This window comes from Pseudomonas sp. BLCC-B112, assembly GCF_028550695.1.
Taxonomy (GTDB): domain Bacteria; phylum Pseudomonadota; class Gammaproteobacteria; order Pseudomonadales; family Pseudomonadaceae; genus Aquipseudomonas; species Aquipseudomonas danubii.
Genome location: NZ_JAQQGK010000001.1, coordinates 393954 through 509296 on the forward strand (window position 1 = coordinate 393954; position 115343 = coordinate 509296).

Here is a 115343-nt window from a genome sequence, read left to right on the forward strand (position 1 = left end):
GATCAGCAGGGCGATTACCGCGAGCATGGGCCCGGAGGGCAAGGAGTCGGTCATGGCCGGTCGTCAGATGTGCAGGATGTATTCACGAACCAGCTTGCTGCCGAAGTACGCCAGCATCAGCAGGCAAAAACCCGCGAGGGTCCAGCGAATCGCCTTGTGCCCGCGCCAGCCCAGGCGGTTGCGGCCCCACAGCAGCACGCTGAACACCACCCAGGCCAGGCAGGCCAGCAGGGTCTTGTGCACCAGGTGCTGGGCGAACAGGTTCTCGACGAACAGCCAGCCGGAGATCAGCGACAGCGACAGCAGGGTCCAACCGGCCCAGAGAAAACCGAATAGCAGGCTTTCCATGGTTTGCAGGGGCGGGAAGTTCCTGATCAGCCCGGAGGGGTGCTTGTTCTTCAGCTGATGGTCCTGCACCAGTAGTAACAGGGACTGGAACACCGCAATGGTGAACATGCCGTAGGCCAGGATCGACAGCAGGATGTGGGCGAGAATTCCCGGTTCCTCATCGATCACCGGCACGGTTCCGGTAGGCACGAACTGCGCCAGTAGCGCAGTCAGGGCGCCGAGGGGGAACAGCAGCACCAGCAGGTTTTCCACGGGAATCCGCCAGCAGGCCAGTAAGGTCAGGGCGATGACCGCTGCAGCGATCAGGCTGGCGGCGCTGAAGAAGTCCAAGCCCAGGCCGGCCGGGGTCAGCAAATGGGTCAGCAGGCTGATGCCGTGGGCGAGCAGGGCCAGGATGCCCAGCATAACCAGCAGGCGCTTGTTTGCCTTGGCGCCTGTGGCCAGGCGAGAGCCTTGATAGAGGGTCGCAGCGGCATAAAGGACGGCGGCGGCGAGGGTGGGTAGCAAGCTGGGTGACAAGGGGAGCATAAATCCTGTTAGGCAAGCCCGAAAGTCGCTGAGTTTGGCATAGAACCCACAGCCCTGAAAGACCACGCAAGCAGACGGCGAGGTGTCCGCCACGCACAGTCTTCGCTATAATCCGCGACCTGCCCACGCCGCAGGCTCATCGAGCTCTTGTTTATTAAGCTCTGGGCCGCCATTACCCCGGTCTACCTTGGGCCTGAAAGGATCGAGCATGTTTGAAAACCTAACCGACCGTCTCTCGCAGACGCTGCGCCATGTCACCGGCAAGGCCAAGCTGACCGAGGACAACATCAAAGACACCCTGCGCGAAGTGCGCATGGCGCTGCTCGAAGCCGACGTTGCGTTGCCGGTGGTCAAGGACTTCGTCAACTCGGTGAAGGAGCGTGCGGTCGGCACCGAAGTGTCCCGCAGCCTGACCCCGGGCCAGGCCTTTGTGAAAATCGTCCAGGCCGAGCTGGAAAGCCTGATGGGCGCGGCCAACGAAGACCTCAACCTCAGCGCCGTGCCGCCAGCCGTGGTGCTGATGGCCGGTCTGCAGGGTGCGGGCAAGACCACCACCGCCGGCAAACTTGCGCGCTTCCTTAAAGAACGCAAGAAAAAGAGCGTGATGGTGGTGTCCGCCGACGTCTACCGCCCGGCGGCGATCAAGCAGTTGGAGACCCTGGCCAACGACATCGGCGTGACCTTCTTCCCGTCGGACCTGAGCCAGAAGCCGGTGGCCATCGCCGAAGCAGCTATAAAGGAAGCGAAGCTCAAGTTCATCGACGTGGTGATCGTCGACACCGCCGGTCGCCTGCACGTCGACAGCGAGATGATGGACGAGATCCAGGCGCTGCATGCGGCGATCAAGCCGGTGGAAACCCTGTTCGTGGTCGACGCCATGACCGGTCAGGACGCCGCCAACACCGCCAAGGCCTTTGGTGACGCGCTGCCGCTGACCGGGGTGATCCTGACCAAGGTCGATGGTGACGCCCGTGGCGGTGCCGCGCTGTCGGTGCGGGCCATCACCGGCAAACCGATCAAGTTCATCGGTATGGGTGAGAAGACCGAGGCGCTGGAGCCATTCCACCCTGAACGTATCGCTTCGCGAATTCTTGGCATGGGCGACGTGCTCAGCCTGATCGAGCAGGCCGAGCAGACCCTCGACAAGGAAAAGGCCGACAAACTGGCCAAGAAGCTGAAGAAGGGCAAAGGCTTCGACCTCGAAGACTTCCGCGATCAGCTGCAACAAATGAAGAACATGGGCGGTCTGGGCGGCCTGATGGACAAGCTGCCGAACATCGGCGGCGTCAATCTGGCGCAGATGGGCAACGCACAGAGCGCCGCTGAAAAGCAGTTCAAGCAGATGGAAGCCATCATCAACTCCATGACCCCGGCCGAGCGCCGCGACCCTGAGCTGATCAGCGGTTCGCGCAAGCGCCGGATCGCCATGGGTTCCGGTACCCAGGTGCAGGACATCGGCCGCTTGATCAAGCAGCACAAGCAGATGCAGAAGATGATGAAGAAGTTCTCCGCCAAGGGCGGGATGGCCAAGATGATGCGCGGCATGGGCGGCATGTTGCCCGGCGGCGGCATGCCGAAAATGTGAAGAATCCGCGCCGGCAGTCATGTCGGCGCTATTCCACGGGGACGTGGAATCTCGAGCAAACCCTCGATTGGGGCGCGCTCACTCGCTGCCGCTTGCGGCGGCTCCATAGCAAATCTGAGTGGCAGCCGATAGGCGCCGGAAAAAGTCATTTGCAAAAGTCCGGATATTCCTTAGAATATGCGGCCTTTCGGGCACCCATGCCCGCTGTGCATTTAGATTTGCAGCACCGACTACAGGAACGATGTTCACATGCTAACAATCCGTCTTGCCCTTGGCGGCTCCAAAAAGCGCCCGTTTTACCACTTGACCGTGACCGACAGCCGTAACCCACGCGACGGTTCGCACAAAGAACAAGTTGGCTTCTTCAACCCGATCGCTCGTGGTCAAGAAGTCCGCCTGTCCGTGAACCAAGAGCGCGTAGCCTACTGGCTGAGCGTTGGTGCACAGCCTTCTGAGCGCGTTGCTCAGTTGCTGAAGGAATCGGCTAAGGCTGCAGCCTGAACCCTATGAACGCGACGCCAGCTCCTGCTGATGATTTGATCGTTATCGGCAAAATCTACTCTGTTCATGGCGTTCGCGGCGAAGTGAAGGTCTTTTCCTTTACTGATCCGATTAAAAACCTGTTGGACTACAAAACCTGGACGCTCAAGCGCGAAGGTAGCGTGAAACAGGTTGAGCTGGTCAGCGGACGCGGGAACGACAAGTTCCTGGTCGCAAAGCTCAAGGGTCTTGATGATCGCGAAGAAGCTCGTCTTCTGGCCGGTTACGAGATCTGCGTGCCGCGCAACCTGTTCCCTGAACTGACCGACGGCGAGTACTACTGGTACCAGCTGCAAGGTCTCAAGGTCATCGACACCCTCGGGCAACTGCTCGGGCAGATCGATCACCTGTTGGAGACCGGCTCGAACGATGTAATGGTGGTCAAGCCTTGCGCTGGCAGCCTGGATGATCGCGAACGCCTGTTGCCCTATACCGAGCAATGCGTGTTGGCCGTCGATCTGGCCGCGGGCGAGATGAAGGTGGAATGGGATGCGGACTTCTAAGCGTGGCTAACTTGCGCGTAGAAGTGATCAGTTTGTTTCCCGAGATGTTTTCCGCCATCAGCGAATACGGCATAACCAGCCGCGCGGTGAAACAGGGGCTCTTGCAGCTCACTTGTTGGAATCCGCGAGACTACACCACGGATCGACATCACACTGTGGACGATCGCCCGTTTGGCGGTGGCCCTGGCATGGTGATGAAGATCAAGCCCCTGGAGGATGCACTGGTTCAGGCCAGAAACGCAGCCGGGGAGGGTGCGAAGGTGATCTACCTGTCGCCCCAAGGCCGTCAACTGAATCAGTCGGCGGTACGCGAGTTGGCGAATGAGGATGCATTGATCCTGATTGCTGGTCGTTATGAAGGCATTGACGAGCGGTTTATTGAAGCTCATGTCGATGAAGAGTGGTCGATTGGCGACTATGTACTCTCCGGTGGCGAGCTGCCGGCGATGGTCCTGATTGATGCGGTTACGCGACTGCTGCCCGGAGCTTTAGGGCATGTGGATTCCGCGGAGGAAGATTCCTTCACGGACGGTCTGCTGGATTGCCCGCACTACACCCGACCGGAGGTGTATGCGGATCAGCGTGTTCCCGACGTGTTGCTAAGTGGCAACCACGCACACATCCGGCGTTGGCGTTTACAGCAGTCCCTTGGTCGGACCTATGAACGACGCGCCGATCTTCTGGAAAGCCGCTCGCTTTCTGGAGAAGAGAAGAAGCTGCTCGAGGAATATCTCCGCGAGCGGGACGATAGTTAACAACGTATCGATGGTAGATCCGACGATTTACCTTAGGAGCACAGCATGACCAACAAAATCATCCTTGCACTCGAAGCAGAGCAGATGACCAAAGAGATCCCAGCCTTTGCCCCGGGCGACACCATTGTCGTTCAGGTGAAAGTGAAGGAAGGCGATCGTTCCCGTCTGCAGGCGTTCGAAGGCGTAGTTATCGCCAAGCGCAACCGCGGTGTGAACAGCGCGTTCACCGTACGTAAAATTTCCAACGGTGTTGGCGTAGAGCGTACTTTCCAGACCTACAGCCCGCAGATCGACAGCATGGCTGTCAAGCGTCGCGGTGACGTGCGTAAAGCCAAGCTGTACTACCTGCGTGACCTGTCGGGTAAAGCAGCTCGCATCAAGGAAAAACTGGTTTAAGTCCAGCTTCCGATGCAGAAAAAAGCAGCCTACGGGCTGCTTTTTTGTTGCCTGTCATTTAATGCCCAGAGCGGTTCAGCAGGGCGCAGACCGTGTTGGCGATCCGTTCCAGCAGTACCTCGTCATAAGGCAGCCAGGGCAGGGCGGCCAATTTGCCACTTTGTGCCGCCAGTGGCAGGTCCACCGCGGCTCCATCGCGTGACACGCGCCCGGTCACCAGGTGCACGGCGTAGTCACCGACCCGCACATGACGCTCATCCATACTCAGCTTTCCTGCCTTGATGTGCGTCGCAAAGGCTGTATTCAGCACCTGTTGGCGCATCAATGTCATTTGCGTGAGATTGTGCCCGGCCAGTCGATTCAGGCGCTCTTCGCGCTTGCTTGGCGAGGCCTGGGGAAGAGGAATGCCAGCGGCGGTCTGCGTCAGTTCTTCAACAGCGAAAGCGCTGATGCTGACCAGCAGATCGATGGCTCGGCAAGCCTCTGAAAAAACCTGCACCGGCACATTTTTCAGCAGCACAGGCTGCCAGTGTTTCTCGGTGCGACGAGCGAAGCACGTGGCGCCGGACAGGCAGTGCCCTTGTAAGCCGGGATAGAGTGGCACGTCGACATTCAGACTCACTCGGATGTCGCTCAGGTTCCGGCTCAGGCTACCGTCTCTGTCGATCTTCCAGCCCTCGCGGCGTGCCAGGCCGATCAATGGGCGAATGGATAGGCTGTACCCGGCGAATGCTTGGTAGGAGGGGCTTTCCAGCTCATGGTCAGGTGCCTGGTAGTGCTCGCGAAATACCTGGCGCAGTGGTTGCCTGATCTGGCGTTCGGTGATCACGGCTTGCCAGGCTTGGCGCTCTGCTTCGTCGCTCGACAGGGGGTGCCACAGTGAAATCCGGCATCCGGCGTCCAGGGGCAGCGGCTGACCCCGCACGTCAAGAGCTTGCGCGTTTTGGGTCAATAGGAAACTGCAGCGTTGGCCACAGTCGTTGTGAGCCACCCATATCAACGAGTGGGCAAAGGGCGCGCCCACGGCAGAATCCACCAGTTGCCTTCGCCAGTCGCTCAAAGACAGCTCGAAGTGTTGCCACAGTCCTGACTCCAGGCAACTGGCCAGAAGCGCGTGCTGGGCTTTTCCGGGAGCACTGATTGGGGCAAGGCGCAGGGCAATCTCGGGGCGTTGGGCCAGCCCGCGCTCGGCGGGTTTGAGATTGCGCGTGAGTTTTTTCTGCAGGCCGGCATGTCGCACCAGACTCAGGGCGCTGCGCAGCGTTTGCACGCTTTCCGGCGTTGGTATCTGTTCGATGCAATGACCCAGGGCAATGGCCAGGGATTGCGACGGCGCGGTTTTGGCCTGGGTTGGGGCGACGCAAGCCTTGGTCAGCAAAGTGTCCATCAGTGGCGGTAGCCAGGGCGCATCGCGCCGCAGGGCGATCCGGGCGGCACGGGCGATTACTGGCGTGTCATGGGTGCTGAAGGCGCCATCGGCCACATAGGGGGTGGCGCCGCTGTGAATATCTTCCAGGCGCTGGGCGGCGGTGTTGAGGATCTGTTGGGAGAACTCGACGTAGGCAGCATCGTCGGCCAGCGCCGTGGCGGGGTCGCTGCTCAGTGAGTGATGACCGGTCCAGTACTCGCTGCTGGCAAGGGCCAGTCGGGATTGCGGTTCCAGTTGTTCAAGCAGTTCGAACTCCTGCCGGACGTAGGGCGCATCAGCGTAGTGTTGTTCCACGCAACGGTGCAGGGCTGCTTGGGCTTGTGCATCCAGCCATTGTGCCAATACGTACGTCTGGTGGTAGTCCGCAGCCCAGCGTATCGAGGGTTCGCCGAGGATTCTATGTAACTCGCTGCTCAGTGCACTGCTCGGTTTGCCGCTGTGATAGGCCAGTTGCTCCACCGCCTCCTGCCCGCTCAGACAAGTGCGCAGCACCTCCAGCAGGGTGGTTTGATCGAGTGCTGGGCACAGTTCCAGCTGTGCGGCCTGCTGCACAATCGATGTCGCCAGTTGCTGCGCAGCCGGGTTTTCAGGGGTACGCAGTGCTCGGCGGATAGCCGGCCACAGGCTGCCCAGTTGAGCGGGTGTCAGTGAGCTGATATCGATGGGCGCGCCAATGAAACTCGGATGATCCGTTGTCGCGGCGCTCAGGCGTTGCTGCAGGTGCTCGACGAGCGAAGGCGCGGAAAGGGCATCCATGACGGCGATTCTCCTTGTTGGGGGCGCGGATGATCGCATTTTTTATCGCCGATCGTGACCTCTGACCCCTGCCGGGTTCTTTCGGCCCCTGCCGGGCGGCGATATACTCGCCGACCCAATAAAGTGTGATCGCCCGCGCCGTGCAGCCTGCACGGAACGCCCAGGGTGCGTCACACGCCTCCCGGCGTTCCTGGCCTGTTGTTATCCACAGGCAGGCGGCCCCCGATTGTTCCCATCAAGCCTTTGGTCGCTGCCTTGCAGCGCTCATCGGCGTTCCATGCCCGCAGCGTGCCCCTGCGCGGATCTATCCATTCAGGCAGTAGTCCGATGACCCTTCGTGAGCAAGAAATCCAGCGTCGTACCGAACTCTCGGTGACCCGTGTGACCAAGGCGGTATTCCCGTCCACCACCAATCATCACAACACCCTGTTCGGCGGCACCGCCCTGGCCTGGATGGACGAAGTGTCGTTTATCGCCGCCACGCGCTTTTGCCGGTTGCCACTGGTGACAGTGTCCACCGACCGTATCGACTTCAATCATCCGATTGCCGCCGGTTCTATTGTCGAGTTGGTAGGGCGGGTGGTGAAGGTGGGCAACACCAGCCTCAAGGTTGAGGTAGAGGTGTTTGTCGAGAGCATGAGTTGCGACGGACGGGAAAAGGCCATTCATGGTCTGTTCAGTTTCGTCGCCATCGATGACGACAAACGTCCGGTGCCGGTGCTTCCGGGATTCGCAGCGTAGGAGCCGGCTTGCCGGCGAAGGCGTTCCTGCCGACCCCTTCGCCGGCAAACCCGCTTCTTAGAGAGACTCGGGTTGGATCAGTGCCAGCAGGGTCCAGCCAGCCGTCGGCTTGAGGCCGCTTTCCGGGGTGATTACATGCACCCAGCCGTTGCTGTCGCGGGCGAACAGCAGGGTTGCGCGTTCGCCGTGCAAAGTCTGGTAGTCGTTCCAGCCAAAGGCTTCGGTCAGGTGCGTGCTGTACAGCTCGGCGCCCTGGCCCAGCAGGCTGGCCAGCTTGGTGTAGGTCAGGGCCTCACTGCCCAGTAGCTGGCCGCGATGTTCGTGGCTGGCGCGGTGCTTGTCGGTGCGTCGGCTTTCCTGGCTGTTGGCCAGGGCAAAAAGGCGCTGATGGCCAAAGTCGTGTCGAAAGCGCATGGCCGCCAGGGTGTTGAGTTCGCCTGAAGGTGAGAGCGCCAGCAAATGCCCCAATCCCACCAGATCCAGATGCGCGTCGGCGTGCTGCGAGGCCGGGTTGCCGAAATAGGTGGGCAGGCCTTCCATGCGTGCTGCACGGATATTCTCCCAACTGGAGTCGGTCAGCAGCACTCGGCTGCCCAACTGCTGCAAGGCCTTGCCAATGGTGCGTGCCGGGCCATTGGCGCCGACAATCAGGAAGCCGCTGGGAGCGGGCTCCGCGACTTTGAGCAGGCGCGCCAAGGGCCGGGCAGTAGCGCTTTGCAGGACCACGGTGCCGATGATCACGGCAAAGGTCAGTGGCACCAGCAGCAACGCCCCCTCGTGACCGGCTTCATCCAGGCGGATGGCGAAGATGGCCGACACCGCTGCCGCAACAATCCCCCGTGGTGCAATCCAGGCCAGCAAGGCACGTTCACGCCAGTTGAGGCTGGAACCGGCAGTGGACAGCAACACATTCAGCGGGCGAGCGATGAACTGGATCACCAGCAGCAGGATCAGCACCAGCGGCCCCAGGGCGATCAGTGCCTTGAGGTCCAGGCGCGCTGCCAGCAGGATGAACAGCCCGGAAATCAGCAGCACGCTGAGGTTTTCCTTGAAGTGCAGGATGTGCCGGACATCCACGCCCTTCATGTTGGCCATCCACATGCCCATCAGGGTCACGGCCAGCAGGCCGGATTCGTGCATCACTTGGTTGGACGCGATGAAGATTCCCAGGACTGCGGCCAGGGTCGCCAGGTTGTGCAGGTACTCCGGTAGCCACTGGCGACGCATGATGGTGCCCAGGACCCAGCCGCCGGCGATGCCGAACAGGCTGCCGCACAGAATCACCCCGCCAAAGGTCAGCAGGCTGTGGCTCAGGCCCTCGCCGGCGGCGCTGGCGATGATGAAGCTGTAGACCACCACGGCCAGCAGGGCGCCGATAGGGTCGATGACGATGCCCTCCCAGCGCAGGATATTGGCGATCGAGGCCTTGGGTCGCACCACTCGCAACATGGGCACGATCACCGTCGGCCCAGTGACCAGCGTCAAGGTGCCGAACAGCAAGGCCAGCATCCAGTCGAAGCCCAGCAGCCAATGGGTGGCGAGGGTGATCACCGCCCAGGTGGACAGCGCGCCGATGGTCACCAGGCGGCGCACCACGCTGCCGATTTCACGCCATTCCGAGAGGTGCAGGGTCAGGCTGCCTTCGAACAGGATCAGCGCTACCGCCAGGGACACCAGGGGCATCAGCAGCGGGCCGAACATCTCCTGGGGATCGAGCCAGCCCAACACGGGACCGGCAAGAATGCCGCTCAGCAGCAGGAACAGAATGGCTGGCAGTTTCAGCCTCCAGGCCAGCCATTGGCAGCCCAGTGCTGCCGCGCCGATGCCGCCGAAGGCCAGCAGAATCTGTTGTTCACTCATCAATGCACCCTGTTCCTTGAAATGGCTGGCTATGAAAGACTAGCGACCCTCTGCGCAGTTCACTATTTTTTTACGCGTGGCCCCTGGGCCGTGCCTTTCGAGTCTTTATGCCTGCCATCGACCACCCCCTGATCGACCGTTTTCTCGATGCCCTGTGGCTGGAGAAAGGCCTGTCCGACAACACCCGCCATGCCTATCGCAGTGACCTGGCGCTGTTCAACGGCTGGTTGCAGGAGCAGGGGGTGGAGTTGCCGCAGGCCGGACGCGAGCTGATCCTCGATCATTTGGCCTGGCGCGTAGAGCAAGCCTACAAGCCCCGTTCCACCGCCAGATTCCTCTCTGGGGTGCGGGGCTTCTATCGCTATTTGCTGAGAGAAAAACTGATCGAGATCGATCCGACTTTGCAGATCGATATGCCGCAACTGGGACGCCCGCTGCCCAAGTCCCTGTCGGAGGCCGATGTCGAAGCGTTGCTGGCGGCGCCGGACTTGAGCGAGGCCATCGGCCAGCGCGATCGCGCCATGCTGGAGGTGCTCTACGCCTGCGGCCTGCGGGTGACTGAGCTGATCAGCCTGACCCTGGAACAGGTCAACCTGCGCCAGGGCGTGTTGCGAGTCATGGGCAAGGGCAGCAAGGAACGCCTGGTGCCCATGGGCGAGGAATCGATTGTCTGGGTCGAGCGCTACATGCGTGATGCCCGGGCCGAGCTGCTGGGCGGGCGGCCCAGCGATGTACTCTTTCCCAGCTTGCGTGGCGAGCAGATGACGCGGCAGACCTTCTGGCACCGGATCAAGCACCAGGCCAAGGTCGCCGGGATCGGCAAGGCGCTGTCGCCTCACACCCTGCGCCACGCCTTCGCCACGCACTTGCTCAATCACGGGGCCGATCTGCGAGTGGTGCAGATGTTGCTGGGCCACAGTGATCTGTCCACCACCCAGATTTATACCCATGTGGCTCGTGCCCGCCTCCAGGATCTGCACGCCAAGCATCACCCGCGGGGTTGATTTGGCTCCCGGGTGGCGCTTTGCGTCGCCCGTAGTCGGTGCCGGCAAACAGATGTGGTAGGCTTTGCCGGTTTGCAAAACGGGTGTTTGCGGGCCGTTGCCATTGCGACCGCTCCCAGTTGCCCATTTGCCCGCCTTCAGGAGTTCCCATGCGTTTGACCCAGATTTTTGCCGCCGCCTCCCTGGCGTTGCTCAGCACCTTCGCCGTGGCCGATGACAGTGCCGAGAAAGCCATCCGCAAGAGCCTCGAGACGCTGCAGCTCGAAGTGCCGGTGGAGAGCATCACCGCCAGTCCTCTGGCCGGGCTGTACGAGGTCAAGCTCAAGGGCAGTCGCGTGCTTTATGCCAGCGCCGATGGCCAGTTCGTGGTCCAGGGCTACCTGTTCCAGCTCAAGGACGGCAAACCGGTGAACCTGACGGAAAAAACCGAACGCCTGGGCATTTCCAAGTTGATCAACGGTATTCCGGTCGCAGAAACTGTGGTCTATCCGGCCATCGGCGAGACCAAGACCCATATCACCGTGTTCACCGACACCACCTGCCCTTACTGCCACAAGCTGCACGCGGAAATACCGGCGCTGAACAAGCAGGGTGTGGAAGTGCGCTATGTGGCGTTCCCGCGTCAGGGCCTGGGCTCGCCGGGTGACGAACAGCTGCAGGCGGTCTGGTGCTCGGCGGACAAGAAAGCCGCCATGGACAAAATGGTCGACGGCAAGGAAATCAAGGCCGCCAAGTGCGATAACCCGGTGTCCAAGCAGTTCGCCCTGGGTCAGTCGATCGGCGTCAATGGCACACCAGCCATCGTCCTGGCTGATGGCCAAGTCATTCCCGGCTACCAGCCGGCACCGCAGATCGCCAAACTGGCCCTGGGTGCGAAATAATCCTGCATCGTCACGCTAGCCTTTGACGATCATGCTCCTCCGGGTGCAACCGGAGGGGCATTAATAGAGAGCCGCGCTGTTTGCGGCTGTTTTCCACGGCCGGCCTTGAGTCGGCCGTTTTATGGGGAGTTCAGAGTGAATCCGGTCAAAGTAGGCATCTGTGGGCTGGGTACTGTCGGTGGCGGTACCCTAAACGTACTTCAGCGCAACGCCGAGGAGATTGCCCGCCGTGCCGGGCGTGGAATCGAAGTAGCGCAAATTGCTACCCGTACGCCAAAGCCTCAGTTCCAGACGACCGGTATTGCGATTACCAACGATGTCTTCGCCGTGGCCACCAACCCTGAAATCGATATCGTTATCGAGCTGGTGGGCGGCTATACCGTGGCCCGTGAGTTGGTGCTCAAGGCCATCGAGAATGGCAAGCATGTGGTTACCGCGAACAAGGCGCTGATTGCCGTCCACGGTAACGAGATTTTCGCCAAGGCCCAGGAGAAGGGCGTGATCGTGGCCTTCGAAGCCGCCGTGGCCGGTGGCATTCCGGTGATCAAGGCAATCCGCGAAGGGCTCTCGGCCAACCGCATCAACTGGCTGGCGGGCATCATCAACGGCACCGGCAACTTCATCCTCTCGGAAATGCGCGAGAAGGGCCGTACCTTCGAAGACGTGCTGGCTGAAGCCCAGGCCCTGGGTTATGCCGAAGCCGATCCGACCTTCGACGTTGAAGGCATCGACGCCGCGCACAAGCTGACCATCCTGGCGTCCATCGCCTTTGGTATCCCGCTGCAGTTCGACAAGGCCTACACCGAAGGCATCACCAAGCTGACCACGGCTGACGTGAACTACGCCGAAGCTCTGGGCTACCGCATCAAGCACCTGGGTGTGGCGCGCCGCACCGAGGCGGGCATCGAGCTGCGAGTGCACCCGACCCTGATCCCGGCCGACCGCCTGATCGCCAACGTCAACGGCGTGATGAACGCGGTGATGGTCAATGGCGACGCTGCCGGTTCGACTCTGTTCTACGGCGCTGGCGCCGGCATGGAGCCGACCGCTTCGTCGGTGGTGGCCGACCTGGTGGACGTGGTTCGAGCCATGACCAGCGATCCGGAAAACCGCGTGCCGCACCTGGCCTTCCAGCCTGATTCGCTGTCCGATCACCCGATCCTGCCGATCGAGTCCTGCGAGAGTGCCTACTACCTGCGCATCCAGGCCAAGGATCACCCGGGTGTACTGGCCCAGGTGGCGAGCATTCTTTCCGAGCGCGGCATCAACATCGAATCGATCATGCAGAAGGAAGTGGAAGAACAGGATGGCCTGGTGCCGATGATCCTGCTGACCCACCGCGTTCTGGAGCAGCACATCAACGATGCGATTACCGCGCTGGAGGCCCTGCAGGGCGTTGTCGGCCCAGTGGTCCGTATCCGCGTCGAACATTTGAATTAATGAAGCAGCCGCAAGTGGCGAGCGGCAAGCGCCAAGTCAGAAGCTGATGTGCTTTGACTTGAGGCTTGAAGCTTGCGGCTTGAGGCTCAAACCGAAGGTTTGTCCCCATGCGCTATATCAGTACTCGTGGCCAGGCACCGGCCCTGAATTTCGAAGATGTGCTGCTGGCCGGTCTGGCCAGTGATGGCGGTCTCTATGTGCCGGAGAACCTGCCGCGCTTTACCCAGGAAGAAATCGCTTCCTGGGCCGGTCTGCCGTATCACGAGCTGGCGTTCCGGGTCATGCGCCCGTTCGTCACCGGCAGCATTCCGGATGCCGACTTCAAGAAGATCCTGGAAGAAACCTACGCGGCCTTCTCTCACAACGCCATTGCCCCGCTGCGTCAGCTGAACGGCAATGAGTGGGTGCTGGAGCTGTTCCACGGCCCGACCCTGGCGTTCAAGGACTTCGCCCTGCAACTGCTGGGTCGCCTGCTGGACTACGTGCTGGAGAAGCGCGGCGAGCGCGTGGTGATCATTGGTGCCACTTCCGGTGACACCGGTTCGGCGGCCATCGAAGGCTGCAAGCGTTGCGACAACGTCGACATCTTCATCCTGCATCCGCACAACCGTGTCTCGGAAGTGCAGCGCCGGCAGATGACCACCATCTTCGGCGAGAACATCCACAACATCGCCATCGAAGGCAACTTCGACGACTGCCAGGAAATGGTCAAGGCCAGCTTCGCCGACCAGGGCTTCCTCAAGGGCACCCGTCTGGTGGCGGTGAACTCGATCAACTGGGCGCGGATCATGGCCCAGATCGTCTACTACTTCCACGCGGCCCTGCAGCTGGGCGGCCCGGCGCGCTCCATCGCGTTCTCGGTGCCCACCGGCAACTTCGGCGATATCTTCGCCGGCTACCTGGCACGCAACATGGGCCTGCCCATCAGCCAGCTGATCGTCGCCACCAACCGCAACGACATCCTGCACCGCTTCATGAGCGGCAATCAGTACGTCAAGGAAACCCTGCACGCGACCCTGTCGCCGTCCATGGACATCATGGTCTCGTCGAACTTCGAACGCCTGCTGTTCGACCTGCACGGTCGCAATGGCGCGGCGCTGGCGGGGTTGATGGAGAGCTTCAAGCAAGGCGGCGGTTTCAGCGTCGAAGAAGATCGCTGGGCCGAAGCGCGCAAGCTGTTCGACTCCCTGGCGGTGAACGACGAGCAGACCTGCGAGACCATCGCCGAAGTCTTCGAACAGACCGGCGAGGTGCTCGACCCGCATACCGCGATTGGCGTCAAGGCCGCCCGTGAGTGCCGTCGCAGCCTGGATACACCGATGGTGATCCTGGGCACTGCGCACCCGGTCAAGTTCCCGGACGCGGTGGAGAAGGCCGGTGTCGGCAAGGCTCTGGAACTGCCGGCGCACTTGTCCGACCTGTTCCAGCGCGAAGAACGCTGCACGGTCCTGGCCAATGACCTGAAAGCGGTGCAGGCTTTTGTCAGCCAGCACGGCAATCGTGGCAAGCCACTCTGATCCCTTGGTCTTGTCGTCCACGAAGCCCGTCTCCTGACGGGCTTTGTTTTTTCATGCGCAAGCTTGGCCCGCCAGGGGCAGGGAGGCCCGGATGATGCTTCGACAAACGTACAGGGTAGGGCGCTTCCTGGGCCTGCTACTGGCGGGCCTGCTGGCCTGGGCCGTGCTCTGGGGTGTCGCGCTGGCCGGCACGGTGAAGAACCTGCCCTTCAAACTGGTGCCGGCGTTCGCCGATCTGCAGCCTCTGGCCCTGGCGCCTGCCGAACAGCAATGGCTGGCGACGCATCCACGCCTGAGGGTGGGGATCGCCATTGATGACTACCAGCCCATCGACATCACCCGTGACCGCAATCGCTATCAGGGCATCAGCGCCGATTACCTCGGTCTGGTGGGCGAGCGATTGGACTTGACAATGGAAGTCCTGGGGTTTTCCGAGCGCGAGCAGGCGGTTGAAGCGCTGCGCAACGGCACCATCGATGTGCTGACCAGCGCCAATGGCTATGAGCGCGGCCTCTCGGGGCTGCGCTTCACCAGCGATTACATGCCCGATAGGGCCGTGGTGGTGGTTCGCCGTGACGGGTCGAGCCCCAGTGGTGATCTGGCCGGCAAGAAGCTGGTGTTGTTGGATGGCTATGCCAACGCCGAGCAGGTTCATGCGGCCTATCCGAATAGTCAGATCATGCTTTCGCCTAACCTCTACAGCGGCTTGGAGGCATTGAATCAGGGCGATGCCGACGCCTTCATTGGTAATGAGGTCATCGTGCGCGCCTACAAGGCCCTGCGCCCTTATCTGGCGGTGCACATCCAGGATGAAAGCCGCTTGCCACCGACTGGTTTCGCCTTTGCCACTCGTGACGACAATGCGTTGCTGGCAGGCATGCTGGAGCAGGCGCTGCAGAGCATCGACGAATCCCTGCAACGGGAAATACAGGCCCGCTGGACCACCGGTCTGGGGGCGAATATTTCCGGTGAGCGCATTGAGCTCAGCGCCGAGGAGCAGGCCTGGATTCTCCAGCATCCCCATGTCATGGTCGCCTCCCAGCAATACCCGCCCCATGTGTTCAAGGACAAGGAAGGGCGCTGGGCCGGCCTGAATATCGATTTGCTCAACCGTATCTCGCGCATGACCGGCCTGCATTTTGTGCACAAGGAGAGCCTTTCCACAGCACAGACCCTTGAGTGGCTGGAGAGTGGGCAGGCGCAGATGACTTCTACCCTCACGGCCAGTGAGGACCGGCGGTTGTTCCTGAATTTCTCCCATGCCTTCGGTGGTGCCGCCTGGGTCTTTGTCGTGCGTCCCGAGGATCGCCGCCTGAGCAGCCTGGAGCAGATGGCCGGTGAGGTTCTGGCGTTGCCGGCGCGGCACACCCTTGAGAGCTACATCCGGCGCTACTATCCCGATATTCGGCTGCGCAGCGTTGCCAGCTATGAGGAAGCCCGGGCTCTGGTCAGCAGTGGTGAAGCCATGGCCACCATTCAGAACGAGGTCCAGGTCCAGGCGCTGGGGTTGGGGCCCGCTGACGATGGGTTGCGGGTGGGACGCAGCGTCGAAGGTACCTGGTCGGCCGACGAGTTTTCCGTGCGCAAGGATCAACCCGAGCTGCTGAGTATCCTCAACAAGTCGCTGGAGGCGCTGCCCGTGGCGGAGCTTAGCGCCATCCGTCTCAAGTGGCTGGGGGCCACGCCGGTGCCGATGCCGGTCTGGCAGCGGGTGCCGACCTGGGTGTACTGGGCCATTTCCACCGCGCTGCTGTTCGGTCTGATTTCCCTGGCCTGGAGCAGTCGGCTCAAGCTGCAGATTCAGCAGCGATTGCAAGCCGAGCAACGGCTCAACGATCAGTTGGTGTTCATGCGGGCCCTGCTTGACGGCATTCCCAACCCGATCTTTGTCCGTGATCTGCAAGGGCGCCTGATCACCTGCAACAAGAGTTATGAGCAGCAGTTGGGGACGAGCCTGGAACAGATTCAGGGGCGACAACTGACAGAGCTGGATCTGCTGCCTGCAGCCACCGCGCGCCAGCTGCATGGCGAGATCATGCAGTTGCTGGCGTCCGAGGAGTCGGTATTCGCCGACCGCCAGGTGCAGACGCGCAACGGATCGATCCACGCCTATCAATGGACGGTGCCGTTCTACAGTGCCGAGGGCCGTCTGCAGGGCTTGCTGGGTGGCTGGATCGATATCACCGAGCGCAAGCGTCTGGAGAACCAGTTGGTGGAGGCGCGTCAGTCCGCCGACCAGGCCAATGCCGCCAAGAGCGCTTTTCTCTCCACCATGAGTCATGAGATCCGCACGCCGATGACCGCCATCGTTGGCTTGCTGGAACTGGAGAAAGAGCAGGCCAGGGTGCGTGGCGCGCCTTTTTCCGAGGCTCTGCGGGTGGCTTATCAGTCTGCCCAGGAGTTGATCAGCCTGATGGGGGACAGTCTCGATCTGGCCAAGATCGAGGCCGGCCATATGCAGCTGGTGCCGCAGGTCACCGCCCTCAAGCCCTTTTTCGACAGCGTCCGGCAGCTCTTCGAGGTGACTGCGCGCAACCAGGGCGTGCATTTGCAACTGGTCTTCCACGAGGAAGCCCGGGGGCGTTATCTCTTTGATCCGTTGCGCTTGCGCCAGGTGCTGCACAACCTGTTGAGCAACGCCTTGAAGTTCACCGCTGAAGGTGAGGTGCGGGTGACGGTGGAGCGCCAGCCGGATGAGTCCGGTATCCCGTGTCTGCGTATCAGCGTCGCGGATACCGGCCCGGGAATCAGTGCCGAGCAGCAAGCGAGGATATTCACGCCCTTTGTCCAGGCCGATGCCATGACCTCTTCAACCTATGGCGGCACCGGGCTGGGTCTGAGCATCTGCCGGCAGTTGATCGAGTTGATGGGCGGGCGCATTCACCTGCTGAGTGAGCCAGGAGCCGGAACCGTTGTTGTCATCGAGCTGTATCTGGAGCGGGTCAGCGAGGATCTCGATCCGCAAGTCTCGCCGCCTGCCGAGCGTCCGCCGAGCCGCAGCATCGAAGTGCTGGTGGTGGATGACTTGAGCGCCAACCGCATGGTCCTGAGCCAGCAGCTGATGTTCCTAGGGCATCGGGTCGTGGCCTGTGACAACGCCCGTGAGGCGTTGCAGCGCTGGCGCTCCGGGACCTTTGATGTGCTGATGACCGATTGCAACATGCCGGGCATGAGTGGTTACGCCCTGACCGAGGCCATCCGCCAGATCGAGTCGCAGGAAGGGCGTTCGCCCTGCCCGGTGATCGGCTGCACGGCCAACGCGTTTGAAGACGAGCGCGAGCGTTGTGAGCGCGCCGGCATGGATCAGTTGCTGGTCAAGCCGGTGACCCTGGATCAGTTGGCCCAGTCTCTGGCCCGTTTCCTGCCGTCGCTATCCTTCAACATCCAGACCTTGCGCGGCATGACCCAGGCCGACGAACACGTGTTGCAGCGCATGTTGCAGGAGCTGTTGCGCAACCTTGCCCAAGAGCAGCAAGCGCTGGAAGAGGCTTTGGCGGTGCTGGATTGGGAGCGCCTGAGAGGCACCTTGCATCGGCTCAAGGGTGTGTGCTGCCTGATCGACGCCTTGCCCCTGGCCAAGGCCTGTATCGAGCTGGAGGTGCTGGTCAAGGAGCGTCAGGAGCAGGCGCTGGGCCGTCAATGGCCGCTGCTGCTTGAGGTCATGGGGATTTTGCGCAGCGATATTCAGATGGCTCTGGACGAATAAGACTTGTCCTATGTGTGATTAGGACTTGTCTGATTACCGTGTCGGCCCGTAGTGGACTGTTCCCACCTGCGCCGATCGGAGGTTGCCCCCATGCATTCGCTAAAAGTGCTGATTCTCGAAGACAACTCGTTCCAATTGATGGCCTTGCACCAGATGCTCAACGCCAATGGTGTCTTCAACGTGCTGACCGCCGAGAACCAGGAGTCCGCGCGGCGCTCGCTGGACAGCAAGGGGCCGGTGGATATCGCCATCTGCGATCTGTACCTGGAGCAGACCGATGGCCTGGAGTTGATCCGCGAACTGGCCCAGCAGCAACTGGCCAAGGCCCTGATCATTCTCAGCGACGCAGAGCCGGATGTCCTTGAAGGTACAGCTGGCATGGCTCGCGAGCTGGGCTTGAAAGTGCTCGCATGCCTGCCCAAGCCGGCTTCGGCTGCGGTGCTCGGCGACTTGCTCTGTGCCTATCAACAGCACGCCAGGGCAGCCGGCCCCGAATTGAACCAGACATTGCTCCGGGACTTGCTGGGCCTTGAGCCCTTTGTCTTCGAGGACGTGACTCAGGATGAGGGGCTGGCGGCGGTGCTGGGTTGTGGGGTTGCGCATTTTCAGCCGGTCATCCATGAGCATGGCGAGCTTCAAGGTGTCGAGGCGCTAGCGCGCTGGCAGCATCCCGAGCGGGGTCTGCTGATGCCTGGCGAATTTCTTCCGCTGATCGAGTTCGCCGGCCTGCAAGAGGTCTTCACCTGGCACATGCTGGAGCAGGCACTGGAACTGGTGGCCGGGGTGAAACTGGTGCTGGGCTACTGGCTGCCGGTTGCCGTGAACATTCCCACCGGCATCCTTGAGCGGCCGTTGTTCCCCCGTCAGTTGGAGGCGTTGCTGAGGCGCTTCGAAGTGCCGGCCCGGATGCTGACCCTGGAAGTCATCGACACCACGCAACTGCAGACCGATACCGCCCATGTGGAGGCGCTGCTGCGCCTGCGGATGATTGGTTGCAAGTTGTCCATCGGCGATTTCGGCACCGGTGGAACCAGCCTGCAGCGCTTGCTGGAGTTGCCGTTCACCGAGCTTAAGATCCCTCCGGTGTTTGTCGCCGGCATGGCCGCGGATGAGCGCAAGCGGGCGCTGGTCGGCGGTGCGATGAACATGGCGCGACGCATGTCCCTGGGGGTGGTGGTGACCGGTATCGAGACCGAGTCCGACTGTGTGGCGGCCAGGGGCCTGGGGGCGGCTCATCTGCAGGGTTGTTTCATCGCCCCGCCGATGAGTGCCGCCCAGATGCGCCAATGGTTGGCCGAGACCCCAGGCGTGGGCAGCAATGGCCTGGATGGGCAGGCCGCCGGTTTGTGTGCTTAAGGTCGCTGCCCGTAGCGCCTAGGACAGCCCGTGTTCCTGGACATAGATGTACAGCGCGGCTTCGCTGGCCAGGCCCAGTTTGCGCATGGCGCTGACTTTCTGCGCGCTGACCGTCTGTTTGCTGCGGTTGAGCTGAGTGGCGATGGTTCCCACCGCATGGCCGGCGGCCAGCAGGCGGATCACTTCCAGTTCCCGGGGCGACAACTGATCCTTGGAGACCAGTCGATCCGGTCCCACTTCACCGGCAAGGCTCAATGCTCGCCTGATGGCCTGGGCCACATAGCGTTTGTGCTGTCGCGCATGGGCAATGGCTGACGGCAGTTCATCGGCCAGGCTGGCCTTGCTCAGCAACCCCATCACCCCCAGGTCTAGGATCGAGCGAAACAGCCCGGCGTGATTGAGCATGGTCACCACCACGATGGGCAGGTCGGGATGATGCCGGCGCAATTGCTCGATCAGGCGCAGGCCGTCGTTCTGCTGCTCCTCGGGCATCATGAAATCCGTTACCAGCACGTCGCACTCGACTTCCTGCATCAGCTGGCTCAGGGCGGAAGGCGAGCGGGCTTCACCGACAATGGCCAGGCTGTCGTCCTGCTCCAGCACGGCACGCAAGCCAATCAGGAAGATCGGGTGATCGTCGGCAAGGATGATGCGCAATTTGTTGTTCGACATTGCTTTCAAAGCTTGGGCTCCAATGCAACGGCGGCGTGGTTTGCGCCTGGTCGGCCGTTTTATATCTGTCATGTTACCCGTGCATGCTCGAATGACTCAGGTCGGCAGCAGTAGGTGTGGCGAACTTTCTTCTCTGAGCGATGGTCACTTGAATGTCAGAAAGCTACCGGCATTTTTGTTTTCGAACCTCTAATTCGAGCTATTGAGTGGTGATCTAGATGGAAAGTATCAGTCTTTTGTTGAGCGAGTCGCTGAGTCCGTACCAGGTCACACTGACGCCTTGCGGCGGCCATGGCGAATGCCTGGTGACCCTGAAGAACGCGGCTGGCGCCATGGTCTTGGAGCGTGAGGTGAATCAGGCCCAGCTCACCGACAAGCGCCTGCTTACCGACGTAGTCGATGGTCTGCACCGTGACGTGCTGATCGCCGAAGGCCGGCTGGAACCCTGTGTGATCGCCGCGTTGCGCCATGCAGCTGAAGGCAAGGTGTTCGATCAGCGCAACTGATGCAAATTTTTGCGGAACCTTCCTGTCACCCGGTCAGTCAGACTCAGTATCAGCAGGATCAGGCATTGTGCTCCGGTGCTTGTAGCCGGCTGATACCGGTCGTCAAAGACCGCGTTTAACCCCGAGTCGTCTCCCCACTTCTCGGGGTTTCTTTTTGCCCGGAATTTGTCAGTGGTCGTGCAGATCGCGGAAATAGGCCCGGGCGTCGGCACGGTATTGGTCACGCATCTCGGGCTCCAGCCAGGCGGCATACAGCTCAACCAGGCGATCCTCACGCAGCTTGAGCAGGGCCTGGTTGATCCGGGCTATGGCTTGTCGCCCTTGGGCGGTCTTGCTGCAGCCGATATGGATCTCCTGATACTGCTGGGTGCCCTGGATCGGATAGAACTCCAGCTCCTGCGGGTCCATGCCTTGCTGCATTGCCTGGTAGCGAATCTCCGGCCAGTAGCCCAGCAACAAACGCAGGCGCCCCAGGCGCTGCATCTGCAACAGGCTGCCCAGGGCGTCGTTGCCGTGGTGGGCATTGACCGAGTCCGCGGGGGCTGCATGCAGCAGGTTATCGACTTGCTGGCCATAGCTGCGCTCGGCAACCACTCCGACTTTTTCCTGGCCGCTGGCGAGCAGGGCGCGCAGATCGACCTTGCCCTCCCGGACGAACGGGGTCAGGTGTTCATGGTCGGCGCGGCGGATCACCAGGCCATTGCTCAGGACCCGGAAGCTGGTGATGGAGAAGGTCACCCACTGTTCGCGTTCCTTGTTCATGATCAGCGACGGGTCGCAAACGAAGGTCGGCTCGCGCAGCATCTGCATGCCCCGGGCGCGATTGACCCGCACTATCTGTTGTTGGTACTCCGGCAGGCTGGCGATCAGTTGCGGCATCAGCAGGTCGATAACCCCTTGTCCTTTCTGCTCGCCCTCGAAAATGCTCAGTGGCGGCAGGTCTCGCAGCAGCCAGAACAGCGTCTCCTTGGGTTCGCTGAAGGCGTTCGGCAGCCACAGCAGGGCGAGCAGAAACGTCACGCAGCACCTAAGGCGACGGCGTAGGAAGGGTGGATGGGCGCCGGGCAGGGCGCTGATGGAAAACCGGTTTTTCAGCTTAGATCGCCCCAGAGTTGCGCAAGTGTTGGATCTGTTCGCTGCTGTAGCCCAGGCTCGCCAGGACTTCTGTCGAATGCTCGCCGAGCTCGGGGCCGACCCAGTCCGCGGAGCCGGGTGTCTCAGAGAGTTTCGGCACGATGCCGGGCATCTTGAAGGGCTTGCCGTCGGGCAGCTTGGCCTGGAGGAACATTTCCCGAGCGAGGAACTGCGGGTCGTGGAACATGTCCTCGGCGCTGAAGATCCGGCTCGCCGGGACGTCAGCCTGATTCAGCTGCTGCAGTACCTGGTCCAGGGGCAGGGAGGCCACCCAGCGGTCGATCACGCCATAGAGTTCATCGCGGCGGGTATCGCGTCCGTCGTTGCTGGCCAGGGCGGGATCGTTGGCCAGGTCGTCGCGGCCGATAAGCAGCATGAAGCGCTTGAAGATCGCATCGCCGTTGGCGCCGATCTGCACATGCTTGCCATCGGCGCTGGTGTGGATCGAAGACGGGGTGATGCCGGGCATGATGTTGCCGCTGCGCTCGCGGATAAAACCGAACACATCGAACTCCGGAACCATGCTTTCCATCATGGCGAAGATCGCCTCGTACAGCGCCACGTCCACCACTTGCCCCTGGCCGCCGTTGACCTCGCGATGACGCAGGGCCATCAGCGCGCCGATCACGCCCCACAGGGCCGCGATGGAGTCGCCAATGGAAATCCCGGTGCGTACCGGCGGACGATCCTCGAAGCCGGTGATATAGCGCAGGCCGCCCATGGATTCGCCCACCGCGCCGAAGCCCGGCTGGTCCTTCATCGGGCCGGTCTGGCCGAAGCCCGACAGGCGCACCATCACCAGTTTGGGGTTGAGGGCGTGCAGCACGTCCCAGCCCAGGCCGAGCTTTTCCAGGACCCCGGGGCGGAAGTTTTCGATCAGGATGTCGGCTTCGGCCAGCAGTTGCTTGAGCACCGCCAGGCCTTCGGGATGCTTGAGGTTCAGGGTCAGGGATTTCTTGTTGCGGGCCTGGACGAACCACCACAGCGAAGTGCCTTCATACAGCTTGCGCCACTTGCGCAGCGGATCGCCGCCGTCCGGAGACTCGACCTTGATCACCTCGGCACCGAACTCGGCGCAGATACGCGAGGCGAAGGGGCCGGCGATCAGGGTGCCGAGTTCGATCACTTTCAATCCGGCGAGGGGCTTGCTGAGGCTGTTCATGGGGCATCCGCTGGGCAGGAAAATCCGCCTAGCCTAGACCATTGGTTGCCATTAAGGCAGCGCTGGACGGTGGCCTTCATTCATTATTTGCAGGTCGATGGCGGGATAATTGTGCTTCTCATTCTCTTGGGTGGCGGGTTTAATGGCGCCTTTCATGAGAAGGGTGGTTGCAAATCCTTCGATCTGGTCTATGGCCCGTGACAGGTTCGACGTTTTGTTCCGAGCTGGTCGATAGAAAACTATTGTTACAAATACCCCTTTAAAAAATTACATGTGATGAATTGAAAGTCTTACATGTGATGCTCTAGTCTGTGCGCCATGGAAAACAAATCCTCAGCCCATTACCAACGTTTATTCCGCCAGCGCCTGCGTGATCAGGGCTTGGTGAAAAAGGAAGTCTGGATACTGCCCGAGAACGCCCAGGCGTTGCTGGCGGTTGAACGCAAACTGCGTCAGCCCTCCGAGGGGCTGGCTCCTGTGGAAAAGGATGGAGAAATGAGCATGCCGCAGATCTGGAATGCCCGATCGCTGTGCCAGGCCCTGATGGCCACCGAGTTGTTCAGCAGCGGCGAAGCCAGCATTGAACTGCTTGAAGGCGCCGAACCGAGCTTGCACGTGACCATGCGCGAATACGGCGACCTGCCGCTGTTCGTCGCCCTGTCCGGCGAGCAGATCCTGGTCGAAGCCCTGCTCTGGCCGCAAAGCGAAGTCACCGATGTGCAAGCCTTCAATGAAGAAGTGCTGCTCAGCCGCCAGTTGTTCCCGCTGTCGAGCATCGGTCTGGAAACCGGCTTGGGCGGCGAGCGCTTCTACATGATGTTCGGTGCGCTCAGCGCCACCTCGATCCTCTCCAACGTGCTTTACGAGATCGAAACCCTGGCCAGCAACGTGATCAGGGCTACCGAAGCCTATGAAGGCTACCTGAAGGCTCAGGCCTGACCTGGAGGAATGCACATGAACGTATGGAGCAAGTTGCTTACCGCCCTGCGCGGTGGCGCCAATGAGGCGGGCGAAGCCATGGTGGACAGCCAGGCCTTGAGGATTCTCGATCAGGAAATCCGCGACGCCGACCAGGAACTGCGCAAGTCCAAGGAAGCCCTGGCCGAAATCATGGCTCGGCAGAAACTCGCCGCCGAGCGCGCCAATGGCAGCGCGGCGAAGATCGCCGAGTATGAAAGCTACGCCCTCAAGGCCCTGGAAGCGGGTAATGAAAATCTTGCCCAGGAAGTGGCGCAGAAGATCGCCAATCTGGAAAATGACCTGGCGGTCGAGCGCGAGCAGGCCGATGGCTTTGCCGCCAGCGTGGCCCAGTTGCGCAAGGCCGTGACCCAGGCCGAAGGCAATATCAAACATCTGAAACAACAGGTGGATACCGTCAAGGCCACCGAGAGCGTGCAGAAGGCTCAGCAGGCCGTGGCCCAGCGCTACGGCGGCTCGCAGAGCAAGCTGCACACCGCGGTGGAGTCCCTGGAGCGGATCAAGCAGAAGCAGGCCGAGCGTGCGGCGAAGATGGAAGCCGCAGCGGAGCTGGCCAGCACCAGCAACCCCGACGATGCCCTGGACGCCAAGTTGCGCGAGGCCGGGATCGTCGCCGGCAGCACCAGCGCCGACAGCGTGCTGGCGCGCCTCAAGGATCGCAACAAGTCCTGATTCATCGTTGTGTTGTAGGGGCGGGGCCGATGGGCCTTGCCCGGCTTTTTCAGGGATAGGAAAGCAATGGAAATCTTCCTGCAGACAGTGTTGTCGTTCCCCACAGTGCTGTTCAGCTTCATGCTCTGCCTGGCGGTGATCTACTGGGCCGTGGTGGCCATGGGCATGCTCGAAGTCGATCTGCTGGACTTCGAGGCTGATTCGCTGCTCGAAGGCGGCCATGCCACTGAAGGCCTGGCCGGGCTGCTGATCAAGTTCAAGCTCAACGGGGTGCCGGTCACCCTGGTGCTGACCCTGCTGATGTTCTTCAGCTGGTTCCTGACCTATTTCGCCGAACTCTACGTCCTCTGCCACCTGCCCCTGGGTTGGCTGCGCTATCCCCTGGGCCTGTTGCTGGCTGTGGTTGCGCTGTTTCTGGCGGCCCCCATCAGCGCGGCCATCTGCCGCCCGCTGCGTCCGTTGTTTCACAAGATGGAAGCCACCAGCAGCCAGTCGGTGCTGGGGCAGACCGCCGTGGTACGCAGCGGCAGAGTCACCCTGGAACACGGCGAAGCCGTGCTCGAGAACGGCGGCGCGGGCCTGATCCTGCGTGTGCGTGCCGATGAGGCGCGAGCTTTCAAACGCGGCGATCGCGTCGTGTTACTGGAGTATCTGGAGGCGCAACACGCCTATCGGGTCATTACCGAGGACGAGTTTCGCGGCCTCTGAGCCCGGGCTTCCTCAGAATCAAAGGAGATTGATTGCATGAATTTACCGTCGCTGCTGCCCATCCTGCTCGGGATCGGCCTCGTCGTTCTGGTGGTCTTCGGCCTGCTGGCCCTGTTCAAGGCCTTCTATATCAAGGTCCCCCAAGGCACGGCGCTGATCGTCAACGACATGTCCTCGACGCCCAAGGTGCACTTCACCGGCGCCCTGGTGTACCCGGTCATCCACCTCAAGGAGTTCATGCGGATCTCGCTGATCACCCTGGAAGTCGACCGTCGGGCCAAGGATGGTCTGATCTGCCGCGACAACATGCGCGCCGACATCACCGTGGCTTTCTACCTGCGGGTCAATGAAACCCAGGAAGACGTGCTCAAGGTGGCCAAGGCCATCGGTGTCGACCGTGCCTCCGACCGCGCCGCGGTCAACGAGCTGTTCAACGCCAAGTTCTCCGAAGCGCTGAAGACCGTGGGCAAGCAGTTCGACTTCGTCCAGTTGTTCGAGAACCGCCAGGACTTCCGCGACCGCATCATCGAGATCATCGGCAACGACCTCAACGGCTATGTGCTGGAAGACGTGGCCATCGACTACCTGGAGCAGACCGCCAAGCACTCCCTGGACCCGAGCAACATCCTCGACGCCGAAGGTATCCGCAAGATCACCGAGCTGACCGCGGCGCAGAACGTCATCACCAACGAACTGGAGCGCAACCAGGAACTGGCGATCCAGAAGAAAAACGTCGAGACCCGCGAAGCCTCGCTGTCCCTCGAACGCCAGCAGGCCGATGCCGAAGCGCGGCAGAAGCGCGAGATCGAAACCATCCGCGCCCGCGAGGAAGCCGAGACCGCCAAGGTCAAGGAAGAAGAGCGCCTGAAGGCCGAGCAAGCACGCATTCAGTCGCAGCAGGAAATCGACGTGCGCACCGAGAACCATCAGCGCGAAGTCGAAGTGGCCCAGCAGAACCGTCAGCGTGCGGTGGTCATCGAAGTGGAGAAAGTCACCCGCGCCAAGGACCTGGAAGTAGTGGCCCGCGAGCGTGAAGTGGAACTGCAGCGCATCGAGAAAGAAAAGGCTCTGGAAGAGCAGCGCAAGAACATCGCCACCGTGATTCGTGAGCGGGTAGCGGTCGAGAAGACCGTGGCCCAGGAAGAAGAGCGGATCAAGGAAGTGCGCGAAATTTCCGAAGCCGAACGCGCCAAGCAAGTGGTGGTGATCCAGGCCCAGGCCGAAGCCGAGCAGGATCTGGTGCGTCAGGTCAAACAGGCCGAAGCCGACGAGACTCGTTCCAAGCACAAGGCCGTGGAAATCAACAACCTGGCCCAGGCCGAACTGGAAGCGGCGGCCAAACAGGCCGAAGCCAAGAAGCGTCTGGCCGAAGGCCTGGAAGCCGAGCGCGCCGCGCCTGGTCTGGCCGATGCCCGCGTGCTGGAAATCACCGCAGCGGCCCAGGAAAAAGAAGGCCTGGCTCAAGCCCGCGTACGCACCGAGCAGCTGATTGCCGAAGCTCGCGGCGAGCAGGAAAAAGGCCTGGCCGACGCCCGCGTCATGGAAGCCCAGGCGGCTGCCAAAGAGAAGGACGGCCTGGCGGAAGCCAAGGTCATGGAAGAGAAGCTCGGTGCTCAAGCCCGTGGCGAAGAGCAACTGGGCGCGGCCAAGGCCAAGGCCACCAAGGACCTGGGTTCGGCCGAAGCCGAAGTGCTGCTGCAGCGTCTGAACGCCGAAGCCGAAGGCCTGGGCAAGAAGTTCGGTGCCCTGGATTCCCTCAGCGACAGCGCTCGCCAGCACGAAGAGTTCCGCATGCAACTGGAGAAGAACTTCGAGGAAGCGATGGCCGCCATCGCCGCCAACAAGGACATCGCCAAGGACCAGGCCGAAGTGCTGTCCGCCGCCCTCAGCAAGGCCAAGATCGAAATCGTCGGCGGCGAAGGCGACTTCTTCAATTCCTTCGCCAAATCGCTGTCGGTGGGCAAGGCCATCGAGGGCGTGGTGGGCAAGAGCCCGGTGGTCCAGGACGTCCTGGCACGCCTGCTCAATGGCAAGGGTGCCCCGGCCGTTGCCGCTGAACTGGCCGCCGCTGCCGTCTCGCGCAAGGCCGAGGCGCCGTCTGCCGAAGCCTGACCCACACCTGACACACCTGTAGCCGCTGCCGAAAGCTGCGACCGACTCCGTAGGAGGCGCAGCCCTTGAGGGCCTTCGGGCCCTCAAGCACGCAGCCCGCGGCAGCGGCTACCGGCCTTGTGTCGGGTACCGGGCTCCAGGTTTGAGGAGCCCGCTTTTTTTGCACACCGCCGTAGATCCAGGAAGGCCACGATGTCGGACGCTCAAGTCGCAACTCCCCCGCAGGACGTATTGGACAAGGCCGTCGCCGAAGGCGGCGCCTATGAGGTGCTGCACAAGCGCCTGCTGGACCAGGGCCAGCGCCTGCGGGCCACCACCGACGACCTCAACCAGAGGCGTCTCGACGAGTTCGGCAACAGCCGCATGGAAGTGGTCGGGCGGGTGCGCATCCGTACCGAGAACAATTGCATCGCCCGGGACATCGTCCAGGTCGGCGACTGCCTGTTGTTCGGCTACAACGTGTTTATCGGCCTGAAGAAGGAAACCAGCGTCGCCGACGTGTTTTCCCTCTACCGGCTGGTGGAAGAGGGCGAAGGCTACGAAGCCGAGCCCGTGCCCCTGGAAGGCAGTTTCCTTTCTGCCCAGGGCTTCCTCAATGATTTCAACGAGCTCTACACCTATTACAAGAATACCCGCCTGCTGCAACTGGCGATCCGTGACGGCAAGCTGCTGGCGAGTTTCCAGATTGGCGAGCGCGTCACCGATGTGCGGGTGTTCCGCTGGTCGATCTCGGTGGACGGACGGGATGTCCGTTACATCGACAACCGCGGCGAGCGGGATATCGCCCTGCCGGCGCCCTTCGATTTCGAATGGAAGAAGGCCACCCGCGAGATGGTGGTCGAAGGCCGCTTCCCGCACCTGAACATCCTCGACACGGTGTTCGTCGAAACCATCGGCGGCGACCTGACCATCAAGGTCGAGAACAACACCGAGTCGGGCCTGGGCATCTACCGCGAAGAGGTGCTGGACAAGACCCAGTCCCTGGACGACTCGCAGATCGAATTCGCCCGCCTGGGCAGCCTGATCCTGCTCAAGGTCCTGCCGTACCGCGAAGAGCAGTGGCGCTACCTGGTGTTCAACAGCCTGACTCGCCAGGTAGAGCGCATCGACGCCATCGGCCTGGCCTGCGTGCAGTTGCCGGAAGACCACGGGATCATCTTCCCCGGCGGTTACTACCTGCAAAGCGGCGAGTACAAGACCTTCGAACAGTCCATGGAAGGCATGCGCTTCAAGCGCTCGGTGCGCTCGCCCAACGGTGAAGATGTGCAGTACATCTTCTACCACCCGGAGCAGGGCCGCTCGGTGCTGCTGACCTACAACATGATCAACCGTCAGTTGCAGAACCCGCTGTTCGGCCACGGCTATGCGCGTCTGGAAGACGGCCACATGGTGATCTTCGCCGCCGAGGGCGAAGAGCCGACCCGGGTGCATCCGATGCAGATCTGGCAGACGCCGTTCTTCACCGAGGAATACGCTGCGCGGCAACCGACCCGCAGCGGTTTCCTGGGGCGCATTGGCAATGCCGAACTGGTGCGCAGCGTCTCCGATCTCTACGATCTGTGCCGCGAGATCGACACCCCGGCGGTGTCGGTGCAGCGTTATTCGTTGCTGTGCCAGAACACCCGGCGCCTGTTCGATGTGTACCACTGGTTGGGCAGTGCCGAACTTGACGGGTTGGCGCCGCTGCTGCGTGAGGTGGCTTCCACCTCCGAGCTGGTGCTCGACGAATACGAGAAAGTCGAAAGCATCCGCCGTCAGTCGGACCAGGCCATGGTGGCCGCCGAGGCCAAGCAGAAAACCCTGCTCGACAGCCTGCTGGTGGACAGTTGGGATCAGGTGCAAAGCTTTGTCGATGCCCTTAACGGCATCACCGCCCAGCGCGGTCTGCTGCTGACCATTCGCGACTACCGCTACATCGACGTGGCGCGCATCGACGCCATGGAAGCCGATTTGCTCAAGGCCCAGGAACGCACCGCCGCCGGCACCGCGACCTTCCTGGCCAGCGATCAGGCCCTGCAGCCCTTCGTCACTCAGCTGGAAACCCTGGACGCCCAGGCGCAGAAAGCCGAAACCGTGGCCCAGCTCAGCGAGCCCCTGGGCGCTCTGCAAGCCATGGCTGGCGACCTGGACATGCTGTCGAGCCTGATGGCCTCGTTGCAGATCGATGACGCCACCCAGCGCACCCGGATCATCGAATCCATCTCGCAGATCTACGCCCGCCTGAACCAGGCCAAGGCCCGTGCCGAACAGCGGCGCAAGGGCCTGGGCTCGACCGAAACCGTGGCCCAGTTCGGGGCCCAGTTCAAACTCTTCAGCCAGGGCATCACCAATGCCCTGGCCCAGGCCCAGGACCCCGAGCGTTGCGACGAGCAGCTGTCGCGGCTGCTGGTGCAGCTTGAGGAACTGGAAAGCCGCTTCGGCGATCACGAACAATTCCTCGGCGACATCCTCGGCAAGCGCGAGGAGTTGCTGGAAACCTTCGAGGCCCACAAGCAATCGCTGCTCGACGAGCGCCAGCGCAAGGCCCAGGGCCTGCTGGATGCCGCGCGGCGGATTCTCGACAGCCTCGGCCGGCGCACCGCCAAGTTCACCCAGGCCGAGGAGCTCAATGCGTTCTTCGCCGCCGACCCGCTGATCCTCAAGCTGCGGGAGCTGGCCGAGCGCCTGCGCGAGCTCAAGGACAGCGTCAAGGCTGACGACGTCGAGTCGCGCCTCAAGGGCGCCCGGGATCAGGCCGTACGGGCCCTGCGCGACAAGACCGAGCTGTTCGAAGAGGGCGGCAACGTTATCAAGCTGGGGCCGCGCCACCGTTTCAGCGTCAACACCCAGGAGCTGGACCTGACCCTGATGCCCCGGGGCGACGAACTGCACCTGCACCTCACCGGCACGGATTTCCTCGAACCTCTGCGCGACCCCGAGCTGGAAGCCCTGCGCGACTTCTGGCAGGTGGCCCTGGAGTCGGAATCGGCCCAGCTGTACCGCGCCGAGTACCTGGCCGGGCAAGTGCTGGATGCTGCCGACCGCGGCGCGGAAGGCTTGAGCCTGGAAAGCCTGAAACCCTTGCTGGCGCAGCCTGAGGAATTGGCGCGGGTGATCCGCGACTTCGCCGCGCCGCGCTACAAGGAAGGCTACGAAAAGGGCATTCACGATCACGATGCGGCGGCGATCCTGTTGCAACTGCTACCGCTGCGCGACAGCGCCGGCCTGCTGCGCTTCGGCGCGGCGGCGCGGGCCTTCGCCACGCTGTTCTGGGGCCGCCAGCAGCACCAGCCGCAACCGCAGCAATGGGTCGAGCGGGCGCGCACCAGCCGGCATATTCAGCAGCTGTTCGGGCGTCGTGAAGGCTTGCTGCAGTTGCAGGAGGAAATCCTCGCGGCACTGAGTGACTGGCATCAGCAGCACGCCTTCACCCTGGCCGCCGAGCTGTTGCCGGAGGCCGCCGAGTACCTGGTTCAGGAACTGGCCGCAGAACGCATCGAATTCACCTTCAGCAAATACGCCAAGCAACTGCAGGAAGCCCTGACCTTGCGTCTGCAGGGCGCGCGGATGTGGGACGACTACCAGCAGGCCCTGGCGCGGCTGGTGGAGCGGCCTGCTGCTCAGTGGGAATTGACCGAGAACTGGCTCTCGGCCCTGTGCGCCGAGGGCGAGTTCGCCGAGTGGGCCGACTACGTGCCCGAGGCGGTGGCCCTGTCGCTGCTGCGGGAAGACTTTGCCAAACGCATCACTGAAGTCGACCTGCGGTTCAAGGTCGACAACCTGATGGGCGAACACCCACGCATTCACGAGCGCAGCCTGTCCCTCACCGTGGATGGTTTCTTTGCCCGCCTGCGGGCCCACCGCGAACAGTTCCTGCCCGGCCTGCAGCGCTACCAGGCGCTGCGCCAGGGCATCATCAGCCGTGAGCGCTCGGCCCTGCGCCTGAGCGAATTCAAGCCGCGGCCGCTGAGCTCGTTCGTGCGCAACAAGCTGATCAACGATGTGTACCTGGGTTTTATCGGCGACAACCTGGCCAAGCAGATGGGCACCGTGGGCGAGAACAAGCGCACTGACCTGATGGGCCTCTTGATGCTGATTTCGCCACCGGGCTACGGCAAGACCACCCTGATGGAATACGTGGCGCACCGTCTGGGCCTGATCTTCATGAAGATCAACGGCCCGGCCCTGGGTCACCAGGTGCGTTCCCTGGACCCGGCCCAGGCACCGGACGCTACTTCGCGCCAGGAACTGGAGAAACTCAACCTGGCCCTGGAGATGGGCAACAACGTGATGCTCTATGTCGACGACATCCAGCACACCCACCCGGAATTCCTGCAGAAATTCATCTCGCTGTGCGATGGCACCCGGCGCATCGAAGGCGTGTGGAAAGGCCGCACCAAGACCTACGACATGCGCGGCAAGAAGTTCTGCGTGGTGATGTCGGGCAACCCGTACACCGAGTCCGGCGAGGTGTTCAAGATCCCCGACATGCTGGCCAACCGGGCCGACATCTATAACCTCGGCGACACCCTGGGCGGCATGCAGGAAGCCTTCGCCCTGAGTTACATCGAGAACGGCCTGACCTCCAACCCGGTGCTGGCGCCCCTGGCCACCCGCGACATGGCCGATGTCTACCGCTTCGTCGCCAAGGCCGAGGGCAAGGCCTTCTCCAGCAACGAACTGAGCCACAGCTACAGCGGCGCCGAGATCAACGAAATCACCACCACCCTGCAACGCCTGATGCAGGTGCGCGACGTGGTGCTGCGGGTCAACCAGCAGTACATCGCCAGCGCCGCCCAGGCCGACCAGTACCGCAGCGAGCCACCGTTCAAGCTGCAGGGCAGCTACCGCAACATGAACAAGATGGCCGAGAAGATCTCGGCGGTGATGAACGACGCCGAGCTCCTGCAACTCTTGGCCGACCACTACCAGGGCGAATCCCAGTTGCTGACCACTGGCGCCGAGGAAAACCTGCTCAAGCTCGCCGAACTGCGCGGTAACCAGACCCCGGAGCAGAGCGAACGCTGGACCCAGATCAAGCGCGACTTCGTGCGTAACCGCTCCATGGGCGGCAGCGACAGCGATGTCGGCACCCGGGTCGTGGCCCAGCTCAACGATCTGGTGGAAGGCGTACGCGGCCTGGCCCGGCCCGCGCAGCAGCATGACCTGCGCGCGGTGCTGGAAAACCTCTCCGAGCATCTGGAGAACAGCTTCCTGCCGCTGATCAAGGTCATGCACAAGAAGATCGACGTCGATCTGCACAGCCACCAGCGCATCGGTGACATCGCCACGCGTGTGGACGAACTGAGTCGCATGCTCAGCCACGGCGATGTGCCCACCCTCAAGGACTCCCAATAGTAGGAGCCGGCTTGCCGGCGAACAGCCAAGGATCACGACATGGATTTTGCCCACCTGGACCAGCAGCTGCGCGACAGCCTGCAGGACCTGAAACTGAGCAACGAAGAGCGGGACGAGCTGCGCCAACTGGGCAGCGAACTCAGTGCCGATCAAGTGCGTTACCTACGCAATCGGGCTTTCGATCTGGTACGGGAACTGAGCCTGGCGGACAGCGCCAATGTGTTGCCGGCGTTGAAATGGCTGGAGCAGGTGGTCAAGACCCTGGACGCCAACAGCGCCCCGGTGCGCGACATGGCCAGCGCCCACTTCAGCCCCGGTGAAGACTGCCGACGCAAGATCCGCGACCTGTGCCGCCAGGCCCGGATCTCGGTGGATATCTGCGTGTTCACCATTTCCGACGATCAACTGAGCGACGAAATCCGCGCCTGCCACCAGCGCGGCGTGGCCGTGCGGGTGATCAGCGACAGTGAAAAGCAGTTCGATGTCGGCAGCGATATCGCCGTGCTACGCGAGGCCGGGGTGCCGGTGCGGATCGACGACACGCCGTTCCACATGCACCACAAGTTCGCCGTGTTCGATGGCCGAACCTTGCTCAACGGCAGCTTCAACTGGACCCGCAGCGCCACCACCGGCAACGAGGAAAACCTGCTGGTGATCGACCACCCGCAACTGGTGGTCAGTTACCTCAAGGAGTTCAACGAACTCTGGGCCCGTTACGCACCGCGTTAAGGCGTGCCGCGGCGGGCCTCAATATGGGCGCTCAGGCGGCTTTCGGGTAACCCCAGGCGCTCTCGGCGGCTAGGCTGTCGATCAGCTTCTGGCGCAGCTCATGGGCTTTTTCCGGTGCGCTCTGGCTCAGGGTTTCCAGGGCCAGGTGCAACTGTTGCACTGGGTTTTCGCCGATAAACAGGTTGCCCAGTTCCAGGCCGGCAATCGCCTCGTCGAAGCGTTGCTGGTGGATATGCTTGAGCACCATGGCCTGGCTCAACTGGTTGGTGTAGGCCGCCTGCTGCTCCAGGCGAGTCTTTAGCTCGGCGGCCTTTGCCTGATCGTCGATGTAGACGTAGCTCAGCGCCAGCTGTTCCAGGAAGAAGTTTTTTTCCGCAGGGTCCAGCGGCGCATTTTGCTGCTCGTCGTCGAGCGCTTGCACAGCCTGATCCAGCAGTTCGCCGGCTTGTCGGGTTTGTTCCAGGTCGTGTAGCAGCTTGGCCTGCAACGCCAGTTTCATCGGACGTTCGGCGTATTCGAGCTGGGTGTTGAGATGCGCCATTTCCTCCAGGTTGTTGCGGATCAGCCAGCTGTCGCGGCGCAGGCGCGGCAGATCTGCCTGGACCCGCAGTTGGGTTTCCAGGACCAGTAGGCGCAACCACGGCCATTGCTCATCGCCACGCAAGGTTTCCAGTGCCCGCAAGGCTTGCTCCTGCAGATGGGCGCACCATTGCGAGTGTTCCTCGACGTAAGTGCCCCAGAGACAGACCAGGCACCAGATACGCTGCGGGGTCGAGACGGCGCAGGCCTGCAAGGCCGCCTCGGCCTCGGCCATTTCATTGCGCCCGACATGCCAGTTCAACAGGCTCAAGAGCAGCTCGCTGGCATAGGTTTCCGGCACCAGGGCGATCAGTTGTTGAGCCAGGTCCGGACGGTTGGCCTCCAGAGTCAGCGTGAGTAACGGCGGATAGCCGAAGTAGTCGTCGGGCTCAGGGTTTTGCGCCAGCAGTTCGAACCCAGCGTCGAATGCCCCGGCTTGCATCAGCAGGGTCACGACGATGATTTGCGCCGATCCGGGCAATTGCGTGGCCATGGCCGGGAACTGCGCGTCCTGCCCCTGGGCACGGTACTCGCGCAGGGTCTGTTCCACTTCATGCAGGTCCAGTTCATTGGCCGGCTGCTTCAGCAGCAGTTGCCAGGCCAGGCCGACGCTGATGGCGGCCTGGTCGGCCAGGCCCAAGCCGCGTTGCAGGGCAGCCAACTGCCGGTGCTCACTGGGGGAGTCCTGGCTCAGCTGGTTGACGCCGAAGGTCACCAGCAAGGCGCGGGCCTGCTCAAGTTCACCGCGGGCCACCAACAGCGGGATGCGCAGCAGGGGCGCTGACGGCAGGGGCTGATGCAGGCGCTCCAACAGGCTCAGCACCGCCTGCGGGCCGTCCTTGTCGAGCAGTGTTTCGAGCAGTGGGTTCAGCGCCATGGGCTGGTAGGTTTCATCGAGTTCGGCCAGTACCTCCAGGGCCTGTTCTTGGTCGCCTTGTCGGTACAGCGCCGCTGGCATCTGCATCAGCCCCAGTTGCCGGGCTTTGCCCGTCAGGCGTTGTGCCAGCTGCAAGGCCACTTGCGGCTCGATGACGCTCAGGTGGGCCGCACGATTGATCTGCGCTGCCTCGTCCAGGGTGATGCCCAGGCCATTGCCGCTGCGGCTCTTGTGGGAATACACCACCAGCAGTGAGATCACGCCGGTAATGAGCAGCAGGATGATAAGCACTTCCATGATTCCATTTTCCTCTGGTGCGGGTTGGGGCCTGGCGCGTGGTACGGAGTCGTCTTGGATCACCGGGTTGCAGCTAGGCGGGTGTCAGTCCGGGGGGCTCAGTTCGCCTGAAAGGGGCGCATGGCCATGCCGCTGGTCAGCCGCTCCATCAACTGTTGCTGAAGTTCAGTGGCGCGCTCGGGGGCACGCTGGTGCAGCTCCTCCAGGGCCTGATACAGGCGTGACAGAGGCTTCTTGTCGCTGAGCAAGACGCTCAGGGTCAGGGCCTCGATGGCCTGGGCGTAATGCTGGTGCTCGATGTGATTGAGCAGCAGGTCCTCTTCCAGGTCGCGACTACCGGCCTCCAGGCTGTGCAATCGATTCTGCAGGGCCTGGGCCTGCTCTGCTTCGTCGATGCTCAGGTAGGCGCTGGCGATGTCCTCCAGGTAGAAGGTTGTGTCCATCTCATCGACCTCCGGCAGGCTGTCGCTGTCCAGCAATGCCAGGGCCTGCTCCAACAGGGTCCTGGCCTGGGCGGTCTGACCCAGGTCGTGCAGCAACGTGGTCTGCTCGCGAATGCACAGCAATTGCTGTTCGCCGTCTTGCTGCTGGTGCAGGCGGTGCAACTCATCAAGGCTGCTGCGTACCAGCCAGCTGTCCCGGCGATGGGCCGGCAGCCGGCTTTGCAGCTGGAGCTGGGTGCGCAGGGCCTGCATGCGTATGCCGCTCCAGAACTCATGGTCATTCTTGTAACCGTCGATCTGTTGCAGTGCCTTGGTCAGCAGTGCCTCGGCCCATTGCGGCTGCGTGGCGTGGTGCTGCTCACAGAGGCTGAGCATCAGGCCGGGATGCTGGCTCGGTTCAGGTTCCAGAGTCAGCAGCAGTGCTTCGGCTTCTGCGGTCTGGCCTTGTGTCGCCATGTGGTTCAGCAGGCTCAGCAGCGGGCTGTAGCGATCCTGGTCGGGGGCTTTGTCCAGCAGACGCAGGGCGTTATCGATCGGCGGCAGGGCCAGGGTCAGGTCCATCAGTTCGCTGTACGTGGTGGGGTAGAGCGCGTCGTTGATGGGGGCCAGCAGGTTGAGGGCTGAGTCCAGCTGAGCGGCCTTGATCAGGGCGGCGACTGCCAGGGCTTGTTCTTCTGCCGGCAATGGCGCGGCCCGGGTCAGGATCGCGTCGAACTGACCCAGGGTTGCGCAGGCTTCGAACAGGCTGCGCAGCGTCGACTGGCGATGGCCCTCTTCGGTTTCTTCAAACGCCGACCACGCCTGCTCAACGCTGGCCAGCGCCGCATCCTGCATCCCGGCCTGATGCTGCAGGCGCGCCAGGATCAGCAGGTTGCCGATGCTCTGGCGTTCCTGGGCGGCCGCTTGGCGCGGGTCGCTCAGTTCGCCCAGTACGGCCAGGGCCTGGGCCTGTTCGCCGCGGGCCTGAAGGATACGCACTTGCAGCAGCGGCCAGCTGGGCAGGGCTTCCCCCCAGTTCTCCAGGAGTTCCAGGCAGGCTTGGGTATCGTCGGTGTCGAGCAGGGTTTCGATCAGGGTATTGAGCACGTAGTCCCGGGCGTGGGGTGGCAGTTGCTGGTAGATCGCCAGGGCCTGGGCCTTGTGTCCTGCCAGGTAGAGCTCGCTGGCCACCAACTGCAAGGCCAGTTCCCGGGCCTCGCCGGGTAGCGTCTCTGCCAGTTTCAGCGCCAGCAGCGGCTCGGCCTTGCTCAGCAGCAGGGTCTGATTGATCTGGGCGGTGAGGTTGCTGGTCATTACCAGACCCTCGCTCTGTTCGGCGATTTTCCGGCGGGAGTACAGAATCAGTGCGATGAACACCAGTGCGATGACAAGCAGGATGACAAAGAGGGTCATGGACGTCCTTTTCTATTGAACTGCGGCTCTGGCGCGTTACGCGCCAGCCGGTTTGCGCGGGGTTATAAAGCCATGGCTACAGGCTGGCAACCGACTTTACCCAGCCAATGCGTTTCAGCGGATGTCACCCAGAGCAGGGTTGGCCCGGTCAGTGGTCGGGCAGGGCGGCAGGTTTCGGGTTAGACTTGCCGCCTTTTCGCACACTCAAGAAGCCCGCACATGGCCCAGCCGTCCACCACCTACAAATTCGAACTGAACCTGACCGACCTCGACCGCGGGGTCTATGAAAGCGTCAAGCAGACCATCGCCCGTCACCCTTCGGAAACTGAAGAGCGCATGACGGTGCGGCTGCTGGCCTACGCCTTCTGGTACAACGAGCACCTGTCGTTCGGTCGGGGTCTGTCGGATGTGGATGAACCCGCCCTGTGGGAAAAGAGCCTGGATGACCGCGTCCTGCACTGGATCGAAGTCGGCCAGCCGGACGCCGATCGCCTGACCTGGTGCTCGCGCCGCACCGAGCGCACCAGCCTGCTGGCCTACGGCAGCCTGCGGGTCTGGCAGACCCGGGTGCTGGACGCGGTGAAGAACCTGAAGAACCTCAACATCGCCGGCGTGCCCCAGGAGGTCCTTGAGACCCTGGCCAAGGACATGCCGCGCGTCATCAAGTGGGACGTGATGATCAGCGAAGGCACGATCTTCGTCACCGACGATCGCGGCCAGCACGAAGTGCAGCTGGAATGGCTGCTGGGTGAGCGCGGCTGATCGCCTGCTCTGCCCCTAAACGATCCACCGTCCTCCAAGAGAAGTTGCTGTTAGCCCATGCGTATCGAACCCCGTGAGTTGCCCGCCGTCCTGCCCTTTCTTGGCGATCTGCCGCCACTGCTGACCCGCCTTTATGCCGCCCGTGGTGTGCAATCGGTGGAGGAGCTGGACAAGAGCCTGGCGCGGCTGATTCCGTATCAGCAGCTCAAGGGCATCGACGCCGCGGTGGACCTGCTGGTGACCGCTCTGGACCAGCGCCAGCGCATCCTCATCGTCGGCGACTTCGACGCCGACGGCGCCACCGCCAGCACCGTGGGCGTGCTGGGCCTGCGCCTGCTGGGCGCGGCCCACGTCGATTACCTGGTGCCCAACCGCTTCGAATACGGCTACGGCCTGACCCCGGAAATCGTCGCCGTGGCCCTGCAGCGCGAGCCGCAGTTGCTGATCACCGTGGACAACGGCATCTCCAGTGTCGAAGGCGTGGCGGCGGCCAAGGCGGCGGGGTTGCAAGTGCTGGTCACCGACCACCACTTGCCCGGCCATGAACTGCCGGCGGCGGACGCCATCGTCAACCCCAACCAGCCGGGCTGCGAGTTCCCCAGCAAGGCCCTGGCCGGGGTCGGGGTGATCTTCTATGTGCTGATGGCCCTGCGTGCGCGCCTGCGCAGCCTGGGTCGCTATGAAACCCGGCCGCAGCCGAACATTGGCGAGCTGCTGGATCTGGTGGCCCTGGGCAGCGTGGCAGACGTGGTGCCCCTGGACGCCAACAACCGCATCCTGGTGCACCAGGGCCTGGAGCGGATTCGCGCCGGTCGCGCGCGGCCGGGGCTCAAGGCGATTCTCGAAGTGGCCAAGCGCGATCATTCGCGCATCACCTCCACCGACCTGGGCTTTATCCTCGGCCCGCGGCTTAACGCTGCAGGACGCCTGGACGACATGAGCCTGGGCATCGAATGCCTGCTCAGCGACGACGTTTCCGCCGCCCGGGCCATGGCCGCCCAGCTCGACGAGCTGAATCAGGACCGCAAGTCCATCGAGCAGGGCATGCAGCGCGAAGCGTTGGCCCAGCTCAAGGAGCTGCCGGTGGAATCCATGCCGTTCGGCCTGTGCCTGTTCGATGCCGAGTGGCACCAGGGGGTGATCGGGATTCTCGCCTCGCGCCTGAAAGAGCGTTACCACCGGCCGACCATCGCCTTTGCCGATGCCGGCGACGGCATGCTCAAGGGCTCAGCGCGTTCGGTGCCGGGCTTCCACATCCGTGACGCCCTGGACGCCGTGGCCGCGCGGCATCCGCAACTGATCAGCAAGTTCGGCGGCCACGCCATGGCCGCCGGCCTGTCCCTGCCGGAGCAGAACTTCCCGGCCTTTGCCGAGGCCTTCGACGAAGAAGTGCGGCGCCAGCTGCGCGAAGAAGACCTTACCGGGCGCCTGCTGTCGGACGGCACCCTGGCGGTGGAAGAGTTCCACCTGGAACTGGCCCGCGCCCTGCGCCACGCCGGCCCCTGGGGCCAGCACTTCCCCGAGCCGATGTTCCACGGGGTGTTCGAACTGGTGGAGCAACGCATCGTTGGCGAGCGTCATCTGAAAGTGGTGCTGCGCAGCGAATGCGGCTCACTGAAGTTGGACGGCATCGCCTTCGGCATCGACCGCGAAGTCTGGCCCAACCCGACCATCCGCTGGGTGGAGCTGGCCTACAAGCTTGACCTCAACGAGTTCCGTGGCCAGGAAACCGTACAGTTGATGATTGCCCATATCGAACCGCGTTAAGGGACGCTGTGGCTGGTTTCGCCAGACTTTTGGAAAGCGGGATGGCGGTATGTCTCTTTCTTTTGTAAGGGGTTTCCGAGACACTCCCGGGCGCTTGTGGCGATCTACTCAGCTGACTAGTCTCGGTTCATCACTGCCTATCAGTGATCGGGAATAGCAGCCCGGGTCGAACGCAAGCGATGCCATCAGCACTGCAATTCAGATTTGCAGTGTGCTGTTATGGCGGCTGTGCGTGGGGGCGCTTTCGGGCGCACCGGTTCCTCGACCCGGTCTGCTAGCCCGCGTACAGCCGCCACCCTTTTCAAACGTCTAGCAGCGTTAGGTGTGGAGGCTTCATCGTCGAGGAGCTGCACCATGAAAAAGATCGTCCCCGATCCGCCTGTTTCCCCTCCTTCTTCCCGTCGTAATCCTGCCCACGATCTGGCCAATGAAAGGGTTCGCCATGCCCTGGCCAATATCGGCGTAGAGGGCTCGCTGATCGCGACGCTGCAACCCACCGCCTCGGGTTCTGCGGGCCCCGCTTGGCTGATAGTGCCCTGGCCGCTGCCGCTGGCAGCGGCCAGGGCAACAGTTTTTTGCCCGGCACCCATCAGGAACCCTGCCAGCGGCAGTGTTGTCGACTAGTCTCTAAGCACTGTCTGATTGGCCTTGTGACCTTTTGTCATTCTTCTACCCGCGGGGGCGGGCGCTTCACTTCGCAGTCACTCGTCGACCGTTCAAACAGAACCCTGGAGCCTGACCATTGATCGAGAGGTGCCCCATGAGTCTGCTGCTTGAACCCTATACCTTGCGTCAACTGACCCTGCTCAACCGCATCGCCGTGTCGCCCATGTGCCAGTACTCGTCGGTGGACGGGCTGGCCAACGACTGGCATCTGGTGCACCTGGGCAGCCGCGCCGTCGGCGGCGCCGGGTTGATCTTCACCGAGGCCACGGCGGTCACCGCCGAAGGCCGGATCACCGCCCAGGACCTGGGCCTGTGGAACGACGCGCAGATCGAACCCTTGCAGCGCATCACCCGTTTCATTACCGCCCAGGGCGCGGTGGCGGGTATCCAGCTGGCCCATGCCGGGCGCAAGGCCAGTACCCATCGGCCCTGGCTTGGCAAGTCCGGCAGCGTCAAGCCCGAGGACGGCGGTTGGGTGCCGGTGGGGCCATCGCGGATTGCCTTCGATCCGCAGCACACGCCGCCCACCCAACTGGACCAAGGGCAGATCGACGAGATCATCCAGGCCTTCGTCGCGGCCGCCAAACGCGCCCTGGAAGCTGGTTTCAAGGTGGTGGAAGTGCATGCCGCCCACGGCTACTTGCTGCACCAGTTCCTCTCGCCCCTGAGCAATCAGCGTCAGGACCTGTACGGCGGCTCGTTCGAAAATCGCATTCGCCTGGTGTTGCAAGTGACCGAGGCGGTACGAAAAGTCTGGCCCGAAGAGCTGCCGCTGTTTGTGCGGGTGTCGGCCACCGATTGGGTGGAGGACGGCTGGAACCCGGACGAGACCGTCGAGCTGGCGCGGCGCCTCAAGGATCTGGGGGTGGATTTGATCGATGTGTCGTCCGGCGGCACCGCGGCCAATGCCGAGATTCCCACCGGGCCGGGTTATCAGACGCGTTTTGCCGAGCGGGTGCGCAAGGAGTCGGGCATGGCCACTGGCACCGTGGGGCTGATCACTGAGCCGGCCCAGGCCGAGCACATTCTGCGCACCTGTCAGGCGGACATCATCTTCCTCGCCCGGGAGCTGCTGCGCGATCCTTACTGGCCGCTGCATGCCGATGATGACCTGGGCGGGCGCAAGGCAATCTGGCCGGCGCAGTATCAGCGGGCGACCCACAGGGACCAGCCGATTCATGAGTCGGACTTGCGCGATTAAGGTTGTGCCGATGTAAAAAAACCGGCCCGTGTGGGCCGGTTTTTTTGTGTCTGACTGCTGGCCGCCTTCGCGGGCAAGCCCGCTCCTACGGAGGCGGTGCGATCTGTAGGAGCCGGCTTGCCGGCGAAGAGGCCCCTAGGGCGTGCCGGGGGCTGTCAGCCGATCAGGGGTATTTGCGCTTGTCCGGCGCCGGCGGGAAGTACTGGTACAGCCAGGTTTCGCTCAGGGTGCGGTCTTGGGTGCGGATGAACAGCCGCAGTTCCACCGGGTCGACGCTGTCGTTGGTCGGGTACCAGTCGAAGAGGATGCGGTAGCCCTTGATCTCGTCCAGCACCAGGATGCTGAAATCCTTGACCTCGCCGTTGGAGGCGGTGACCACCGGTTCGATGCCAGTGCCGGCGGGCAGACGATCAAGGCCGCCGCCGGTGAAGTCCACGGCAAAGCGTCGGGCCCAGACTGGCGGGTAATGCTCGCCCGGGGCCCAGCCTTCGACGAAGCCGCCCATGCCGGAACGGGTGGCGTGGACCCGGGCCAGTGGCGTGCCTACCGGCGGCAGGGCGCTCCAGTAGAGCTTGTAGCCGTAGTTCAGGGAGTCGCCGGCGGCCACGGGTTTTTTCGGGGTCCAGAAGGCCACGATGTTGTCCATGGTTTCGCCGGTGGTGGGGATTTCCAGCAGGTCGATGCTGCCTTCGCCCCAGGCGGTGGTGGGCTCGACCCACAGGCTCGGGCGGCGGCTGTACCAGTCCACGGTGTCCTGGTAGCTGGCGAACTCGTGGTCGGTCTGCACCAGGCCGAAGCCCTTCGGGTCCTTGTCGGCGAAAGCGTTGAACTGCAGGTTGGCCGGGTTGTTCAACGGGCGGCAGATCCATTCGCCATTGCCGCGCCACATGGCCAGGCGGTCGGAGTCGTGGATCTGCGGGTGGATGGTGTCGCACATGCGCCGTTCATGGGTGCCGCAGCTGAACATGCTGGTCATCGGTGCGATGCCCAGTTGTTCGATGGCGGTACGGGCGTTGATGTGGGCGTCGATCTCCATCACCACGCGCTCGGCCTGGCAGTCGATGTCGAAGCGGTAGGCGCCGGTGGCGCTTGGCGAATCCAGCAGGGCGTAGACCACGAAGCGGGTGCTGTCCTTGTCCGGGGTCTCGAACCAGAACTGGGTGAAGTCGGGGAATTCCTCGCGGCGTTTGGCGTAGGTGTCGATGGCCAGGCCCCGGGCCGACAGGCCGTACTGGCCGGTGGCGTCCACCGCACGGAAATAGCTGGCGCCGAGGAAGGACACTACGTCATGCCTGTCCAGCTCCGGAGCCTTGAACAGCTTGAAGCCGGCAAAGCCCAGGTCGCCCTTGAGCTGGGCGGTGTCGACGCTGGTGTTCTGGTAGTTGAACAGCGCGGGACGGAAGTGCACTTCCCGCGCCTGACGGGTCTTGGGGTCGACGCTGTGCATGCGCACCGGTTGCTTGAAGCCCATGCCCACATGGAAGAACTGCACATCCAGCTGGCCGTTCAGGTCATTCCACAGCGAGTGCTGGCTGTCGTACTGGATGGCGTTGAAGTTCTGCGGCGTCATCTGCGCCAGGGTCGGTGGCAGCACCTGCTTGGTGTCCACGTATCGCTGGCCGGCCAGTTGTTTGGCCTGGGCCTTGAGACGCTCGAAGTCGAATGCCTGGGCTTGGCCATCAGCGGCGCCGGCCCAGGCCCTGGCTGCCAGCAGACCGCTGGCCGAGAGGCCGGTGTAGGCCGCCAGGGCCATGGAGGCTTTGAGGAGATTCCTGCGGTGCATAGGTGAACCTTATACGGGGAAAGATCCCCAGCCGTTCCTGGCTGTATGAGGGGATCGCGAGGTGAGGTTCGGTCAAGCCATCGGCCAAACGCAACTGAATGTAAACAGACGGCGGATAGAATAAACGGTTCGCCAGGGGCAGAAAAATGATTAGCTTGTGTCCATTGGTAACCACTGATCAGCTCTAGGAACCTGTCCCATGCTGCACCCGCGCCTGCTCAGCGAAGACGATATCCAACGGCTCAAATTGATCGACCGTGCCGAGGTCATCGATGAGTTCTACCGCCTGCAGGAGGGGGTTCTGCTGCGTTATGCCCAGCATGAAGTGGTGGAGGGCTGGCCGGAGGGCGAGGCCGAGCATGACGCGCTGATCTTGCAGCAGTGTTACCAGCGCGGCGGCTGGTTGTACGGGGTGTTCGATGGCCCGGCTCTGGTGGCCGCGGCGGTGGTGGATTGCCTGCCCATCGAGGCTGCCGGGCTGGACTTGCGGCAGTTGAAGTTCCTGCATGTGAGCCGGGCTTATCGCGGCCTTGGCCTGGGCCGGCAACTCTTCGCCCAGGCTCGGGAGCAGGCCCTGTTCATGGGCGCCCAGGGCTTGTACGTGTCGGCCACGCCGTCGCGGCACACCGTGGATTTTTACACCGGCCTGGGCTGTGAGCTGCTGGCCATCCCGGACCCGGAGCTGCTGCGCCTGGAGCCCGAGGATATCCACCTCTATCTGCGTCTGGTTTAAACCTGGAGGGGCTTGCGCCAGTTCGGCCAGGCACCGATGGTCAGCGCCCGCAGCAGCCACTCGCAAGGGCCGTACTGATGAGTACGCAGCCACAGTGCGCTGAGTTTCATTTGCAGCCAGTAGATGGCGATTACCAGGACGGGCATCCACAGCGGCGACAGACGGTTGATCAGCCCCAGTCCGTAGCCGGTGAACAGCAGGCAGAGGATCAGTGATTGCAGCAGGTAGTTGCTCAGGGACATCCGGCCCAGAGGGGCCAGGCGTTGGCACAGACGCTGGCCCAGAGGGGAATTAAAGGCCCTGAGCAGCAGCATGGCGTAACTGGCCGAGAGCAGCGGCGCGGTCAGTTGGCTGATGCCGTAGCCGATGACTTCCAGACCACCACCGGGGGCGTAGGCTGCCCAGTATCCGTACAGCAGGGCGCCACCCAGCCCCAGGGGCAGGGTCAGGGCCAGCAGCCCTGGCAGCCTGCGTTCAAAGCGGTAAGGCGCCACCAGCAGGCCTTTGCGCCCGGCGACATAGCCCAGCAGGAACATCGCCAGGGTGCTGGGTCCCTGCAGTAGCCATAGGGCAGAAGCGGTCTCCAACAGGTGAGAGGCGTTGTAGGCCAGGGTATCCAGAGCATCGCCGCCCAGGGCCATGTCCTTGAGCACCGCTGCGCCGTCGGCGGCGCCGGTGTAGAGACCGGCGCTCAGCAGTTGGACACCCAACAGCAGGATCAGCCCGGCGGCTCCCGTGGTCAGCACCAGCGCCAGGGTCGCGGCCCACCTTGCCGACAACCCGCGCAGCGCCAGCAACACCATGCCCAGCAGGGCGTACAGGATGAGGATCTCGCCGTAGAACAGCAGTGCGCCGTGCACCAGGCCGATGGCCAGCAAGGCCAGTTGCCGCCGCAGCATGCGCGGCACGAAGCGTTCGCCGGCCCGCTCGGCGGAGGCCATCTGCAGGGTGAAGCTGTAGCCAAACAGGAAGGAGAACAGCAGGTAGAACTTGGCCTCGAACAGCACCGACACCAGCCAGCGGATCAGGTGGTCGAGGTTGCTGGCGTAGGCCGGGTTGCTGACCGGCGAGGCGTAGTAGGGGTCGGCGAAAGACCAGATGTTCACCGCCAGGATGCCCAGCAGAGCGAAGCCGCGCAGGGCGTCCACGTGCTGCAGTCGTGCCGCCTGGACGGGCAGGTGCGCACTCATCTCCAGGGGCCTGGCAGCGTGGTGGGTTCTTGGGGGGCGGGAAGCATGGGGCGGCCTATCGGTACTTGAGTGAACGCTCAATTAACGCGATCAGGCCGTGTGTGGGCAATCAAACTCTTGTGAAAAAGAGTCAAAAAGCGTGATGCCCACCCTCCAGTTCATGGGGGCAGACCACAGGGGCCTCAGCTCCCCACTGGAGCCTGGGCATCCAGGCACTGGGCTTCACCGGCGGGTGTTTGGCCTTTTTTCGTCCACCAGGTCAGGGGCCGGATACTGTTCAGGTCGCCGCGCTTGATCGCTTCCCGGTAGCAGGCCAGGGCCCGGGGGCCATCGGTGGTGCCCCACTTGCCCTCGGCGTAGCCGCTGCCCAGGTAGTAGTAGGCGTCGGCCGAGTCCAGTTCCCGGGCGGTGCGCTGCACCAGCTCTTCGGACTTGCGCGGTTGCTGGCACTCATTGACGGAGCCATCGCCGCGGGGGTCGCAGTAGTACATCGACAGCATCAACGCCGCCTCGGCATCGGCCTGGGCGTAAGGCAGCAGCAGTTCTTCCGGCTCCCCGGGCTTGAGCTGCGGTGCCATGCCCGAGTAACCCAGGCTCACTGCCCGCACCGCCGCCGTGGCCGAGCCATGCCGGGCGGCGTCCAGCAGAAGCTGCTGGCCCAGCTCGAAGAAGTACTGGGTCAACAGGTACTGCTCGCGACCGCCGTAGCCCAGGAACAGATCGGCCTTGCGCATCTGTCGCTGCAGGGCGGTTTCATTGGCCGGGGCGTCCTGGTTGAGCAGGCCGTCCATGGACCACTGCTCCACCCGCACCAGTTGCCAGCAGGCGCCCTGTTGAAAGACGAAGGCCTGGACCACGTCGCCCAGCGGATCATGCACCACCAGGGTCTGGCTCTCCCAGAAGGCTTGCAGTCCGGCCCGAGCCTGGGCCTGTGGATCGAGCAGGGTCAGCAGGTGGCGGGTATCGCCCGTCAGCTTGTGCCGGGTGGTGATCTCGCGGCCGTACTCGTCATGGCTCGGGCGCTGTTCGATCAGCGGCGAATCGGTGAACGCCTGCTGCAGCTCCGGGCTGCTGGCAAAGGCCTTGAGGAAGGTCGGCAGGTCGCTGGACGGGCAGGCGGGGGCAGCGGCCTGGGCCGCCTGGGTGGCGGCGCCAAGCAACAGGGCGGCGAGCAACGGGCGCAAGAGATGACGAAGGGCGGGCATCGGCGAACTCATCGAGGTTGGAGGCGGAGCGCGGTTCATGGCGTGTCCGGCGGGGGTGTCGGCACGCAGCAGCGGCACAGCCACTGCGCAGCCAGATTGCCAGCAGCAGCGGCACGCTCATCAGGAAGCAATAGACGTAGCCACGTATCGGATGGTCGGGAAACATCGCCCAGGCGGTGAACAGCACCAGGGCGCCGACCAGGCCCAGCTTGGCCTTCAGGTTGGGCACCAGGGCCACCAGCACGCTGACGAGGATCAGCAATTGGAGCAGGAATTCCACCATCATTCCCAGGCCGAAGCCCTTGGCGATGGAACCGAAGTAGCTGCGATACACCGCTATGCCCCAGACATGTGCCAGATAGAACAGCGGCGCCGGCAGCGAAAGGGGCACGAGGCCGGTGATGATGCGTATCAGGTGATAACGGCCTACGGCGTCCAGGCTCATGGGCGGCACTCGTGGGCGGTGGCGCAGTTCTGTCGGGGCATGGGCGCATCCTTGCTGCCGGAAGGTCTTCAGCGATTCCGGTCGGTGGCGCCGGGTTTTTTCAGGCGGGCGATAGTGCCGTAACTCGGGGCGCTAATCCAGTCTGGCAGCCTGGGTGGGTACTGATCGAGGACCCTTGATGCAGGCATTTCTCGCGCGTGGGGGGCTTCGTTGGCAAGCCGGCTCCTGCAAGGCGATCTTGCTCGTGGTGCAGGTCATGTGTCTGGCCCGTTGTCCGGTCCTTTGTCCGGTTCCTGGGAAAGCAACATTCAGAAGCACTATCGTCCCTCTGAACCTGGGCACTTCTCTCTAGGCTTACGGCCTTATGTGTCGATGTGACACCCAATTTTCCGGAGGCGGCAGATGAACACCCGTGGATTGCTCGATCAATTACTCAGGTCCGGCCAGGAGTTGCTGCAGAACAAGGCGGGCGCGGCGCCAACGGACAAGGCCCGGCCCGATTCCAGTGGCCTTGGCGGCTTGCTCGGCGGCCAGGCCGGCGGGCTGGGTGGACTGCTGTCCGGAGCGGGCGGCGGGGCCCTGGCAGCTGGCGCCATGGGCTTGCTGCTGGGCAACAAGAAGGCCCGCAAGTTTGGCGGCAAGGCCCTGACCTATGGCGGCCTGGCGGCTCTCGGAGTGCTGGCCTACAAAGCCTACGGCAACTGGCAAGCGCAACAGGGCACTGCTCCTCGCAACGAGCCGCAGACCCTTGACCGGCTGCCGGCGCAGCAGGTGGAGCAGCACAGCCAGGCAATCCTCAAGGCCCTGGTGGCGGCAGCCAAGGCCGATGGTCACGTGGACGAGCGTGAGCGGGCACTGATCGAAGGCGAGTTCCGCAAGCTGGACAACGATCCGCAATTGCAGAACTGGCTGCACAGCGAGTTGAACAAACCCCTGGACCCGGCGGACGTGGCCCGTGCTGCCAGCACCCCGGAGATGGCGGCCGAGATGTACCTGGCCAGCGTGATGCTGGTGGATGAAGAACACTTCATGGAAAAGGCCTACCTGGACGAACTGGCGCGTCAGTTGAAACTGGCGCCGGGGCTCAAGGCCGAACTGGAAAGCCAGGTGCGCCAGAGCGTTCTCTGAAGCACCTGGGACTTGTCGTTTGCCAAGGATGGCGGTTCTGCCGGAAGGTATTGCCGAAATACCTTCTGCAAGCCTGAAAGTGCCCGCTTAGCCACCATCCAGAGCGGGTACACAAAGATGCCGAAAGTGCCATTCGGGTTGTTAAACCACCCATAAAACCTGCATCGTCCTCGGCTATACTCCTTCCATTTTTGAATGGCTTCGAGGACTGACTGTGAAGAACTGGACGTTGCGCCAACGCATTTTGGCGAGCTTTGCGGTGATTATTGCCATCATGTTGTTGATGGTTGTCGTCTCGTACTCGCGCCTGTTGAAGATCGAAGCCGCTGAAGAGCGCATGCGTGACGACGCGGTGCCCGGGGTCTATTTCAGTTCGATGATTCGCGGAGCCTGGGTCGACAACTACCGACAGACGATGGAAATCATCGGGCTCAAGCGGGACCAGGGCATCAGCGCCCAAGACCAGGAGAACTTCAAGAAATATGAAGAAAACCTGCAGACTCAGATGGCCGGTTACCAGCAGTCGATCACCACTGAGGATGATCGGATTGCGTTCGCGGCCTTCGAGAAAGACCATCAAGAGTTCAATCGCGTCATGGCCCAGGTGCTGGACCTGCACCTGCGGGACCAGAGTGCTGAGGCGATCCGCTTGTTCAACGAGCAACTGACCCCGCTCTGGATCAAGGGCCGCATCAAGCTCAACGAGCTCATCAGTTTCAACAAGCGCATAGCCGATTCTGCCACCCATGCCATCGACGATGCCGTGGCCGCAGCCAAGGTTGGGATGGGCGTATCGTTGCTGGTGGCGATTTTCGTCGCTGGCCTATGCGGCCTGCTGTTGATGCGGGCGATCATGGCGCCGATGAATCGCATCGTGAGCATTCTTGAAATCATGCGCACCGGTGACCTCAGCAGCCGTTTGAACCTGGATCGCAAGGACGAGTTCGGCGCGGTGGAAACCGGCTTCAACGACATGATGACCGAGCTCACCGCCCTGGTATCGCAGGCCCAGCGTTCGTCGGTGCAGGTCACCACATCGGTGACCGAGATTGCCGCCACCTCCAAGCAGCAGCAGGCCACCGCCACCGAAACCGCCGCCACCACCACGGAAATTGGTGCTACTTCGCGGGAAATCGCCGCGACCTCCCGGGATCTGGTGCGCACCATGACTGAAGTATCCAGCGCCGCCGATCAGGCTTCGGTGCTTGCCGGTTCCGGCCAGCAAGGCCTGGCGCGCATGGAAGACACCATGCATTCGGTGATGGGTGCCGCGGACCTGGTGAACGCCAAGCTGGCGATCCTCAACGAGAAGGCCGGCAACATCAATCAGGTGGTGGTGACCATCGTCAAGGTTGCCGACCAGACCAACCTGCTGTCGTTGAACGCCGCCATCGAGGCGGAGAAAGCCGGTGAGTACGGCCGCGGCTTTGCCGTGGTGGCCACTGAAGTGCGACGTCTGGCGGATCAGACCGCCGTCGCCACCTATGACATTGAACAGATGGTCCGCGAGATCCAGTCGGCGGTGTCGGCGGGGGTGATGGGCATGGACAAGTTTTCCGAAGAGGTGCGTCGCGGCATGGCCGAGGTGCAGCAGGTGGGTGAGCAGCTGTCGCAGATCATCCATCAGGTCCAGGCCCTGGCACCTCGGGTGCTGATGGTCAATGAAGGGATGCAGGCCCAGGCCACCGGCGCCGAGCAGATCAACCATGCCCTGGTGCAACTGGGGGATGCCAGCAGCCAGACCGTCGAGTCCCTGCGCCAGGCCAGCTTTGCCATTGATGAGCTGAGCCAGGTGGCCGTGGGCCTGCGCAGCGGCGTCTCGCGTTTCAAAGTCTGATGGATGAGTTCGCGCACAAGCGCAGCGCCGCAGCCGGGGCGCGCAGTGCTCTGTTCCTGGTGTTCCGCATCGGTCAGGAGCGCTATGCACTACAGGCCGTTGACGTGGTGGAGGTGTTGCCGCGCCTGCAGCTCAAGCCCATTGCCCAGGCACCGTCCTGGGTCGCCGGGGTCTTTGCCTATCGCGGGGTGGTGGTGCCGGTCATCGACCTGTGCGAGCTGACGTTCGGGCGTGCGGCGCAGTTGCGTACCAGTACCCGGTTGGTGCTGGTGCACTACCGTGGCGACGGCTCCCAGCCACCCCGAGTGCTGGGTTTGTTGCTGGAGCAGGCCAACGACACGTTGCGCTGCGACCCCCAGGAATTCCAGCCCTATGGCCTGGACAACCGCCAGGCGCCGTATCTGGGGCCGGTGCGTGAAGACGCCCAGGGGCTTTTGCAATGGGTGCGGGTCGATGACTTGCTGAGCGCGCAGGTGCGGGAGTTGCTGTTTCCGGCCGAGCCTCTGGACCCGGCGTCGCTTGAGGAGCTTCGATGAGCGACGAACAACGGTTTTTCGACTTTCTCAAAGAGCGAATCGGCCTGGACGTCGCCTCGGTGGGCCCGGCGATCATCGAACGCGCGGTGCGCCAGCGCAGCAATGCCCTGTATGCCCGCAGCAGCGATGAGTACTGGCAAAAGCTGCAAGGTTCCCGGGATGAGCAGCAGGCCCTGATCGAGGCGGTGATCGTTCCGGAAACCTGGTTTTTCCGTTATCCGGAATCCTTTGCCACCCTGGTCAAGCTGGCCAAGGAACGTCTGTCACAGATCAAGGGCATGCGCGCCTTGCGCCTGTTGAGCCTGCCCTGTTCCACCGGTGAGGAGCCTTACTCGATTGCCATGGCTCTGTTGGATGGCGGCCTGGCTCCCCATCAGTTCAAGGTCGACGGCCTGGACGTCAGCCCGTTGTCAGTGGAGCGGGCCCGGGGGGCGGTCTATGGCAAGAATTCCTTTCGTGGCCAGAACACCGAGTTCCGCGAGCTGCATTTTTGCGCCGAGGGTGATCGTTATCGCTTGAGCGAGCGGGTTCGCGAGCAGGTACGGCTGCAGGTGGGCAATGTCCTGGCCCCGGGCTTGCTGGCCAGCGAGCCGCCTTTCGACTTTGTCTTCTGTCGCAACCTGTTGATCTATTTCGACCAGCCGACCCAGCGTCAGGTGTTCGAGGTGCTCAAGCGCCTGACCCATGAAGAGGGGGTGCTGTTCATCGGGCCTGCCGAGGGCAGCCTGTTGGGGCGGCTGGGCATGCGTTCGATTGGCATTCCCCAGTCCTTTGCCTTCAGCCGGCACAGCGAGCCCGAGCCTGCACCAGCTCCCGTGGCCTTGCCTCAGCCCTTGTCCTTGCCCCTGCCGCCGCGCAGCTCGGTGCCTGCGGCGCCGCGCCAGCGCCCCTTTGCCGTCCGTGCAGCCCCGGCCTCGGTGGCCGAGAGCACGCCGCCGGACAGCGATGCCGCGAGCCTGCTGGCCAACATTGCCGCCTTGGCCAATGAGGGCAAGAGCGCGCAAGCCCGTGCCACCTGCGAGCGCTATCTGCAGCAGCATGAACCTGTGGCCCAGGTGTTCTATTGGCTGGGGCTGCTCAGCGATGTGGCCGGCAACGCCATGGAAGCCCAGGGTTTCTACCGCAAGGCCCTGTACCTGGCTCCCCAGCACCCTGAAGCCCTGGCGCACCTGGCGGCGCTGCTGGCATCCCAGGGCGATGTCGCCGGAGCCCAACGATTGCAGGAGCGCGCTGCCCGCAGCACTCGCACTGCCGACAGTGAGTTGAAACGATGAGCCATTCCTACTCATTGGACGTGACCCGTGAAGATGCGCAGGCCATCGACGATTGCTGGAACCGCATCGGCATCCACGGCGACAAGTCCTGCCCTTTGCTCGCCGAGCATATCCATTGCCGTAACTGCGCGGTCTACTCCGCCGCTGCTACGCGCCTGCTGGACCGCTATTCGTTGCGTCAGGAGGACCGGGAACACGCGCTGAACCTGGAGGCCGACAGCGATGTGGTCACCCGTTCGCTGCTGATGTTCCGTCTCGGCGAGGAGTGGCTGGGACTGGCGACCCGTTGCCTGCTGGAGGTGGCACCGCTGCAGGAAATCCATTCCTTGCCTCACCAGCGCTCCCGGGCGTTGCTGGGGGTGGCCAACGTGCGCGGGGCCCTGGTGGCCTGTCTGTCATTGACCGAACTGCTGGGCCTGGATGGCACACCGGTGGTCGCTGCCGCGGGGCGGGTCATGCCGCGGATGCTGATCATTGGGGCCGAGGGCGGCCCGGTGGTGGTGCCGGTGGATGAGGTGCACGGCATCCATGCCATCGACGAACGCCTTCTCAACGCTGCCTCGCTCTCCGGAGAACAGGCCAATGCCAAGTACACCCGTGGCGTGTTGCAATGGCAGGGACGCAGCCTGCGTTTGCTGGATGAAGAGCAACTGCTCTTGGCCGTGACCCGGAGCCTGACATGACCCCCGATCAAATGCGCGATGCCTCGTTGCTGGAACTGTTCAGCCTGGAAGCCGAGGCCCAGACTCAGGTACTCAGTACCGGGCTGCTGGCCCTGGAGCGCAATCCGACCCAGGCCGACCAGTTGGAAGCCTGCATGCGCGCCGCCCACTCACTCAAGGGCGCGGCGCGGATTGTCGGGGTCGATGCCGGGGTCAGCGTTGCCCATGTGATGGAGGATTGCCTGGTCAGTGCCCAGGAAGGGCGACTGTACCTGCAGCCCGAGCATATCGACGCCCTGTTGCAGGGCACCGACCTGTTGATGCGGATTGCCAGTCCCGGGGGCGCTGAGACCGTGGCGCCGGATATTCCGGTCTATGTGGCCTTGATGGAGCGCCTGCTGACTCAAGGACCGGGAACGCCAAGCGTGCCGGCCCAGGCCAGCGCCCCGCCAGAGCCGCAAATGGAAGCACCAGTGGCGCCCATGGCGCAGTTGCCGAAGGAACTGGAGCCCTTGCCGCCACCGAGCGATCCGGCCCTGGAGCCGGCAGTGAGCAGCGGGCGCCCGGGCAAGCGCATGACCGAGGGCGGCGAGCGGGTGCTGCGGGTGACCGCCGAGCGCCTCAACAGCTTGCTGGACCTGTCGAGCAAATCCCTGGTGGAAACCCAGCGGCTCAAGCCCTACCTGGTCACGATGCAGCGCCTCAAACGGATTCAGAGCAACAGCCTGGCCGCCCTGGAAAACCTCAACCTGCACCTTAAGGAGCATGCGCTGAGCCTGGAGGCCCAGGAGGCACTGGCCGACGCGCGACGCTTGCTGGCCGAGTCCCAGCAACTGTTGGCGCTGCAGACCGCCGAGCTCGATGAGTTCGGCTGGCAGGCCAGTCAACGGGCCCAGGTGCTTTATGACACGGCCCTGGCCTGTCGCATGCGGCCCTTTGCCGATGTCCTCACCGGTCAGGTGCGCATGGTCCGCGATCTGGGGCGCAGCCTGGGTAAACAGGTACGCCTGGAAGTCGAAGGCGAGAAAACCCAGGTCGACCGCGATGTGTTGGAGAAACTCGAAGCACCGCTGACTCACCTGCTGCGCAATGCCGTCGACCACGGCATCGAGCTGCCCGAGCAGCGCCTGCTGGCGGGCAAGCCGGCCGAAGGGGTGATTCGTCTGCGGGCCTCGCACCAGGCCGGTCTTCTGGTGCTGGAACTCAGTGATGACGGCAACGGCGTGGATCTTGAGCGCTTGCGCCAGAGCATTGTCGAGCGTCAGCTGTCGCCGGCCCAGACCGCCGCCCAGCTCAGCGAGGAAGAACTCCTGACTTTCCTGTTCCTGCCGGGCTTCAGTCTGCGGGACAAAGTCACCGAGGTTTCCGGACGCGGCGTCGGCCTGGATGCGGTGCAGCATATGGTGCGGCAGTTGCGTGGCGCGGTGGAGCTGGAGCAGACCAGCGGCCAGGGCAGCCGTTTCCACCTGGAAGTGCCCTTGACCCTGTCGGTGGTGCGCAGCCTGGTGGTGGAGGTCGGCGACGAGGCCTACGCCTTTCCGCTGGCCCATATCGAACGCATGTGCGACCTGGAGCCCGAGTCCATCGTCCAGGTGGAGGGGCGCCAGCATTTCTGGCACGAGGGGCGGCATGTGGGCCTGGTGGCCGCCAGTCAGCTGTTGCAGCGGCCGGCGACCGAGACCGACGCGCCGACTCTCAAGGTGGTGGTGATTCGCGAGCGTGATGCGGTGTACGGGATCGCCGTGGAACGCTTTATCGGCGAGCGCACCCTGGTGGTGCTGCCGCTGGATGACCGCCTGGGCAAGATCCAGGATATTTCCGCCGGGGCCCTGCTCGATGATGGTCGGGTGGCGCTGATCGTGGATGTCGAGGACATGCTGCGTTCGGTGGACAAACTGCTCAATACCGGCCGCCTGGAGCGCATCGCACGTCATCACCAGCAGCATGCACAGGCTGCGCGCAAGCGTATTCTGGTGGTGGACGACTCACTGACGGTGCGAGAGTTGCAGCGCAAGCTATTGATCAATCGCGGCTACGATGTGGCCGTTGCAGTGGACGGCATGGATGGCTGGAATGCCTTGCGTTCGGAAAGCTTCGACTTGCTGATCACCGATATCGATATGCCGCGAATGGATGGAATTGAATTGGTCACACTCTTGCGTCGCGACAATCGCCTGCAATCCCTGCCGGTGATGGTGGTGTCCTACAAGGATCGTGAGGAAGACCGGCGCCGTGGACTGGATGCCGGCGCCGACTACTATCTAGCCAAAGCCAGTTTCCATGACGACGCCCTGCTCGACGCAGTGGTTGAGCTGATTGGAGGAGCGCGGGCATGAAGATAGCGATAGTCAACGACATGCCCATGGCCGTGGAGGCGTTGCGCCGGGCCCTGGCCTTCGACCCCAGCCACGAGGTGGTGTGGGTCGCCACCAATGGCGCCGAGGCGGTGAAATACTGCGCCGAACTGACGCCGGACCTGATTCTCATGGACCTGATCATGCCGGTCATGGATGGTGTCGAGGCCACGCGGCGGATCATGGCCGAGTCGCCTTGCGCCATCGTGATCGTCACGGTCGACCGCCAGCAGAATGTGCACCGAGTGTTCGAGGCCATGGGCCATGGCGCCCTGGACGTGGTGGACACCCCGGCCCTGGGCGCGGGCAATGCCCAGGAGGCGGCGGCGCCGCTGCTGCGCAAGATCCTCAATATCGGCTGGCTGATCGGCCAGCGCGGCAGTCGGGTGCGCTCGGCGCCGGTGCCGCTGCGCAGCGGGGCGCCACGCCAGAGCCTGGTGGCCATTGGCTCTTCCGCCGGTGGCCCGGCGGCCCTGGAAGTGCTGCTCAAGGGCTTGCCAAAGGACTTTCCCGCCGCCATCGTGCTGGTCCAGCATGTTGACCAAGTGTTCGCCGCCGGCATGGCCGAGTGGCTCAGCAGCGCGTCCGGCTTGCAGGTACGGCTGGCCCGGGAAGGCGAGCCGCCGCAAAGCGGCACCGTATTGCTGGCAGGCACCAACCACCATATCCGCTTGTTGAAGAACGGCACCCTGGCCTACACCGCCGAACCGGTGAATGAAATCTACCGGCCCTCCATCGACGTGTTTTTCGAGAGTGTCGCCAGCTATTGGAATGGCGATGCGGTGGGGGTGCTGCTGACCGGCATGGGTCGCGATGGTGCCCAGGGCTTGAAGTTGATGCGCGATCAGGGTTATTTGACCATCGCTCAGGACCAGAACAGTAGCGCGGTGTATGGCATGCCCAAGGCGGCCGCTGCCATCGATGCCGCCGCAGAGATTCGCCCACTGGACAAGATTGCTCCACGTTTGCTGGAGATATTTGCCAAATGACTGAAAAACGCAGCTGTCCTGGCCAGGTAGCAACTCAGGTGACAACCCATGAATGATTTACAGCTCGACGAATTCAAGACCGACGAAAACGCCGCGATGGTGTTGCTGGTGGATGACCAGGCCATGATCGGCGAGGCCGTTCGGCGTGGGTTGGCGAATGAGGAAAACATCGACTTCCACTTCTGCGCCGATCCTCACCAGGCCATCGCCCAGGCCATCCGCATCAAGCCCACGGTGATCCTCCAGGACCTGGTGATGCCAGGGCTGGATGGCCTGACCCTGGTGCGCGAGTACCGTAATCATCCGGCGACCCAGAACATCCCGATCATTGTCCTCTCGACCAAGGAAGACCCGCTGATCAAGAGTGCGGCCTTTGCCGCCGGGGCCAACGACTACCTGGTCAAGCTGCCGGACAACATCGAGCTGGTGGCGCGCATCCGCTATCACTCGCGCTCCTACATGACCCTGTTGCAGCGCGATGCGGCCTACCGTGCGTTGCGGGTCAGCCAGCAGCAATTGCTGGACACCAACCTGGTGCTGCAGCGACTGATGAACTCCGACGGCCTGACCGGGCTGTCCAACCGTCGGCACTTCGACGAATACCTGGAGCTGGAGTGGCGTCGGGCGATGCGAGAGCAGAGCCAGCTGTCGTTGTTGATGATCGACGTCGACTACTTCAAGACCTACAACGATACCTTCGGCCACCTGGAAGGGGATGAAGCCCTGCGCAAGGTGGCCACGGCGATACGCGAGGCCAGCAGCCGGCCTTCCGACCTGCCGGCGCGTTACGGCGGCGAAGAGTTCGTGCTGGTGCTGCCCAATACTTCGCCGGGCGGGGCGCGACTGGTGGCGGAGAAGCTGCGCCAGACCGTGGAAGCCCTGAAAATCCCTCATATCGTGCCGGTGGAGGGCGCCAGCCTGACCATCAGCATCGGTCTTTCCACTGTAACGCCGCAGCCCAACAGCCATTGTCGGCAGTTGATTTCGGCGGCGGACAAAGGGTTGTACCTGGCGAAGAACAACGGTCGCAACCAGGTAGGGATCGAGTAGCGGCTCTGGGGGGGGGGCGGCTCATGGCCTGCGGGTAGCGGGCTGGCCCCGGCTGCCTTTCGGACCCGGGCGCAGATGGATCAGGGCGGTAAAATGGCGCCTACGCGCGAATTTCAGTGGTTCGCTCACTGAAATTAGATGGCTGATTGGCCGCTAAAGCCGCTAAGCGGGCTGCCGTGATTCGGTGATTCCGTTATAATCTCCGGCTTTCAAAAGTTCGCCAACGAGTGCCGCCCCCATGGAAATCAACCCGATCCTTAACACCATCAAGGACCTGTCCGAGCGCTCCGAAACTATTCGGGGGTATCTTTGACTACGATCAAAAGCATGAGCGTCTGACCGAGGTCAATCGCGAGCTTGAAGATCCGAGTGTCTGGAACAAACCCGAATACGCCCAGGAACTGGGCCGCGAGCGCGCTGCGCTGGCACAGATCGTCGAGACCCTGGACGAGCTGAACGGCGGTCTGGCCGATTGCCGCGACCTGCTGGACATGGCCGTCGAAGAAAACGACGAAGGTGCAGTGGGCGATGTCGTCGCCGAACTGGCCCGTCTCGAGGAAAACCTCGCCAAACTAGAATTCCGCCGCATGTTCAGCCACGAAATGGACCCGAACAACGCCTACCTGGACATCCAGGCCGGCTCCGGCGGTACCGAGGCTCAGGACTGGGCCAACATCCTGCTGCGCATGTACCTGCGCTGGGCCGACAAGCGCGGTTTCGAAGCGACCATCATGGAGCTGTCGGCCGGTGAAGTGGCCGGAATCAAGGGCGCGACCGTGCACATCAAGGGCGAGTACGCCTTCGGCTGGCTGCGCACCGAAATCGGCGTGCACCGCCTGGTGCGCAAGAGCCCGTTCGACTCCGGCAACCGTCGCCACACCTCGTTCTCGGCAGTGTTCGTCTCGCCCGAGATCGATGACAAGGTGGAAATCGAGATCAACCCGGCCGACCTGCGGATCGATACCTATCGCTCCTCCGGTGCCGGTGGTCAGCACGTAAACACCACCGACTCGGCCGTGCGTATTACCCACGTACCGACCAACACCGTGGTCAGCTGCCAGAACGAACGCTCCCAGCACGCCAACAAGGACACCGCCATGAAAATGCTGCGGGCCAAGTTGTACGAGCAGGAAATGCAGAAGCGCAACGCGGCTTCCCAGGCCCTGGAAGACACCAAGTCGGACATCGGCTGGGGTCATCAGATTCGCTCGTACGTGCTCGACGCGTCGCGGATCAAGGACCTGCGCACCAACATCGAACGCAGCGACTGCGACAAGGTGCTCGACGGCGACATCGACGAGTACCTGGAAGCCAGCCTGAAGTCCGGCCTGTAAAACCCTGTAGGAGCCGGGGGGACGACGAGTCCTTGCCCGGCGCCCCCCGGCCGCAGGCCGGGGGCAACGAACCTGATGGAAAATTTAAAGACATGAGCGACCAACAACTCGACCCGCAAGCCCTGCAACAGGAAGAAAACTCCCTGATCGCCCTGCGCAAGGAAAAGCTTGCTGCCGAGCGCGCCAAGGGCAATGCCTTCCCGAACGACTTCCGCCGCGAAAACTACTGCGAAGATCTGCAGAAAAAGTACGCCGACAAGACCAAGGAAGAGCTGGCAGAGGCGGCGATCCCGGTCAAGGTTGCTGGTCGCATCATGCTCAACCGTGGCTCGTTCATGGTGATCCAGGACATGACCGGTCGCATCCAGGTCTACGTCAACCGCAAGACCCTGTCCGAAGAAACCCTGGCCGCGGTGAAAACCTGGGACATGGGCGACATCATTGCCGCCGAAGGCACCCTGGCCCGTTCCGGCAAGGGTGACCTGTACGTTGAAATGACCCACGTGCGCCTGCTGACCAAATCGCTGCGTCCGCTGCCGGACAAGCACCACGGCCTGACCGACACCGAGCAGCGCTACCGCCAGCGCTACGTTGACCTGATCGTCAACGAAGACGTGCGTCAGACCTTCCGCGTGCGTTCGCAAGTCATTGCCCACATCCGCAGCTTCCTGATGAAGCGTGACTTCCTCGAAGTCGAAACGCCGATGCTGCAAACCATTCCTGGCGGCGCCGCGGCCAAGCCGTTCGAGACTCACCACAACGCCCTGGACATGGAAATGTTCCTGCGCATCGCGCCCGAGCTGTACCTCAAGCGGCTGGTGGTTGGCGGGTTTGAAAAAGTGTTCGAGATCAACCGCAACTTCCGTAACGAAGGCGTTTCGACTCGTCACAACCCTGAATTCACCATGTTGGAGTTCTACCAGGCCTACGCCGACTACGAAGACAACATGGACCTGACCGAAGAGCTGTTCCGTGAACTGGCGCAGCTGGTGCTGGGCAGCACCGACGTGCCGTACGGCGACAAGGTGTTCCACTTCGGCGAGCCGTTCGCCCGTCTCTCGGTGTTCGATTCGATCCTCAAGTACAACCCTGAGCTGACGGCCGATGACCTGAATGACATCGACAAGGCTCGCGCCATCGCCAAGAAGGCCGGCGCCAAGGTTCTGGGCTTCGAAGGTCTGGGCAAGTTGCAGGTGATGATTTTCGAAGAGCTGGTGGAGCACAAGCTGGAACAGCCGCACTTCATCACCCAGTACCCGTTCGAGGTGTCGCCGCTGGCTCGTCGCAACGACGAGAACCCCAACGTCACCGACCGTTTCGAGCTGTTCATCGGCGGCCGCGAGATCGCCAATGCCTACTCCGAGCTCAATGACGCGGAAGATCAGGCCGAGCGCTTCATGGCCCAGGTGGCCGACAAGGACGCCGGTGACGACGAAGCCATGCACTACGACGCGGACTTCGTCCGTGCCCTGGAATACGGCATGCCGCCCACCGCCGGTGAAGGCATCGGTATCGACCGTCTGGTGATGCTGCTGACCAACTCGCCGTCGATTCGCGACGTGATCCTGTTCCCGCACATGCGGCCGCAAGCTTAAGTGTTGTGAATAAGAAGCCGCCTTTAACAGGCGGCTTTTTATTGTCTGGTTGGAACTGACGTACCGCTTCTAATTCTGTGTGATTTTCAAGAGGGAATATCTGTCGTGAACCGCGCAATTGCTCAAGAAGGTGCAGCCGGCATCGCCACTGCGGTGGCTGAAAGTGTTCAGTACCAGGGGCGTAAGGCCAGCCGGCAGGGCAGTGAGCAGCGTAGACAGGACATTCTTGATGCCGCCATGCGCATTGTGGTGCGTGACGGCGTGCGGGCCGTGCGCCATCGCGCGGTGGCCGCCGAAGCCGGCGTGCCCTTGTCGGCCACCACCTATTACTTCAAGGATATCGATGACTTGCTCACCGATACCTTCGCTCAATATGTGGAACGCAGCGCGGCGTTCATGGGCAAGCTGTGGGCCAACAACGAAGGGTTGCTGCGAGAAATGGTCGCCTACGGTGATGGCAGTCCGGCGTCTCGCTCGCAGCTGGCCGACGACATCGCTCGGCTGACCGCCGACTATGTGCAGCGCCAGTTGAGCACCCGCCGTGAGCACCTGATGGCCGAGCAGGCCTTCCGCCAGGAAGCCTTGCTCAACCCGCGCCTGGCGCAGTTGGTGCGCTCGCACCAGCAGATCCTGCTCCACGGCACCTGTCAGTTCTTTCAGGTCTTGGGCTCGCGGGAGCCGCAGCAGGATGCCAAGGTGTTGACGTCTATAATCGGCCGGATGGAGTATCAGGGCCTGCTCAACGGCGCTGAGCCGCTGGCGGAGGAAGAGATGCTCGGCATTCTCACGCGCTACATGCATCTGGTTCTGGCTTCGGTCTGACGCGCCCCACACGGCTGACCGGCTGCGGCCTGTCGGCTGAGGCCCACGCCAGCGGCTACAGTCATTCTGGTGTTCAAAGGAGAGTTGCATGCAAGCCTGGCGCATTCTGATTGCCCCGTCGTTCCCGCTGCTCAGCGGTTGCCAGATGCTCTTCAAGGACCCGCTGCCGGCTGAACAGGCGGCGCCTACCCAATTGCTGGGCAAGTGACCCCGCGCTACAGACCCATTCAATAGGAGTTTCGGGTGGACGATTACCAGCAGACGATACGCACTTTGTCCGATCGCATAGTGCTGGCCCAGACACCGATCCGGGTGCTGGATGCGGTGAAGTGGGACGAGAACATCCGCAAGGGCTTTCTCAAGGCCAAGGGCAAGGAAATGCCGGCGGTGGACCGCGCCTACTACGAAGGGCGGCCGCTGTCCTTCGACTCTGGCGCGGTGAAACTGGAGTTCCAGAACATTGAGCGCGACATCACCCGCCAGTTGGGCCAGTTCAACCCGGTGGGGCAGATCATGCGCCGCATGTGCAAGGAATACCGCATGGTGGTGCGCATGCTCGAAGCCCGGGGGACCGCTGATTTCGGGCTGATTTCCCAGGAGCTTTATGGCGCCGCGTCCGATGCCTTCCACGCCGGTGATCCGACTCTGGCAGACCTCGGGCTGATGATGTCCGACTACCTGAACAACATCGACGGGCGTGGCGATCTCAAGGACGAACCCAAGATTCTCAGCGCCAAGGAGGCGGTGAGCCTGCTGCAAAGCCGGTTGAACAAAGTGTTCGGCGAGGCCGAGGAAACCATCCGCGTATTCGAGTCCGATGGCATTGTCGCCGACGCGGCGGCGGGTGCCGACTACATCAAGATCCGCAGCGATGCGATGTTCAACAACCGGGACGTGCGGGCGCTGGAAGTCCATGAGGGGTTGGTGCATGTGGGCACCACCCTCAACGGGTTGAACCAGCCGATCTGCACCTTCCTGGCCAAGGGCCCGCCGTCGTCCACGGTGACCCAGGAAGGCCTGGCGATCCTGATGGAGATCATCACCTTTGCCTCCTACCCCAGCCGCCTGCGCAAGCTGACCAACCGCACCCGAGCCATCCACATGGTGGAGGAGGGCGCGGACTTTCTGCAGGTGTTCGAGTTCTTCCGTGAGCAGGGTTTCGAGATGGCCGAGAGCTACGGCAACGCCAGCCGGGTGTTCCGCGGTTCGGTGCCCAACGGGCTGCCGTTTACCAAAGACTTGTCCTATCTCAAGGGCTTCATCATGGTTTACAACTACATTCAGCTGGCTGTGCGCAAGGGCAAGCTGGAACAGATCCCCTTGCTGTTCTGCGGCAAGACCACCCTGGAAGACATGCGCACCTTGCGCCAACTGGTGGATGAAGGCCTGGTGGTGCCACCCAAGTACCTGCCCGACCAGTTCCGCGACATGAATGCGCTGTCGGCGTGGATGTGTTTCTCCAACTTCCTCAACCACCTGAGCCTGGATCGGATCGAGGCGGACTACTCCAATATCCTTTGAATTTTTCCGGGGGCACACATGGACGTATTCATAGATGCACGGATGGGCCGATGATGCGTTTGTTGGCCGCACTGACGTTGCTGCTGTGCCTCACCGGCTGCAGCTCGTTGCTGTTCTATCCCGAGCCCGGGCTGCCCTTTACCCCCGAACGGGCCAAGCTCGAATACCGTGACATTACCCTGACCACCGCCGACGGCCTCAAGCTGCACGGCTGGTGGCTGCCGGCCAAACCGGGGGTGGCCGTCAAGGGCACGGTGCTGCACCTGCACGGCAACGGCGGCAACCTGGCTTGGCACCTGGGGGGCAGTTGGTGGTTGCCGGAGCAGGGCTATCAGGTGTTGCTGCTGGACTACCGCGGATATGGTTTGTCCGAAGGTGCGCCGAGCCTGCCGGCGATCTACCAGGACGTCGATGCCGCGTTCAAGTGGTTGGACCAGGCCCCGGAGGTTCAAGGCAAACCCTTGATCGTCCTCGGACAAAGCCTTGGCGGCGCCCTGGCCATTCATTATCTGGTGGAGCACCCCGAGCGTCAGGCCCAACTCAAGGCCATCGTCCTCGACGGCGTGCCGGCCAGCTACCGTGATGTCGGGCGTTATGCCCTGAGTACGTCCTGGCTGACCTGGTCGTTGCAGGTGCCTTTGTCGTGGCTGGTGCCAGACGCCGACAGCGCGGTTCACCTGCTGCCGCGCCTGACCGGCGTGCCGAAACTCATTTACCACAGCATCGATGATCCGATCGTGCCCCTTTCCAACGGCATCCGGGTGTATCAAGCTGCGCCGCCGCCGCGGGTCCTGCAACTGACCCGCGGCGGCCATGTGCAAACCTTTGCCGATCCGACCTGGCGCCGCGTGATGCTGCGCTACCTCGATGATCCGCAGCATTTCGACGGGTTGCGCCGCCTGGGGGAAATCCCCAACTACCCGGCGACGCCGAATTCAGCAGTTGAACCTCCAGAGAGTCCGCAATGAGTGAAGAACGTAACGCCATTCCAATGATCATCACCGGTATCTGCAGCATCATCGGCACCGTGGCCTGCCTGTGGTACTACGGTTACCTGCACTTCGCCAAACCGGAGGACGCGCTGCTGCTCAGCGATTTCACCATGCTCAAGACCGTGCCCGGCGAGGACTACAAGATCTCCCTGCAACCGGCCGATGAAGTGGCCCAGTGCATCGATGGCGTGCTGGTGTTGTTCGACACCCAGCAGAAGGGCTTGACCGGGGTGCTGGTGAACAAGAAGAAGCAGGCCGTGCGCTGCATGGGGCAAGAGACGCCGCAACTGCAGCAGTGATCGGTTTACCGGCCAGCCGGTTCCCATCTGGATAACCGCATAAAAAAACGCCGCCGACCTGAAGAGGTCGGCGGCGTTTGGTTTTACCTGCCTATAGTTTTACCTGCCTATATAAGCAGGGCGCTCCATCAGTTGCGGCTGATGGCCGAGCGTGGCGCTACCGGCTGGTTGTCGTTGGAAATGGTCACTTCCACACGACGGTTCATGGCACGACCGGAAACGCTGCCGTTATCGGCCACCGGATACTCCTTGCCGTAACCCTGGCTGACGATACGCGCCGGGTCGACGCCCATGCGGATCAGGGCCATCTGCACCGAGCCGGCACGGCGCTCGGACAGGGACTGGTTGTAGGAGTCGCTACCGGTGCTGTCGGTGTAGCCTTCGACGATCACCTTGCGGTCCGGGTTCTGCTGGAGAAATTGCGCCAGCTTGTTGATGTTCACCAGACCATTGGATTTCAGGTCGGACTTGTTGGTGGCGAACAGCACGTCACCGAAAGTCACCAGGGTGCCGCGATCGGTCTGCTTGGCGTTGAGGCTGTCCTGCAGTTGCTTGATCTGCGCGTTACGGGCATCGAGGATGGCGCGGGCGCGCTGGTCGCCGGCGTCCTTGAGCTTGGCTTCGGCGGTGCGCAGGGCGATGGTTTCCTTGGCCACTTCAACCCGCTGGTTGGTCAGGTAGGCCAGTTGGTCGACTTTCTTCTCGTCTTCCTTGTTCAGGTAAGCCTTGTCGGCCTTGTCCATCCAGTCGGCGGCATCCTTGGTTTCCAGGGCCGCGATTTTGCTCGCCTGCGGGTTGGCTTGCAGGCCGGAGAAGTTGGTCCGGGCGTTTTCCAGGTTGGCGTTAGGTGGGGTGGAGCAGGCCGCCAGGGCTACGCTCATGGCCAACAGGGCAGGGATCATCAGTTGTTTGCGCATAATGGTTCGTCCTTTCAATCAAATACGAGTACGTGGGAATCGGCGGCGGCTTACTGCACGCTGCGCATACCTTCCTGACGCAGTTCCTGAACGCCTTTCTGCGAATCTTTCAGCGCCTGTTCGGCCTTGGCGGCCTGGGCCTTGCGTTCGGCGACACGGGCATCCCACTCGGCTTGTTCAGCCAGGCGACGGGCTTCGTCGTACTTCTTGTCGTGCATGGCAATCTCGGCTTGCTTGAGCTTGTCCTGGGCCGATTTCATTTCCACGGCGGCGAATTCGGTGCCGCCTGCGCTCACTGCGCTGTTGACCGCAGATTGCGTGACCGCGTACTGCTCGGAAGGCGGGTTACCGGCACAACCGGCCAGTACCATGCTGCTACCGAGGGCCAGCGCGGCCAGTTTCAGCCCGCGCAGAGAGGTGAACGAGGATTTGGCAGTGCTGATCTTCATGGTCTTCAACTCCATTGGGTAACTCCTGAAAAACATCAATATCCATCCCGGTCCTGGCGCCGTGACGCTGAGTGACGGGCGCTGATGGCAAAATTTGAAACGGCCGTTCCAGTGATGGCTAATGGGTGTGACCCGAGGCTTTTTTGAATAGTTCAGAGAAAGATGGCGATTGGCCGGAAAAAAATCTGACGCCTTGGTCAGGGCTCTAAATCGGGAACTTTTGCTGTGCGCAGGGGTATCCCCGGCCCTTTTCAGGGCCGGGAACGATGGTTTTCATCAGGGAAACGAGAGACGGTGGACTCAGTGTTTGGGCTTGTCGGCCTGGCTTGAGATCAACTGCAGATGTTGACGTGACAGGGCCAGAAAGCGCGGGGTGGGGCCGACATCTTCGTACAGCGGATCACCTTCCTCGTCGGTGGCCACTACGTGCTGACCCTGGATGTAGGGGAAGCTGGCTTCCAGCTCTTCCAGGGCGGCGCCGATCAGTTCGCCGAGCAGTTCCTCGGTCTGGCGTTTGGGGTACATCTCGGAGAGTGCGGCCAGGCGCGCGGCGGCTTCCACATCCAGGTGAATCCGGTAGCCGGTCTTGGTCAGGCGACCCTTGGCGTTTTCTTCCCAGTGTTGCGCAAGTTCACGGATTTTCATGATGACCTCAATGAACGCCTGCTTGTGGCAAGTTGGGTTGAGTGACCGGCCCGGGCCGGTGCGTGGCCCTTGTGCGGTCTACTGTTGAGACTAGCTCCATCGCCGAAGGTTGGGCGCCGGTTTGCCACGTGCTTGCTAAGGGATGCCTGCAAGCGGCACTCTTGAGCCTTCCGTGCCGCCTTGAGTCTGCTGGAGAACACCTCGATGACCGATATTGATGCGCGCTTGCGCGAAGACGTTCACCTCTTGGGAGAACTGTTGGGCAATACCATCCGTGATCAGTACGGGGAGGCTTTCCTCGACAAGATCGAGCAGATTCGCAAGGGCGCCAAGGCCGATCGACGGGGCTCGCCCGGGGTCGAATTGAGTGCCAGCCTCGACCAGTTGAGCGAGGACGAACTGCTTCCGGTGGCCAGGGCCTTCAACCAGTTCCTCAACCTGGCGAACATCGCCGAGCAGTATCAGTTGATCCACCGCCGCGACGAGTCGCAGCCGGCGCCGTTCGAGGCCCGGGTACTACCGGAGCTGCTGGCTCGGCTGCGGGCTGCTGGGCATTCTGCCGATGCTCTGGCCCGGCAGTTGGGGCGCCTGGAGATCGAGCTGGTGCTCACTGCTCACCCCACCGAAGTGGCGCGCCGCACCCTGATTCAGAAATACGATGCCATCGCCGGGCAACTGGCGGCCCAGGACCATCGCGATCTCACCAGCGCCGAGCGCGGGCAGATCCAGGAACGCCTGCAGCGCTTGATTGCCGAAGCCTGGCACACCGAGGAAATACGCCGTACTCGGCCGACGCCGGTGGATGAGGCCAAATGGGGTTTCGCGGTGATCGAGCACTCCTTGTGGCAGGCCATTCCCAACTACCTGCGCAAGGCCGACAAGGCGTTGTTCGAGGCTACCGGGCTGCACCTGCCGTTGGAATCGGCACCGATCCGCTTCGCTTCGTGGATGGGCGGCGACCGGGACGGCAACCCCAATGTCACTGCCAGCGTGACCCGGGAGGTACTGTTGCTGGCGCGCTGGATGGCTGCCGACCTGTACCTGCGGGACGTCGATCACCTGGCCGCCGAACTGTCCATGCAACAGGCCAACGCGGCCTTGCTGGCCAGGGCCGGGGACAGTGCCGAGCCGTATCGGGCGCTGCTCAAGCAATTGCGCGAGCGTCTGCGGGCCACCCGTAACTGGGCGCATGCAGCGCTTGGCGCTCCGGTGCCGGCGGGTGCCGAGGTATTGCAGAACAACCGTGACCTGCTGGAGCCGCTGCAACTGTGCTACCAGTCGCTGCATGAATGCGGGATGGGGGTGATCGCCGATGGCCCATTGCTCGATTGCTTGCGGCGGGCGGTGACGTTCGGCCTGTTCCTGGTGCGTCTCGATGTGCGTCAGGACTCCAGTCGGCACACCTCGGCCATGACCGAAATCACCGACTATCTGGGCCTGGGCCGCTATGAGGACTGGAGCGAGGAAGATCGCATCAGCTTCCTGATGCGCGAGCTGAGCAGTCGCCGTCCCTTGCTGCCGGGTTATTTCAAACCCTCGGCTGACACGGCGGAGGTGCTCGCTACCTGTCGCGAGATCGCCGTCGCCCCGGCGGCTTCCTTGGGTTCCTACGTGATTTCCATGGCGGGCGCGGCCTCCGATGTACTGGCGGTGCAGATGCTGCTCAAGGAGTCTGGGGTGCTGCGGCCGATGCGTGTGGTGCCCCTGTTCGAAACCCTGGCGGACCTGGACAACGCCGGGCCGGTGATGGAAAAACTGCTGCACATGCCGGGCTATCGCTCACGCCTGCAAGGGCCTCAGGAAGTGATGATCGGTTATTCCGACTCGGCCAAGGATGCCGGGACCACCGCTGCGGCCTGGGCGCAATATCGGGCTCAGGAACGGCTGGTGGATATCTGCCGTGAACAGCAGGTGGAACTGCTGTTGTTCCATGGCCGCGGCGGTACTGTGGGGCGCGGCGGCGGTCCGGCCCACGCGGCGATTCTGTCGCAGCCTCCGGGTTCGGTGGCGGGGCGCTTCCGCACCACCGAGCAAGGGGAAATGATCCGTTTCAAATTTGGCCTGCCGGACATTGCCGAGCAGAACCTCAACCTTTATCTGGCTGCGGTACTGGAAGCCACCTTGCTGCCGCCGCCGCCTCCGGAGCCAGCCTGGCGTCACCTGATGGACGAGCTGGCCAGCGACGGGGTCCAGGCCTATCGCGCGGTGGTGCGGGACAACCCGCAGTTTGTCGAGTACTTCCGCCAGTCCACCCCGGAGCAGGAGCTGGGACGCCTGCCCCTGGGCAGTCGGCCGGCCAAGCGCCGTGCCGGTGGCATTGAAAGCCTGCGGGCTATCCCATGGATCTTCGGCTGGACTCAGACGCGCCTGATGCTGCCGGCGTGGCTCGGCTGGGAAGCGGCCTTGAGCAAGGCGCTGGCCCGAGGCGAGGGTGAGTTGCTGGGGCAGATGCGTGAGCAATGGCCGTTTTTCCGCACTCGCATCGACATGCTGGAGATGGTCCTGGCCAAGGCCGATGCCGACATTGCCCGTTCCTATGACGAGCGCCTGGTGGAAGCGGAACTGCTGCCATTGGGTGCGCATTTACGCGACCTATTGTCGCAGGCCTGCGCGGTGGTCCTGGGCCTGACCGGGCAGTCGCAACTGCTGGCCCACAGCCCCGACACCCTGGAGTTCATCCGCCTGCGCAATACCTACCTCGACCCGCTGCATCTGTTGCAGGCGGAGTTGCTGGCGCGCTCGCGCAAACAGGAGGCGCCGCAAGGAAGCCCCCTGGAACAGGCGCTGCTGGTCTCCGTAGCGGGTATCGCCGCCGGTTTGCGCAATACCGGCTGAGGTTGCAGAGGGCTGTCGGCCTGCTTTGGCACGGCCCTGATCGGGACAATCCCAAGGTGTCGCTCAGATTCATCTGGCGACACTTTGTTATGGGGTTGCGACTTGTTCTACCGTGCCGATGGGGCACAAAAGGGCCGGGTTCCTCCGACTTTCGACTGCTTGTGTGCGCTGTGTCGGCTGTGTATCTTGATCAGCCTTTGGCCGTTTGGGCGGCCACTATCCTATTTTTGAGATTGGCCCCACGAGGCGAATCCGAGCGTTTCTAAATAAAAAATTGAGGAGCACATCGATGCGCGTAATTCTGCTGGGAGCTCCCGGGGCCGGTAAAGGTACTCAGGCAAAGTTCATCACCGAAAAGTTCGGCATTCCACAGATCTCCACCGGCGACATGCTGCGTGCTGCGGTCAAGGCCGGCACCGAGCTGGGCCTGAAGGCCAAGAGCGTGATGGACAGCGGTGGCCTGGTGTCCGATGACCTGATCATCAACCTGGTCAAGGAACGCATCAGCCAGGCCGACTGCGTTAATGGCTTCCTGTTCGACGGCTTCCCGCGCACCATTCCTCAGGCCGAAGCGCTGGTCAAAGCCGGTGTTGAGCTGGACAACGTAGTAGAAATCGCTGTTGACGACGAAGAGATCGTCCAGCGTATTGCCGGCCGCCGGGTGCACGAAGCTTCGGGCCGGGTCTACCACACCGTTTACAACCCGCCGAAGATTGCCGGCAAGGACGACATCACCGGTGAAGACCTGGTGCAGCGCAAGGACGACACCGAAGAAACCGTGCGTCATCGCCTGTCGGTCTATCACTCCCAGACCAAGCCGCTGGTGGAGTTCTACCAGCAACTGGCCGCGGCTCAGGGCAAACCGAAGTACAGCCATATCCCTGGCGTGGGTTCGGTGGAAGTGATCACCGCCAAGGTGCTCGAAGCCCTGAGCTGAGTTGCCTGATCGTTTGATCGTTCAACGGCCCGCTTGCGGGCCGTTGCTGTTTATAATGCGTCACTTTTTTCAATGCCGATGGAACCCCCGATGAGCACCTTGCTGGCCCTGGACACCGCGACTGAAGCTTGCTCCGTTGCTTTGCTGCATGACGGCAAGGTTACGAGCCATTACGAGGTGATTCCCCGCCTGCATGCGCAGAAGCTGTTGCCGATGATCCAGGAGCTGCTGGCCAATGCCGGCACCACCTTGCAGGCGGTGGATGCGATTGCCTTTGGCCGTGGCCCCGGCGCTTTCACCGGCGTGCGGATCGCCATTGGCGTGGTGCAAGGGCTGGCCTTCGCCCTGGAGCGTCCGGTGCTGCCGGTGTCCAACCTGGCGGTGCTGGCCCAGCGCGCCTTGCGTGAGCACGGTGCGACCCAGGTGGCCTCGGCCATCGATGCGCGCATGGATGAAGTCTATTGGGGCTGCTACCGGGAAACGGCTGGCGAGATGCGTCTGGTGGGCGCCGAAGCGGTGCTGCCGCCGGAAGTCGCGGCCTTGCCGGAAGGGGCCAGCGGCGACTGGTTCGGCGCGGGCACCGGCTGGGGTTATGGCGAGCGCATCGCGGTCCCTCTCAGTGGTCAGGACGCGGGCATGCTGCCCCACGCCGAAGACCTGCTGACCCTGGCGAAATTTGCCTGGGAGCGGGGCGAAGCGATAGTTGCCGACGATGCACAACCGGTCTATCTGCGCGACAAGGTGGCCACGCCCAAAGCCCGTTGAGGGTGGTCCAAGTGTTTGCGGGGGGTTCAGATTTTTCCGGTGTAAACCGGCCAATCGTCTGGTTTTCGGAGTCGATTCTGCTCGGGTTTAAACCTTTTGGCTTTTCTGTGTTCTAGTTATCACTTGGGCATTTGCTAAGTCGAAGCGGTGCCGCTAAATTGCCATCATTGACCCCGGGCTTTTCAGTATGCGCATAGACGGCATCTCCTCTCAGTCCTACCCCATCAAGCGCAAGCCTCGTAAAGGCCTGGCGCTGGTAGACGAGTCTCTGGACGATGACGACGCCATTGAAGTCCAGTCCGAACCTGCGACTCAAAGCCGTTCCCAGGCATCTGCCCCCCGCACCGGTAATCTCCCCGCCCGTCCTCAGGACATGATCTTTCAGCGCGCGATGAAAAAGAGCGTGGCCAATGCCCTGGCCAGCTACCTGACCACCGCCGGCTTTGTCGATTGGGATCTGGAAGTGGTGGGGCTCGATCTGTACATCTGATGTTGCCTTATTTCCTGGGTTGTCCTTCCTGGAGCGAAAACGCCTGGCGTGAGTACCTGTACCCGGAGGATGCGCGACCCACTGATTTCCTTGGCCTGTATTCCCAGGTCTTCAATGCCGTTGAAGGCAACACCACCTTCTATGCACGGCCCGCGCCCGGCACTGTGCAGCGCTGGGCCCAGATCATGCCCGAGCACTTTCGTTTCACCGCCAAGTTTCCCGGTGACATCAGCCACGGCGGTGACCTGCGCGAACAACTGAGCGCTGCCCAGACCTTTATCCAGTTGCTCAGCCCCCTGGGGGAACGTGTGTCGCCCTTGTGGCTGCAATTGCCGGCCAGCTTCGCACCGCAGCGTCTGGGGGAGTTGGCGGGCTTTATCGAGGGTCTGGAGCGGCCGCTGGCGGTGGAGGTCCGGCATCCGGAGTTCTTTGCCAAGGGCGATGCGGAGCGCATGCTCAACCGACTGTTGCGTGAGCGTGGCGTCGAGCGTATCTGCCTTGATCCACGGGCCCTGTTCAGTTGCACGTCCACTGCTCCCGCGGTGCTGCACGCCCAGTCGAAAAAGCCCAAGGTGCCGCCGCGACCTGCGGCGTTCACCCAGTTTCCGCAAGTGCGCTTCATCGGTCATCCGGAGCTTGAGGCCAACGATCCATTTCTCGTGCCCTGGATCGACAAGGTCGCCGGCTGGATCGAAGAGGGGCGTACCCCTTATTTCTTCCTGCATACCTCGGACAACCGACTGGCCGCTGAACTGGCCCGCCGTTTTCATAGCCAGCTGATGCAACGTTTGCCTGGCTTGCCCGCGTTGCCTGAGTTATACAGAGAGCCCGCCGCGGAGCAGCTCGGCTTGCTCTGAGGCGTCTTCATTGCCTTCTTCCGGAGCGAGCAAATGGACGCGCAAACCCTTCGAGCCAATGCCTTCAAAGCCCTGCATGAACGTGCCGGCGCCTTTGTCATTCCCAACCCCTGGGATGCCGGTTCCGCGAAGATGCTGGCCGGTCTCGGGTTCGAGGCCCTGGCCACCACCAGCGCCGGTTATGCCTTCTCCCTGGGGCGTCCGGATGCCGAGGGCGCCGTCAGCCTGGAAGACACCCTGGACAATGTGCGGGTCATCGTCGGTGCCAGCAGCCTGCCGGTGGCGGTGGACTTGGAAAACGGCTTTTCCGACAGTCCTGAAGGTTGCGCCCAAGCCCTGTTGTTGGCGGCAGCCAGTGGTGTGGTTGGAGGCTCGATCGAGGACGCCAGCGGTCGCGCCGACGACCCTATCTATGACTTCAACCTGGCGGTGGAGCGTATCGAGGCTTGTGCTGCCGCCGTGCGCAGCTTGCCATTCCCCTTCATCCTGACTGCCAGGGCGGAGAACCTGCTCCACGGTCGTGATGATCTGCCAGACACCATTCGCCGCTTGCAGGCCTTTGCCGAAGCCGGTGCCGATGTCCTCTATGCTCCGGCCCTACGCAGCGCCGAGGAGATTGTGCAGGTGGTACGGGCTGTGGCGCCCAAGCCGGTGAACGTGCTGATGTCCGGTGGCCTCAACCTGAGCGTGGCGCAACTGGCGGAGCTGGGGGTCAAGCGCATCAGTGTCGGTTCGGCCCTGGCCCGGGCCGCCTATGGTGCTTTCTACCGGGCTGCGGAGGATATCCGCGAGCATGGTCGCTTTGATTTTGCCGATCGTGCGATGCCGTTTCGGCAGATCAATCAATTGTTCAAACAGCCATAAAGCGGGACATTCTGTGCGGGTGGTGAGAATTCTGGGCGTCCTGTTGTTGCTGGGCGCCTTGTTGTTGATCGGTATACGCCTGGGCTGGGTGCCGCTGGCGGATGCCTGGAACCCTTGGGCGCCGCTGGATGTAAGGGCCAAGCCGAATCTGTTGACCCGCTTCAAGCTGGCGCGGCTGCGGGACGATCCGCAGCTGTGCGACGAGGTGCTTGGCCGTTCCGGCTTGCGCACCAGTCGCCAGCCCGACAGTCGTGGTGATGTGGCCTGCCCATTGAGCAATACCTTGCGCGTGCAAGGTGGCGATGTCGCCTTGAGCAGCAGCTTCCTTGCCAGTTGCCCACTGGCGGTGGCCTTTGCCCTTTATGAGCGCCACGGGCTGCAGCCCGCGGCACAGGCGGTGTATGGGCAGCGCGTGGCGCGGGTCGATCATCTGGGCAGTTTTGCCTGCCGCAATATGTACAGTCGTGAGAATGGTGCTCGCAGTCAGCACGCCAGTGCCAACGCCCTGGATATTGCCGGTTTTCGACTGGCGGACGGGCGCAGCATCAGTGTGCTCAAGGATTGGCCGAAGGACAGCGATGCGGGACGTTTTTTGCGACTGGCCCGGGACGGTGCCTGCGATGCATTCAATGTGGTACTGGGGCCGGATTACAACAGCGCCCATCGCAACCATTTTCATCTGGATGTAGGGCCTTGGTGGATATGTCGCTGAGGAGCCGGCTCAGGCGGCGATGCGCAGGTTCTGCAGAATCAGTGGGCGTGCCCAGCCGATGTCGAAGTCCATCTGCCGCTGTTGCTCGATAAGCTCCTGCGGCGGGAACGGTTCGGCCGGTTTATCCAGCAGGTCCAGTTCGAATTCGGCGATGGGCAGGTGCAGCGGACGTGGTTCCGGCGCCGGGCCGGGGGCCGGCAGCGGCTGACCGGCATTGAGCACGATCGGGCGGACCCAGCCACTCTCAAAGTCCTGCTGACGTTGCTGGGCAACGATTTCTTCTGGAGGGAAGGGCGGAGCCGGTTTGTCCAGCAGCTCCATTTCGAATTCGGCGATCGGCAGGAACAGCGGCTCAGGGGGACGAATCTCGGTGTCCTGAACATCGCAATGGCGCTGGTTGACGATCTGCGTCAGAACATCGGTGCCGCCAACCGGCTCCACGGGACCATCAATGGCCACCGCGGGCAGCCCGTCAACGCTCGCGCCTTCTCCCTGTTGCTCGGCCAGGGCCTGGGCAAAGAAGTCCTGCCACAGATGGCTGACGCCGCTCAGTGCCTGGGAGTTGCGTAGGCCATAGTCGCCGTGGCGAGAGATATAACCTATCGATGTGCGTTGAATGTCTGACATTGCTCTCGGTCGACGCTGAGCTCTGGCAAAATGGCCGATAGTTCTGTTATCGGCAGTTTTTGCCGATCATTAATTTTTTGAGTGTGTTTTCAGATGAATGAGCAACCCGCGGCCTGCCGCATCAAAGTCGAGGCCCTGGACGCTGAATTCGCGCCGCAGGCTCAGCAATGGGCACAACGCCTGGGACTGCCGTTGCAGATCGACGAGGCCGAGTTTGCCCTGCAGGTGGGTGAGCAGGGGCTGCAATTGCAACAGCTGGGCGCCGATGCACCAGGGCCGGTGCGGGTGGACTTTGTTGAAGGCGGAGCGGCCCATCGGCGGCTGTACGGTGGTGGCAGCGGGCAGATGATTGCCAAGGCGGTGGGCGTTGCTCAGGGCGTGCGGCCACGGGTGCTGGATGCCACGGCAGGCTTGGGCAAGGACGGGTTTGTCCTGGCTACCCTCGGCTGTGAGATGAGTCTGATCGAGCGCCAGCCATTGATTGGTGCGCTGCTGGAGGACGGGTTGGCCCGGGGGGCGCTGGACGCCGAGGTGGCGCCTATCGTTGCCCGCATGCACTTGCTCAAGGGCAACTCTATCGAGCTGATGCGCAACTGGGAGGGCGAGCCGCCTCAGGTGATCTACCTCGATCCGATGTTTCCCCATCGGGAGAAAAGCGCCTTGGTGAAAAAGGAAATGCGTCTGTTCCGGCCGTTGGTGGGGGACGACAATGACGCTCCGGCACTGCTGGCCGCAGCCCTGGCCCTGGCCAGCCATCGAGTGGTGGTCAAGCGCCCGCGCAAGGCACCGTGCATTGAAGGGCCGAAGCCAAGCCATGGACTGGAAGGCAAATCCAGTCGCTACGATATCTACCCGAAGAAGGCCCTCAAGGCCTGAACCCGATGTAGGCGCCGGCTTGCTGGCAAAAGCGGTTTCAGGGGAGGGCTCCTGGTTGTAGGAGCCGGCTTGCCGGCGAAGGCGATCTCAGGGCCTCTTCGCTGGCAAGCCAGCTCCTACACCAGCCTGCTCCCGCACATGCCGGTTTCTATGGCCGGTAGGCGCGCATGAACAGATCCACCACTTCTTGCACGTGCTCTTCCGCAGCGGGGCCTCTCAAGGGCTCGCCGCAACCATAGAGCAGGCGGAAGTTCGCCCCGCCCTTGAGCATGCAGAAGAAATGCTCGGCGGCATTGCGCGGCTTGTCGATGTGCAAGGTGCCTAACTGATTGATTCGCCCCAGCAGCCGCTCCATACCCTGCAGTACGCGTTCGGGGCCGGCCTCAATGAACATTTGCGAGAGCTTGGGATCCTGATTGCCCAGGGCCATGATCAAGCGATGCAGGTTCACCGACTCGTCGCTGTTGATCAGCTGATGAAAGCCTCGTGCGATGTTCAACAGGACGCCTCGCACCGGTGTGTCGGGCGTCAGTTCGTAGATCAGCGTGGGCAGCTGCTCTTCGCACTTGGCCACCACGGCGGCGGTGAACAGGGTCTCTTTGTCGTTGAAATGGCTATAGACCGTGAGTTTTGAAACGCCGGCTTCGGCGGCGACCGCATCCATGCTGGTACTGGCGTAGCCATTGCTCAGAAACAGGTTTTTCGCTGCTTCGAGAATGGCCTGGCGCTTGGCCAGATCCTTGGGCCTGCCTGGCCCAACGTTTGCGGAGTGATTGTCGGACATTTTTTCGCTGTTAATACTGGACTGGTGAGTTTGCTATTAATAACATACCGGCCAGTATAATTATTCCAAGCACCATTAGCGAAAGGTCGCCGCCATGTTCCGCTATGCCTTGCCAGTCAGCCTGGCTTTTTTTCTGTCTGCTTGTGGGCACGAAGAGCCCGTTCAAATTGGCGTTCGACCGGCCATGGTGGTTCAGCCAGAGCCTTCGGCGCGGGTTTCGGACAGTTATCCGGGCGAGGTGCGAGCCCGCTACGAACCCGAGCTGGCGTTTCGTATCGGTGGCAAGGTCAGTCGACGACTGGTGGAAGAGGGCGAGCGGGTCAAGGCCAATCAGCCCCTGGCCGAACTCGATCCCCAGGATGTTCGCCTGCAACTGGAGGCCACTCGGGCCCAAGTCACGGCGGCCACTGCCAACCTCAATCTGGTGCGCGCCGAGCGTGATCGCTACAAGACCCTGCTGGAGCGGCAGATGGTCAGCCATTCCCAATACGACAACGCCGAAAACCTCTACCGTGCTGGTGAAGCACGCCTGAAGCAGATCAAGGCCGAGTTCGACGTGGCCAACAACCAGGCCGGTTATGCCGTGCTGCGTGCCCCGCAGGATGGCGTGGTGGCCAAGCGCGCAGTGGAAGTGGGGCAAGTGGTGGCGGCCGGGCAGACAGTCTTTACCCTGGCCACTGACGGTGAGCGTGAGGTGCTGATCAGCTTCCCCGAGCAGAACTACGGTCGCTTCAAGGTCGGCCAGCCAGTCTCGGTGGAACTCTGGACCCAGCCGGGCCAACGTTTCGACGGGCGCATCCGCGAGCTGTCCCCGGCTGCCGATCCCAAGTCCCGGACCTTTGCCGCACGCATTGCCTTCAGTGCCGGCAAGGTTCCGGCGGAGTTGGGCCAGAGCGCCAGGGTGTTCATCCAGAGCGCTGATGCGCTGTCGCTGTCGGTGCCATTGTCGGCGCTGACTGCCGAAGGGGGCGCGACCTACGTTTGGCGAGTCGATGCCAACAACACCTTGCACAAGACGCCGGTACGGGTCGGTGCCTTCGGTGAGAAGACAGTGCCGGTGCTCGAAGGCTTGAGCGCCAGCGATTGGGTGGTGGCAGCCGGGGTGCATGTGCTCCATGAGGGCTTGCAGGTGCGCCCGGTGGATCGCTCCAACCGTGTGGTCAATCTGGCGGTCAAGGAGTAGTCCCCGATGGGTTTCAACCTTTCTGCATGGGCGTTGCGCAATCGCCAGATCGTCCTGTTCCTGATGCTGTTGCTGGCCATTGTCGGTGCGCTGTCCTACACCAAGTTGGGCCAGAGCGAAGACCCGCCTTTCACTTTCAAGGCCATGGTAATCCGCACCAACTGGCCGGGGGCCACGGCCCAGGAAGTGTCGCGCCAGGTCACCGAGCGCATTGAAAAGAAACTCATGGAAACCGGCGAGTACGATCGCATCGTTTCCTTCTCCCGCCCCGGGGAATCCCAGGTGACCTTCATTGCCCGGGATTCGATGCACTCCAACGAGATTCCCGAACTCTGGTATCAGGTTCGCAAGAAGATCAGCGACATTCGCCAGTCCCTGCCGCCGGGCATCCAGGGACCCTTCTTCAACGATGAATTCGGTACGACCTTCGGCAATATCTATGCGCTGACAGGGCAGGGCTTCGACTACGCCGTGCTCAAGGACTATGCCGACCGTATCCAGATCCAGCTGCAGCGGGTCAAGGACGTGGGCAAGGTCGATCTGCTGGGCCTGCAGGACGAAAAGATCTGGATCGAGCTATCCAACGTCAAGCTGGCAACCCTGGGCCTGCCCTTGGCAGCGGTGCAAAAGGCGCTGGAGGAGCAGAACGCAGTGTCCACTGCGGGGTTCTTCGAGACCCCCAGCGAGCGGGTGCAATTGCGGGTATCCGGCAACTTCCAGACGGTGGAGCAGATCCGCAATTTCCCGATCCGGGTCGCCGATCGCACCTTCCGCATTGGTGATGTGGCGGATGTGCGTCGCGGCTTTAATGATCCACCGGCACCGCGCATGCGTTTCATGGGGGAAGACGCCATTGGCCTGGCCGTGGCGATGAAGGACGGCGGCGACATCCTGGTGTTGGGCAAGGCCCTGGAAGGCGAGTTCTCCCGCCTGCAGAAAAGCCTGCCGGCGGGGATGGAGTTGCGCAAGGTGTCCGATCAGCCGGCGGCGGTGAAAACCGGGGTCGGCGAGTTTGTCCGGGTGCTGGCCGAGGCCCTGATCATTGTCCTGCTGGTGAGCTTCTTCTCCCTGGGTGTGCGCACCGGCATGGTAGTGGCCCTGGCGATTCCCTTAGTGCTGGCGATCACGTTCGCCACCATGTACTACCTGGGGATAGGCCTGCACAAGATTTCCCTGGGCGCGCTGGTGCTGGCGTTGGGGCTGTTGGTGGATGACGCGATCATTGCGGTGGAGATGATGGCGATCAAGATGGAGCAGGGTTTCGACCGGATCAAGGCCGCCAGCTTTGCCTGGACCAGTACCGCCTTTCCCATGCTCACCGGCACCCTGATTACCGCAGCGGGCTTTTTGCCGATTGCCACGGCCCAGTCCGGCACCGGCGAGTACACCCGCTCGATCTTCCAGGTGGTGACCATCGCCCTGGTGGCTTCGTGGATTGCCGCCGTGGTCTTCGTTCCCTACCTGGGGGAAAAGCTCCTGCCGGACCTGGCCAAGATCCACGCCGCCAAGCACGGCGCCGAGTCCAATCCCCACGGCACGCCTTTCTACCAGCGCGTGCGCCGGGTGGTGGGCTGGTGCGTGGAGCGGCGCAAGACCGTGATCGTCCTGACCATCCTGGCATTCGTCGGTTCGGTGATGCTGTTCCGTTTTGTCCCGCAGCAGTTCTTCCCGGCCTCGGGCCGCCTGGAATTGATGGTCGACCTGAAACTGGCGGAAGGTGCTTCCCTGAGCAACACCGCCGATGAGGTCAAGCGCCTGGAGGCGATGCTCAAGGACCACCCAGGCATCGACAACTACGTGGCCTACGTGGGAACCGGCTCGCCGCGTTTCTACCTGCCGCTGGACCAGCAACTGCCGGCCACCAGCTTTGCCCAGTTTGTGGTGCTGGCCAAGACCATCGAGGAGCGGGAGAGCCTGCGCAGTTGGCTGATCGCGACCCTCAATGAACAGTTCCCGGCCTTGCGCTCTCGGGTCACGCGCCTGGAGAACGGTCCGCCAGTGGGTTACCCGGTGCAGTTCCGGGTCACAGGCGAGCACATCGAGGAGGTTCGCGCCCTGGCGCGCAAGGTGGCTGTCAAGGTGCGGGAGAACCCCCATGTGGTCAACGTTCACCTGGACTGGGAGGAGCCGAGCAAGGTGGTCTACCTGAATATCGATCAGGACCGGGCCCGGGCGCTGGGTGTCAGCACGGCCAACCTGTCGAAGTTCCTGCAGAGCTCGCTGATCGGTTCCACCGTCAGCCAGTACCGTGAGGACAACGAACTGATCGAGATTCTCCTGCGCGGAACCCAGCAGGAGCGCACTGAGCTGGCCTTGTTGCCAAGCCTGGCAGTGCCCACCGACAACGGCCAGAGCGTGTCGCTGTCCCAGGTCGCGACCCTGGAGTACGGCTTCGAGGAAGGGGTGATCTGGCACCGTAACCGCTTGCCCAACGTCACCGTGCGTGCCGATATCTACGGCAAGGAACAACCGGCGACGTTGGTGCAGCAGATTCTGCCGACCCTGGAGCCGATTCGCGCCGAACTGCCGGACGGCTTCTTGCTGGAGGTGGGCGGCACTGTCGAGGATTCGGCCCGTGGCCAGAACTCGGTGAAGGCCGGCGTGCCGCTGTTCATCGTGGTAGTGCTGACCTTGCTGATGATTCAGCTGCGCAGTTTTTCGCGCACCGCCATGGTGTTCCTCACTGCGCCCCTGGGGCTGATCGGGGTCACCCTGTTCCTCCTGGTGTTCCGCCAGCCCTTCGGCTTTGTGGCCATGCTCGGCACCATTGCCCTGTCCGGGATGATCATGCGCAACTCGGTGATCCTGGTGGACCAGATCGAACAGGACATCAAGGCTGGCCTGCGTCCCTGGGATGCGATCATCGAAGCCACTGTGCGGCGTTTCCGTCCCATCGTGCTGACTGCCCTGGCGGCGGTACTGGCGATGATTCCGCTGTCGCGCAGTGTGTTCTTCGGGCCGATGGCGGTGGCCATCATGGGCGGCCTGATTATCGCCACGGTCTTGACCCTGCTGTTTCTGCCAGCGCTGTATGCGGCCTGGTTCCGGGTCAGGAAGGACTGATCCGGGCAACTCGCAAGGCATCAACCTGGGCCGGGTAGAGATTACCCGGCCTGGTTTTTCCGCATTGCAGGTTTTCCAGCAATTGGGCAACGTGCTCTTCGAACATTTGCTGCCTGGGACATAGGGGGGAGCAGGCCTGGACCGCAAGGTCGTCAATGGACCGCCGGCCGCAGGGGGCGCTATGACCGGACCGCCAGCTCTGGCATTTCATCCGGGGGCTGCCCTCTAGCCAGGGAGTCTGCCTTCAGTAGGAGCTGCGGTGCTTGCCCAAGAGCCAATGGGAGCTGCACCGTCAGGGCAACCTGCTGTACTGCCGGCACTCGCGGCCTTGCCCGCTAAACAGTGGGCAAGGCCGTAGGGCGGATCAGAGGGTGCCGAAGACTTTCTTGGCCAGGCTGGTGGCCGCAGCCGCCGGGTTCTGGCGAATGGTTTCTTCCTGCTTGCCGATCATTTCGAACAGACCATTGAGGGCTTGCTCGGTCACGTAGCCTTCGATGTTGGCGCTCTTGGCATCCAGCACACCCAGGGTCGCGGCCTGGCCGGCGAAGGAGTTGTACTGCTTGGCCAGGCCGACCTGATCGGTGGCTTGCTTGACGATAGGCAGGAACTTGGCGCGGATCTGTTCGCGGCTGCTCTTGTCCAGATACTGGGTGGCGGAGTCCTTGCCACCGGCGAGAATGCCCTTGGCGTCGGCCACGGTCATCTTCTTCACCGCGTCCACCAGCAGTGCCTGTGCTTGCGGCACGGCGGCCTCAGCGGCTTTGTTCATGCTGGTTTCCAGCTGATCGACCTGATCACCCATGCCGAACTGTTTCATTTTCTTCGCGACTTTGCCGAGGTTGCCCGGCAGTTCGATACGCACATCGGGGTTGTTGCTGAACCCGCCGGGCGTCCCCAGCTGTTTGACGGCGATCTGTGCGCCTTGGGTCAGGGCGTCCTTGAGGCCACCGCTGGCGTCACCCTGGGACAGGTCGCTCAGGGACAGGGCCAGGGCACTGGCGGAGATCAGCAGGCCAGCGCACAGGCTGGTGAAACGGAGCGAGGTACGGAGCATGGCGGCTTCCTTGGGCAATGAAAATTAACGTACAGCGTCGACACGGAGTTTCAACGGCTGGGGATCTTTGCCGTCGAGGTTGACCCCGTTGTGTTCGGTGGTGATGAACATCAGCTTGCCGTCCAGTTCGATCCGCGCACTGACCGCGTAGCGGTGGCCGGGCTTGACCTGGGCCGGGTCGTAGCTGAGGTGGAAGGGCAGCGGCACCTGGCCTTTGACCGGGCCAATCTGCTCGGCCAGGACCACCGCCGGAGCGTCCGCCAGGGAGACGTCCTGCAGGCTCACGCTCAAGGTGGCGGCAGGCGGCAGGGCGATGCGTTGCAGATAGAAGACTTCGCCGTCGAGGCTGGCCTTGGCTGCGGGTTGCATGGCCTGGCAGGCTCCAAGCAGCGCAGTGGCTGCCAGCAGGGTGAGTTTTTTCATGACGGATCTCCGTATCGAGGGCGCCGCAGGTTCTGCGGCGCCGATAAGAATCTAGTCGCTTTGCGCCGGTGCCGCGAGCTGGTCGGCGGCATCTTCGCTGCGGTGCAGGGCGACCTGGCGGATCGACAGGCGAATCTCCGCCGGCAGCACCCGTTTGGCCGCGCCCTCGGCCAGTTCCCCCAGCAGTGGGTGATAGCTCAGCTTGCCGGCTTCGTCGCGGCGCAGCACGCCTTGATCCAGCAGGGTCTGGATGAAGTGGCGGAACAGGCTCTTGTCGAAGAACTCCGGGGCATTGAGGCCATGCAGGATCGACAGGCGCTGGGCCATGACCGTGCACAGGTCTTCCAGTTCTTCGGCGCTGATACTGTTCTGGCCGCTGTTGAGCAACAGGGAAATGGCCATGTAGAAGCGCTGCAGGGTCTGGGCGATGCTCTTGGACAGCAGGGTCAGCAGGACAAAATGCCGCGAGCTGGGCGCCGGGCGCAGGTACAGGTCTTTCTCGAAGCGCAGCAGGCCCTGTTCGACGAAGGCCTCCAGCCATTGATCCACCACGCCGTCCAGTTCTTCCAGGGACCAGCGAATGAACAGCTCCGACTGCAGGTAGGGATACAGCGCGCGGGTGTAGCGCAGGATCTGTTCGCGGCTCATGCGCGACGAACTCTGGAAGAAGCTCGCCAGCAGTGCCGGCAGGGCGAAGATGTGCAGCACGTTGTTGCGGTAGTAGGTCATGAGGACGGCGTTCTGCTCGTCCAGGTAGAGGATCTTACCCAGGGCGTCGTTCTGCTCGGCCAGCAGGTTCATGTCCTTGACGTGCTGGATCAGCGCCTGGCCGTCGCCTTCCGGCAAGGTGGTGTGGGGCGAGTAGGGCACGCGGCGCAACAGCGCCAGGTACAGGTCCAGGACCCGGGCCATGGCTCGGTCGTCCAGGGCCAGGCGGCTGGTGGACAGCAGGGCCAGGGCCACCAGGTTCACCGGGTTGATCGCCGCGGCTTCATTGAGGTGCTGAGCCACCCGCTCGCCCAGGCGGTTGGTGGTTTCATTGAGCCAGGCCGGGCGGTATTGCGGGCCCAGTTCCTGGGTGCGCCAGTCCGGTTGTTCCTGGTCGAGGAATTCCGCCAGTTTGATCGGTTCGCCGAAGTTCACCGCCACCTGGCCAAAGCGCTGTTTGAGGGCGCCGATGACTTTGAAGATGTCGAAGATCGACTCCTTCTTCTTGCTCGCGCCGCGCAGTTCGCCCAGGTAGGTGCGGCCTTCCAGAACCCGCTCGTAGCCGATGTACACCGGCACGAAAACGATGGGCATGCGTGAGGAACGCAGGAAGCTGCGCAGGGTGATGGCCAGCATCCCGGTCTTGGGCTGCAGCATGCGCCCGGTGCGCGAGCGGCCGCCTTCGACGAAGTACTCCACCGGGAAACCCTTGGTGAACAGGGTGTGCAGGTACTCGTTGAACACCGAGGTGTACAGCGGGTTGCCCTTGAAGGTGCGGCGCATGAAGAAGGCCCCGCCTCGGCGCAACAGGCTGCCGATCACCGGCATGTTGAGGTTGATCCCGGCGGCGATGTGCGGCGGGGTCAGGCCATTGCGGAACAGCAGGTAGGACAGCAGCAGGTAGTCGATATGGCTGCGGTGGCAGGGCACGTAGATCACTTCGTGGCCCTGGGCGATTTTCTGTACGCCTTCGAGGTGGTTGACCTTGATCCCGTCGTAGATCTTGTTCCAGAACCAGCTCAGCACCACTTCCAGGAAGCGGATTGCAGTGTAGGTGTAGTCCGAGGCGATCTCGTTGCCGTAGCGCAGGGCCTGGGCCTTGGCCTTTTCCGGGGAGATCTTCTCGCGCTCGGCTTCGTCGAGGATCGCCTGTTTCACCAGGGGCTGGTTGAGCAGGCCCTTGACCAGGTTGCGCCGGTGGGAGATGTCCGGGCCGATGACCGCGGCCTTGAGGTTGCGAAAGTGCACCCGCAGGATGCGCTGGGCCATGCGCACGGTGCGTTCGTGACCCTTGTTGTGCTCGATCAGTTCGCGCAGGTTGATCGGGGCCGAGAACTGCACCCGGGTCTTGCGCCCCAGGATCATGATGCTCAGCAGCCGGCGCAGGCGTCCGGTGACCGCCCAACTGTCGGCGAACAGCAGCTTCCAGGGGCTAGACTCGCTGTCCGGGGACTGGCCCCAGAACACACTGACCGGAATGATTTGCGCATCTTCGGCAGCGTTCTGGGTCAGGGCGCTGACCAGTCGGGTCAGGGTTGGCGGTGCGCCGCGTTTGTCCTGGCGACCGAGCCAGTCGGGTTCCGGGGTCAGGTAGAAGAACGCCGCGGGCTCCAGCAGGTTGCCCACCGACACCGGCAGTACCGGGCGCGGCAAGCCGGCCTTGGTGCATTCGGTATCGACCACGGCGAGGTCGGTCAGGGATGGGTTTTGCAGGACGTAGAACACCGGCCGGCTGCGGTCGAGGTCGAGGGTGAAGGACGACTGGTTGATGGTTTCCGAGCGGACCCAGAGGTACAGCAGGCGGCGCAAGGTGCCAAACACAAGACGACGGATCGGGGAGCGGGTCATACGGCTTCTGCGTGAGTGAATAAGAAATCAAAACCGAGCACCTGCTCGGGGCCGGTAGTGTGCCGGATTCGCCGAAAATCGGCAAAAAAGCACCCAAACAAGATTGAGTTGAGAGTTTTTACGCCTGTCATATACTCGGCCGACTCTCCCGCGGTCGTATTGCCTCCAGTCATAGAGAGGCAGCTCGAGGGAAAGTTCTCAAGGCAGGGTGGCAGTGCGCCCAGCCAATAATAAAAAAATGAGGTGTGGATTCATGACTACTCGTGAGACCGGCAACGTGAAGTGGTTCAACGACGCCAAGGGCTACGGCTTTATCCAGCGTGAAGGTGGGGCGGACGTGTTTGTCCATTACCGAGCGATCCGTGGCGAAGGCCACCGTTCGCTGACCGAAGGCCAGCAGGTGGAATACGCCGTGGTCGAAGGTCAGAAAGGTCTGCAAGCCGAAGACGTCGTCGGCCTGTAACCAACCCTGCAGGAGCTGGCTTGCCAGCGAACGGGGCGCTGGCGATGCAAGGCTCAGGGGCCTTTTCGCCGGCAAGCCGGCTCCTACCGGATTGCGCTGTTCAGGCAGTGCGCCAGGTAATCTCTTCTTCGCCGTCGGTGCTGATGCGAATCCAGCGATCGGCGGTCTCTTCACCTTCTTCCTCGACCCAACTGCCCGGTGCACAGCGCACTTCCACATTCAGCGCGGCAAAGGCGGCGCGGGCACAGGCAATGTCGTCGTCCCACGGAGTCTGGTCGCTTTCCAGGTACAGGCTGTTCCACTTGCCCACGGCCTTGGGCAGCCAGGTCACGGGTACTGAGCCTGCGGTGCATTTGTAGGTCTGGCCCTTTTGCACCCAGTCGCTGCAAGGGCCGAGCACGGCGCCGAGCCAGGTGGCGATGGCCTTGTAGTCGACGTCGGCGTCTTTCAGGTAAATCTCGATATCGGGCTGGCGCATGGATGTCCTCATTGCCGGTCTGAAAAATCCATTCGCGGATTTCTTCGACCTCGGGCCCATGCCCGCGGTCGTTGGGTTAAGTGGGGGGTTACTGCAGCACGAAGTAATCGTAGCGCATCGACACGCTGACCTCGAAAGGCTCGGCCTGCTCGATCACTGCGGCCCGGCGTTCGGCGCTGGCGCGCCAGCCGTGGGGCGTCATGGCCAACAGGTTGGCGCGATCTTCCGGGCGCTCCAGGCGCAGCCTGAACTCCAGGGTTTCGCTGTGGGCCAGGGCCATGCCCTCCGGCACCAGGGCCAGGTGCTTGTCGTCGGTGTATTCACGCACTTCGTCGTACAGGCGTTCGCGCAGCTCCATCAGGTGGCCGCTGGTAGGGCCGACTTTCATCAGGCCGCCACCCGGGCTCAACAGGCGCTTGGCCTCTTGCCAGTCGAGGGGGCTGAAGACGCTGGCGAGAAACTGGCAGCTGGCATCGGCCAACGGGATGCGCGCCATGCTGGCGACCATCCAGGTCAGTTGCGGCGCGCGACGACAGGCGCGTTTCACGGCCTCCCGGGAAATATCCAGGGCGTAGCCGTCGGCGTCGGGCAGGGCGTCGGCCAACTGCGCGGTGTAGTAACCCTCGCCGCAGCCGATGTCGACCCAGCGCTGGGGCGTGCGTTCTGCCGCCAGCTCTGCCAGGCGCCGGGCCACCGGGGCGTAGTGCCCAGCGTTGAGAAAGTCGCGGCGGGCCTCGACCATGGCCTGGTTGTCGCCCGGGTCACGGCTGTTCTTGTGCTGCACCGGCAGCAGGTTCAGGTAGCCCTGGCGGGCACGGTCGAAGCGATGCCCGGCCGGGCAGACCACGCCGTTGTCCACCGCGTTCAGCGGTGCGTTGCAAAGAGGACAGGCAAGCATCAGGCAAGCAACTTGACGAGAGTCTGATAGTAGATCTCGGTCAGCACATCCAGGTCGCTGGCCAGGATCCGCTCGTTGACCTGGTGGATGGTGGCGTTGACCGGGCCCAATTCCACCACCTGGGTGCCCAGGGTGGCGATGAAGCGCCCGTCGGACGTGCCGCCGCTGGTGGACGCCTGGGTCTCGCGGCCAGTGACTTGCTTGATGCTGGCCGAGACCGCGTCCAGCAGGGCGCCGGGTTCGGTGAGGAACGGCAGGCCGGACAGGGCCCAGTCCACGTGCCAGTCCAGGCCGTGCTTGTCGAGGATCGCTGCAACCCGTTGTTGCAGGCCTTCAACGGTGGATTCGGTGGAGAAGCGGAAGTTGAACACCGCCACCAGATCACCGGGGATCACATTGGTGGCGCCGGTCCCGGAATTGAGGTTGGAAATCTGGAAGCTGGTGGGCGGGAAGAAGGCATTGCCGTCGTCCCAGTGTTCGGCCGCCAGTTCCGCCAGGGCCGGTGCCGCCAGGTGGATCGGGTTCTTGGCCAGATGCGGGTAGGCCACGTGGCCTTGCACCCCACGCACCGTGAGCTTGGCGCCGAGGGAGCCGCGGCGACCATTCTTGACCACGTCGCCCACCAGGCTGGTGCTCGAAGGTTCACCGACGATGCACCAGTCCAGGCGCTCCTTGCGTGCCGCCAGGCGTTCCACCACCGCCTTGGTGCCATGGTGCGCCGGGCCTTCTTCGTCGCTGGTGATCAGGAAGGCTATCGAGCCCTTGTGGTCCGGGTAATCGGCGACAAAGCGCTCGGCGGCCACCAGCATGGCGGCCAGGCTGCCTTTCATGTCCGCCGCGCCACGGCCACACAGCATGCCGTGCTCGTCGATCAGGGCTTCGAACGGGTCGTTCTGCCAGGCCTGGACCGGGCCGGTGGGCACCACGTCAGTGTGGCCGGCGAAGCACAGCACCGGGCCTTCATGCTGGCCATGGGTGGCCCAGAAGTTGTCCACGTCCTCGATGCGCATCGGTTCCAGCTTGAAGCCGGCATCCCCCAGGCGCTGCATCATCAGCTTCTGGCAGTCGGCGTCGACCGGCGTCACCGAGGGGCGACGGATCAGATCACAGGCAAGTTGCAGGGTCGGCGAAAGCTCGGCAGGGGCCGTCATGGGGAACTCCGGTGCAAGGCATTGTGTAGGAGCCGGCTGGCCGGCGATGGCGGTTTACTGGTTACACCGCGTCGCGTGGTTCGCTGGTCAGCCAGCGCCTACAGGGTTGGGCGGGGCGCGCAAAATGGCGGATATCTTAAAGCAAAACGGCGGCCTGAGGCCGCCGTTTAGTGCTTTGCATCGATTTAGGCGGCTGGAGCCGGCTCGGGGTGTTCCGCAGGTTTTGGCAGTGACGACAGGAACGCCATGATCAGTGCCGCCACATAGGGCAGCGACTGCACCAGAAGCATGGTCACCCAGAAGCGCATGTCGTTGCTGGGCAGCCCCTGTACCAGGAAGATCCCCAGCGCCGCGCCCCACAACAGCAGCATGATGAACAACTCTTCCCGGGCTTCCGAGATGGCTACCCAGAAGCCGTGGTTGTCGGCGTTCTTCGGGGTGCGGAAGAACGGGATGCTGCTGGTGAAGAAGCCGTACAGCACCGCCTTGGCGATGGTGTGGGACAAGGCCAGGCCGGCCAGGGCCGCGCAGAACGCATCCTTGAGGTTGACCCCCACTGCCCTGCGGTAGAGGAAGATGATCTTGCCCACCTTGAACACGAACAGCGCGAGCGGCGGGATCGCGAAGATCAGCAGCGGCGGGTCGACCCGTTGCGGCACGATGATCATCGCCGCCGACCACAGCAGGGCGCCGACGGTGAAGAAAATGTTCATGCCGTCCGCCACCCACGGCAGCCAACCCGCCAGGAAGTGGTAGCGCTGGCCACGGGTCAGTTCGGTGTCCTTGCCACGCAGCAGGCTGGCGGTGTGGCGCTTGATGATCTGGATCGCGCCATAGGCCCAGCGGAAGCGCTGCTTCTTGAAGTCGATGAAGGTGTCGGGCATCAGGCCCTTGCCGTAGCTTTCGTGATGGTAGGCCGCCGACAGGCCTTTCTCGAACACTCGCAGGCCCAGCTCGGCGTCTTCGCAGATGCACCAGTCGGCCCAGCCCAATTCTTCCAGCACCGAACGCCGGGTCATGGTCATGGTGCCGTGCTGGATGATCGCGTCACGGTCGTTGCGGGTGACCATGCCGATATGGAAGAAGCCCTTGTATTCCGCATAGCAGAGCTTCTTGAAGGTACTTTCGTTCTGGTCGCGGTAGTCCTGGGGCGATTGTACGATGGCGATCTTCGGATCGGCGAAGTGCGGCACCATGTGCTTGAGCCAGTTGCGGTCGACGCAGTAGTCGGAGTCGATCACCGCGATCACTTCGGCATCCTTGGCGGTGTGCGGCAGCAGGTAGTTCAGGGCGCCGCCCTTGAAACCGGCCAGGGGCGCGACGTGGAAGAACTTGAAGCGTGGACCCAGGGTCTCGCAATAGGCCTGCACCGGTTCCCAGACCGCCGGGTCCTTGGTGTTGTTGTCGATGATCAGGACTTCGAAGTCCGGGTAATCGAGGTTGGCCAGGGCGTTGAGGGTCTGTTTGACCATCTCCGGCGGCTCGTTGTAGCAGGGCACGTGGATCGAGACTTTCGGCCGGTAGCTGGAGTCTCCTTCCACCGGCAGGAACTCGCGCCGGCGTTTGCGGACCCACACCGCCTCGGCCAGTTCATGGGCCTCGGTCAGCAGCACGATAAACACCCCCAGCGCGCCGAGGGCCAGCAGGAAGCCCACCGTCAGGCTGAACCAGGTGCTGTATTGCTGGCTGTAGTCGTAGCCGATCCACACCAGCACTGAACCGCAGAGGAAGGCGATGAAGGTCAGGAAGGTGCGGCCGCGCTGGCGCAGGGCCGAGCCGTCGATCATCAGCAGGGTCAGCGACAGCAGCGCCAGCACCACCGAACCGATGGCCAGCACCCGCCATTGCGGGATCGCCACCACAGGGCCTTCGAAGTTGAATTTCTGTTGGCGCGCAGCGTTGAACACGCCCCAGTAGGCGCCTACCGAACCCTCGTCGCTGGCCTTCCACGGTTGGTCGAAGGCTTCGATGACAAAGTAGTTGTAGCCCTGGCGATTGAGCTTGTTGACCAGGGTCCGCAGGTAGATCGCCTGGTCCGCGGGGCTGGCGTCAGCGCCACCGCGCATGCGGCCGTTGCTCGGCCAGCCCACCTCGGACAGCAGCAGCGGCTTTTTCGGGAACATCTTCTTCAGGTCCCGGGCGCGGTCGAGGACAAACTGCCCGGCCTTGTCCATCGGGATGAATTCCCAGTAGGGCAGGATGTGCGCGGCGATCAGATCGACGTGTTTGGCCAGTTCCGGGTGTTCTTCCCAGACGTGCCACTGTTCTGAAGTGGTCACCGGAACTTTCACCGCAGCGCGGACCCGGTCGAGAAGCACCGATAACTGGTCGGCGGTGATTTCCTTGCGGAAGATCGCTTCGTTGCCCACCACTACGCGGACGACGCTGCGTGAGCTGTTGGCCAGCTCGATGGCGCGCATGATTTCCCGCTCGTTGCGCTCCAGGTCCGGGCTGATCCAGATCCCCAGGGTCACTCGCAGGCCAAACTCTTCCGCCAGCTTGGGAATATCCTGCAGGCTGCCGTCCACCGAATAGGTACGGATGTTGTCGGTCAGCTTGCTCATGATCTCCAGGTCACGACGCATTTCATCGTCGGACGGGTACTGCTCCTTCTGCGGGAACTGGCCCTGCTGGAAAGGCGAGTAGGAAAAACCGGAGATCTGTTCCGGCCAGTCGGGGGCCGAGACCGGGCGATTGATCAGCGCCCAGAAACCGGTGAACAGCGCGGCAATGGCCAGCACTATCACCAGGTTGAGTCCAAATTTACGCGATGACATAGCTATTTCGGGTTCCAAAAGGTGTGGAACGAGGGAAGGGTTGGCAGGCGCCAAACGGCGGGCATCCTACACCGGCCCTCAACTGAGCGTACAGCGCACAGAGGAAAGCCAGACCTTGGGCACTGTAATTGCGTTTAAGTTCTTTACTTGTAGCTGGCGGCTTAAAACTTGTCGCTTCCCAGCTCTATAATGCGCGCCGGTTTTTTAGGTGATGGTCATGAGTACAGAAGATCCACGGTTTGCCGGCGTCGCCCGTTTGTATGGCATTGAAGGCCTGGAGCGGCTGCGGGCGGCCCATGTGGCGATCGTTGGCGTCGGCGGAGTCGGTTCCTGGGCGGCGGAAGCCATCGCCCGTTGCGGGGTCGGGGAGATCTCGCTGTTCGACCTCGACGATGTCTGCGTCAGCAACAGCAACCGTCAGTTGCACGCCCTGGACAGCACCGTGGGCAAGCCCAAGGTCGAGGTCATGGCCGAGCGCCTGCGGGGCATCAACCCAGACTGTAAGGTGCACGCGGTAGCGGATTTCGTCACCCGCGAGACCATGGCCGAATACATTACCCCCGACATCGACTGCGTGATCGATTGCATCGACAGCGTGAATGCCAAGGCGGCGCTGATTGCCTGGTGCAAGCGGCGCAAGATCCAGATCATCACCACTGGCGGTGCCGGCGGGCAGATCGACCCGACGCTGATCCAGGTCTGCGACCTGAACCGCACCTTTAATGACCCGTTGGCCTCCAAGGTGCGTTCCACCTTGCGTCGTGACTATGGTTTTTCGCGTACCGTGACCCGGCACTACAGCGTGCCCTGTGTGTTTTCTACTGAGCAACTGCGTTATCCGAAACCCGATGGCAGCATCTGCCTGCAGAAGAGCTTTGTCGGCGACGGGGTCAAGCTCGACTGTGCCGGCGGTTTTGGCGCGGTGATGATGGTGACCGCGACCTTTGGCATGGTGGCGGCGACCAAGGCGGTGGACAAGATCGTTGCCGGCGTGCGTCGCCCATCTGAACGCAGCAAGCCCCTGTAGCCGCTGCCGCAGGCTGCGAGCGGCCCGGCGGGCCGTGGGGCTTGAGGCCGCTAGGGGGGCTGGCGGGAGATCGCCAGGCAAGGTCCTGCGGACCTTTTCGCAGCCTCGCAGGCTCGGCAGCGGCTACAGGGCGCTGGCCAGTTCGTTCATGCGTTGCAAGACGGCGTTCAGGCCATTGCTGCGCGACGGCGAGAGCTGGCGCGACAGGCCCAGCTGGTTGAACCAGTCCGCCAGGTCCACTTCCTGCAATTGCTGCACCGTCAGGCCGTTGACCCGGGCCAGCAGCAAGGCCACCAAACCGCGAATCAGTCGTGCGTCGCTGGCGGCGGCAAACTGCCAATGACCATTTTCCAGGGCCGCCACTAGCCAGACCTGGCTTTCACAGCCATGGACTCGATTGGCGTCTACCTTGTCGTCCTCGCTCAGGGGTGGCAGGCGCTCGCCCCATTGCATCAGCAGGCGGGCCCGCTGTTCCCAGCCGGCCGCCCCCTGGAAAACTTCAAGGGCGGCCACGGCGTCCGCCGGCAGGCTCATCGCAGCAACTCCAGGGCCTGATCCAGGGCTTCGAAGAAACGCTCCAAGTCCTCGGAGTCGTTGTACAGCGCCAGGGATACGCGAATCGCCCCGACGAGGCCGAAGCTTTTCATCAGCGGCATGGCGCAATGATGACCGGCCCGAACGGCAATGCCCTGTTCGGTCAGCAGGTGGGCCAGGTCGGCGTTGTGCACGCCATCCACGACGAAGCTGACCAGGGCCAGTTGCGGCGTGCCCAGCAGGCGGATGCCATTGCGTGCCTGCAAGCCCTGCAGCAGATAGGCATGCAGCGCGGCTTCGTGCGTGGCCACTGCCTGCTGATCCAGGCCAGCGAGGTAATCCAGGGTCGCCCCCAGGCCAATGACTCCGGCAATCGGCGGGGTGCCGGCCTCGAATCCCAGGGGCGCCGGGCGAAAGCTGGCGTGCTGGTAGTCGGCGTCCTGGACCATTTCTCCGCCGAACTGCCAATGACGCAGGTGCTTGAGCGCGGCATGACGGCCGAACAGCACGCCGACGCCGTCCGGACCATAAAGTTTATGGCTGGAGAACACATAGAAGTCGCAGCCCAGGGCCTGCACATCGTGACGGCCATGGACCACGCCCTGGGCGCCGTCGATCACCGTCAGTGCGCCCTGGGCCTTGGCCATGGCCAGCAGTGGCGTCAAGGGTTGCCAGGCGCCGAGCACATTGGACAACTGGCTCACTGCCAGCAGGCGAGTGCGCGGGCCAATCAGACGGCTTGCCGCATCAATATCGATCAGTCCGTCGGCATCCAGGGGCAGGATCAGCAGCTTGAGGTCGCGACGTTGGGCCAACTGTTGCCAGGGCAGCAGGTTGGCATGGTGTTCAAGGGCGCTGATGACGATCTCATCGCCGCTTTCAAATTGCTGCTCCAGGCCATAAGCCAGGAGATTCAGCGCACTGGTGGCGCCGTGGGTGAAGATGATCTGTCCGCTGTCACCGGCATTCAGCCATTGGCCGACCTTGCGGCGACTGTCCTCGAAGGCCTGGGTGGCATGGGCGCCGGGCAGGTGCTGCGCGCGATGCACATTGGCCGCGCCATTGGCGTAGTAGTGGGCCAGGGCGTCCAGCAGGGCTTGGGGTTTTTGCGTGGTGGCGGCGTTGTCCAGGTACGTCTGGTCCTGGCGATGCAGGGCGGCGATGGCCGGGAAGTCGGCGCGCCAGGGGGAGGGTACAAGCATGGTGGCAGAACTCGTTTGAACAGGCCGGGCGCCGATGATAAGCGCCCGGCCGGTTCCAGTGAAACCGAATCGCTGCTTAGTTGTGAGCGTGCAGCGCTTCGTTCAGCTCGATGGCCGACTTGTGGGTCTTGCACTCCACGGCGCCGGTTTCCGAGTTGCGGCGGAACAGCAGGTCCGGCTGGCCGGCCAGTTCACGGGCCTTGAGCACTTTGACCAGCTGGTTGTTTTCGTCCAGCAGCGCCACCTTGGTGCCGGCGGTCACGTACAGACCCGACTCCACGGTGTTGCGGTCGCCCAGGGGAATACCGATACCGGCGTTGGCGCCGATCAGGCAGCCTTCGCCGACCTTGATCACGATGTTGCCGCCACCCGACAGGGTGCCCATGGTGGAGCAGCCACCGCCCAGGTCCGAACCTTTGCCGACGAACACGCCAGCCGACACACGGCCTTCGATCATGCCCGGGCCTTCGGTGCCGGCGTTGAAGTTGACGAAGCCTTCGTGCATCACGGTGGTGCCCTCGCCGATGTAGGCGCCCAGGCGGATTCGTGCGCTATCAGCGATACGCACGCCGCTCGGCACCACGTAGTCGGTCATTTTCGGGAACTTGTCCACGGAGAACACTTCCAGCAGCTCGCCGCGCAGGCGGGCTTCCAGTTGCCGCTCGGCCAACTCGCCCAGATCGATGGCGCCCTGGCTGGTCCAGGCTACGTTCGGCAGCAGTGGGAACACCCCGGCCAGGCTCAGGCCGTGCGGCTTGACCAAGCGGTGGGACAGCAGGTGCAGCTTCAGGTAAGCCTCTGGGGTGGAGGTCAATTGAGCGTCTTCGGCCAGCAGGGTGGCTACCAGCGGCTTGTGGCTTTCGGCCAGGCGGGTCAGCAGGGCAGCCTGGGTGGCGTCGATGCCTTTCAGCGCGTCGGCCATTTGCGCGGCCTGGGCGGTGGTGAAGGTGATGGCCTGGTTGCCTTCGCTGTAGCCGAGGATCGGTGCGACAGCGGCAACGATTTCGGCGGCAGGATTGAGCAGTGGCGATGCGTAGAACACTTCCAGCCAGGCGCCTTGACGATTTTGGGTGCCGACACCGAATGCCAGGCTGAACAGAGTAGTGGACATGCAGTTACCTCTTGCGAAATAGAGTGAGCAGGCTTACTTGAGCGCCGCTGCGTAAAGGTCTGGCTTGAAGCCAATCAGGGTCTTGTCTCCGAGGTCGAGCACCGGGCGCTTGATCATCGAAGGTTGCGCGAGCATCAGTTCAACGGCTTTCGCCTGGTCGAGATCGGCTTTGCTTTCGTCATCGAGTTTGCGAAAGGTCGTGCCCGCGCGGTTCAACACCACCTGCCAGCCGTGCTCGTTGCACCACTGATTCAGGTGCTCACGGTCAATGCCGGAGGTTTTGTAATCATGGAAGTCATAGCTGACAGCGTGTTCATCGAGCCAGGTGCGCGCCTTTTTCATGGTGTCACAGGCTTTGATGCCGAAAAGGTGCAACGTTTTGCTTGAAGCGGTCAAGGAATTGCCCCCTTTGGAGATGCTGGAGATGAAAGGTCACGGATTATGCCACGACCGCAGCGCTTCAGCGTCGGCCTGAAATCGGCTTTGTCGCAGGTTGTTGCATGGCAGGTCATGGGGCTTGCGACTTTTGTGCAGCGGTCAGTACCGAGTTTAAGCGGCTAATATGGCACTTCGTCGGCGATTCTCAGCTGAGATGCGTACGATTTTTCCTGTTGAGCCTTGGATTTTCGCTTTATGCAAACCGCCTATACCGTCCTCATCCTGCTGATGCTGGTGAGTCTTTCGCGACTGGTCGGACGGGTGATTCCGCTGCCCTTGCCTCTGGTACAGATCGCCGCCGGAGCCCTGTTGGCCTGGCCGACCCTGGGTTTGCATGTGGCCCTGGACCCGGAATTGTTCCTTTTCCTGTTCCTGCCGCCGTTGCTGTTTTCCGACGGTTGGCGCATGCCCAAGCGCGAGTTCTGGCGCTTGCGTGGCCCGATCCTGACCTTGGCGGTGGGTCTGGTGTTGTTCACCGTGGTCGGGGCCGGTTATTTCATTCACTGGCTGTTGCCGACCATCCCGTTGCCGGTGGCTTTCGCCCTGGCCGCGGTGCTGTCGCCCACTGACGCCGTCGCGGTGTCGGCCATTTCCCAGAACCGCCTGCCAACCCCGCTGATGCACATGCTCCAGGGCGAGGCCCTGATGAACGATGCCTCGGGCCTGGTGACTTTCAAGTTCGCCCTGGTGGCCGCCGTTACCGGGGTGTTCTCCCTGGCCAATGCCAGCCTGACCTTTGTCCTGGTGGCGGTGGGTGGCTTGGCGGTCGGCGTGGCCCTGAGCTGGCTGGTCGGGCGCCTGCGGGCCTGGATGATCGCCCGCGGCTGGGACGATCCGGCGACCCATGTGGTGTTCATGTTGCTATTGCCGTTCGCGGCTTACGTCCTGGCCGAGCGCCTGGGGGCCTCGGGCATTCTCTCGGCGGTGGCGGCGGGAATGATGCAGAGCTGGCTCGACCTGCTGCCGCGCCAGACCAGCACCCGATTGCTCAATCGCAGTGTCTGGTCGCTGCTGGAGTTCGCCTTCAATGGCCTGATCTTCCTACTGTTGGGGCTGCAATTGCCTGACATCATCAAGGCCGTGGTCAGTCATGAAACTTCACTCTGGCCGACCCTGTTCTACCGCTGCCTGGATGTGCTGGCGATCTTCCTGGTGCTGTTGGTGTTGCGTTTTATCTGGGTGCAGAGCATCTGGCGCCTGTCCGGGCTGCTGCGGCGCTGGCGCGGCAAGGGCGAGCTGACCCTGGTGCCCACGGCGCGCTCCTGTTGGCTGCTGACGGTGGGTGGGGTGCGTGGGGCTGTGACCCTGGCCGGCGTGATGTCGGTGCCCTTGTTCCTGGGCGCCGGGGAGGCCTTCCCCGAACGTGATCTGCTGATCTTTATCGCCGCTGGAGTGATCCTGCTGTCCCTGGTGGCGGCCTGCATTGCCCTGCCGCTGCTGTTGCGCGGTATCGTCAAAAGCCCCGACGACAAACGCCGTGGAGAAGTCCGCGATGCCTGGCGCAAGACCGCCGAGGCGGCGATCCATGCCCTGGAAGCCGAGGAAGTGGCTGAAACCAGTGAGGCCCCCGATGCGGCCCAGGCGGCACTGGCCACCGAGCTCAAGGGCCGTTTGATGGCTGAGTACCGGCATCAGTTGGAGGTCTACAACGATTCCGCCGAGGCCCAGGCCCTGGCATTGCAGATGGACTTGCTGGAACGCCGCCTGCGGCTCAAGGCCCTGCGCGCGCAACGGCTGGAGCTGTACCGCCTGAGCCGGCATCACCAGATCGGTGACGATGTGCTGCGAGAGGTGTTGGCGGACCTGGATTTGAGCGAGGCGAATTTGGGGCAGGTGAAGTGAGCGAATAACGCTTTCGCCGGCAAGCCGGCTCCTACTGGGAGGGTGTAGGAGCCGGCTTGCCGGCGAAGGGGCTCACGCGCGACGCAGAACGAAGTCGCGAATCCGCTCGGCTGCCTCGACACACTCCGCCAGCGGCGCGACCAGCGCCATGCGCACCCGTCCGGCGCCCGGGTTGGTGCCGTCCACATCCCGCGACAGGTAGGAACCCGGAACCACGGTCACGTGCTCCTGCTCGAACAGGTCGCGGCAGAAGGCGGCGTCATCCCCGGCCACGTTGGGCCACAGGTAGAAGCTGCCGTCCGGGCGCTGCACGTCCATTACTGGCGCGAGGATTGCCAGCACCGCGTCGAACTTCTCGCGGTACAGGGCGCGGTTGGCGCGCACGTGCACTTCGTCGTTCCAGGCGGCGATGCTGGCCAGTTGGGTCTGCACCGGCATGGCGCAGCCGTGGTAGGTGCGGTACAGCAGGAAACCCTTGAGGATGTCGGCGTCGCCGGCCACGAAGCCGGAGCGCAGGCCCGGCAGGTTGGAGCGCTTGGACAGGCTGTGGAATACCACGCAACGCTTGAAGTCCTTGCGGCCCAGTTCGACGCAGGCGCTGAGCAGCCCCGGCGGCGGGGTCTGTTCGTCGAAGTACAGCTCGCTGTAGCACTCGTCGGCGGCGATCACGAAGTCGTGTTCGTCGGCCAGGGCGATCAGTTTCTTCAGGGTGTCCAGCGGGATCAGCGCGCCGGTGGGGTTGCCCGGGGAGCACAGAAAGAGGATCTGGCAGCGCTGCCAGATCTCGGCCGGTACGGCGTCGAAATCCGGGTTGAAGCCGTTTTCATCCAGGCACGGCAGGTAGTGCGGCTTGGCCCCGGCAAGGAAGGCTGCGCCTTCGTAGATCTGATAGAAGGGGTTGGGGCTGACCACCAGGGCGTCGTCACCGCGGTTGACTACGGTCTGGGTGAAGGCGAACAGGGCTTCACGGGTGCCGTTGACCGGCAGGACGTTGCGCGCCGGGTCGATCCAGCCGGTCGGCACGCCGAAGCGTCGCTCGCACCAGCCAGCGATGGCTTCACGCAGGGCCGGTATACCCAGTGTGGTGGGGTAGACCGCCATCTGATCGAGGTTGCTGGCCAGGGCTTCGGCGACAAAGCTCGGCGAGCGGTGCTTGGGCTCGCCGATGGACAGGGCGATCGGGCGCTTGTCCGGGTTGGGGGTCACGGTGCCGAGCAGGGCCCGCAGCTTTTCGAACGGGTAGGGCTGCAACTGGTTCAGAGCGTTGTTCATCGGTGCGTTTTCTCACTCAAAGCGGCGGTTCGGACCCTTCAGATGCTCATGCGGGTCATTTCGATAGTCGGTTCATGGCTGACACTCAACTGTTCGACGATCGCATCCTGCAAGCGGCTGCACAGCTGTGGGTCGGAAAGAGGGTGGTTGTGCGCGTCGGTGATGAAGAACACGTCTTCCACGCGCTCGCCCAAGGTGGCGATCTTGGCGTTCTGCAGCGACAGGTCGAACTCCAGGAAGATCTTGCCGATCCGCGCCAGCAGGCCCGGACGATCCGGGGCGCTGAGTTCCAGCACGGTGACCGGGCGCTGGGCGTCGTTGTGGATGGTCACCTCGGGCTCGAAGGCAAAGTGCTTGAGCTGTCGCGGCACCCGGCGCTGGATGATGGTCGGGTAGTCGTCGGGGTTGCGCAGGGCATCGGTCAGGCCTTTGCGGATCTGCTCGACCCGCTGCGGGTTGTTGCCGATGGACTCGCCGTCGTTGTCCAGGACGATGTAGGTGTCGAGGGTGAACTGGCTGCTGGAGGTGATGATCCGAGCGTCATGGATGTTGAGGTTGAGCTGGTCCATGGCGGCCACGGTCACCGCAAAGAAGTCGTGCTGGTCCGGGGCGTAGATGAAGATTTGGGTGCCACCCTCGAACTCGCGCTGGGTGATTTCCTTGATCAGCACCAGTGGCCCGCCATCGGCCGGCTGCTGGAGGATCGCGTCGCTGTGCCAGGCCACATCGCCAGCGGTGTGACGCAGAAAGTAGTCGTCTCCCAGTTGCGACCAGAGCTGCTCGACCTCGTCCGGATCGGTGCCGTTGCGCACCAGGATGTCCAGGGCGGCGCTCTGGGTCTGGCGGATCTGCTCTTCGCGGTCCACCGGGTTTTCCAGGCCGCGGCGCAGGGCACGCTTGGTTTCGGTGTAGAGCTGGCGCAACAGGCTGGCGCGCCAGGAGTTCCACAGGGTCGGGTTGGTGGCGTAGATGTCGGCGACCGTGAGTACGTAGAGGTAGTCGAGGCGGGTCTGGTCGACCACAGTCTGGGCGAAATCGTGGATCACCTGCGGGTCGGACAGGTCCTTGCGCTGGGCGGTGGTGGACATCACCAGGTGGTTCTGCACCAGCCAGACGATCATCCGGGTGTCCCATAGAGGCAGTTGGTGGCGGACGCAGAAGGCTTCGGCATCCACCGCGCCGATCTCCGAGTGGTCGCCGTGGCGGCCCTTGCCGATGTCGTGATACAGGCCGGCCAGGTAGATCAGTTCGGGCTTGGGCAGCTTGCCCATGAGCTTGCTGGCCAGGGGGAATTTCTCGGAGATCGGCGTGTACTGCATCTTGCGCAGGTGCTTGATCAGATTCAGCGTGTGGGCGTCCACGGTATAGATGTGGAACAGGTCGTGCTGCATCTGTCCAACGATGAAGCCGAATTCCGGCAGGTAGCGTCCAAGGATGCCGTAGCGGTTCATCCGCCGCAGGTTGCGGTGGATGCCGATCTCGCATTTGAACAGCTCGATGAACAGGCTGGTGTTGCGGATGTCGTGACGGAAGTCGTCGTCGATCAGGTGCCGGTGCTCGCGCAGCAGGCGGATGGTGTCGGCGCGTACGCCCTTGATCTCCGGGTGCTGGGCCATCAGCACGAAGATTTCCAGCATGGCGAACGGTGTGCGTTTGAACACGTTGTCGTTGATCGCCTCGATGTAGCCGTCGTGCAGTTGGAAGCGGGCGTTGATCGGCTGTGGCGGGGCTTCGTCCTCGGGGGCGAGGATCACCTCTTCGAAGTGCTGGATGATCAGGTCGCTCAACTGGGCGATGCTCATCACCACTCGGTAGTACTGCTGCATGAAGCTTTCAATCGACTGCTTGACGTCTTCACCGCTGAAACCCAGTAGCTCGGCGATGGAGCGCTGGTGGTCCAGCAGCAGGCGGTCTTCGGCGCGGCCGGCGAGCATGTGCAGGGCGTAGCGGACCTTCCACAGGAACTCCTGGGAGGAGGCCAGCAGGGCGTTTTCGCTTTCCACCAGGAAGCCTTCGCCGGCCAGGGCTCGCAGATTCAGGGTGCCGTACTGGCGCCGGGCGACCCATAGAATGGTCTGGATATCCCGCAGGCCGCCGGGTGAGCCTTTGACGTTGGGCTCCAGGTTGTATTCGGTGTCGTTGTACTTGTGGTGGCGGGCCTTCTGCTCGGCGTGCTTGGCCAGGAAGAAGTCCTTGCTCGGCCACATATGTGCGGTGCTGGTGACGTCCAGCATGCGCTGGCGCAGGCGCTCGGGGCCGGCGATGGTGCGGCTTTCCATCAGGTTGGTGATGACCGTCAGGTCGGCCCGGGCCTCCTCGGCGCATTCATCCACCGAACGCACGCTTTGCCCGACTTCCAGGCCGATGTCCCAGAGCAGGGTGAGAAAGCGTTCGATGGAGTCGCGAAAGATCTCATGATCGGCGCTGTCCAGGAGGATCAGCAGGTCGATATCGGAATAGGGGTGAAGCTCGCCGCGGCCGTAGCCGCCGACCGCCACCAGGGCGATGTCGGCTTCGTTGCTCCAGGTGAACTGGTCCCAGGCCTTTTGCAGGATGTTATCGATGAACCAGGCGCGGTCCTCGATCAGCCGGCGGATTTCCCGTCCGCTGCGAAAGCGGTTGTCGAGCACTTCTCGTGCCTGACGGATGGCTTTCTTGAAGGCGGCGATGGGGCTGGCCTTCAGTGCCAGTTCCGCCTGGAACTGGCCACGGTCGAAGAGTTCGGGATCCACCTGCGGCATCGATTGGCTTTCCTTTCTATCTATAAGGTCGGGACGCGGCGTTGTGGATCAGGCAGATACCCGGGGGATGGTGTCATCGCTGCGCAGGGTAAAGATCTCGTAGCCGGTTTCGGTCACCAGCAGGGTGTGTTCCCACTGTGCCGAGAGCTTGCGGTCCTTGGTGATGGCGGTCCAACCGTCGCCCAGTACCTTAGTGTCGGCCTTGCCCTGGTTGATCATCGGCTCGATGGTGAAGGTCATGCCGGCCTTGAGTTCCATGCCGGTGCCGGCGCGGCCGTAGTGCAGGATCTGCGGCTCTTCGTGGAACACCTTGCCGATGCCGTGACCACAGAACTCGCGAACCACCGAGAAGCCGTTCTTTTCCGCGTGCTTCTGGATTACTTCGCCGATGTCGCCCAGGCGGCAGCCCGGCTTCACCAGTTCGATGGCCTTGTACATGCATTCCTGGGTGATCTGCGACAGGCGCTCGGCCCAGACTGGCACGGTGCCGACGTGGAACATGCGGCTGGTGTCGCCGTGGTAGCCGTCCTTGATGACGGTGACGTCGATGTTCAGAGTGTCGCCGTCCTTCAGGGGCTTCTCGTTGGGAATGCCGTGGCACACCACGTGATTGATCGAGGTACAGATGGACTTGGGGAAACCCTTGTAGTTCAGCGGGGCCGGGATAGCGCCCTGCACGTTGACGATGTAGTCATGGCAGATGCGGTCCAGTTCCTCTGTGGTGACACCGGGTTTGACATGCTCGGCAATCATTTCCAGGACTTCGGCGGCCAGTTTGCCGGCGACACGCATTTTGGCGATGTCCTCGGGAGTTTTGAGGGTGACGGTCATACAGGCTCTCTTGACGCTCAATGGCGCGATATACACGGAATGGCTTGAAAACCTGCCCCTGCAAGGCTGGAACCGGGATGGAACCGGTGAGGTTTTCGGAAGCCGCAAAGGTGCGATTCTAACAGAGGCTCAGCGTAAATCTGAGGTTCTGCTGGCGCTTGTCTCCATACAATGGTGCATTCTGGGCTGTTTCCAAGGTCAGGGCGAAAACTGCAAGGATCGACGGATGTGAATCCGGGTTCCGTTTTGGCCCTTGCTGTGGTATAAAATGCGCCGCTTTCCGGGGATGCCCCGAAAAGCTCAAACCCACACACGTGTCGACACGATGACCTGGGTGCCCTCAGCACATGCTGTTGGTTGGTCATTGGGATGCGTGGAGGCCTAACCCGACTTATTAAGGAACTATCATGTCCCAAGTCAACATGCGCGATATGCTGAAGGCCGGTGTGCACTTCGGTCACCAAACCCGTTACTGGAACCCGAAAATGGGTAAGTACATTTTTGGTGCGCGTAACAAGATTCACATCATCAACCTTGAAAAAACCCTGCCAATGTTCAACGAAGCTCTGACTTTCGTAGAGCGTCTGGCCCAGGGCAAAAACAAGATTCTGTTCGTCGGCACCAAGCGTTCCGCTGGCAAGATCGTTGCTGAAGAAGCAGCACGTTGCGGTTCGCCGTACGTCGATCACCGCTGGTTGGGCGGCATGCTGACCAACTACAAAACCATCCGTGCTTCCATCAAGCGTCTGCGTGACCTTGAAGTGCAAGCAGAAGACGGCACCTTCGCCAAGCTGACCAAGAAAGAGGCGCTGATGCGCACTCGCGACCTGGAAAAGCTGGATCGTTCCCTGGGTGGTATCAAGGACATGGGCGGCCTGCCTGACGCACTGTTCGTGATCGACGTTGATCACGAGCGCATCGCGATCACCGAAGCCAACAAGCTGGGCATCCCGGTCATCGGCGTTGTCGATACCAACAGCAGCCCGGAAGGTGTTGACTACATCATCCCAGGCAACGATGACGCCATTCGCGCCATCCAGCTGTACATGGGTTCGATGGCTGACGCTGTGATCCGTGGTCGCAACAACGTTGCTGGCGGCACCGAAGTGTTCGAAGAAGCTGCAGCACCGGCGGCTGAAGCCTGAGTAACTGACGCTTAGCGTTTACTCAGTACGCAAAAAGGGGGCTTGGCCCCCTTTTTGCCAACTCGAAAATCATTTCGTCGTTGCGCCCCGACAGTTTCTGTAATGCGGGGCTGTTATGAAGTGAATTCGGGGCAGCGCCCAAGAATTGAACGCCCGTTCGATCGGGTGGAATGGTTGAAAACCTATCCAAGAGGATTTTGAAAATGGCAGAGATTACTGCAGCGTTGGTCAAAGAACTGCGCGAGCGTACCGGCGAAGGCATGATGGATTGCAAAAAGGCCTTGACCAAGGCCGGCGGCGACATCGAGAAAGCCATTGATGACATGCGTGCTTCCGGCGCCATCAAGGCTGCCAAGAAAGCAGGCAACGTGGCTGCTGAAGGCGCTATCGCCATCAAGGACGACGGTAAAGCCGCTGTCCTGCTGGAAGTGAACTCGCAGACCGACTTCCTGGCTCTGCAGGACGACTTCAAGGCATTCGTTGCTGCCAGCGTTGAAAAAGCGTTCGCTGACAAACTGACCGACTCCGCTCCACTGATCGAAGCTCAAGAAGCTGACCGTCTGATCCTGGTGGGCAAGACCGGTGAGAACGTCAACATCCGTCGTCTGGCTCGCGTTGAAGGTGACGTGGTCGGTACTTACCTGCACGGTAACAAGATCGGTGTTGCGGTTGTCCTGAAGGGCGGCTCCGTTGAGCTGGCCAAAGACATCGCCATGCACGTAGCGGCAAGCAACCCTGAGTTCCTGCTGCCTTCGCAGGTTTCTGCCGAAGCCATCGAACGCGAAAAAGCTGTGTTCCTGCAGCTGAACGAAGACAAGATGAAAGGCAAGCCAGCCGAAATCGTCGAGAAAATGATCGCTGGCCGTATCAGCAAGTTCCTGGCTGAAGCCAGCCTGGTTGAGCAAGCGTTCGTCAAGGATCCAGAAGTCACCGTAGGTGCTCTGGCCAAGAAAGGCGGCGCTGAAATCGTTTCCTTCACCCGTTTCGCAGTAGGTGAAGGCATCGAGAAGAAAGAAGACAACTTCGCTGAAGAAGTTGCTGCACAACTGGCTGCTGCCAAGCAACAGTAAGACGGTTTTTCAACTGTCGCCCAGAAGAGGCTGCCCGCTCACGCGCGCAGCCTCTTTTCAAATGGGCAGGGCAATTTTGTTGCTTTACCTCGGAACCGGTTTACAAAGTCGTGTTCTGATGGCGCTGTGACAGCGTCAAGCTAGAGTGAACGCAGGCTGCAAACGGCCCGCAAAGAATTTTTAAAATACGCCGCAGGAGAGATTCGCAATGGCTCAGCAGGGCAGTGGTTATCAAGCTCGCTATAAACGCATTCTACTCAAGCTTAGCGGCGAGGCCCTGATGGGCTCGGAAGAGTTCGGAATCGACCCCAAGGTGCTGGACCGCATGGCGCTGGAAGTCGGCCAACTGGTTGGCATCGGTGTCCAGGTAGGTTTGGTGATCGGTGGTGGCAACCTGTTCCGTGGCGCCGCCTTGAGCGCTGCCGGGATGGATCGGGTCACAGGCGACCACATGGGCATGCTGGCCACTGTGATGAACGCCCTGGCCATGCGCGACGCGCTGGAACGTGCGAATATCTCGGCCATCGTGATGTCCGCTATTTCCATGGTGGGTGTGACCGATCACTATGACCGTCGCAAGGCCATGCGCCACCTGAACTCCAAAGAAGTGGTGATTTTCGCGGCCGGTACCGGCAACCCGTTCTTCACTACCGACTCCGCAGCCTGTCTGCGCGCCATCGAGATCGATGCCGATGTCGTGCTCAAGGCAACCAAGGTCGACGGTGTTTACACTGCAGACCCGTTCAAAGACCCGCATGCCGAGAAGTTCGATCATCTGACTTACGATGAAGTGCTGGATCGCAAGCTGGGAGTGATGGACCTGACGGCCATTTGCCTGTGCCGCGACCACAAGATGCCGCTGCGGGTATTCAACATGAACAAGCCCGGCGCCCTGCTGAATATCGTGCATGGTGGCGCTGAAGGAACCCTGATCGAGGAAGGCGAGCAATGATCAACGAAATCAAGAAAGACGCTCAAGAGCGCATGAAGAAAACCCTGGAGTCTCTGGCGCATGCATTCGGCCAGATCCGCACCGGCAAGGCGCACCCCAGCATTCTGGGCAGCGTGATGGTGCCTTACTACGGTACCGACACGCCGTTGAGCGGCGTTGCCAACGTGACCGTGAAGGACTCCCAGACCCTGCAGGTCGTGCCGTTCGAGCGCAACATGCTCGGAGCCATCGACAAGGCCATTGGCAGTGCCGGTCTTAACCTCAACCCGACCAACCTGGGCGAGTTGCTGCTGATCAAGATGGCGCCGCTGACCGAGGAAACCCGCAAGGGCTTCACCAAGCAGGCGCGTGCCGCCGCCGAGGATGCGCGGGTTGCTGTACGCAACATTCGCCGCGATGCCTTGGGCGAGTTGAAGAAGCTGACCAAGGACAAGGAAATCAGCGAAGACGAAGAGCGTCGTGGCAGCGCCGAAATCGACAAGTTGATCAAGGACTTTGAAGCTCAGATCGCCAAGGCGACTGAGGAAAAAGAAAAGGACTTGATGGCCGTATAAGGGTCAGGCGTTTTCATGGAAAAGACCAAGCAGTCCGTGTTGTCCTCGGTGCCGCGCCATGTGGCGATCATCATGGACGGTAATAACCGCTGGGCAAAAAAGCGCTTTATGCCGGGTGTTGCCGGGCATAAAGCGGGCGTTGACGCGGTACGTGCAGTGATCGAAGTGTGCGCTGAGGCCAAGGTTGAAGTTCTGACCCTGTTTGCCTTTTCCAGTGAAAACTGGCAGCGCCCGGCCGACGAAGTCAGTGCCTTGATGGATCTGTTCTTCAAGGCGCTGCGGCGTGAGGCCAAGCGTCTTAACGAGAACAACATCAGTCTGCGGATCATTGGCGACCGTTCGCGTTTCCATCCCGAGTTGCAGGCGGCGATGCGCGAGGCGGAAGCGATTACCGCGGGCAGTGATCGTTTCATTCTGCAGATTGCTGCCAACTACGGTGGTCAATGGGATATTGCCCAGGCTGCCCAGCGCCTGGCGCGTGAGGTTCAGGCCGGTCATCTACGACCCGAGGACATCACTCCGGGCCTGTTGCAGACCTGTCTGGCAACCGGCGACTTGCCGTTGCCGGACCTCTGCATCCGCACCGGTGGCGAGCATCGCATCAGTAATTTCCTGCTGTGGCAGCTGGCCTATGCCGAGCTGTATTTCTCCGACCTGTTCTGGCCGGACTTCAAACACGAAGCCATGCGCAACGCGCTGGCCGATTACGCATCTCGACAGCGGCGCTTCGGTAAAACGAGCGAGCAGGTCGAGGCTGGAGCCCGGGTTTAATGCTTAAACAACGAATCATTACTGCGCTGATCCTGCTGCCGATCGCCTTGTGCGGGTTTTTCCTGCTCGAAGGTTCAGGGTTTGCCCTGTTCATCGGTTTGGTGGTGAGCCTGGGGGCCTGGGAGTGGGCGCGTCTGGCGGGTTTCGAGGCGCAGCCGGCTCGGGTGGCTTACGCGCTGGTAGTGGCGGCGCTGCTGTTCTTGATGCATCTGGTCCCGGGTGTTGCGCCTTGGGTGCTGGGTGCTGCGGTGTTGTGGTGGGGGTTGGCGACTTTCCTGGTGCTGACCTATCCGCGCACCAGTGAGCAATGGTCCGGGGCGGCCCCCAAGCTGCTTATCGGTCTATTGATCCTGTTGCCGGCCTGGCAGGGCTTGGTGTTCATCAAGCAGTTGCCACTGGGCAATTGGTTGATCATGGCGGTAATGGTGCTGGTTTGGGGGGCAGATATCGGTGCCTACTTCTCCGGCAAGGCCTTCGGCAAGCGCAAGCTGGCGCCACAGGTGAGTCCTGGCAAGAGCTGGGAGGGCGTCTATGGCGGCCTGGCATTGAGCCTGGTGATCACGGCAGTGGTTGGGCTGGTGCGTGATTGGTCCTTCGGACAGATCCTGTTGGGGCTGTTGGGTGCGGCCATTGTGGTCTTCATTTCGGTGGTCGGTGACCTGACCGAGAGCATGTTCAAGCGTCAGTCCGGCATCAAGGACAGCAGTAATCTGTTGCCAGGGCACGGCGGTGTGCTCGATCGGATCGACAGTCTGACGGCAGCGATTCCAGTGTTTGCGGTGCTGCTGTGGATGGCTGCACTGTGAGTCGTGTGCAACAGATCACGGTTCTGGGGGCTACGGGCTCCATTGGCCTGAGTACGCTGGATGTGATTGCTCGTCATCCGGATCGCTATCAGGTGTTTGCCCTTAGCGGGTTCAGCCGTCTGGCCGAGTTGCTGGCGTTGTGCGTACGCCATGTGCCGCGTTTTGCCGTGGTGCCTGAGGTCGCTGCGGCGAGGACTTTGCAGGACGATCTGCGAGCCGCTGGCCTGTCGACTCGGGTGCTGGTGGGGGAGCAGGGGTTGTGTGAAGTCGCCTCGGCGCCTGAAGTCGATGCGGTGATGGCGGCTATTGTCGGGGCTGCGGGCCTGCGTCCGACCCTCGCGGCGGTGGAGGCCGGCAAAAAGATCCTCCTGGCCAATAAAGAAGCGCTGGTGATGTCCGGCGCACTGTTCATGCAGGCGGTAGGCAAGAGTGGCTCGTTGCTGCTGCCTATCGACAGTGAGCACAACGCGATTTTCCAATGCATGCCTGGGGATTTTTCTCGGGGCTTGAGTCAGGTCGGGGTGCGACGGATTCTGTTGACCGCTTCGGGCGGTCCATTCCGTCAGACGCCTCTGGCCGAGCTCGAACATGTTTCGCCGGAACAGGCCTGTGCCCATCCGAACTGGTCCATGGGGCGCAAGATCTCCGTGGATTCGGCGAGCATGATGAACAAGGGGTTGGAGTTGATCGAGGCCTGCTGGTTGTTCGATGCCAAGCCTTCCCAGGTCGAGGTGGTGGTGCATCCGCAGAGCGTGATCCATTCCCTGGTGGATTATGTCGACGGCTCGGTGCTTGCTCAGTTGGGCAATCCGGATATGCGCACGCCTATCGCCAACGCCCTGGCCTGGCCGGAGCGTATCGACTCCGGTGTAGCCCCGTTGGATCTGTTCGCGATTGCCCGTCTGGACTTCCAGGCACCCGACGAGCAGCGGTTCCCTTGCCTGCGTCTGGCGCGTCAAGCTGCCGAGGCGGGGGGCAGCGCTCCGGCGATGCTCAATGCGGCCAATGAAGTGGCTGTATCGGCCTTTCTTGAACGGCGCATCCGCTACCCGGAGATCGCGAGTATCATCGACGAAGTTTTGGTCCTTGAGCCTGTAGTTGCAGTCAATGAGCTCGATGCAGTGTTTGCGGCGGATGCCAAGGCCCGAAGCCTGGCAGAACAATGGTTGCAGCGTAACGGGCGATAGGATTTGCGACCGGGCGAGTGGCGGCGAATAGGATTGCGGAGAAAGTAGATGAGCGCGCTCTATATGATTGTCGGCACCCTGGTAGCCCTGGGTGTGCTGGTCACCTTCCATGAATTCGGTCACTTCTGGGTCGCGCGTCGCTGTGGCGTCAAGGTGCTGCGTTTCTCCGTGGGCTTTGGTATGCCGTTGCTGCGCTGGCACGATCGTCGCGGTACCGAGTTTGTGATCGCCGCCATTCCCCTGGGTGGCTACGTGAAGATGCTCGACGAGCGTGAAGGCGAAGTGGCCCCCGATGAGCTCGACCAGTCCTTCAATCGCAAGTCCGTACGCCAGCGTATCGCCATTGTTGCCGCCGGCCCGATCGCCAACTTCCTACTCGCCCTGGTGTTCTTCTGGGCCCTGGCGATGCTGGGCAGTCAGCAGGTGCGACCGGTCATCGGTGGCGTGGAGGCGGGGAGCATAGCCGCCAAGGCCGGTCTCGGTGCCGGCGAGGAAATCGTTGCCATCGATGGTGAGCCAACTTCCGGTTGGGCGGCGGTGAATCTGCAACTGGTGCGCCGTCTGGGTGAAAGTGGAACGCTGCAGGTGCAGGTGCGCGAGCAGGGGGCGACGGTTGACTCCTCTCGCCAGTTGGTGCTGGACAAATGGCTCAAGGGCGCCGACGAGCCGGACCCGATCCGCTCCCTGGGGATTCGCCCATGGCGCCCGGCATTGCCCCCCGTGCTGGCTGAACTCGATCCGAAAGGCCCGGCCCAGGCTGCCGGCCTGAAAACCGGCGACCGTCTGCTGGCGCTCGATGGGCAATCGCTCAGTGACTGGCAGCAGGTGGTTGATTGGGTCCGTGTGCACCCTGATACGAAAATTGTGCTGCAAGTCGAGCGCGATGGTGCTCAAATCGACGTCCCCGTGACCTTGGCCAGCCGTGGCGAAAACAAAGCGCCCAATGGCTACCTGGGGGCTGGGGTGAAAGCTGTCGACTGGCCTGCGGAGATGCTTCGCGAGGTCAGTTATGGCCCGCTGGAGGCGATTGGCGAAGGGGCTCGACGGACCTGGACCATGAGTGTCCTGACCCTCGAATCACTGAAGAAAATGTTGTTCGGCGAGCTCTCGGTAAAAAACTTGAGTGGACCGATAACCATTGCTAAAGTGGCGGGCGCTTCTGCCCAGTCGGGCATTGCTGATTTCTTGAATTTCCTTGCTTATCTGAGTATTAGCCTGGGTGTTCTGAATTTGTTGCCCATCCCGGTACTGGATGGGGGGCATTTGTTGTTTTATCTGATCGAGTGGGCGCGTGGTCGTCCCTTGTCGGATCGGGTGCAAGGTTGGGGGATACAGATCGGTATCAGCTTGGTGGTCGGAGTCATGCTGCTTGCTCTGGTCAACGATCTGGGTCGTCTGTAACGCTTCGCTGAATTGCGAATCTGCCGCATTTTGCGGCAGTTTGTTTATTGCCAGTTGGAATAAGAAAGGACTTCATGAAACGTCTGCTGCTAACTGCGGTTCTCACCGTATTGATGATCGCCGAAGTTCACGCCGAGTCCTTCACTATCTCCGATATTCGCGTCAACGGCCTTCAGCGCGTTTCCGCGGGTAGCGTCTTTGGTGCCTTGCCGTTGAACGTCGGCGAGCAGGCGGACGACCGTCGCCTGGTGGAATCCACTCGTGCGCTGTTCAAAACCGGTTTCTTTCAAGACATCCAACTGGGCCGCGATGGCAACGTCCTGGTCATTACGGTAGTCGAGCGGCCGTCGGTTGCCAGTATCGAGATCGAAGGCAACAAGGCAATCTCCACCGAAGACTTGATGAAGGGCCTGAAACAGTCCGGTCTGGCCGAAGGTGAGATCTTCCAGCGTGCGACACTCGAAGGCGTTCGTAACGAGTTGCAGCGCCAATATGTCGCCCAGGGCCGTTACTCGGCCACCGTTGAGACTGAAGTGGTTCCGCAGCCACGCAACCGTGTCGGCCTGAAGGTCAATATCAACGAAGGCACGGTCGCAGCCATCCAGCACATCAACGTGGTGGGCAACACTGTCTTTCCAGACGAAGACCTGATCGGCCTGTTCGAGCTCAAGACCACCAACTGGCTGTCGTTCTTCAAGAACGACGACAAGTACGCCCGTGAAAAGCTCTCCGGTGACCTGGAGCGTCTGCGTTCCTACTATCTGGACCGTGGCTATATCAATATGGATATTGCTTCGACCCAGGTGTCCATCACCCCGGACAAAAAGCACGTCTACATTACCGTCAACGTCAACGAAGGCGAGAAGTACAGCGTTCGTGACGTGAAGCTCAGCGGTGACCTGAAAGTACCTGAAGACCAAGTCAAGGCACTGTTGCTGGTGGAGAAGGGCCAGGTGTTCTCGCGCAAGCTGATGACCACCACTTCCGAACTGATTACCCGCCGTCTGGGTAACGAGGGCTACACCTTCGCCAACGTCAACGGCGTGCCTCAGCCTCATGATGAAGACCACACCGTGGACATCACCTTCGTGGTAGACCCGGGTAAACGTGCCTACGTCAACCGTATCAACTTCCGTGGCAACACCAAGTCCGAGGACGAGGTGCTGCGTCGCGAAATGCGTCAGATGGAAGGCGGCTGGGCTTCGACCTACCTGATCGACCAGTCCAAGACCCGTCTTGAGCGCCTGGGCTTCTTCAAGGAAGTCAACGTCGAGACACCGGCTGTACCGGGTGTTGATGACCAGGTTGACGTGAACTACGCGGTTGAAGAGCAAGCATCCGGTTCGATCACCGCCAGCGTCGGTTTCGCCCAGAGCGCTGGTCTGATCCTCGGTGGTTCCATTACCCAGAACAACTTCCTGGGTACCGGTAACAAGGTCAGCATCGGTCTGACCCGCAGCGAATACCAGAGCCGCTACAACTTCGGCTACGTTGACCCCTACTGGACCGCCGACGGCGTGAGCCTGGGTTACAACGCTTTCTATCGCACCACTGACTACAAAGACCTCGACGTCGACGTGGCCAGCTATGCGGTGGACAGCCTCGGTGCTGGCGTCAGCGTGGGCTACCCGATCAGTGAGACTTCGCGTCTGACCTTCGGCCTGACCGCGCAGCAGGACAAGATCAAGACCGGCCTGTACACCGTCGACGAAATCTTCGACTTCGTGAATAAACAGGGCGACAGCTACCTCAACTTCAAGGCGTCGGCCGGCTGGTCCGAGTCGACCCTGAACAAAGGTGTGCTGGCCACTCGCGGCCATTCGCAAAGCCTGGTTCTGGAAACCACTACTCCAGGTAGCGACCTGTCGTTCTTCAAGCTCGACTACCGTGGTCAGTTGTTCACTCCGCTGAGTGAGAACTACACCATGCGCTTCCATACCGAACTGGGTTATGGCGACGGCTTTGGTGATACCAAGGGCTTGCCGTTCTACGAGAACTACTATGCTGGTGGTTTCAACTCGGTACGTGGCTTCAAGGACAGTACCCTGGGTCCGCGCAGTACTCCGAGTCGTGGTGCTGGTGTAACCGGTAACGCCGGTACAGCTGCCGACCCAGACCAGGATCCACTGCCATTCGGCGGTAACGTATTGATCCAGGGCGGTGCCGAGTTGCTGTTCCCGCTGCCGTTCGTCAAAGATCAGCGTTCCCTGCGCACTTCGTTGTTCTGGGATGTGGGTAACGTCTTCAACTCTCGCTGTGAAAGCACGTCCAACACCATTGCGGCGTCGAATGTGAAAACGCAGTGCAACGATATCAGCTTGAGCAATCTGGCCAGTTCGGTGGGTGTTGGTGTGACTTGGGTCACTGCTTTGGGGCCATTGAGCTTTGCCCTGGCGATGCCGATCAAGAAACCGGATGACGCTGAAACTCAGGTGTTCCAATTCTCTCTCGGTCAGACTTTCTAATAGTCTACCCAAGATAACGACAATGGATTTTGTAGGAGTGCATCGTGCGTAAGTTGACTCAATTGGTTCTCCTGGCCTCCGTACTGGTCGCGAGCCCGGCGTTTGCCGAAATGAAAATCGCTGTTCTGAACTATCAGATGGCTCTGCTGGAATCCGACGCGGCCAAGAAGTACGCAGTGGATGCCGAGAAGAAATTCGGCCCGCAACTGACCAAGCTGAAGACTCTGGAAAGCAGTGCGAAGGGCATCCAGGATCGCTTGGTTGCGGGTGGCGACAAGATGCAGCAAGGCGAGCGTGAGCGTCTGGAGCTCGAGTTCAAGCAAAAGGCTCGGGACTTCCAGTTCCAGTCCAAGGAACTGAACGAAGCCAAGGCTGTTGCTGACCGTGAAATGCTCAAGCAATTGAAGCCGAAGCTGGACAGCGCCGTTGAAGAAGTCATCAAGAAAGGTGCTTTCGACCTGGTTTTCGAGCGTGGCGCAGTGATCGATGTCAAACCTCAGTACGACATCACCCGCCAAGTTATCGAGCGCATGAATCAGCTGAAGTAAGCCATGACCGCGACCATAAAACTCGGCCAATTGGCCGAGTTCCTCGGCGCCACCTTGCGTGGCGACGCGGAGAAGGAAATCACTGGGCTAGCCACCTTGCAGGAGGCTGGCCCAGCTCAGTTGAGCTTTTTGGCAAATCCGCAATATCGCAAGTACCTGGTGGACTGCCAGGCCGGCGCGGTATTGCTGAAGGCTGCTGATGCTGAGGCTTATGCCGGCGATGCACTGGTGGTGGCTGATCCTTATCTGTCCTACGCCCGTATTTCCCATCTGTTCGATCCCAAGCCCAAGGCGCCAGCGGGTATCCATCCGTCAGCGGTGATTGCCGCCGATGCGCTGGTGCACCCGGAGGCCAGCATTGGTCCGTTTGCAGTGATCGAGTCTGGTGTGCGGATTGCGGCTGGAGTGACCATCGGTGCCCACTGCTTTATCGGCGCTCGCTGCGAAATCGGCGAAGGCGGCTGGCTGGCCCCGCGGGTGACCTTGTACCACGATGTGCGCATTGGTCAGCGTGTGGTCATCCAGTCGGGGGCGGTGCTCGGTGGTGAAGGTTTCGGCTTTGCCAATGAAAAAGGCATCTGGCAGAAGATCGCGCAGATTGGCGGTGTGACCATCGGTGACGATGTGGAAATCGGCGTCAATACGGCGATTGACCGCGGCGCCCTGGCCGATACCGTCATCGGCAACGGTGTGAAGCTGGATAACCAGATTCAGATTGCCCACAACGTCCAGGTCGGCGATCACACGGCGATGGCGGCTTGTGTGGGAATTTCCGGCAGCACCAAGATCGGCAAGCACTGTATGCTCGCCGGCGGTGTGGGTCTGGTAGGGCACATCGAGATTTGTGACAACGTATTCCTCACTGGAATGACCATGGTGACCCACTCGATTACCGAGCCGGGCGCTTACTCTTCCGGTACGGCCATGCAACCTGCTGCCGAGTGGCGCAAAAGCGCGGCACGCATCCGTCAGCTCGATGACCTTGCGCGGCGTTTGCGCCAGTTGGAAAAGCGCGTTGGGGACGTGACCCCTGACGGCAATGCTTCATCAGATGGCTGATACCATTTCCATATCAAGTGTGCACAGCCGCTAGACTGCCTCCTTGATTTGCTAGAGGGGCGTGCGTTAGTCGCGCGCTCCCACTCTTTACTACAGGCTTCCCCCCGAAATGATGGACATCAACGAGATTCGCGAATACTTGCCTCACCGTTACCCTTTCCTGTTGGTGGATCGGGTAGTGGACCTGGATGTCGAGGGCAAGTGCATTCGTGCCTACAAGAATGTCAGCATCAACGAGCCGTTCTTCAATGGTCACTTCCCGGCGCATCCGATCATGCCGGGCGTGTTGATCATCGAGGCCATGGCTCAGGCTGCGGGCATTCTCGGTTTCAAGATGCTCGACGTGAAGCCAGCCGACGGCACCCTTTATTACTTCGTCGGTTCCGACAAGCTGCGCTTCCGTCAGCCAGTACTGCCGGGCGACCAACTGATTCTTGAAGCCAAGTTCATCAGCTGCAAGCGTCAGATCTGGAAGTTCGAGTGCCAGGCGTCGGTAGACGGCAAGCCTGTCTGCTCCGCTGAAATCATCTGTGCGGAACGCAAACTATGAGTTTGATTGACCCTCGCGCAATCATCGATCCGACGGCCATCCTGGCCGACGACGTTGAGGTTGGCCCGTGGTCGATCATCGGCGCTGGTGTGGAAATCGGCGAGGGTACAGTGATCGGGCCCCATGTGATTCTCAAGGGCCCTACCCGGATCGGTAAGCACAACCGCATCTACCAGTTTTCCTCGGTAGGTGAGGACACGCCTGATCTGAAGTACAAAGGCGAGGAAACCCGCCTGGTTATTGGCGACCACAACGTGATCCGCGAAGGCGTGACCATTCACCGTGGCACCGTCCAGGACCGTTCCGAAACCACACTGGGCGATCACAACCTGATCATGGCCTATGCCCATATCGGCCATGACAGTGTCATTGGCAACCACTGCATCCTGGTCAACAACACTGCGTTGGCCGGGCATGTGCACGTGGATGACTGGGCGATTCTCTCCGGTTTCACCCTGGTGCATCAGTACTGCCATATCGGCGCTCACAGCTTCTCCGGCATGGGCACCGCCATCGGCAAGGATGTGCCGGCATTCGTCACGGTGTTCGGCAACCCTGCCGAAGCCCGCAGCATGAACTTCGAAGGCATGCGCCGTCGTGGCTTCAGCGAAGATGCAATCCATGCACTGCGTCGCGCCTACAAGACGGTCTATCGCCAAGGGCTGACGGTGGATCAGGCCTTGGCCGAGCTGGCCGAGCCGGCTGCACAGTTCCCCGAAGTCGCGGTGTTTCGTGACTCGATCCAGTCTTCGACTCGCGGCATCACCCGTTAATCATGAACACTCTGCGTATTGCGCTGGTGGCTGGCGAAGCCTCCGGCGACATTCTCGGCGCCGGTTTGATGCGAGCCTTCAAGGCTCAGCACCCGGCCGTTGAATTCATTGGCGTCGGCGGTCCGCTGATGGAGGCCGAAGGCCTCACTTCCTACTTTCCCATGGAGCGCCTGGCGGTCATGGGGTTGGTGGAGGTGCTTGGGCGGCTGCGTGAGCTGTTGGCGCGGCGCAAGAAGCTGATCCAGACCCTGATTGCTGAAAAGCCGGATGTGTTCATCGGGATCGATGCCCCGGATTTCACCCTGAATATCGAACTCAAGTTGCGTCAGGCCGGGATCAAGACGGTGCACTACGTCAGCCCGTCGGTCTGGGCATGGCGGCAGAAGCGGGTACTGAAGATCCGCGAAGGCTGCGATCTGATGCTGACTCTGTTTCCCTTCGAAGCCCGCTTCTATGAAGAGAAGGGCGTACCGGTGAAGTTTGTCGGCCACTCCCTAGCCGATGCCATTCCGCTGCAAGCCGATCGCGCTGCAGCGCGTGCCGAGCTGGGCTTGCCCGATGGCCCGCTGGTGGCCTTGCTGCCCGGCAGTCGTGGTGGCGAAGTAGGGCGCCTGGGTGCCTTGTTCCTCGATGCGGCCCAGCGTTTGCGAGCCATGCGCCCCGGCGTGCGCTTCATCATGCCGTGCGCGAGCCCGGAGCGTCGGGTCCAGCTGGAAGAGCTGCTGGCCAGTCGCGACCTGCCGCTGACCTTACTCAACGGTCAGTCCCACAAGGCCCTGGCCGCTTGTGACGCGGTGTTGATCGCCTCCGGTACCGCGACTCTGGAAGCCTTGCTCTACAAGCGGCCGATGGTGGTGGCCTATCGCCTGGCGCCGCTGACCTTCTGGATTCTCAAGCGCATGGTCAAGAGTCCGTATATTTCCTTGCCGAACCTGCTGGCTCAGCGTTTGCTGGTACCCGAGTTGCTGCAGGACGACGCCACTGCCGAGGCCCTGGCTCAGACGCTGTCGCCGCTGATCGATGGCGGTGAAGAGCAGACCCGTGGCTTTGACGAGATCCACCGAACCTTGCGCCGTGATGCGTCCAACCAGGCCGCGCAAGCGGTGCTTGGGTTGATCGGCAAAACCCTGTGAGTAATTCAAAGATGCAGATGGGCCTGGATTTCACCCTGGTGGCCGATGCCGAGGACCTGGTGGCCGGTGTCGACGAAGTTGGCCGTGGCCCATTGTGCGGGGCGGTTGTCACTGCTGCGGTGATTCTTGATCCGCAACGGCCGATTCTGGGCCTCAACGACTCGAAGAAACTCACTGAGGCCCGTCGCGAGAAGCTGTTCGATGAAATCTGTGAGAAGGCCCTGAGCTGGTGCATTGCTCGGGCTGAAGTCGAAGAGATCGACGAGCTGAACATCCTCCACGCCACCATGCTGGCGATGCAGCGAGCGGTGGAAGGCCTGAGCGTGACGCCGAAGCTGGCGATGATCGACGGCAACCGTTGCCCGAAGCTGGCGATGCCGGCAGAAGCTGTGGTCAAGGGCGATAGCAAGGTTCCGGCAATCGCTGCAGCGTCGATTCTGGCCAAGGTCAGCCGCGACCGGGAAATGGCTGCTTTCGAGCTGATCTACCCGGGTTACGGTATCGGTGGCCACAAGGGCTATCCGACGCCGGTGCATCTGGAAGCCCTGGCCCGCCTGGGGCCGACGCCGATTCACCGGCGTTCCTTCGCCCCGGTACGGCAAGCTTATGAAGCCCGTGAGGCGCAGGGCGAGATTCAGTCCTGAGGCTGATGTTTTAGTCGAGGCCCGGTACAATCCGGGCCTTGTTGTTTTCGCGCTTATTACAGGATCACTATGCCGGCTTCATTCGTTCACCTGCGCCTGCACACTGAATACTCCCTGGTCGACGGTCTGGTGCGGATCAAGCCGCTGGTCAAGGCTCTCACCGGCATGGGCATGCCTGCGGTGGCGGTCACCGACCAGAACAACATGTGTTCCCTGGTCAAGTTCTACAAAAACAGCATGGGTGCGGGGATCAAGCCGATCTGCGGCGCCGACCTCTGGCTGTCGAACAAGGACCCGGATAACCCCCTGAGCCGCATCAGCCTGCTGGTGATGAACGCCGTGGGTTACCGTAACCTGACCGAGCTGATTTCCCGGGGCTTCATTGATGGTCAGCG

The 115343-nt window shown here is 62.2% G+C and carries 98 protein-coding genes (2 of these 98 cut by a window edge); 67 read left to right on the forward strand and 31 right to left on the reverse strand.

Translation table 11 applies throughout. The features are described from left to right. Together PQT43_RS01830 and PQT43_RS01835 are read right to left on the reverse strand one after the other, a co-directional pair. A protein-coding gene (locus PQT43_RS01830) for an HlyC/CorC family transporter (RefSeq protein WP_102878497.1) crosses the window boundary here: on the reverse strand, positions 1-54 show its start. It extends 1176 nt beyond the left edge of the window; only the first 54 of its 1230 coding nucleotides appear in the window; it begins with the start codon at positions 52-54; its stop codon lies off the left edge, out of view. 9 nt (positions 55-63) lie between these two features. Then, positions 64-876: a cytochrome C assembly family protein gene (locus tag PQT43_RS01835; protein ID WP_110596447.1), complete on the reverse strand. Its 813-nt coding sequence runs from the start codon at positions 874-876 to the stop codon at positions 64-66. A gap of 208 nt (positions 877-1084) precedes the next feature. Here PQT43_RS01835 and ffh point away from each other — a divergent pair, with 208 nt between their 5' ends. The 5 genes from ffh to rplS all read left to right on the forward strand — a co-directional run bounded on the left by ffh (position 1085) and on the right by rplS (position 4655). Next, complete coding sequence (ffh, locus tag PQT43_RS01840) at positions 1085-2461, forward strand: signal recognition particle protein (protein WP_102878499.1); 1377 nt, start codon at positions 1085-1087, stop codon at positions 2459-2461. Between the two features lie 249 nt (positions 2462-2710). Beyond that, positions 2711-2962 (forward strand): 30S ribosomal protein S16, encoded by a 252-nt coding sequence (gene rpsP, locus PQT43_RS01845; RefSeq protein ID WP_007927680.1) that lies wholly within the window; start codon positions 2711-2713, stop codon positions 2960-2962. A 5-nt stretch (positions 2963-2967) separates the two neighbouring features. Beyond that, positions 2968-3504, forward strand: a complete 537-nt coding sequence (rimM, locus tag PQT43_RS01850; RefSeq protein ID WP_102861299.1) for a ribosome maturation factor RimM — start codon at positions 2968-2970, stop codon at positions 3502-3504. Beyond that, complete coding sequence (gene trmD / locus PQT43_RS01855) at positions 3486-4259, forward strand: tRNA (guanosine(37)-N1)-methyltransferase TrmD (protein ID WP_170001093.1); 774 nt, start codon at positions 3486-3488, stop codon at positions 4257-4259. Before rimM ends, trmD begins: the two co-directional genes overlap by 19 nt. Positions 4260-4304: 45 nt before the next feature. Next, positions 4305-4655 (forward strand): 50S ribosomal protein L19, encoded by a 351-nt coding sequence (gene rplS / locus PQT43_RS01860; RefSeq protein ID WP_007927677.1) that lies wholly within the window; start codon positions 4305-4307, stop codon positions 4653-4655. A gap of 58 nt (positions 4656-4713) precedes the next feature. On the opposite strand, the gene PQT43_RS01865 is transcribed toward rplS, so the two are convergent. Beyond that, the gene (locus tag PQT43_RS01865) at positions 4714-6840 is read right to left on the reverse strand and encodes a DUF4132 domain-containing protein (protein WP_272753439.1); all 2127 of its coding nucleotides are present in this window, start codon (positions 6838-6840) and stop codon (positions 4714-4716) included. A 327-nt stretch (positions 6841-7167) separates the two neighbouring features. Here PQT43_RS01865 and PQT43_RS01870 point away from each other — a divergent pair, with 327 nt between their 5' ends. Then, complete coding sequence (locus PQT43_RS01870) at positions 7168-7581, forward strand: acyl-CoA thioesterase (protein WP_102861301.1); 414 nt, start codon at positions 7168-7170, stop codon at positions 7579-7581. A 57-nt stretch (positions 7582-7638) separates the two neighbouring features. On the opposite strand, the gene PQT43_RS01875 is transcribed toward PQT43_RS01870, so the two are convergent. After that, positions 7639-9441: a cation:proton antiporter gene (locus tag PQT43_RS01875; RefSeq protein ID WP_102878501.1), complete on the reverse strand. Its 1803-nt coding sequence runs from the start codon at positions 9439-9441 to the stop codon at positions 7639-7641. A gap of 107 nt (positions 9442-9548) precedes the next feature. Here PQT43_RS01875 and xerD point away from each other — a divergent pair, with 107 nt between their 5' ends. The 6 genes from xerD to PQT43_RS01905 all read left to right on the forward strand — a co-directional run bounded on the left by xerD (position 9549) and on the right by PQT43_RS01905 (position 19345). Next, positions 9549-10445: a site-specific tyrosine recombinase XerD gene (gene xerD / locus PQT43_RS01880; protein ID WP_102861303.1), complete on the forward strand. Its 897-nt coding sequence runs from the start codon at positions 9549-9551 to the stop codon at positions 10443-10445. Positions 10446-10594: 149 nt separating this feature from the next. After that, complete coding sequence (locus tag PQT43_RS01885) at positions 10595-11326, forward strand: thioredoxin fold domain-containing protein (RefSeq protein WP_102861304.1); 732 nt, start codon at positions 10595-10597, stop codon at positions 11324-11326. Positions 11327-11461: 135 nt separating this feature from the next. After that, a complete protein-coding gene (locus PQT43_RS01890; RefSeq protein ID WP_060842565.1) occupies positions 11462-12766 on the forward strand; it encodes a homoserine dehydrogenase in 1305 nt (434 codons plus the stop codon). Positions 12767-12873: 107 nt separating this feature from the next. Next, positions 12874-14283, forward strand: a complete 1410-nt coding sequence (thrC, locus tag PQT43_RS01895; RefSeq protein WP_123393635.1) for a threonine synthase — start codon at positions 12874-12876, stop codon at positions 14281-14283. A gap of 91 nt (positions 14284-14374) precedes the next feature. Beyond that, complete coding sequence (locus PQT43_RS01900) at positions 14375-17989, forward strand: ATP-binding protein (protein WP_272753440.1); 3615 nt, start codon at positions 14375-14377, stop codon at positions 17987-17989. Between the two features lie 90 nt (positions 17990-18079). After that, a complete protein-coding gene (locus PQT43_RS01905) occupies positions 18080-19345 on the forward strand; it encodes an EAL domain-containing response regulator (protein WP_102878504.1) in 1266 nt (421 codons plus the stop codon). An 18-nt stretch (positions 19346-19363) separates the two neighbouring features. Here PQT43_RS01905 and PQT43_RS01910 read toward each other — a convergent pair whose 3' ends face one another. Further along, positions 19364-20017, reverse strand: a complete 654-nt coding sequence (locus PQT43_RS01910) for a response regulator transcription factor (RefSeq protein ID WP_170001088.1) — start codon at positions 20015-20017, stop codon at positions 19364-19366. Positions 20018-20235: 218 nt separating this feature from the next. Here PQT43_RS01910 and PQT43_RS01915 point away from each other — a divergent pair, with 218 nt between their 5' ends. After that, entirely contained in the window at positions 20236-20523 is a 288-nt protein-coding gene (locus tag PQT43_RS01915) for a DUF3509 domain-containing protein (RefSeq protein ID WP_102861309.1), read from the forward strand. A 168-nt stretch (positions 20524-20691) separates the two neighbouring features. Here PQT43_RS01915 and PQT43_RS01920 read toward each other — a convergent pair whose 3' ends face one another. Next, positions 20692-21543 carry a TIGR02285 family protein gene (locus PQT43_RS01920; RefSeq protein ID WP_420793963.1) on the reverse strand — a complete coding sequence of 284 codons (852 nt, stop codon included), beginning with the start codon at positions 21541-21543 and terminating at the stop codon, positions 20692-20694. 76 nt (positions 21544-21619) lie between these two features. Beyond that, positions 21620-22819 carry a CaiB/BaiF CoA transferase family protein gene (locus PQT43_RS01925; protein ID WP_102861311.1) on the reverse strand — a complete coding sequence of 400 codons (1200 nt, stop codon included), beginning with the start codon at positions 22817-22819 and terminating at the stop codon, positions 21620-21622. Between the two features lie 318 nt (positions 22820-23137). Here PQT43_RS01925 and bacA point away from each other — a divergent pair, with 318 nt between their 5' ends. From bacA to PQT43_RS01955, 6 genes are all read left to right on the forward strand, one after another. Continuing rightward, positions 23138-23758, forward strand: a complete 621-nt coding sequence (gene bacA, locus PQT43_RS01930) for a biofilm formation regulator BacA (RefSeq protein ID WP_102878507.1) — start codon at positions 23138-23140, stop codon at positions 23756-23758. Between the two features lie 15 nt (positions 23759-23773). Continuing rightward, a complete protein-coding gene (locus PQT43_RS01935) occupies positions 23774-24469 on the forward strand; it encodes a PspA/IM30 family protein (protein ID WP_102861313.1) in 696 nt (231 codons plus the stop codon). A 66-nt stretch (positions 24470-24535) separates the two neighbouring features. Further along, positions 24536-25177 (forward strand): OB-fold-containig protein, encoded by a 642-nt coding sequence (locus tag PQT43_RS01940; RefSeq protein WP_272753441.1) that lies wholly within the window; start codon positions 24536-24538, stop codon positions 25175-25177. A gap of 36 nt (positions 25178-25213) precedes the next feature. Next, entirely contained in the window at positions 25214-27289 is a 2076-nt protein-coding gene (locus PQT43_RS01945) for a flotillin family protein (RefSeq protein ID WP_102861315.1), read from the forward strand. 192 nt (positions 27290-27481) lie between these two features. Beyond that, positions 27482-32626, forward strand: a complete 5145-nt coding sequence (locus PQT43_RS01950) for a DNA repair ATPase (RefSeq protein WP_272753442.1) — start codon at positions 27482-27484, stop codon at positions 32624-32626. A 39-nt stretch (positions 32627-32665) separates the two neighbouring features. Further along, complete coding sequence (locus PQT43_RS01955) at positions 32666-33355, forward strand: phospholipase D-like domain-containing protein (protein ID WP_102878510.1); 690 nt, start codon at positions 32666-32668, stop codon at positions 33353-33355. 31 nt (positions 33356-33386) lie between these two features. On the opposite strand, the gene PQT43_RS01960 is transcribed toward PQT43_RS01955, so the two are convergent. Beyond that, positions 33387-35108 (reverse strand): hypothetical protein, encoded by a 1722-nt coding sequence (locus PQT43_RS01960; protein WP_272753443.1) that lies wholly within the window; start codon positions 35106-35108, stop codon positions 33387-33389. Between the two features lie 98 nt (positions 35109-35206). After that, positions 35207-36943 carry a hypothetical protein gene (locus tag PQT43_RS01965; RefSeq protein ID WP_272753444.1) on the reverse strand — a complete coding sequence of 579 codons (1737 nt, stop codon included), beginning with the start codon at positions 36941-36943 and terminating at the stop codon, positions 35207-35209. 219 nt (positions 36944-37162) lie between these two features. On the opposite strand from PQT43_RS01965, the gene PQT43_RS01970 reads away from it, so the two are divergent. From PQT43_RS01970 to PQT43_RS01985, 4 genes are all read left to right on the forward strand, one after another. After that, positions 37163-37705, forward strand: coding sequence for a YaeQ family protein (locus tag PQT43_RS01970; RefSeq protein ID WP_011059467.1), 543 nt, complete (start codon positions 37163-37165; stop codon positions 37703-37705). Between the two features lie 57 nt (positions 37706-37762). Then, entirely contained in the window at positions 37763-39472 is a 1710-nt protein-coding gene (gene recJ, locus PQT43_RS01975; RefSeq protein ID WP_123393621.1) for a single-stranded-DNA-specific exonuclease RecJ, read from the forward strand. Positions 39473-39826: 354 nt separating this feature from the next. Further along, the gene (locus tag PQT43_RS01980; RefSeq protein ID WP_272753445.1) at positions 39827-40096 is read left to right on the forward strand and encodes a hypothetical protein; all 270 of its coding nucleotides are present in this window, start codon (positions 39827-39829) and stop codon (positions 40094-40096) included. Between the two features lie 136 nt (positions 40097-40232). Beyond that, positions 40233-41339, forward strand: coding sequence for an NADH:flavin oxidoreductase/NADH oxidase (locus tag PQT43_RS01985; RefSeq protein WP_102878515.1), 1107 nt, complete (start codon positions 40233-40235; stop codon positions 41337-41339). Between the two features lie 163 nt (positions 41340-41502). On the opposite strand, the gene PQT43_RS01990 is transcribed toward PQT43_RS01985, so the two are convergent. Next, the gene (locus PQT43_RS01990; protein WP_102878516.1) at positions 41503-43122 is read right to left on the reverse strand and encodes a glucan biosynthesis protein D; all 1620 of its coding nucleotides are present in this window, start codon (positions 43120-43122) and stop codon (positions 41503-41505) included. A 199-nt stretch (positions 43123-43321) separates the two neighbouring features. Here PQT43_RS01990 and PQT43_RS01995 point away from each other — a divergent pair, with 199 nt between their 5' ends. Continuing rightward, complete coding sequence (locus PQT43_RS01995) at positions 43322-43855, forward strand: GNAT family N-acetyltransferase (RefSeq protein ID WP_272753446.1); 534 nt, start codon at positions 43322-43324, stop codon at positions 43853-43855. Here the strand turns inward: PQT43_RS01995 and PQT43_RS02000 are convergent. Together PQT43_RS02000 and PQT43_RS02005 are read right to left on the reverse strand one after the other, a co-directional pair. After that, on the reverse strand, positions 43852-45045 hold the full coding sequence (locus PQT43_RS02000) for a DUF418 domain-containing protein (RefSeq protein WP_272753447.1): 1194 nt from the start codon (positions 45043-45045) through the stop codon (positions 43852-43854). The two genes, PQT43_RS01995 and PQT43_RS02000, sit on opposite strands and share 4 nt — an antisense overlap. A 182-nt stretch (positions 45046-45227) precedes the next feature. Next, on the reverse strand, positions 45228-46250 hold the full coding sequence (locus PQT43_RS02005; protein WP_272753448.1) for a hypothetical protein: 1023 nt from the start codon (positions 46248-46250) through the stop codon (positions 45228-45230). Between the two features lie 847 nt (positions 46251-47097). Here PQT43_RS02005 and PQT43_RS02010 point away from each other — a divergent pair. The 14 genes from PQT43_RS02010 to PQT43_RS02075 all read left to right on the forward strand — a co-directional run bounded on the left by PQT43_RS02010 (position 47098) and on the right by PQT43_RS02075 (position 63088). After that, a complete protein-coding gene (locus tag PQT43_RS02010; RefSeq protein ID WP_110652331.1) occupies positions 47098-47823 on the forward strand; it encodes a tellurite resistance TerB family protein in 726 nt (241 codons plus the stop codon). Between the two features lie 214 nt (positions 47824-48037). Beyond that, entirely contained in the window at positions 48038-49660 is a 1623-nt protein-coding gene (locus PQT43_RS02015; RefSeq protein WP_272753449.1) for a methyl-accepting chemotaxis protein, read from the forward strand. Continuing rightward, positions 49660-50196 carry a chemotaxis protein CheW gene (locus PQT43_RS02020; RefSeq protein WP_110652332.1) on the forward strand — a complete coding sequence of 179 codons (537 nt, stop codon included), beginning with the start codon at positions 49660-49662 and terminating at the stop codon, positions 50194-50196. Before PQT43_RS02015 ends, PQT43_RS02020 begins: the two co-directional genes overlap by 1 nt. Continuing rightward, the gene (locus PQT43_RS02025) at positions 50193-51470 is read left to right on the forward strand and encodes a CheR family methyltransferase (protein WP_267269447.1); all 1278 of its coding nucleotides are present in this window, start codon (positions 50193-50195) and stop codon (positions 51468-51470) included. Before PQT43_RS02020 ends, PQT43_RS02025 begins: the two co-directional genes overlap by 4 nt. Next, positions 51467-52153 (forward strand): chemotaxis protein CheW, encoded by a 687-nt coding sequence (locus PQT43_RS02030; protein ID WP_102878523.1) that lies wholly within the window; start codon positions 51467-51469, stop codon positions 52151-52153. The genes PQT43_RS02025 and PQT43_RS02030 overlap by 4 nt, the downstream gene beginning before the upstream one ends. Beyond that, the gene (locus PQT43_RS02035) at positions 52150-54468 is read left to right on the forward strand and encodes a hybrid sensor histidine kinase/response regulator (protein ID WP_267269448.1); all 2319 of its coding nucleotides are present in this window, start codon (positions 52150-52152) and stop codon (positions 54466-54468) included. The genes PQT43_RS02030 and PQT43_RS02035 overlap by 4 nt, the downstream gene beginning before the upstream one ends. Further along, positions 54465-55475, forward strand: a complete 1011-nt coding sequence (locus PQT43_RS02040) for a chemotaxis response regulator protein-glutamate methylesterase (protein ID WP_102878525.1) — start codon at positions 54465-54467, stop codon at positions 55473-55475. The genes PQT43_RS02035 and PQT43_RS02040 overlap by 4 nt, the downstream gene beginning before the upstream one ends. A 48-nt stretch (positions 55476-55523) precedes the next feature. Continuing rightward, positions 55524-56525 (forward strand): response regulator, encoded by a 1002-nt coding sequence (locus tag PQT43_RS02045; RefSeq protein ID WP_102861333.1) that lies wholly within the window; start codon positions 55524-55526, stop codon positions 56523-56525. 238 nt (positions 56526-56763) lie between these two features. Further along, positions 56764-57859 (forward strand): peptide chain release factor 2 gene (gene prfB, locus PQT43_RS02050; protein ID WP_102861334.1). Its coding sequence is split into 2 segments (ribosomal slippage): positions 56764-56835 and positions 56837-57859, totalling 1095 coding nucleotides; the frame shifts between segments, so codons are not numbered across the junction. Between the two features lie 92 nt (positions 57860-57951). Continuing rightward, positions 57952-59454 (forward strand): lysine--tRNA ligase, encoded by a 1503-nt coding sequence (lysS, locus tag PQT43_RS02055; protein ID WP_102861335.1) that lies wholly within the window; start codon positions 57952-57954, stop codon positions 59452-59454. Between the two features lie 105 nt (positions 59455-59559). Next, complete coding sequence (locus PQT43_RS02060; RefSeq protein ID WP_102878526.1) at positions 59560-60276, forward strand: TetR/AcrR family transcriptional regulator; 717 nt, start codon at positions 59560-59562, stop codon at positions 60274-60276. 243 nt (positions 60277-60519) lie between these two features. Then, positions 60520-61797 (forward strand): flavohemoglobin expression-modulating QEGLA motif protein, encoded by a 1278-nt coding sequence (locus PQT43_RS02065; RefSeq protein WP_102878527.1) that lies wholly within the window; start codon positions 60520-60522, stop codon positions 61795-61797. A 53-nt stretch (positions 61798-61850) separates the two neighbouring features. Beyond that, positions 61851-62765: an alpha/beta hydrolase gene (locus PQT43_RS02070; protein WP_272753583.1), complete on the forward strand. Its 915-nt coding sequence runs from the start codon at positions 61851-61853 to the stop codon at positions 62763-62765. Further along, complete coding sequence (locus tag PQT43_RS02075) at positions 62762-63088, forward strand: hypothetical protein (protein WP_102878528.1); 327 nt, start codon at positions 62762-62764, stop codon at positions 63086-63088. Before PQT43_RS02070 ends, PQT43_RS02075 begins: the two co-directional genes overlap by 4 nt. 128 nt (positions 63089-63216) lie before the next feature. On the opposite strand, the gene PQT43_RS02080 is transcribed toward PQT43_RS02075, so the two are convergent. From PQT43_RS02080 to PQT43_RS02090, 3 genes are all read right to left on the reverse strand, one after another. After that, entirely contained in the window at positions 63217-64005 is a 789-nt protein-coding gene (locus PQT43_RS02080; protein WP_272753450.1) for an OmpA family protein, read from the reverse strand. 50 nt (positions 64006-64055) lie between these two features. After that, positions 64056-64469, reverse strand: coding sequence for a DUF4398 domain-containing protein (locus PQT43_RS02085; protein ID WP_016967758.1), 414 nt, complete (start codon positions 64467-64469; stop codon positions 64056-64058). A 285-nt stretch (positions 64470-64754) separates the two neighbouring features. After that, a complete protein-coding gene (locus PQT43_RS02090; RefSeq protein WP_102878530.1) occupies positions 64755-65099 on the reverse strand; it encodes a pilin assembly protein in 345 nt (114 codons plus the stop codon). A gap of 204 nt (positions 65100-65303) precedes the next feature. Between PQT43_RS02090 and ppc the strand changes: the two genes are divergently transcribed. The 7 genes from ppc to PQT43_RS02125 all read left to right on the forward strand — a co-directional run bounded on the left by ppc (position 65304) and on the right by PQT43_RS02125 (position 72559). Beyond that, the gene (gene ppc / locus PQT43_RS02095; protein WP_272753451.1) at positions 65304-67934 is read left to right on the forward strand and encodes a phosphoenolpyruvate carboxylase; all 2631 of its coding nucleotides are present in this window, start codon (positions 65304-65306) and stop codon (positions 67932-67934) included. 289 nt (positions 67935-68223) lie between these two features. Further along, positions 68224-68871, forward strand: a complete 648-nt coding sequence (gene adk, locus PQT43_RS02100) for an adenylate kinase (RefSeq protein WP_102861340.1) — start codon at positions 68224-68226, stop codon at positions 68869-68871. Positions 68872-68961: 90 nt separating this feature from the next. Beyond that, positions 68962-69636, forward strand: a complete 675-nt coding sequence (gene tsaB, locus PQT43_RS02105) for a tRNA (adenosine(37)-N6)-threonylcarbamoyltransferase complex dimerization subunit type 1 TsaB (RefSeq protein WP_102878531.1) — start codon at positions 68962-68964, stop codon at positions 69634-69636. Between the two features lie 187 nt (positions 69637-69823). After that, positions 69824-70126, forward strand: a complete 303-nt coding sequence (locus tag PQT43_RS02110; protein ID WP_102878532.1) for a hypothetical protein — start codon at positions 69824-69826, stop codon at positions 70124-70126. Further along, the gene (locus PQT43_RS02115) at positions 70123-70983 is read left to right on the forward strand and encodes a DUF72 domain-containing protein (protein WP_272753584.1); all 861 of its coding nucleotides are present in this window, start codon (positions 70123-70125) and stop codon (positions 70981-70983) included. The genes PQT43_RS02110 and PQT43_RS02115 overlap by 4 nt, the downstream gene beginning before the upstream one ends. 33 nt (positions 70984-71016) lie before the next feature. Continuing rightward, positions 71017-71847 carry an isocitrate lyase/PEP mutase family protein gene (locus PQT43_RS02120; protein WP_102878533.1) on the forward strand — a complete coding sequence of 277 codons (831 nt, stop codon included), beginning with the start codon at positions 71017-71019 and terminating at the stop codon, positions 71845-71847. Between the two features lie 13 nt (positions 71848-71860). Then, complete coding sequence (locus PQT43_RS02125; protein WP_102878534.1) at positions 71861-72559, forward strand: extensin-like domain-containing protein; 699 nt, start codon at positions 71861-71863, stop codon at positions 72557-72559. A 9-nt stretch (positions 72560-72568) separates the two neighbouring features. On the opposite strand, the gene PQT43_RS02130 is transcribed toward PQT43_RS02125, so the two are convergent. Further along, positions 72569-73186, reverse strand: a complete 618-nt coding sequence (locus PQT43_RS02130; protein WP_110652338.1) for an energy transducer TonB — start codon at positions 73184-73186, stop codon at positions 72569-72571. A 93-nt stretch (positions 73187-73279) separates the two neighbouring features. Between PQT43_RS02130 and PQT43_RS02135 the strand changes: the two genes are divergently transcribed. After that, positions 73280-74062 (forward strand): class I SAM-dependent methyltransferase, encoded by a 783-nt coding sequence (locus PQT43_RS02135; protein ID WP_272753452.1) that lies wholly within the window; start codon positions 73280-73282, stop codon positions 74060-74062. 148 nt (positions 74063-74210) lie between these two features. Here the strand turns inward: PQT43_RS02135 and PQT43_RS02140 are convergent, their stop codons facing one another. Next, on the reverse strand, positions 74211-74846 hold the full coding sequence (locus PQT43_RS02140; protein ID WP_102861347.1) for a TetR/AcrR family transcriptional regulator: 636 nt from the start codon (positions 74844-74846) through the stop codon (positions 74211-74213). A gap of 94 nt (positions 74847-74940) precedes the next feature. On the opposite strand from PQT43_RS02140, the gene PQT43_RS02145 reads away from it, so the two are divergent. Together PQT43_RS02145 and PQT43_RS02150 are read left to right on the forward strand one after the other, a co-directional pair. Further along, positions 74941-76029 (forward strand): efflux RND transporter periplasmic adaptor subunit, encoded by a 1089-nt coding sequence (locus PQT43_RS02145; protein ID WP_253083740.1) that lies wholly within the window; start codon positions 74941-74943, stop codon positions 76027-76029. Between the two features lie 6 nt (positions 76030-76035). Next, positions 76036-79092 carry an efflux RND transporter permease subunit gene (locus PQT43_RS02150; RefSeq protein WP_110652340.1) on the forward strand — a complete coding sequence of 1019 codons (3057 nt, stop codon included), beginning with the start codon at positions 76036-76038 and terminating at the stop codon, positions 79090-79092. A gap of 364 nt (positions 79093-79456) precedes the next feature. Here PQT43_RS02150 and PQT43_RS02155 read toward each other — a convergent pair whose 3' ends face one another. From PQT43_RS02155 to plsB, 3 genes are read right to left on the reverse strand one after another with little or no spacing between them, the layout of a single operon-like run. Next, positions 79457-80146 (reverse strand): DUF4197 domain-containing protein, encoded by a 690-nt coding sequence (locus PQT43_RS02155; RefSeq protein WP_102878539.1) that lies wholly within the window; start codon positions 80144-80146, stop codon positions 79457-79459. Positions 80147-80170: 24 nt separating this feature from the next. Next, a complete protein-coding gene (locus PQT43_RS02160) occupies positions 80171-80569 on the reverse strand; it encodes a YbaY family lipoprotein (RefSeq protein WP_272753453.1) in 399 nt (132 codons plus the stop codon). Positions 80570-80620: 51 nt separating this feature from the next. Continuing rightward, complete coding sequence (gene plsB, locus PQT43_RS02165) at positions 80621-83125, reverse strand: glycerol-3-phosphate 1-O-acyltransferase PlsB (RefSeq protein WP_102878541.1); 2505 nt, start codon at positions 83123-83125, stop codon at positions 80621-80623. A 253-nt stretch (positions 83126-83378) separates the two neighbouring features. Between plsB and PQT43_RS02170 the strand changes: the two genes are divergently transcribed. Further along, positions 83379-83588 carry a cold-shock protein gene (locus tag PQT43_RS02170; protein WP_011059510.1) on the forward strand — a complete coding sequence of 70 codons (210 nt, stop codon included), beginning with the start codon at positions 83379-83381 and terminating at the stop codon, positions 83586-83588. Positions 83589-83688: 100 nt separating this feature from the next. On the opposite strand, the gene PQT43_RS02175 is transcribed toward PQT43_RS02170, so the two are convergent. From PQT43_RS02175 to PQT43_RS02190, 4 genes are all read right to left on the reverse strand, one after another. Beyond that, a complete protein-coding gene (locus PQT43_RS02175) occupies positions 83689-84066 on the reverse strand; it encodes a hypothetical protein (protein ID WP_102861352.1) in 378 nt (125 codons plus the stop codon). An 88-nt stretch (positions 84067-84154) separates the two neighbouring features. Next, the gene (locus PQT43_RS02180; RefSeq protein ID WP_102861353.1) at positions 84155-84964 is read right to left on the reverse strand and encodes a putative RNA methyltransferase; all 810 of its coding nucleotides are present in this window, start codon (positions 84962-84964) and stop codon (positions 84155-84157) included. Further along, entirely contained in the window at positions 84964-86115 is a 1152-nt protein-coding gene (gene dapE, locus PQT43_RS02185; protein WP_267269452.1) for a succinyl-diaminopimelate desuccinylase, read from the reverse strand. The genes PQT43_RS02180 and dapE overlap by 1 nt, the downstream gene beginning before the upstream one ends. Positions 86116-86300: 185 nt before the next feature. Next, the gene (locus PQT43_RS02190) at positions 86301-88892 is read right to left on the reverse strand and encodes a glycosyltransferase (RefSeq protein ID WP_110596474.1); all 2592 of its coding nucleotides are present in this window, start codon (positions 88890-88892) and stop codon (positions 86301-86303) included. Positions 88893-89103: 211 nt separating this feature from the next. Here PQT43_RS02190 and tcdA point away from each other — a divergent pair, with 211 nt between their 5' ends. Beyond that, entirely contained in the window at positions 89104-89919 is an 816-nt protein-coding gene (tcdA, locus tag PQT43_RS02195; RefSeq protein WP_372820912.1) for a tRNA cyclic N6-threonylcarbamoyladenosine(37) synthase TcdA, read from the forward strand. Positions 89920-90042: 123 nt separating this feature from the next. On the opposite strand, the gene PQT43_RS02200 is transcribed toward tcdA, so the two are convergent. The 4 genes from PQT43_RS02200 to PQT43_RS02215 form a co-directional block, all read right to left on the reverse strand. Beyond that, positions 90043-90453 carry a SufE family protein gene (locus PQT43_RS02200; RefSeq protein WP_110596476.1) on the reverse strand — a complete coding sequence of 137 codons (411 nt, stop codon included), beginning with the start codon at positions 90451-90453 and terminating at the stop codon, positions 90043-90045. Then, a complete protein-coding gene (locus tag PQT43_RS02205; protein ID WP_102878546.1) occupies positions 90450-91655 on the reverse strand; it encodes an aminotransferase class V-fold PLP-dependent enzyme in 1206 nt (401 codons plus the stop codon). The genes PQT43_RS02200 and PQT43_RS02205 overlap by 4 nt, the downstream gene beginning before the upstream one ends. A 76-nt stretch (positions 91656-91731) precedes the next feature. Beyond that, positions 91732-92766 carry a 2,3,4,5-tetrahydropyridine-2,6-dicarboxylate N-succinyltransferase gene (dapD, locus tag PQT43_RS02210; protein WP_102861358.1) on the reverse strand — a complete coding sequence of 345 codons (1035 nt, stop codon included), beginning with the start codon at positions 92764-92766 and terminating at the stop codon, positions 91732-91734. A gap of 33 nt (positions 92767-92799) precedes the next feature. Further along, the gene (locus PQT43_RS02215) at positions 92800-93162 is read right to left on the reverse strand and encodes an ArsC family reductase (RefSeq protein ID WP_102861359.1); all 363 of its coding nucleotides are present in this window, start codon (positions 93160-93162) and stop codon (positions 92800-92802) included. A 237-nt stretch (positions 93163-93399) separates the two neighbouring features. Here PQT43_RS02215 and PQT43_RS02220 point away from each other — a divergent pair, with 237 nt between their 5' ends. Beyond that, positions 93400-95046, forward strand: a complete 1647-nt coding sequence (locus tag PQT43_RS02220; protein ID WP_102861360.1) for a Na+/H+ antiporter — start codon at positions 93400-93402, stop codon at positions 95044-95046. 72 nt (positions 95047-95118) lie between these two features. Here the strand turns inward: PQT43_RS02220 and dapC are convergent, their stop codons facing one another. The 3 genes from dapC to map are packed head-to-tail and all read right to left on the reverse strand — an operon-like array spanning position 95119 to position 99890. Then, complete coding sequence (gene dapC / locus PQT43_RS02225; protein WP_110596478.1) at positions 95119-96318, reverse strand: succinyldiaminopimelate transaminase; 1200 nt, start codon at positions 96316-96318, stop codon at positions 95119-95121. 38 nt (positions 96319-96356) lie between these two features. Next, positions 96357-99059, reverse strand: a complete 2703-nt coding sequence (locus PQT43_RS02230) for a [protein-PII] uridylyltransferase (protein WP_272753455.1) — start codon at positions 99057-99059, stop codon at positions 96357-96359. Positions 99060-99107: 48 nt separating this feature from the next. Next, a complete protein-coding gene (gene map / locus PQT43_RS02235) occupies positions 99108-99890 on the reverse strand; it encodes a type I methionyl aminopeptidase (protein WP_102861366.1) in 783 nt (260 codons plus the stop codon). Between the two features lie 407 nt (positions 99891-100297). Between map and rpsB the strand changes: the two genes are divergently transcribed. The 16 genes from rpsB to dnaE all read left to right on the forward strand — a co-directional run. After that, on the forward strand, positions 100298-101035 hold the full coding sequence (gene rpsB, locus PQT43_RS02240; protein WP_011059524.1) for a 30S ribosomal protein S2: 738 nt from the start codon (positions 100298-100300) through the stop codon (positions 101033-101035). Positions 101036-101238: 203 nt separating this feature from the next. Then, a complete protein-coding gene (gene tsf, locus PQT43_RS02245) occupies positions 101239-102105 on the forward strand; it encodes a translation elongation factor Ts (RefSeq protein WP_272753457.1) in 867 nt (288 codons plus the stop codon). 208 nt (positions 102106-102313) lie between these two features. Then, positions 102314-103057 (forward strand): UMP kinase, encoded by a 744-nt coding sequence (gene pyrH, locus PQT43_RS02250; protein ID WP_011059526.1) that lies wholly within the window; start codon positions 102314-102316, stop codon positions 103055-103057. Then, entirely contained in the window at positions 103054-103611 is a 558-nt protein-coding gene (gene frr, locus PQT43_RS02255) for a ribosome recycling factor (protein WP_102861367.1), read from the forward strand. Before pyrH ends, frr begins: the two co-directional genes overlap by 4 nt. Positions 103612-103626: 15 nt before the next feature. After that, positions 103627-104382, forward strand: coding sequence for a polyprenyl diphosphate synthase (uppS, locus tag PQT43_RS02260; RefSeq protein ID WP_011059528.1), 756 nt, complete (start codon positions 103627-103629; stop codon positions 104380-104382). After that, positions 104382-105188 (forward strand): phosphatidate cytidylyltransferase, encoded by an 807-nt coding sequence (locus tag PQT43_RS02265; RefSeq protein ID WP_102878549.1) that lies wholly within the window; start codon positions 104382-104384, stop codon positions 105186-105188. The genes uppS and PQT43_RS02265 overlap by 1 nt, the downstream gene beginning before the upstream one ends. Then, entirely contained in the window at positions 105185-106375 is a 1191-nt protein-coding gene (gene ispC, locus PQT43_RS02270) for a 1-deoxy-D-xylulose-5-phosphate reductoisomerase (RefSeq protein ID WP_267269459.1), read from the forward strand. Before PQT43_RS02265 ends, ispC begins: the two co-directional genes overlap by 4 nt. A gap of 48 nt (positions 106376-106423) precedes the next feature. Beyond that, complete coding sequence (gene rseP, locus PQT43_RS02275; protein WP_110596481.1) at positions 106424-107776, forward strand: sigma E protease regulator RseP; 1353 nt, start codon at positions 106424-106426, stop codon at positions 107774-107776. A gap of 74 nt (positions 107777-107850) precedes the next feature. Continuing rightward, positions 107851-110241, forward strand: coding sequence for an outer membrane protein assembly factor BamA (gene bamA / locus PQT43_RS02280; protein ID WP_102861372.1), 2391 nt, complete (start codon positions 107851-107853; stop codon positions 110239-110241). Positions 110242-110285: 44 nt separating this feature from the next. Continuing rightward, positions 110286-110789 (forward strand): OmpH family outer membrane protein, encoded by a 504-nt coding sequence (locus PQT43_RS02285; RefSeq protein WP_102861373.1) that lies wholly within the window; start codon positions 110286-110288, stop codon positions 110787-110789. Positions 110790-110792: 3 nt separating this feature from the next. Further along, complete coding sequence (lpxD, locus tag PQT43_RS02290) at positions 110793-111848, forward strand: UDP-3-O-(3-hydroxymyristoyl)glucosamine N-acyltransferase (protein WP_213664805.1); 1056 nt, start codon at positions 110793-110795, stop codon at positions 111846-111848. A gap of 109 nt (positions 111849-111957) precedes the next feature. Further along, on the forward strand, positions 111958-112398 hold the full coding sequence (gene fabZ, locus PQT43_RS02295; protein ID WP_007924058.1) for a 3-hydroxyacyl-ACP dehydratase FabZ: 441 nt from the start codon (positions 111958-111960) through the stop codon (positions 112396-112398). Further along, complete coding sequence (lpxA, locus tag PQT43_RS02300) at positions 112395-113171, forward strand: acyl-ACP--UDP-N-acetylglucosamine O-acyltransferase (protein ID WP_102861375.1); 777 nt, start codon at positions 112395-112397, stop codon at positions 113169-113171. Before fabZ ends, lpxA begins: the two co-directional genes overlap by 4 nt. A 2-nt stretch (positions 113172-113173) precedes the next feature. Further along, positions 113174-114304, forward strand: a complete 1131-nt coding sequence (lpxB, locus tag PQT43_RS02305) for a lipid-A-disaccharide synthase (protein WP_372859347.1) — start codon at positions 113174-113176, stop codon at positions 114302-114304. Between the two features lie 11 nt (positions 114305-114315). After that, a complete protein-coding gene (rnhB, locus tag PQT43_RS02310) occupies positions 114316-114948 on the forward strand; it encodes a ribonuclease HII (protein WP_102861377.1) in 633 nt (210 codons plus the stop codon). 69 nt (positions 114949-115017) lie between these two features. Beyond that, positions 115018-115343 carry the 5' end (the start) of a DNA polymerase III subunit alpha gene (gene dnaE / locus PQT43_RS02315; protein WP_272753458.1) on the forward strand. 3196 nt of this gene lie beyond the right edge of the window, so only the first 326 of its 3522 coding nucleotides appear in the window; it begins with the start codon at positions 115018-115020; its stop codon lies off the right edge, out of view.

What these genes read in the sequence shown, in the direction of transcription:
- PQT43_RS01835 (WP_110596447.1), bottom strand. Translation starts at nt 876, where the DNA reads ATGCTCCCCTTGTCACCCAGCTTGCTACCCACCCTCGCCGCCGCCGTC.
- ffh (WP_102878499.1), top strand. Translation starts at nt 1,085, where the DNA reads ATGTTTGAAAACCTAACCGACCGTCTCTCGCAGACGCTGCGCCATGTC.
- rpsP (WP_007927680.1), top strand. Translation starts at nt 2,711, where the DNA reads ATGCTAACAATCCGTCTTGCCCTTGGCGGCTCCAAAAAGCGCCCGTTT.
- rimM (WP_102861299.1), top strand. Translation starts at nt 2,968, where the DNA reads ATGAACGCGACGCCAGCTCCTGCTGATGATTTGATCGTTATCGGCAAA.
- trmD (WP_170001093.1), top strand. Translation starts at nt 3,486, where the DNA reads ATGGGATGCGGACTTCTAAGCGTGGCTAACTTGCGCGTAGAAGTGATC.
- rplS (WP_007927677.1), top strand. Translation starts at nt 4,305, where the DNA reads ATGACCAACAAAATCATCCTTGCACTCGAAGCAGAGCAGATGACCAAA.
- PQT43_RS01865 (WP_272753439.1), bottom strand. Translation starts at nt 6,840, where the DNA reads ATGGATGCCCTTTCCGCGCCTTCGCTCGTCGAGCACCTGCAGCAACGC.
- PQT43_RS01870 (WP_102861301.1), top strand. Translation starts at nt 7,168, where the DNA reads ATGACCCTTCGTGAGCAAGAAATCCAGCGTCGTACCGAACTCTCGGTG.
- PQT43_RS01875 (WP_102878501.1), bottom strand. Translation starts at nt 9,441, where the DNA reads ATGAGTGAACAACAGATTCTGCTGGCCTTCGGCGGCATCGGCGCGGCA.
- xerD (WP_102861303.1), top strand. Translation starts at nt 9,549, where the DNA reads ATGCCTGCCATCGACCACCCCCTGATCGACCGTTTTCTCGATGCCCTG.
- PQT43_RS01885 (WP_102861304.1), top strand. Translation starts at nt 10,595, where the DNA reads ATGCGTTTGACCCAGATTTTTGCCGCCGCCTCCCTGGCGTTGCTCAGC.
- thrC (WP_123393635.1), top strand. Translation starts at nt 12,874, where the DNA reads ATGCGCTATATCAGTACTCGTGGCCAGGCACCGGCCCTGAATTTCGAA.
- PQT43_RS01900 (WP_272753440.1), top strand. Translation starts at nt 14,375, where the DNA reads ATGATGCTTCGACAAACGTACAGGGTAGGGCGCTTCCTGGGCCTGCTA.
- PQT43_RS01905 (WP_102878504.1), top strand. Translation starts at nt 18,080, where the DNA reads ATGCATTCGCTAAAAGTGCTGATTCTCGAAGACAACTCGTTCCAATTG.
- PQT43_RS01910 (WP_170001088.1), bottom strand. Translation starts at nt 20,017, where the DNA reads ATGTCGAACAACAAATTGCGCATCATCCTTGCCGACGATCACCCGATC.
- PQT43_RS01915 (WP_102861309.1), top strand. Translation starts at nt 20,236, where the DNA reads ATGGAAAGTATCAGTCTTTTGTTGAGCGAGTCGCTGAGTCCGTACCAG.
- PQT43_RS01925 (WP_102861311.1), bottom strand. Translation starts at nt 22,819, where the DNA reads ATGAACAGCCTCAGCAAGCCCCTCGCCGGATTGAAAGTGATCGAACTC.
- bacA (WP_102878507.1), top strand. Translation starts at nt 23,138, where the DNA reads ATGGAAAACAAATCCTCAGCCCATTACCAACGTTTATTCCGCCAGCGC.
- PQT43_RS01935 (WP_102861313.1), top strand. Translation starts at nt 23,774, where the DNA reads ATGAACGTATGGAGCAAGTTGCTTACCGCCCTGCGCGGTGGCGCCAAT.
- PQT43_RS01940 (WP_272753441.1), top strand. Translation starts at nt 24,536, where the DNA reads ATGGAAATCTTCCTGCAGACAGTGTTGTCGTTCCCCACAGTGCTGTTC.
- PQT43_RS01945 (WP_102861315.1), top strand. Translation starts at nt 25,214, where the DNA reads ATGAATTTACCGTCGCTGCTGCCCATCCTGCTCGGGATCGGCCTCGTC.
- PQT43_RS01950 (WP_272753442.1), top strand. Translation starts at nt 27,482, where the DNA reads ATGTCGGACGCTCAAGTCGCAACTCCCCCGCAGGACGTATTGGACAAG.
- PQT43_RS01955 (WP_102878510.1), top strand. Translation starts at nt 32,666, where the DNA reads ATGGATTTTGCCCACCTGGACCAGCAGCTGCGCGACAGCCTGCAGGAC.
- PQT43_RS01960 (WP_272753443.1), bottom strand. Translation starts at nt 35,108, where the DNA reads ATGGAAGTGCTTATCATCCTGCTGCTCATTACCGGCGTGATCTCACTG.
- PQT43_RS01965 (WP_272753444.1), bottom strand. Translation starts at nt 36,943, where the DNA reads ATGACCCTCTTTGTCATCCTGCTTGTCATCGCACTGGTGTTCATCGCA.
- PQT43_RS01970 (WP_011059467.1), top strand. Translation starts at nt 37,163, where the DNA reads ATGGCCCAGCCGTCCACCACCTACAAATTCGAACTGAACCTGACCGAC.
- recJ (WP_123393621.1), top strand. Translation starts at nt 37,763, where the DNA reads ATGCGTATCGAACCCCGTGAGTTGCCCGCCGTCCTGCCCTTTCTTGGC.
- PQT43_RS01980 (WP_272753445.1), top strand. Translation starts at nt 39,827, where the DNA reads ATGAAAAAGATCGTCCCCGATCCGCCTGTTTCCCCTCCTTCTTCCCGT.
- PQT43_RS01985 (WP_102878515.1), top strand. Translation starts at nt 40,233, where the DNA reads ATGAGTCTGCTGCTTGAACCCTATACCTTGCGTCAACTGACCCTGCTC.
- PQT43_RS01990 (WP_102878516.1), bottom strand. Translation starts at nt 43,122, where the DNA reads ATGCACCGCAGGAATCTCCTCAAAGCCTCCATGGCCCTGGCGGCCTAC.
- PQT43_RS01995 (WP_272753446.1), top strand. Translation starts at nt 43,322, where the DNA reads ATGCTGCACCCGCGCCTGCTCAGCGAAGACGATATCCAACGGCTCAAA.
- PQT43_RS02000 (WP_272753447.1), bottom strand. Translation starts at nt 45,045, where the DNA reads ATGAGTGCGCACCTGCCCGTCCAGGCGGCACGACTGCAGCACGTGGAC.
- PQT43_RS02005 (WP_272753448.1), bottom strand. Translation starts at nt 46,250, where the DNA reads ATGCCCGCCCTTCGTCATCTCTTGCGCCCGTTGCTCGCCGCCCTGTTG.
- PQT43_RS02010 (WP_110652331.1), top strand. Translation starts at nt 47,098, where the DNA reads ATGAACACCCGTGGATTGCTCGATCAATTACTCAGGTCCGGCCAGGAG.
- PQT43_RS02020 (WP_110652332.1), top strand. Translation starts at nt 49,660, where the DNA reads ATGGATGAGTTCGCGCACAAGCGCAGCGCCGCAGCCGGGGCGCGCAGT.
- PQT43_RS02025 (WP_267269447.1), top strand. Translation starts at nt 50,193, where the DNA reads ATGAGCGACGAACAACGGTTTTTCGACTTTCTCAAAGAGCGAATCGGC.
- PQT43_RS02030 (WP_102878523.1), top strand. Translation starts at nt 51,467, where the DNA reads ATGAGCCATTCCTACTCATTGGACGTGACCCGTGAAGATGCGCAGGCC.
- PQT43_RS02035 (WP_267269448.1), top strand. Translation starts at nt 52,150, where the DNA reads ATGACCCCCGATCAAATGCGCGATGCCTCGTTGCTGGAACTGTTCAGC.
- PQT43_RS02040 (WP_102878525.1), top strand. Translation starts at nt 54,465, where the DNA reads ATGAAGATAGCGATAGTCAACGACATGCCCATGGCCGTGGAGGCGTTG.
- PQT43_RS02045 (WP_102861333.1), top strand. Translation starts at nt 55,524, where the DNA reads ATGAATGATTTACAGCTCGACGAATTCAAGACCGACGAAAACGCCGCG.
- lysS (WP_102861335.1), top strand. Translation starts at nt 57,952, where the DNA reads ATGAGCGACCAACAACTCGACCCGCAAGCCCTGCAACAGGAAGAAAAC.
- PQT43_RS02070 (WP_272753583.1), top strand. Translation starts at nt 61,851, where the DNA reads ATGCGTTTGTTGGCCGCACTGACGTTGCTGCTGTGCCTCACCGGCTGC.
- PQT43_RS02075 (WP_102878528.1), top strand. Translation starts at nt 62,762, where the DNA reads ATGAGTGAAGAACGTAACGCCATTCCAATGATCATCACCGGTATCTGC.
- PQT43_RS02080 (WP_272753450.1), bottom strand. Translation starts at nt 64,005, where the DNA reads ATGCGCAAACAACTGATGATCCCTGCCCTGTTGGCCATGAGCGTAGCC.
- PQT43_RS02085 (WP_016967758.1), bottom strand. Translation starts at nt 64,469, where the DNA reads ATGGAGTTGAAGACCATGAAGATCAGCACTGCCAAATCCTCGTTCACC.
- PQT43_RS02090 (WP_102878530.1), bottom strand. Translation starts at nt 65,099, where the DNA reads ATGAAAATCCGTGAACTTGCGCAACACTGGGAAGAAAACGCCAAGGGT.
- ppc (WP_272753451.1), top strand. Translation starts at nt 65,304, where the DNA reads ATGACCGATATTGATGCGCGCTTGCGCGAAGACGTTCACCTCTTGGGA.
- adk (WP_102861340.1), top strand. Translation starts at nt 68,224, where the DNA reads ATGCGCGTAATTCTGCTGGGAGCTCCCGGGGCCGGTAAAGGTACTCAG.
- tsaB (WP_102878531.1), top strand. Translation starts at nt 68,962, where the DNA reads ATGAGCACCTTGCTGGCCCTGGACACCGCGACTGAAGCTTGCTCCGTT.
- PQT43_RS02110 (WP_102878532.1), top strand. Translation starts at nt 69,824, where the DNA reads ATGCGCATAGACGGCATCTCCTCTCAGTCCTACCCCATCAAGCGCAAG.
- PQT43_RS02120 (WP_102878533.1), top strand. Translation starts at nt 71,017, where the DNA reads ATGGACGCGCAAACCCTTCGAGCCAATGCCTTCAAAGCCCTGCATGAA.
- PQT43_RS02130 (WP_110652338.1), bottom strand. Translation starts at nt 73,186, where the DNA reads ATGTCAGACATTCAACGCACATCGATAGGTTATATCTCTCGCCACGGC.
- PQT43_RS02135 (WP_272753452.1), top strand. Translation starts at nt 73,280, where the DNA reads ATGAATGAGCAACCCGCGGCCTGCCGCATCAAAGTCGAGGCCCTGGAC.
- PQT43_RS02140 (WP_102861347.1), bottom strand. Translation starts at nt 74,846, where the DNA reads ATGTCCGACAATCACTCCGCAAACGTTGGGCCAGGCAGGCCCAAGGAT.
- PQT43_RS02145 (WP_253083740.1), top strand. Translation starts at nt 74,941, where the DNA reads ATGTTCCGCTATGCCTTGCCAGTCAGCCTGGCTTTTTTTCTGTCTGCT.
- PQT43_RS02150 (WP_110652340.1), top strand. Translation starts at nt 76,036, where the DNA reads ATGGGTTTCAACCTTTCTGCATGGGCGTTGCGCAATCGCCAGATCGTC.
- PQT43_RS02155 (WP_102878539.1), bottom strand. Translation starts at nt 80,146, where the DNA reads ATGCTCCGTACCTCGCTCCGTTTCACCAGCCTGTGCGCTGGCCTGCTG.
- PQT43_RS02160 (WP_272753453.1), bottom strand. Translation starts at nt 80,569, where the DNA reads ATGAAAAAACTCACCCTGCTGGCAGCCACTGCGCTGCTTGGAGCCTGC.
- plsB (WP_102878541.1), bottom strand. Translation starts at nt 83,125, where the DNA reads ATGACCCGCTCCCCGATCCGTCGTCTTGTGTTTGGCACCTTGCGCCGC.
- PQT43_RS02170 (WP_011059510.1), top strand. Translation starts at nt 83,379, where the DNA reads ATGACTACTCGTGAGACCGGCAACGTGAAGTGGTTCAACGACGCCAAG.
- PQT43_RS02175 (WP_102861352.1), bottom strand. Translation starts at nt 84,066, where the DNA reads ATGCGCCAGCCCGATATCGAGATTTACCTGAAAGACGCCGACGTCGAC.
- PQT43_RS02180 (WP_102861353.1), bottom strand. Translation starts at nt 84,964, where the DNA reads ATGCTTGCCTGTCCTCTTTGCAACGCACCGCTGAACGCGGTGGACAAC.
- dapE (WP_267269452.1), bottom strand. Translation starts at nt 86,115, where the DNA reads ATGACGGCCCCTGCCGAGCTTTCGCCGACCCTGCAACTTGCCTGTGAT.
- PQT43_RS02190 (WP_110596474.1), bottom strand. Translation starts at nt 88,892, where the DNA reads ATGTCATCGCGTAAATTTGGACTCAACCTGGTGATAGTGCTGGCCATT.
- tcdA (WP_372820912.1), top strand. Translation starts at nt 89,104, where the DNA reads ATGGTCATGAGTACAGAAGATCCACGGTTTGCCGGCGTCGCCCGTTTG.
- PQT43_RS02200 (WP_110596476.1), bottom strand. Translation starts at nt 90,453, where the DNA reads ATGAGCCTGCCGGCGGACGCCGTGGCCGCCCTTGAAGTTTTCCAGGGG.
- PQT43_RS02205 (WP_102878546.1), bottom strand. Translation starts at nt 91,655, where the DNA reads ATGCTTGTACCCTCCCCCTGGCGCGCCGACTTCCCGGCCATCGCCGCC.
- dapD (WP_102861358.1), bottom strand. Translation starts at nt 92,766, where the DNA reads ATGTCCACTACTCTGTTCAGCCTGGCATTCGGTGTCGGCACCCAAAAT.
- PQT43_RS02220 (WP_102861360.1), top strand. Translation starts at nt 93,400, where the DNA reads ATGCAAACCGCCTATACCGTCCTCATCCTGCTGATGCTGGTGAGTCTT.
- dapC (WP_110596478.1), bottom strand. Translation starts at nt 96,318, where the DNA reads ATGAACAACGCTCTGAACCAGTTGCAGCCCTACCCGTTCGAAAAGCTG.
- PQT43_RS02230 (WP_272753455.1), bottom strand. Translation starts at nt 99,059, where the DNA reads ATGCCGCAGGTGGATCCCGAACTCTTCGACCGTGGCCAGTTCCAGGCG.
- map (WP_102861366.1), bottom strand. Translation starts at nt 99,890, where the DNA reads ATGACCGTCACCCTCAAAACTCCCGAGGACATCGCCAAAATGCGTGTC.
- rpsB (WP_011059524.1), top strand. Translation starts at nt 100,298, where the DNA reads ATGTCCCAAGTCAACATGCGCGATATGCTGAAGGCCGGTGTGCACTTC.
- tsf (WP_272753457.1), top strand. Translation starts at nt 101,239, where the DNA reads ATGGCAGAGATTACTGCAGCGTTGGTCAAAGAACTGCGCGAGCGTACC.
- pyrH (WP_011059526.1), top strand. Translation starts at nt 102,314, where the DNA reads ATGGCTCAGCAGGGCAGTGGTTATCAAGCTCGCTATAAACGCATTCTA.
- frr (WP_102861367.1), top strand. Translation starts at nt 103,054, where the DNA reads ATGATCAACGAAATCAAGAAAGACGCTCAAGAGCGCATGAAGAAAACC.
- uppS (WP_011059528.1), top strand. Translation starts at nt 103,627, where the DNA reads ATGGAAAAGACCAAGCAGTCCGTGTTGTCCTCGGTGCCGCGCCATGTG.
- PQT43_RS02265 (WP_102878549.1), top strand. Translation starts at nt 104,382, where the DNA reads ATGCTTAAACAACGAATCATTACTGCGCTGATCCTGCTGCCGATCGCC.
- rseP (WP_110596481.1), top strand. Translation starts at nt 106,424, where the DNA reads ATGAGCGCGCTCTATATGATTGTCGGCACCCTGGTAGCCCTGGGTGTG.
- bamA (WP_102861372.1), top strand. Translation starts at nt 107,851, where the DNA reads ATGAAACGTCTGCTGCTAACTGCGGTTCTCACCGTATTGATGATCGCC.
- lpxD (WP_213664805.1), top strand. Translation starts at nt 110,793, where the DNA reads ATGACCGCGACCATAAAACTCGGCCAATTGGCCGAGTTCCTCGGCGCC.
- fabZ (WP_007924058.1), top strand. Translation starts at nt 111,958, where the DNA reads ATGATGGACATCAACGAGATTCGCGAATACTTGCCTCACCGTTACCCT.
- lpxA (WP_102861375.1), top strand. Translation starts at nt 112,395, where the DNA reads ATGAGTTTGATTGACCCTCGCGCAATCATCGATCCGACGGCCATCCTG.
- lpxB (WP_372859347.1), top strand. Translation starts at nt 113,174, where the DNA reads ATGAACACTCTGCGTATTGCGCTGGTGGCTGGCGAAGCCTCCGGCGAC.
- rnhB (WP_102861377.1), top strand. Translation starts at nt 114,316, where the DNA reads ATGCAGATGGGCCTGGATTTCACCCTGGTGGCCGATGCCGAGGACCTG.